Raw genomic sequence first — 92,594 nt, 5'->3', positions numbered from 1 at the left:
AAATCGCCTTTACGGTATTCGGGCAGTACCGTTTCAATCACATGTTTTTAACACAAATGCGTGGCTTCTAAGGCTTTGGGATTGTCAGAAATTACGCCTTGAGATAAAGGCCAAATTAAGTCCAACGCCAAGCGATTTTCTAAAGCTTCATCGCCAGTAAATAAGGTTTATTAAAGCGTTTTTGCGCGATTACATCTTTGGGATAACCACACAAGTCCGACTGGTAAAGGTTTACCGGTCGAAGTGGTAATTGATGTGCGACTCGTTCCAAATCAATACCCACATGAAAAGTATTAGCATCATTTTATCCTGTTAATTAAAATGTTTCTCAAATTAAGATTGTCTTCCACTAAACGTTTCAACATCGCCAATTTAGAAGGACTGGTTGTAGTTTTTGTGTCGGATGAGAAATGGACAGAAGGCTCTGAGTGGGGGGTTGTGGCTGGGGGACGCTCACAACCGTCACCGCAGGAGGCGTTAATAACGTTTGCACTTGTTCTTTTAATGCTTCAACTTGTTGTGCAAGAGCGTGTTGTTGGGTGGTGAGGCGGTGTTTTCTTCTTTAGCAAGATGATGTGATTTATAAAACCTTTATTTTGTCAGAATCAGAATTTACAGAATTAAATAATTTTCAAAATTTATTCTTGCAAGTCATTTATTTTAAACAGATTTTTTATTCTTTAATTCTGAAAATCCTAAAATTCTGTAAATTCTGATTCTGACAGAAAAATTTTATGAATGACTTAATTTTGGTATTGTTCTTGCTGTGCCAATTGGCGAATGGCTTTTTTCGATTGCCACAATTGCCACACCAATACACCACCAATCACCACCAACGACGCAGGCATTAACGCGCCACCTAACCACTTTGCCCCAGCGATATGGGTTAAATTGGGTTCAAGCATTTTTTATTCCTCTCTGCTGTGGAAAATAACCGCCGTTTATTCTAAGTAGGCATTCTAAGCAATGAGTGCTTGGGAAACAACCCAACAAGAAGAGAAAAAAAGTAAGTAATAGATTAAAACCGCATCCCAAAACCCGCATAGGCCGCTCGGCCTGATTTGGCTGGTACGGATGAAAATCAAACTGAAAAAGCCCGACTGGGTGGTCGGGCTTTGAGTGATAAGTTAGGGCGAGTGTTTCTTTTCAATTTCGGAACGAAAATAATACCCTAAAATTAAGCCTAGTGGTCCAGAAAATACCCCTGAAATTGTTAGAATTAACTCTTTTGCTTCAGCAGCTTTTCCTTCTAATGTCATAAACAAACTAATGGTTGCTAGAACTACGGAGCCAAACACAAAAACTGAAAACATGAGCATAAAAATTAAAGCAATTAACCCTCTAACATTAGACTCATCCCTAATGACGGTTAATAATCCTACTTGTGATTTTCTAGGCATATGCAATACTAAAAGTTTAGTTCTTATTTTAATGGTATAACAACTCTTTTTGTTCCAACTTGAAGAAAAACATTTTTTGCATTCTCGTCTTCTTTATAAACTGTATAAAGTAGGCTAACTGCTTTTATAACAACATCTTCCCTGGAGTCACCGAAAATTGTAACCATCTCATCAATTACAGCGACTTCATCTGGAGTAAATGTCATTGTCAGTGATCTATTTCCTCCTCCGGTAAGAGGCTGAATTCTACTTTGGTTTTCGTCCTTAGACATGAGTAATTTTTATTTGGTATTTAACGAAATTTTGCCCTAACGACCAAGCTCTCACCAGCGACAGTGGAGCGCAGCGGAATTGCGGTCTGGTGCAGTGCCTTGTTATGTGTTTTTCAACGCATTTGCCACGCTTACTGCAACATGATAGGCAACAGGAGGGGAAACTGAGTTGCCAATTTGACCAAGAACTTGATACACCGCCCCTGCAAATTTCCATGACTCTGGAAATCCTTGAATTAACCCGACATCTTGAACTGACAGTCTAAAGTGCTTATTTTTAGCGGGAAAGGCTGATGCCTTTTCTCTACTCGACTGAATTCCATTAGGCCATATTTGCATATCTCCCCAAGATTTTTGACCCGCTGTGCTATTTAAAATAGATGTTGTATTTCTTTTTCCTGTGAAGGCACTTCTGATAGTCGGGGCTAAATTATCAAACCCGATGCTGTGTAGCCCCAGACAATCCCTAACCCCTTTTGTTTTTTCAAGTCCCGTATCAAATAACAAACAATTAGGGTAAGAATCATTTTTTCCTAAATGATCCCAAGTATGCGTGGGGGAGGGAGGGGTAAATTTATTCAATCGTGGTTTATTTCTAAAGCCAACAAAGAAAACTCTTTCTCTAATCTGTGGAACCCCATAATCAGCGGTGTGCATCTTAAATGTAGTTATTGAATAATCTGTCAACTCGTTCAATATATACTTTTTTACAAAGTCATTAAACTTTGGATTAAGTATTCCCAGTACATTTTCTGCTATGAAAACGCGAGGTTTCATCGCATTAACCGCTCTACTGAACTCTCCCCACATGTTTCTTTCATCATCTGCACCTTTTCGTGATCCTGCTACTGAAAACGGTTGGCACGGTGGCCCACCATGAACAATATCTACTTTGTCTTTGTAAATATTCCAATTCACTTTTCTCACATCACCTTCGTCTGGGCCACAATATATATTTGTAGATTCAAGATTGGTAGTTAATGTATCTTTACATATCAGTATAAGTTCATAAGAGGCTATGTGTTGGTAGCCTGCTCTAAGAAAGCCTAAATCTAAACCACCGCCACCACTAAACAGACTGATTGCCGTTAAACCATTGGATTCTAATTGAGGCATTAATAAATCAGGGTCAAATCGTGGTTTATTTATTTCATGTATACTATCAATAAGTCCTTCTTCGGCAGAAAGTTTAGATAGGCGTGATTCATGAGATATTTTCCTATACCATGCTCTTTTTTCATCAGTAATATCATACACTTTTTGATCACCCTTTTTATAAATGGATGTATTGTTTTGATATTGTGTTATTGGCATTTTATAAATCCCTCAAATATTCTCGAACCATAACTCGCAGTTGCTCAGCATGATTAGTGGTGATTTCTGTCCATCCTTCAAAATAACTAGGAGGAATATACCAATTTTTTCAGAGTCGTATAATAATACTTTTCAAATAGGAGAGAATAATGAACAAAAGATATGAAGATTTAGAAGAGTTAATGTCAACAGGTGAGGCGAGAGAAGTGAAGCGAGCGATGGCAGTAAGAATGTCTTTGCTTGGTTTTGTGCGTGCGGAAGCGGCTTTAGCGTGTTGTGTCAGTGTGCAATTTGTGGATAAATGGAAAGCCATTTATTTAGCGTCAGGGGTGGAAGGATTAAAGTTAGCGTATAAAGGCTCACCAGGGTATTTAAAGCCGCGTGAACGAGAAAATGTGATTAATTGGATACAAGAAAAGAAGACAATAACAATAGAGGAACTAAAGAGATACTTAAAAGAGGAGTATGATGTTTTCTATTCTTCAAATACTTCTTATACTAAATTATTAGAAGAAGCGAATTTAAGTTATAAGAAGACACACAAAGAGAATTCGGCAAAAGATGAGGTAAAAGTAGAAGCTAAAAAAAAAGAGATTAAGGATTTAATAGATAAGGAGCGTGAACAGATAGAAAGTGGAGAGGTAATGTACTGGATGCAAGACGAAAGCCATCAGTTGTGGGGAGATATTTGTGGTTATGTTTGGTCGAAAAAAGGAGAAAGAACGTCAATAAAGATGAGTAATTATCGCACTTCTCAAACGTGGTATGGAGCGGTGAATATTTATACGGGAGAATTTATTTTAGATAGGGCAAAGAAAGCTGATACAAAATATACGATAGACTTTATTAACTGGCTCATTTACAGATATAAAGAAGCCCGTCATGTGATTATTTGGGATGGTGCAAGTTATCATCGTTCTGAAGGTTTAAGAACTTATTTAGAGAAATTAAATGGGGGACTTCCAGAATCAGAATGGAAAGTTCGTTTATTAAGATTTGCGCCCAATGCCCCAGAGCAAAATCCAGTCGAGGATATTTGGCTTCAAGGTAAGAATTGGGTCAGAAAGAATTTTCATCGTCTATCAAGCTTTAAAGAAGTCACTAGACAGTGTCGTCACAAGATTTGTAACCAAAGAAAGAGGCATCGAATTTGTACAGCGGCGAGAAAGGAGGCGGTATTTTTGGCATACCGAGTGGCGATACCCCGCCATTGTTTAAGGTGAAGAAATGCGTTCTCAACCAGATGACGCAATTGGTAAAGTTCTTTGTCAAACGGACGCGGCTCTTTACGATTTTTCTTGGGAGGAATAACCACTTCCATTGCTTTAGAAGCAGCTAATTCTATGATTTTATTGGTATCATAAGCACGGTCAGCCAGTAACGCATCACCCTCTAAATCCTCTAATAAAGCCTCTGCCTGAGTACAATCTCCTGTCGTTCCCTTAGTAATGATGACTTTAAGTGGCATCCCATGTGCGTCTACAACGAGGTGTACCTTTGTATTGATCCCCCTTTTGTGCGACTCATGTCTTGATTCCCGCCCTTTGCCCCTGCCGCGTGAGGATGTACTTTGATGTGGCTCGAATCTATCATCAGCCACTCAACGTCTGGATCATCTTGCACCTTGAGCTGCAACTCCTCCCAAATCCCTTTGTCTCGCCAACGACAAAAACGACGATGGGTATTTTTCCAACCCCCATAACACGATGGTAAGTCTCTCCACGGCGCACCCGTTCGCATTATCCAAAATACTCCATTGATAAATCCACGATTATCTTTCGCTACTCCACCGTGACCTCCTGCTTTGCCAGGTAAGAGTGGCTCCAATATCTCCCACATTCTGTCTGTCATGTCATGTCTCTGATAGCTTTCCATTTCTATGTTCCTCTCTGTTAGCTCATTTACTCAAATTATACCTTTTATCCCCTCGTGACGACACTGCCTAGTATGTTTGAGACCTTTTTGTCAGGTAAAGTGTTTAAGTTTAATAAAATTAAACAGTATCTTATACCTAATATCTAGCTAGATATTAAAACTTAATTTGTTTTTATATCTCACATAATTTTTGTATTGTTTTTTTCGGTAAATTTTTTATTCTTTAATTCTGAAAATCCTAAAATTCTGTCAATTCTGATTCAGACAGAAAAGTTTTATCTAATGGCTTAATTTTGGTATAGATTAAAACCGCATCCCAAAACCCGCATAGGCCGCTCGGCCTGATTTGGCTGGTACAGATGAAAATCAAACTGAAAAAGCCCGACTGGGTGGTCGGGCTTTGAGCGAACCGTTACGCTAATGCCATACCGTGTTCTCTTGCATATTGACGTAATGCTTTATTAACAGCCTCTGAATCAGGAAAAAGCTTGTGCAATTCCGGAGAAATAACAACAATATTTGTTTCTTCCCGATAGCGTTTGACATATTTTCCTCGTACCCCAGACTTGATAAGGTCTGCTGAATATTCAGGCCGTAATGTATCCTCTTCATTGTTCATAGGCTTCACGCTCCTGTTTGGTCATATGCCTTGCCGAAATAATGCGAATGGCATCGCCTCTTTCTGTAAAAGAAACCACAAGCGGCGTGCCTTTTGATGAAAGACCGAAAATCAAATATCTCTCTTCTCCGTAGTCACCATCAGGGTCAGGGACGCAAGACGAAAAGTCATCATTAAATACTTCGCTGGCTTCTTCAAAGGAAATACCGTGTTTTCTCTGATTGGTAGACGCTTTGGTCTTATCCCATTCAAAATCCATTGGTATTTTTCATTTGCAGTAGATTGTAAATTTTGCCTAACAACGGAAATCAGCTATCCTATAATATACCAAAAAGATAGGGTTCGTAGAATCCTTATTTTGTCAGAATCAGAATTTACAGAATTAAAAAATTTTCAAAATTGATACTTGCAAGTCGCTCGTTTTCAATTGGTTTTTTATTCTTTAATTCTGAAAATCCTAAAATTCTGTCAATTCTGATTCAGACAGAAAAGTTTTATCTAATGGCTTAATTTTGGTATAGATTAAAACCGCATCCCAAAACCCGCATAAGCCGCTCGGCCTGATTTAGCTGGTACAGATGACATGTCCTCTCTGTTAATCTCTGGGGTATAAATCTCTGCATCTAGCAAGTTGTAAATATAAGCATTCAGAACAAAATCCTGATCGTCAGATAAACCAAATCTTTTACCTAATGGTAAATCAATATTAAGACTAAGCAAATGATAGGCACTGGGTTCTGGATTATATTGAATGGCTTTGGGATTGCGCTGCTCAATTCCTGGCATTTGGCTCACGTATTGATGAAATAAACCCAGACTTAAATTAGAAGGAAACACGTAACTAACGCCGTACTTAAATAGCCAATTGGGTGCTAATGTATAATTCTTGACTCCATGACCATCTTTATTGGTTTGATAAGTTAATGAACTGGTAATAAACCATCTTTCTTCCGGTGAAAACTTGCCTTCTAGCTCAATACCATGCAACGTTAAACTGCCTAAGTTAAAATGTCTTCGCCGCGATTCTCCCGGCAATAAACCGCGAGTGATTAAATCTTCCTGTTGACTACGAAAATAAGTCAAACTAATTTGCCCTTGATCTTGATGGTAAAATAGCTGCGCATCGAAAGTGCCAACTTTTTCGGGTGCTAAATCAGGTGTACCTTGTAAAGCGGGCAATTGGGCATTTCTTTCTACCTGTGTGGCCGCACGATAAGCCTCACTGTACAATAACTTAGCACTAAAATTCGGCGTAATTTCATGACTCAAGCCTAAACGCGGTACAAAATACCAATTTTGTTTAGGATTTTTGACCATCTGTCCCCCGATAGTCAAACGAGTTCGGTCAAATGTATAGTCAAATTGGGTATAAAAAAGGGCAATGGTGTCGTGATAGGATGGCTGTCGCCCAAGTACATCACCGGCTTGTGTCCATGAACGTATCTTGCCACTCCATGCGTATTCTAAACTAGCTCCCAGCAACCAAGTAAATTTTTCAGTCTGCCAATGCTGATTACCTTCCAATAGCACAGAGTGAGTTTTGCTGCTTAATGACAAACTTGATGGAATGGGCGATTCAGAGAACATGTTATTCAGATTGTAAGTCAGATTGAAATTAAGTTTGCGCTCAGGCGACAAATCTAAGTGATAACCTAAATCACCCAGTAAACGGGTAACTGATGTTTCTGTAGGCGGTGTCCATAGCATACTTGTACCAATGTAATTTTGGGTAGATTTAAGCAAGGCGAGGTTAAACTCAAAATCAGAATAACCCGCGTTCAAACTCAAACCAAGATCACGTCTCCCCATTTTGCGGCTGTCCATTTGCCCTTGTAAGTCTATCGCATTAAAATCCCATCCGTCTTCATCCACGTAGCCTAAACCTAGTGCTAAATAATAGTCTTCATTCAGACGTGTGAAATGACCATTAACGGCATGATGGCCAAAACTTCCTCCACTCACGCCTATTTCCAATTCTTGATCCGCACATTCATTGGATAGCGTGTTGCGAGTTATGATATTAATGACCCCGCTGTAAGCATTCGTACCATACAAAACTGACCCCGGCCCGCGAATGATTTCTAAGCGTTCAATAGCAGCCACGGGAAAAGCATTATACAGAGTGTAATTAATGCCTCCATTAAGTGCATCTCGAAATGGCCGACCATTAAGCAATACCAGTACACGTCTATCTAAGCCATTGACTTGATCGCCACGTATGACTGCATTATTACGCGGGTAGAGAATGCTTCCCCCCATGTACACTCCCGCGACTCTTTCAAGAATTTCGTATAAGGAATGACCACCAAAACGATTCATTTCTTCTCTGGAGATGACGCTTGCTACGCCGGGTGCAGTATGTAAATCTTCGTTGACTTTGGAGACAGCGGCAATTTCTATCTGCATTAATTGTTCTATTGTCAAAGCCATCAAACCAGATATGTCTTCATTGGGAGAACAATCGCGGGCAAAAACCGTATGAACAGAAAGAAACAGACATAAACATAATGAGACATTGGGAAATGGTGGGCGTAGGATATTCATGTGATGTTTTATTCTTAATTAGGCGTAAGTCGTTAAACAAAAATATGGCATTGCTAAATCAGAATTGCTCCACAAATCATATCATATAAACCTTGTTGCTTATTGTTTACTATAGCAAAATAATGTGATTCATAACGCCCTTATTTTGTCCGAAGCAGAATTAAAAAATGGACAAAATTGATTCATTCTGAAAAACAAAATAATCAAGTAATTCATTATTTGTATAATCTGAAAATTCAAAAATGCGGAATATTCTGATTTAGGCAAAAAGATGTTTTTGTGAATGCCGAAGAATGGACTTAAAATAGATGGGTTAAATCTGTGCGACATATTCCGTCCCCTTCCGATGACAGCGCAGGAAGGAGACGGAAAAACAGCGGTTAAAAATTAGGGAATAATGGTTAGGCGGTCATCTCTAAACAGCAATTAATCATCCCATCTCCCGTAATTCGGAATTTTCACCGTATCTTCATCATAAATACCTTGCTCTGCTTTGGTATGACAAGTGTTGCAGCGGCTAAAAGATTGTACATCCACATTGTCTTGTACTAAACGCGTTGGCAATTCGTCATGCTCATGGCGAAAAAATGGTGTTTCTGTAATTCGTAATGGCGTATCTCCATCCGCGATGCGTTTGAGAAAAGAATGGCCACCTGCGTATTTATCCGCAGCGTGAGCCGTTAAATAGTCGGTAATCGTTTGTTGAGTGTCGGCTGATAATTCGGCATTTTCGCCAAAATGATCGGCCAAATTATCCATCATGGCCTGCCATGAGCGAGCGGGTAAAAACGCGGGTTGATAAGCAAAATGACAGGTGCCGCATTCTTCACGATAAAGGCTGTGGGTTACAGCAGGCACTCGATCTTCTTCATATTGCTTGCGTCCATATTCACTGGCTAATAATAACGTTGTACCCGTAATGATGCTAATGCCTAATGCTAAAGCAAAGGTGCTTTTTAATAGGTTGAATGTATCGATATTCATTGCAGATAATCCTTAAAAAATTATTGAGCATTAATAAAGGTTAATAAATCCCCTTTTTCTTGGGCAGTGCATTCACGACCCAATGTCCATTTGCAATTGCGTAATAGCCATTTTTCTATTTGACGCACATCAGTTAAACTTTTCGGATTCGCAGAAGGAGCCAATGGGGGAATGTCTTTGCTCGTTTTAACATGCTTGCCTTTAGCGGTTAAATCAGCAGTGTGACAATCGGCACATTGACGCAGTGTGTTGCTTTCTGAATCAAGCGTTGTTGTTTTCCACAAGGCTTGTCCTGCTTCAACGGTAAAAGGAGAGTTGGCTTCCTTCTGATATTCCGCTAATAATTGTTTTAATACTTCGTTGGCTTGCGCATTTACGCCACTCAATAAGGTCAACAATAGAATGATGAATGCTTTTCGCATAACATGAACTCCTTTATAAAAAATCACATGAGGCAGTCTATTTTTGTGAGATAAAAAATAGGGATTTGTCGCTTGACTGGTTTATAGCATGATAAAAAAACCTTAGCTTCGCAAGGGACAAAACACTTAGAACAAGGCGATAAATCGCATTTGAGACATTTGTCTCATTCCGTTAATCCGGGTTATGGCAAAATGAGTGACAAAAGAGCATTGAGTTTTTACAAAGAAAAGAGGCGAGAGGCTGAAATTATTTAATAATGCCATTTGGGATAGATGAGTTAAATCTGTGCGACATATTCCGTCCCCTTCCGATGACAGCGCAGGAAGGAGACGGAAAAACAGCGGTTAAAAATTAGGGAATAATGGTTAGGCGGTCATCAACGACTGCGCCTGTGCTTTCATCAACTGCGCCTATGTTGCGAATGTGTTGGATGATTTCATTGCGATAAATTAAGCCTGTTTCGTCTTTTGGTAAAACAGTTAAATCAAACCCTAAAGCAGGCTGTCCCGCTTCGGTGGTTTGTCCGCGCCAATTTTCACTGCCACCGCCGCGCAAGGCAATAAAATCACCAAACGCCACCCGGAACGTTTGATCTAATACCTCATCAATGGGACGGCCTTGAATCGTAATGGCTTCAGCCACCGCATTTTTAGGCTGATCATTCAGGCGGATAGTGTATTTAAGGTCTTTAGAAAACTGCAAAAAACCATAGGAATAAACAAATCCCGCCAAATCCTCAGGAGTTGCTGTGCCACCATTTTGTGCCAATTGTTCGGGTCTTAAAATACGTTGGGCATTGCTCATTAACATCTGTTTGATTTCGGCCCCCGTCATGTTAATCACCACGATCAAATCCGCAAACGGCATAACTTGAAACCAATCTTCAAAAGTAATCATTTGATTTGGCACTACACCACGACTGACACCCGACGCATTGAATACGGCAATATCCACTTGTTGTGTATTATCCGCCCGCAATGGAAAGTGAACACTACGCGCCACAATGGCATCGTTCATAAAATTGTGAATCGCCGTTTGTCCCAAATAACGCTTGGCAATCACGGATTCTGTGGTTAATTCATCACTGTTTCCGGCTTGCCCAATGAGTTCGCTTAATTTAACTTTAAGCAAATCATACAAAGGTTGAATCACACTTTGTTCAAATTCCAAATCCACATCGCTGTCTTGTTCATACAAAGCAGGATTGTAATTTTCTGCATTGATCGTGGCTGGACGTTGATCGCGTCGTTTTAAACCATGTAAACGGGCAGTGGCATGGGTGCGTAAATAAGTTGTGCTTGGAAAAAGGGTGTAACTAAATTCTCCCAAATGACTGCCACTTGAACCGGCTTGTACAGTTGGAATACCACTGAGAAAAGTATCTAAACCTTGTGCATTCAATACGGTATGTGTATGACCACCGATTAGTACCATTGGTAAATCACTGACAAAAGCCGCTGCCTCAGCAATTTGTACATCGCCTAATTCCAGCGCATGACGCACCGCACCGTCAATGGGCGCATTGTATCCAACATGCGATAAAATAACGATAACATCAACCAACGGTTCTAAATAAGGAATGGCGCGTGTAGCCACTTTAGCCATGTCTTCCGCATTAGAATTAGGATCGTCGCTTGAACCCAATCGCGTCGATATTTTAGTGGTTAAACCAAGAATACCTACACGTACTCCACTTTTGGTTACACCAATAATCGCAGGGGAATAGTGTTTGTCGTTCAGGTAACGAGAACCAAAAATATTAGCTGACAATAAGGGAAAATTCGCATCTGATTCAATGGCTTTAGCCAGTATTTCTGTTCCACGATCAAACTCATGATTACCCAACACGGCCGCGTCAACGCCCGCCGCAGAATAAGCCCGATAAGAAGCACTGGCCTTAAATTCCCCAACAGCGGCTCCAAGTAATTCATCTAATGGGTTGCCAATATGATCATCACCTGCCGAAAGAAATAACACCGAAGTGTTATTTTTAGCCTGTTGACGGGTGTTTTTAACTATTTTAACCATTTGTGACAAGTAGTGGGTGTCGCCACGTGCGCTATTTGTCACCCGCAAATTGTTATGTAAGTCGTTAAAATGAAATATTTTTAACGCATAAGTTTCCCCATTTTGCAAGGTGGCTGTAGGTGGATTTACGTTTGGCGCAATCTTAAATTCCTTTTTATGCGGAAAATGGGAAAAATCCCCTTTTAACGCATAAAGTTGCGTAAATTCTCCCTGTGGATTAGACGTGATTTTTTCCAAAACAATGGGGTTTTGAGTATCTAAGGGTTCAACTTGATGCAATATCCAAAATGCGTCGCCATTTTTCTCCAGATGACGCAAAGTGACATGATGTTTCTCTTCGGGTTGATTGGAAAGAAACAAGGGCATGGTCAGTTCTAACTGAGCGTCCAAACGCGCACATTGGCCGGGTAATGGCGTACATTGCGCATTGCCCAGTTTAGTTAAGGCCAGATGGACATTCTGATCATCGACAGATGGATCATATTTCAAGTGCATAGACAGCGTTTGTCTGCCAAATTGCACACAGGCCAGTTGAAGTTCAGCCTGTTCCACATGGTAAACAGGAGCAGGACAGGTTGTTGCGTAGGCAGGGGTTAGCCAACCAATCAGTAAAATAAAAAAAGCGGTCACAAAACCAGTGAGCCGAATGGTTAATTTTCTCATCATCGTTTGACTCTAAGGTGGGTGGGAATGGTTTTGGGGTTGTTTTGTAACGCAACCCACTTAACAGTACCACTCTCCTATTTCAAACGAATTAAGGTTATATGACATAACAGAGTCATTCCTCTGTTTGTCAAGATTTTTTAATTTCGGCTCAAATTGCGCGGTGCGGGCGTGACGTATAAAAAAACCGCATATTGCGATTTCTTTACAAAAAAGACCGCAAATTTAACACAGTTATAACACAAAATAATTGTGAATGAACGATACTATACCAAAATTATGTGAGATATAAAAACAAATTAAGTTTTAATATCTACCTAGATATTAGGTATAAGATACTGTTTAATTTTATTAAACTTAAACACTTTACCTGACAAAAAGGTCTCAAACATACTAGTGACTTCTTTAAAGCTTGATAGGCGATGAAAATTCTTTCTGACCCAATTCTTACCTTGAAGCCAAATATCCTCGACTGGATTTTGCTCTGGGGCATTAGGTGCAAATCTTAATAAACGAACTTTCCATTCTGATTCTGGAAGTCCCCCATTTAATTTCTCTAAATAAGTTCTTAAACCTTCAGAACGATGATAACTTGCACCATCCCAAATAATCACATGACGGGCTTCTTTATATCTGTAAATGAGCCAGTTAATAAAGTCTATCGTATATTTTGTATCAGCTTTCTTTGCCCTATCTAAAATAAATTCTCCCGTATAAATATTCACCGCTCCATACCACGTTTGAGAAGTGCGATAATTACTCATCTTTATTGACGTTCTTTCTCCTTTTTTCGACCAAACATAACCACAAATATCTCCCCACAACTGATGGCTTTCGTCTTGCATCCAGTACATTACCTCTCCACTTTCTATCTGTTCACGCTCCTTATCTATTAAATCCTTAATCTCTTTTTTTTTAGCTTCTACTTTTACCTCATCTTTTGCCGAATTCTCTTTGTGTGTCTTCTTATAACTTAAATTCGCTTCTTCTAATAATTTAGTATAAGAAGTATTTGAAGAATAGAAAACATCATACTCCTCTTTTAAGTATCTCTTTAGTTCCTCTATTGTTATTGTCTTCTTTTCTTGTATCCAATTAATCACATCTTCTCGTTCACGCGGCTTTAAATACCCTGGTGAGCCTTTATACGCTAACTTTAATCCTTCAACCCCTGACGCTAAATAAATGGCTTTCCATTTATCCACAAATTGCACACTGACACAACACGCTAAAGCCGCTTCCGCACGCACAAAACCAAGCAAAGACATTCTTACTGCCATCGCTCGCTTCACTTCTCTCGCTTCACCTGTTGACATTAATTCTTCTAAATCTTCATATCTTTTGTTCATTATTCTCTCCTATTTGAAAAGTATTATTATACGACTCTGAAAAAATTGGTATATTCATGCAGAGATGTTGTTTCCAGATGTGCTTAGTGATGTCTTGTCTGGAAGTTCACCCCCGTCATACTTGTCGGGGGTGCTTTTTTTTGTGCAAATAATCTGAATTGGCTTTATTCTATGCCCATTCTTCTGCGTTATTGTCCCCCTCACCTCTTATGACCGATCATTGCTTACTGCGTTGGCAGCCAACGGCTTCTCTGGCCGCGATTCGTGCCAGAGCGCAACTTTATGCGGCGATTCGCCATTTTTTTGCGACCCGACATGTGTTAGAAGTGGAAACGCCTATTTTGTCTTGTGCGGCTGTTCCAGAGCCAGCGATTGCGCCTTTTTTCACGCATTATCATGCGCCCGATGCCTCAGTAAAAACTTTCTTTTTACACACTTCTCCCGAATTGCCTATGAAACGTTTATTGGCGGCGGGAATGGGCGCAATTTATCAAATAACTAAGGTGTTTCGAGATGGTGAGCAGGGTTATCGACATAACCCAGAATTTAGCTTATTAGAATGGTATCATCCGCATTGGAATCAGTATGAATTATTGCAAGAAATAGATGAACTATTGCAATTAACATTGCATTGTCCGCCAGCAGAAATATTAAGTTATAAAAATGCGTTTTCTCACTATTTAAACTGTTGTCCTGTTTCTACGCCTTTACACGAATTGCAAAAAATGGCGGAAAACAGTGGTTATTATCAAGCGCAGAATTTATCTCGTTCGGCTTGTTTGCAATTTTTAATGAATCAACATATAGAACCCTTTTTAGGACAGGAATGTCCTTTGTTTCTCATTGATTTTCCCGCAGAACAAGCGGCATTGGCACGCAAAAAAGAAGATAATCCTGATTATGCGGCTCGCTTTGAAGTTTATTATCGTGGAATTGAATTGGCGAATGGATTTGAAGAATTAACCGATCCCAAAGAACAACGAGAACGTTTTTTAGCCGATTTAGCCACCCGTCAACAACAGCAACAACCTTTATTTCCTCTGGATGAGCGGTTTTTAATGGCGTTACAGGTGGGTTTGCCGTCATGTTCGGGTGTGGCATTGGGTTTAGATCGTTTATTAATGTTGCAATTGGGTACGGATCATATTCACGATGTTTTAACATTTCCTATTAACGAGGCTTAAATGAATATCCTCATTATTGACAGCGCGACAGAGTATTGTTCTTGTGCATTAGCGACTGAAAAAGATGTGTTAAGTTTGGGACAATTGGCACCGCGTCAACATACCGAATTGATACTGCCTATGATTGATCAATTACTGGCACAAGCAGAATTAATGCCGCAACAATTAACCACTGTGGCTTTTGGTTGTGGGCCGGGGAGTTTTACGGGATTGCGTATTGCGTGTGGTGTGGCACAAGGAATTGCCTATGCGGTGGATTTGCCGCTATTGGCAATTTCTGATTTGGCGGCGTTGGCGCAAGCGGCGCATGAACAACATCACGCCTCGCATGTTGTGGCGGCGTTAGATGCCCGTATGTCACAAATCTACTGGGGCGCGTATCAGTTTGATGAGAAAGACAAAATAGCACGTCTATGCGGTGAAGAAAAAGTCAGCCAAGCCCAACACGTCGTGATACCTTCTTTGGCAGCGGCTGATGAAACAAGCTGGTTAGGCACGGGCAGCGGTTGGGCGGCTTATGCAACGGAATTGCAGCAAACTATCGCCCGACAAGGTAAAATTATTTCTGCTTATTTTGGCGAAACTTTTCCTCATGCGTCTCACATGGTGCCACTGGCGCGCTTTGCCGCCGCACAAGGGCAGTTTTTGTCACCAGAACTCGCCAGTCCCACTTATTTGCGTGATTGGACATTGCGTTAATGGCTTATTGGGTATCATGATTATGCACGTTGAACCGATAGAGACAGCGTATAAATATAATGCGGTTTTTTTCTTAATTCTGATTAATTTAACCGTCTTTTTTTTAGATCATTTTCTGCATTTTGATTTAACTTTTTTATACTTAAATCATGGCAATCCGCAATGGTATCAATTGGTGACGGCTTTATTTTGCCATTCGGGTTGGGAGCATTTATCGGGTAATTTATTTTTCCTTTATATTTTTGGTAAATTAATCGAAGAGGAAGAAGGTGAACTTGCATTATATTCAAGTTATTTAATATGTGGTTTAGGTGCGAGTATTGCCAGTGTTATTTTTTTGGAAACTGATTTGCATTCATTGGGGGCATCGGGTGCAGTATTTGGTTTATTTACGGTAGCGGTATTGATTAAGTTAAGTTGGGAATGGCGAAATTTATTAGAAATTCTTATTTTAGGGCAATTTGTTTTATTAAAAATGCTGAATGAAGCGCAATTATTAGAACAAGCCGATAATGTGAATCGGATCGCGCATTTAGGGGGAGCGATTGTGGGGGTGGTGATGATGTTGCTGTTATTTTGGTTTGGCAGAAGATGAAAGGCAAATACGGTCAAATAAGTTATCCCCCGTAATAATAAACGTCGCGCCCATTTTTTAATCCCTTTTTAATCCCTACAGTTGGCAATCCTGTTGTAAAATGCACGCATTAATATCATTTATCCCAAACTGGCCACCTTACCATGAGCAAAACTGATTCACACGCAACCCATCAACGCGGCGCAGAAAAAACCGCCAAAATTCCTATTAAAATCCAACCTTTAGTAGAAGCTCCGCTACGTAAACCTGAGTGGATTCGCATTAAAATCCCCACCAGTCATGCGGTGCAAGAATTAAAAACTGTTTTACGCCAGCATAAACTTCATACCGTTTGCGAAGAGGCGGCTTGTCCTAATTTAAACGAATGTTTTTCTGGGGGAACGGCGACTTTTATGATTATGGGCGATATTTGTACGCGGCGTTGTCCCTTTTGCGATGTCGCACACGGTCGCCCAGAGCCGTTAAATCCCGAAGAACCACAGCAATTGGCGGAAACTGTCGCGGCCATGCGCTTGAATTACGTTGTGGTGACTTCAGTGGATCGGGACGACTTACGCGACGGCGGAGCGCAACACTTTGTGGATTGTATTCTGGCGATTCGACAAGAAACACCACAGACTAAAATTGAGATTCTTGTGCCTGATTTTCGCGGACGCTTAGAAAAAGCCTTGCATTGCTTTGATCAAACGCAACCTGATGTCTTTAATCATAATTTAGAAACAGTTCCCCGTTTATATAAACAAGCCCGCCCCGGTGCGGATTATCACTGGTCATTGAATTTATTACAATTATTTAAACAGCGTCATCCTGACATTTTGACTAAATCAGGCTTAATGCTGGGTTTAGGCGAGGAACGGGAAGAAATTGAAGCGGTCATGTTAGATTTACGGCAACATCAATGTGATATGTTGACCTTGGGACAGTATTTACAACCCAGTCGCCATCATTTACCCGTACATCGTTATGTGACTCCTGACGAATTCAATGAGTTAGCAGCGACTGCCGAAAAAATGGGCTTTCGCAATGTCGCCAGCGGGCCGATGGTACGTTCGTCTTACCATGCCGATAAACAAACCGCAGGCGATAAAATTCGTTAATGCGTCATTCTCCGAAATTCAGCCAATTTTGCTATAATTTGGCGATATTTTGCTTTTCACTCGCCAAAGATATGTAACATTATGGGACGTAAACTGTATATAAAAACATTCGGTTGTCAGATGAATGAGTATGACTCTTCTCGCATGGCCGAAGCCTTAAAAGTATCACATCAGTTAGAAATCACGGATGATCCTGAAATCGCTGATGTTTTACTGCTAAACACCTGTTCTATTCGGGAAAAAGCCCAAGAAAAAGTATTTTCTCAATTGGGCATGTGGCGCGAATTGAAACAACGTAATCCAAATCTTGTCATTGGCGTAGGCGGCTGCGTAGCCAGTCAAGAAGGCGAAGCCATTCGCCACCGTGCGCCTTATGTCGATGTTATCTTTGGCCCGCAAACTTTACACCGCTTGCCCGAATTAATCGGCCAAGCCCAACGCACGCATCAATTGGCGATAGATGTTTCTTTTCCTGAAATCGAAAAATTCGACCGTTTACCCGAACATCAAGCCGATGGCGTGAGCGCGTTTGTGTCGATCATGGAGGGGTGCAGCAAATATTGTACATTTTGCGTCGTTCCCTACACGCGAGGCGAGGAAGTCAGCCGTCCTTTTGACGATGTGATTGCAGAAATTGTCTCTTTAGCCGCGCAAGGCGTGCGTGAAGTCAATCTGTTAGGACAAAATGTCAATGCCTATCGCGGCCGTATGGCCGATGGCGACGAAGCCGATTTAGCCTTGTTAATCACCTATGTGGCGGCGATTGAAGGCATTGATCGCATTCGCTATACCACATCGCATCCTGTTGAATTTTCAGATAATTTAATTAATGTGTATCAACAAGTGCCGCAGTTAGTTAATCACCTGCATTTACCAGTACAAAGTGGTTCTGATGTCATTCTCAGTCGCATGAAACGCGGTCATACTGCTTTGGAATATAAACAAAAAATTCGTCGTTTACGCCAATTGCGGCCGAATATTAGCTTATCTTCTGATTTTATCGTGGGTTTTCCCGGAGAGACGGAAGCTGATTTTCAAGCGACAATGGCGTTAATTGAAGAAATTGGTTTTGATCATTCTTTTAGTTTTATTTACAGTGCGCGGCCGGGAACGCCTGCGGCCGATTTTCCCGACGATGTGCCAATGGCGGTTAAAAAAGATCGTTTGGCGCAATTGCAACAACGCATTAGCGCAATGGCACAAGCCATCAGTCAAGCGATGGTCGGGACGCAACAAACCATTCTTGTCGAACGCCCATCACGTAAAAATCCTGAAGAATTATCCGGACGCACAGAAAATAATCGCGTGGTTAATTTTAAAGGAAATAAAGACTTAATCGGTCAATTCATTACCGTTACCATTACGGAAGCTCTGCCTAATTCATTGCGTGGACACATTGATTAAACGCGATAAAAGCGAAATCAAACAATTTGACACAGGTTTTTTTAGGATATGTGTTGTGGCTAAACCTTTTTTAAAATGGGCTGGCGGTAAAGCGCAATTATTAAAACAATTTGAAAGTTATTATCCCAAGGAATTGCATCAAGGAGAAATTGAACAATATATTGAACCTTTTATTGGTGGGGGCGCGGTTTTTTTTGCATTAATGCAGCGTTTTCCTATTCAATATAGCCTTATTTCTGATGTTAATGTGGATTTAATTTTGACTTATCAAGTGATTCAGCAACAACCTGAACAATTAGTCACTGTTTTGGCTCAATACCAACAGCAATATCGCCAATTATCAGAGGAAAAGCGCAGCCAATTTTTTTATGCGACACGAGAACAATTTAATACGCAATCGCCTGATCAGAATAGGATTACAAAAGCTGCGCAATTTATTTTTTTAAATAAAACTTGTTTTAATGGTTTGTTTCGTCTCAACGCGAAAGGTCAATTTAATGTACCATTTGGACGATATAAAAATCCAACTATTTTAGACGAAGCCAATATTTTTGCTGTGTCTGGTTTATTGCAACGGACAGAGATTAAATTAGCGAGCTATCAAGACTGTTTTTCTGTGGTTAATGATCGTACTTTGGTTTATTTTGATCCTCCTTATCGCCCTGTGAGTAAAACGGCTCATTTTACTACCTATTCGGGTTCTATTTTTACCGATAAAGCACAGCTTGAGTTAGCCAGTTTTTTTAAGAAACTGGACGTAGAAAAAAAGGCTAAATTAATGTTAAGCAATTCCGATCCTAAAAATGAAAATAAAGCCGATCATTTTTTTGATCATCTTTATGCCGATTATCGCATTCATCGAGTCACCGCGCATCGAATGATTAATTGTCAAGCCAATAAACGTGGACAAATAAATGAATTGCTGATCACTAATTATTAATTGAATCAATCCCATGTTGCAATTAAAAAAAGTCAGCTATCACTGGCAACAACAGATTTTATTACAAGATATATCTTTAACGATAGAAAAAGGCAAAATGATTGCCCTATTGGGTGTGAATGGTGCGGGAAAAACGACGTTATTACGTCTTTGTGCGGGTTTGCTTGTGCCTACGCGGGGTGAAATTTATTTAAAACAACAATTATTAACCCAATTTACCCCAAAACAACGCGCTCAATTCATCACTTATTTACCGCATAATCATCCGATTTCTTTTCGTTTTTCGGTAGAAGAAGTGGTGATGATGGGGCGGCATCCGTATTGGTCTCGTTTTCAAATGCCCACGGTGCAGGATCGCGTGACTGTGGATAAAGCGTTACAATGGACAGATTGCGCCCATCTGCGCTGTCGTTTTATTGATCAATTGTCTAGCGGCGAACGCCAACGTGTTTTAATTGCACGGGCTTTGGTGACAGGCGCGGATTATTTATTGTTGGACGAACCCACTGCCAATCTGGATATTGCCCATACCTTAGCTATTTTTAAATTAGCCCAACAATTAGTACAGCAAGAAAAAACAATTATTTTTTCTACTCATGACATTAATATTGCCGCTCGTTATGCCGATAAAGTGATTTTATTAACCGACCAAAAATGTGCAATAATTGGCAGCGTGGAAGAGGTTTTAACAACCGATAGAATGCAGCAAATTTTTGGAGTGAATGCAACGCCGATTTTTACCGAGAAAAAAGATAAGAAACTGATGCAATTTTCTTTTTCTATTTGAATTAAAATAGTCTGTCACTTTACATATTTTATACCGATTTCCCCCCAACCTTCGCTATAAATGATCACGCTTGAAGTTGAGTATGTGTCACTTTCATGCTTTAAGTGTAGCTCAAAAACAGTGCTTTCCCCGCTGGGTGAACACAGCACTTGCGGTATTTTTTTCTCTGTAAAATCAACGGGTTGTTGTTCTAACCATAAACGAGTTTGCCAACCGTTTGGCCATGACTGCGTTTCAAAAAGGGGATCATCTGTACTCAATTGCCATTGCGCCTCCCGCCATTGATAAAACGCATAGCCCGTTGCAGAAAAATACACTCCCAATAACCGCCCCTGTAAAATCGCCCGCTCACAACCCCATTGCAAACGATCCACCATCCGTCGCGCCTGTCGTTCACCCTCACGTTGCGCGCCGTCCCGCTCTAATGACAAGGTGGTTAATGTCAATAAAATACCAATAATTAACGTGACAATAACCACTTCTAATAAGGTAAACCCCGCATCAACAATTTCCCGATTTTTCCCCCTCAATAACATGATTCCAATCATCCCCATTCCATAAACATTACGCCGCCTGCTGCTCAATTAATTGCGCAAAAAATTGCGTGGTGAGTTGTAATTGTGCGCTACGGGATGTGGTGCGATTCATTTCATCGCGGAAAACGCTGGCTTCGCGCTGTCCTTTGCTGTACCACGATAAATGCTTGCGTGCCATGCGCACTCCTGTATATTCTCCATAAAATTCATACAGTTGCTGCAAATGTCCCAACAAAATATCGCGGATTTCTTCAATTGACGGTTCAGGCAGTAATTCACCTGTTGTTAAATAATGGTCAATTTCCCGAAAAATCCACGGACGACCCTGCGCCGCACGACCGATCATGACCGCATCGGCTTTGGTGTAGTCGAGTACAGCCTTAGCCTCTTGTGGCGTACGAATATCGCCATTGGCAATAATTGGAATACTAACGTGTTGTTTCACTTCGGCAATAGTGTCATACTCTGCATGTCCTGTGTAAGCACAGGCGCGAGTACGTCCATGGATCGCCAGTGCTTGTATGCCAGCGGCTTCAGCGATGGCGGCAATTTGTACGGCATTGCGTTGGTTTTTATCCCAACCCGTGCGAATTTTTAAGGTGACAGGCACTTCTACCGCATTCACCACCGCGGCCAAAATTTCAGCCACGCGCTTTTCGTCTTTCAATAATGCCGATCCAGCCATCACGTTACACACTTTTTTCGCAGGACATCCCATATTAATGTCAATAATATCCGCGCCATTGGCTACATTGTAGCGCGCTGCTTCGGCCATCAACTGCGGATCAGCCCCAACAATTTGTATGCTGCGCGGTTCTGTTTCGCCCAAATGATCGGCACGCCGCCGCGTTTTTTCACTGCCCCACAGCAAAGAATTGGCTGAAACCATTTCAGATACCGCCATTCCCGCGCCCAATCGCTTGCACAATTGCCGAAAAGGACGATCCGTCACACCAGCCATCGGCGCGAGGATTAAGGGGGAAGTGAGAGTGTAAGCACCAATACGCATCGCTTCTATTCCATTATTTTCAATCAATTCAAAACGTTAGGCAACATGTTGTTTTTGTCCCAACATTTCAGCCGTCACCAAAACCACTCCCGATTCCGACACATGAAAACGTGCCGCATCGGCCACAGGGTCTATGCCAATATTTGTATACGCAGGAATGTGACAACGGCGATCAATTAATGCCCGCCGAATGTGACAATTTTCGCCAATTTGCACATCAGGTAAAATCACTGAATCTTCCACCACAGATTTTTCTTTTACCCAAACATTAGAAAAAAGTAAAGAACGGTGAATTTTTGCTCCCGAAATAAAACACCCTCCAGACACCATTGAACTGATCGCAATGCCTTGCTTTTCGGGGAGATTAAAAACAAATTTTGCGGGTGGTAATTGTTCTTGATACGTCCAAATTGGCCATTGGCTATCATACATATTTAATTCTGGATTAACGCCCACTAATTCTATATTCGCTGACCAGTAATTATCCACCGTCCCCACATCGCGCCAATACACTTTTTGTTCTGAACTGCCTGTATTTTTAAATAAATAACCATAAAGCGAGGCTTTTGGCAAAATATGCGGAATCACATCGCGCCCAAAATCATGGCTAGAATCGGTACGCTGGGCATCTTCAAATAAAATATCAAAAAGAAACTGGGTAGAAAAAACATAAATACCCATTGAAGCCAGTGCATGTTCAGGTTGATCGGTTAAAAACTCTGGATCATTTGGTTTTTCAGTAAAAGCAAGAACTTGTGCATTATCATTGAGCTTTAACACGCCACATTGACGCGCTATATCCAACGGCACAGGCAAACAACCAATTGTCATATCTGCGCCTTTTTCCAAGTGATAAGCGATCATCGGGCCATAATCCATTTTATAGATTTGATCCCCCGCTAAAACAACAACATATTCAGGACGATGACTGCGAATAATGTCTAAATTTTGATACACGGCATCAGCCGTTCCTTGATACCATGACGTTTCATTGACCCGTTGTTGTGCGGGTAATAATTCCACAAATTCGCCAAATTCACCCCGTAAAAATCCCCAACCTTTCTGAATATGGCGAATGAGAGAATGTGATTTATATTGGGTTAAAACACCAATTTGCCGAATACCTGAATTGATACAATTAGAAAGTGGAAAATCGATAATTCTAAATTTACCCCCAAAAGGCAAAGCAGGTTCAGCGCGCCACGCCGTCAGCGGCCCCAAACGATGCCCACGCCCACCCGCTAAAATAAGGGCTAATGTTTGACGGGTCAAACGACTGACAAAACGTGGATTAACAGCGGAATTCATGCGCCCCCCTCGGCAATAATTCAGTATAAATTGGCAGTGATGGACATCAGCACAAAATGATTAATTTAACTTTAATGCTTCGCGCAATAAAGTTTCCGCGCTCATTCTATCGCCGACCATATCTTTTTTACCCATTGTACTTTTCAATACTGCATCGGTATCGGTATTGACAATGGTAATAAACCAATTTTCTAATAAACTTTCTCGTTCTAAGCGAACCTCATAGCGTTCGCCATTGACGCTAAAATGAAAATTAAACGCTTCGCTGATAAATTTTAAACCCATGATAGTGATCCCGTGTTGGTTTTTGCGATTTGAAAGTAGGATTATAGCAAAAAATAAGCGCATTTTTATAGGTGAAATCGGAGAGCTTAGAAAATAACTTATTTTGCTTTCGATTTGTGATCGGATTTGTGGAGTGGTTTTGGTTTTTTTTGTTGGGTTTGCGTTCGGATTTTTCTCGTTCCTTACTTCCACTTATCATGCAGAAGTAAGGAAACATTAAGAAAAATTAGCTGATATTTTTCCACGTGCCATCGGGTTGACGACAGGCTGTGCCGTGAACGGTTTCTTGGCGGCCGTCGATGACGGCGACGGTTTTGAATTCTCTACAGTATTCGCCCGCGCTGGTTTGGTAGGTGTTGGTGGGCGTGACTTGATAGACTACGTTAGTATTTGGATTACGCCATTCATTGACCTGATTATCGCGGCTATTCTCTAGGGCGGTTTGTGCGGCGATTTGGTCGGATTGATCCATTGATGAACCCACCGCGCCACCAATCGCCGCACCAAGCAATACCCCCGCAATCGTTGCGACGGTGCGACCGCGTCCGCCACCGATTTGAGACCCCGCCACGCCACCCAATACCCCTCCAATGGCAGCACCTGTGGTTTGTTTAGAAGGCGCGCTGGCGGTGCAGCCCGCAACGGCGAACGTTGAAGCGATTAATAATGTGCTTGCTAATTTTAAAGTCATGATGACATGCTCCTTAACTTATTGAAGATAAATAAAAAAGAATAACGCCTTTTCAGCATTCCCTGCTCATTATACAAAAACGGTCAGGTGTTGATGGTCGCCTTACCTCGGTTGTGATATGGATAAGATTATCCTAAATCCAGTCACATCAGAATAGCGAATAAAGTTTTCTTAGTGATGCAATTAAGATGCTCAAGCCTGCCTTGACATCTGTTATCATGTATTATACAACCAATAAAAAATGGTTATCTCCATTATAAATTTTTTGCAAAAAAATCGATTTTTACCCGTCGTCTCTGTTAAACTTAGCGCGCATTGCCGGGTGCTTGTTGTCATTCATGGCGACAATGCCCTATCTCCTCCTTGATTGAGCAAGGAGTGTGTTTTAGAAAATGTGGCCGTAAAATACGTGTTGTTTTGGCGGTAATCAAGGCGGCTTGTGTCAGCCAACGGAATCAGGTTAGTTAATCATTATGGTGTTGGAAACTTATTTACCAATTCTGCTGTTTATTGGAGTCGGTCTGCTTGTGGGGACTGGCCCTATTCTCATCGGATTTTTAATGGGAAGCAGAAAACCCGACCATGAGAAAAATTCGCCCTATGAGTGCGGTTTTGAAGCCTTTGAAGATGCACGGATGCGCTTTGATGTGCGTTATTATCTGGTGGCCATTCTGTTTATTATTTTCGATTTAGAAATTGCGTTTTTATTCCCTTGGGCAGTGGTTTTTGACCAATTAGGTTGGTCTAGTTTTATTGCGATGTTTATTTTCCTGCTCATTTTGGTGGTTGGTTTTATTTATGAGTGGAAAAAGGGAGCATTAGAATGGGAATAGCCGGTGTTTTTCAAGAAAGCATTGTCACCACCAATGCCGATAAATTAATTAATTGGGCGCGCACCGGTTCCATGTGGCCGATGACCTTTGGTCTGGCGTGTTGTGCGGTGGAAATGATGCAAGCGGGTGCGTCGCGTTATGACTTGGATCGGTTTGGGATTGTGTTTCGTCCCAGTCCGCGCCAATCCGATGTGATGATTGTCGCCGGGACTTTGGTCAATAAAATGGCTCCCGCTTTGCGTAAAGTGTATGACCAAATGCCAGAACCACGTTGGGTGATTTCCATGGGGTCTTGTGCCAACGGCGGCGGTTATTACCATTATTCTTATTCTGTGGTACGTGGCTGTGATCGCGTGGTGCCTGTGGATATTTATGTGCCGGGCTGTCCGCCTACCGCTGAAGCCCTGTTGTATGGTATTTTGCAATTACAAAATAAAATCCGTCGCACCAATACCATCGCCCGCGCCAGTTAATTTTCTTTTATAAAGCCAGCATTTAAGGTGTAAGTGTTATGGTTGAGTCGTTATTGCCCCGTTTACAACAACAATTCGCCGAGGCATTGCTCAGTGCGCAGTTCGCTTTGGGCGAATTGACCCTTGAAGTCGCTACCCCGCAGTTGTTGACGGTGTGTCGTGCGCTGCGCGATGAATTCGGATTTGAACAATTGATTGATGTTTGTGGCGTGGATTATTCCGAATACGGACAAGCCGATTGGGATACGGAAAACGCCACCCGTCAAGGGTTTAGCCGCGGAGTCGATAAAGCAGTACATCAGGAAAAAACCTGGGATAAACCCCGTTTTGCGGTGGTGTATCATTTGTTATCGGTGAAAAATAATCAACGTTTGCGGGTGCGGGTTTTCGCAGAAGGCGAACTGCCCCAAGTCGATTCGGTGCTGAGTATTTGGCAATCGGCGAATTGGTTTGAACGTGAAGCTTTTGATTTATATGGTATTTTATTCGACGGGCATCCTGATTTGCGTCGTATTTTAACCGACTACGGATTTATTGGTCATCCTTTCCGCAAAGATTTCCCGCTCATCGGTGAAGTGGAAATGCGTTATGATCCCGAAAAAGGACGGGTGGTTTATCAACCTGTGACGATTGAGCCTCGCGTACTCGTGCCGCGAGTGATTCGACACGATAATCGTTATACCGCTTAATTTTGTTTCGTGCGTGGGCATCGTGGGATGCCTGCGAGGATAACTAGAGTTACAACATGCCTGAAATTCGCAACTATACCATGAATTTTGGCCCGCAACATCCCGCTGCACACGGGGTATTGCGTTTGGTGTTAGAACTCGACGGAGAGGTGATCGAACGCGCTGATCCTCACGTCGGGCTGTTGCACCGCGCCACTGAAAAGTTAGCCGAAAGTAAGCCGTTTAATCAATCTGTCCCTTATATGGATCGATTGGATTACGTCTCAATGATGTGCAATGAACATGCTTATGTGATGGCCATAGAGCGTCTGTTAGGCGTAGAACCTCCCGTGCGGGCGCAATATATTCGCGTGATGTTTGATGAAATTACCCGAATATTGAACCACTTAATGTGGATTGGTGCGCATGGTTTGGACATCGGCGCGATGACGATTTTCTTGTATGCGTTTCGTGAGCGAGAGGATTTAATGGATTGCTACGAAGCGGTTTCTGGCGCACGAATGCACGCCGCTTATTATCGTCCCGGTGGTGTATATCGTGATCTGCCCGATCAAATGGCCAAATATCAAGCCTCGCCTTGGCATTCGCAAAAACAAGTGGATCGCTTAAACGAAGAACGCGACGGCTCATTGCTTGATTTTATCGAACGTTTTACGGATCGTTTTCCGGGATGTGTCGATGAATACGAAACCTTGCTGACTGATAATCGCATTTGGAAACAACGCACGGTCGGTATTGGGGTGGTGAGTCCAGAGTTGGCCTTACAATTGGGTTTTACGGGACCAATGTTACGCGGTTCTGGCGTAGAGTGGGATTTGCGCAAAAAGCAACCGTATGAAGTTTATGATCGTATGGATTTTGCGATTCCGGTGGGTGTGAATGGGGATTGTTATGATCGCTATTTGGTGCGCATGGAAGAAATGCGGCAATCCAATCGTATTATTCGGCAATGTGTCGATTGGTTGCGTGCCAATCCAGGCCCTGTCATGTTAGACGATCACAAAGTGGCTCCGCCCGCTCGTGAAACCATGAAAGCCGATATGGAAGCGTTAATTCACCATTTTAAACTGTTCACTGAAGGCTATTGTGTGCCGAAAGGGGAAGTTTACGCTGCCATTGAACATCCAAAAGGAGAGTTTGGCATTTATTTGGTGTCTGATGGGGCCAATAAACCCTATCGTTTAAAAATTCGTGCGCCCGGTTTTGCCCATTTGTCCGCGATGGAAACCATGGTCAAAGGTCACATGTTGGCGGATGTGGTGGCGATCATCGGTACGATGGACATCGTCTTTGGTGAAATTGACCGGTAACTTATTGGAATGTAAGGCATGACTCAACAACAACCTCTTATGGCAACTCCACTTTCTGCTGATGTGTGTGCGGCGATTGATCGTTGGATCGCCAAGTATCCTCCTGAACACAAAGATTCTGCGGTGATGGGGGCTTTGCGGGTGGTTCAAGAAGCCAACGGCGGTTGGCTGACCACGGAATTAATGGATGCCGTCGCCGATTATTTGGAAATGCCCGCGATTTCTGTCTATGAAGTGGCTACGTTTTATTCGATGTATGAATTAAAACCCGTTGGACGACATAAAATCTGTGTGTGTACCAATGTGTCTTGTATGCTGTGCGGCAGTGATGAAATTGTCACCCATTTACAGCAACGCTTGGGTATCGGTTTTGGACAAACCACAGCCGATGGACGTTTTACCTTAAAAGAGGTGGAATGTCTCGCCGCTTGCGGTAATGCGCCCATGATGCAAATCGGCCACACTTATTATGAAAATTTAACGCCAGAAAAAGTCGATGCGATTCTGGCTGATTTAAGTTAAGTCATTATTTTTAAGATTGCTCATGAGTCAGTTTCCCATTGTCATTGCCGTGTGTACGAGTATGTCGTGTGTGAAAAGCGGCGCGGAGACCATTATGTTGCATTTGCAGCAACAATTGGGTATCGGCCTGAATGAAACCACAGCAGATGGTCGGTTTCGTTTAGAAGAGATTAAGTGTTTTGATGCCTGTTCTGCTGCGCCCACGGCACGTATTGGTGAAGCCTATTACCGACAGCTTACGCCAGAAAAACTGGATCAACTGTTAGATAAATTCCGTCGTTTGCCCATGTGACTCGACTTGACTTGCCACCCTGAACCCGAAAGGACTGTGATACTTTATGGCCAATGAAGTATGTTTTCAATTTCGAGCTAAAAATCTCGATAAATCTTGGACTTTACCCGTTTATGAACAGGAGTTGGGCGGTTATCAGGTGTTGCGCCGTATTTTGACGGAAAAAACGCCACCTGAAGACATTATCGCGCAACTGAAAACCTCAGCTTTACGTGGCCGGGGTGGTGCGGGTTTTTCTACGGGCATGAAATGGAGTTTTATGCCTAAAACCGATATTCAAAAATATGTGGTCTGCAACTCAGATGAGGGCGAACCCGGTACTTTTAAAGACCGCGATATTTTGCGTTATAACCCGCACGCGGTGATCGAAGGCATGGCCATTGCCGGTTATGTTCTCAAGGCCACGGTCGGTTATAACTACATTCGTGGCGAATTTGATGAGCCGATCAATCGTTTTGAAGCCGCGTTAGAAGAAGCCTATGCCGCGGGTTTATTGGGTAAAAATATTTTGGGATCGGGTGTGGATTTCGATTTACACACCCATTACGGCGCGGGCGCGTACATTTGCGGCGAGGAAACTGCTCTGTTAGAGTCGATTGAAGGTAAAAAAGGTCAACCGCGTTTTAAACCACCTTTCCCCGCCAGTTTCGGCCTCTACGGTAAACCCACCACGATTAATAATACAGAAACTTTTGCTTCTGTGCCGAGTATTCTCAGCCAAGGCGGCGATTGGTTTTTGGGTTTGGGTAAACCGAATAACGGCGGTTCTAAAATTTTTGCCGTGTCGGGTCATGTCAACAATCCCGGTACTTTTGAAGTGCCTTTGGGAACGCCGTTTGCGCAATTGTTAGACATGGCGGGGGGCGTTCGTAAAGGACATACCCTTAAAGCGGTAATTCCCGGTGGTTCTTCTGTTCCTGTATTGCGTGGTGATGTGATGATGGGCGTGGATATGGATTACGACAGCATCGCCAAAGCGGGTTCTATGCTCGGATCGGGTGCGGTGATTGTCATGGACGAAACCACCTGCATGGTCAAAGTGTTGGCGCGTTTGTCTCATTTTTATTATGAAGAATCCTGCGGCCAATGCACGCCCTGCCGCGAAGGCACGGGCTGGTTGTCTCGTGTATTGCATCGTATTATACACGGACACGGACAATTGGAAGATTTGGATTTGCTCAGTGATGTCTCGGATAAAATTATGGGGCGGACGATTTGCGCTTTAGGCGATGCGGCGGCGATGCCGGTGATTAGTTTTGTGCGCGAATTCCGCGAAGAGTTTGAATATTTTATTCGACATAAGCGGTCAATGGTGGCCGATGGAATCACCACGCGAAATTAATTTGTGTAATTAATCCGCGTTAATTCTTTGAGCAAAAAGCATTTTTTTAAAAAAATTTGGTGAGCAAACAATGGCAACCATTGAAATTGACGGCAAAAGTTATGAAGCCCAACCCGGACAAATGTTAATCGAAATAACGGATGCCCATGGTATCGATATTCCTCGATTTTGTTACCATAAAAAATTATCGGTGGCCGCGAGTTGTCGGATGTGTTTAGTGGAAGTGGAACGCGCTCCTAAACCCATGCCGGCCTGTGCCACGCCGATTATGGATGGCATGAAAGTCCACACGAAATCAACCAAAGCCCTCGCCGCACAAAAAGCGGTCATGGAATTTTTGTTGATCAATCATCCGTTGGATTGTCCAATCTGTGATCAAGGTGGCGAGTGCGAATTACAAGACATCGCGGTCGGTTATGGTCAAGATTGCTCCCGTTATCAAGAACGTAAGCGCGTAGTCAGCGATAAAAATTTGGGGCCTTTAATCGCTACGGACATGACTCGTTGTATTCATTGTACCCGTTGCGTGCGTTTTGGCGAAGAGATCGCGGGAATTAAAGAGTTAGGCGCGACTGGCCGCGGTGAACACATGCGCATTGGCACGTATGTGGAAAAAACGATCACGTCTGAATTGTCAGGGAATGTGATCGATTTATGTCCCGTCGGTGCGTTGACCAATAAGCCGTTCCGTTATTCGGCGCGGGCGTGGGAAATGCAGCAACGCCCCAGTATTTCTGTACACGATGGTGTGGGCGCGAATTTGAATTACCATATTCGTCGTCAGCAAGTCATGCGTGCCGTTCCCCGTGATAACGATCAAGTCAATGAAACCTGGTTGGCTGACCGCGACCGTTATAGTTATACGGCATTATCTGCTCCCGACCGGTTGACCCGGCCGATGATCAAACAAAACGGAGAATGGCGCACCGTCGATTGGGAAGCGGCTTTGACTTTTGCCGCAGACGGATTAAAAGCCGTGTTAAAACAAAAAACGCCTGATCAACTCGGTGTTTTAGCCAGTCCCACGGCGACGTTAGAAGAATTGTATTTGTTGCAAAAATGGACTCGTGGTGTGGGCAGTCCCCATCTGGATCATCGTTTGCAACAAGTTGATTTTAGTGATCAAAATGACGCGCCTTTATTCCCTTCTCTGGGACAATCTATTGCAGAATTAGAACAAAATGATTGTTTTTTCATTATCGGTTCTCATTTGCGCAAAGAACAACCGTTGTTAAATGTGCGGGTGCGTAAAGCGGCTATGCGCGGAGCGCGTTGTTTGGAAATGAATCCGGTGCGTTATGAATGGAATTTGCCCATTAAACAATCGCTTATCGTTGCACCACAAGACTGGCTGACGGCTTTAGCGGGCGTGATTAAAGCCTTGCAAGTGACTGAAATTGAACCGGCTTTAACGCATTTATTGTCTTCGGTCACGGTTTCAGAGACGCAACAAGCCATTGCCAATCAATTGCGTCAAGACAACAGTCGTAAAACGATTTTATTGGGTCAATTGGCACAAACGCATCCCCAATTTGCGCAAATTCGCGCTTTAGCGGGCATATTAGCGCAATTGACAGGCGCACGTTTGGGTTATGTCAGTGGTGCAGGAAATACAGCGGGCGCGTGGTTAGCAGGCGTATTGCCTCACCGCGGACTCGGCGGCCAAGCGGTTTCTGCCGTTGGGAAAACTGCGGCTGAAATGTTGAGCGCAGGACTCCGTGCTTATGTATTGTTTGGCGTAGAACCTGAATTAGACAGTTGGCAGGGTAGTGTGACTGCGGAAAAGGCCTTACAACAGGCTGATTTTGTAGTGAATTTTACCGCTTTCCATACGCCGCAAATGTTGGCTTATGCTGATGTTTTACTGCCCATTGCGCTCAGTCCTGAAACCGATGGCACGTATATCAATTTGGAAGGTCGTCAGCAGGCAGTTAAAGCGGCCAGTGCGTTGCCGGGCGAAGTGCGGCCGGGTTGGAAAATCTTACGAGTATTCGGAAATTTATTTGATCTGGCGGGTTTTGATTACGACAATGTGGAGTCGATTCAAAGCGAATTACAAGCCGCTTTGTCCGAAATCACCCCAGATAACAGTCAATCCGTTTGGCATTTACCCAAGCAACTCAGTGCGTTAGATTTAGGCAAGGGTTTGGCGCGCATCAGTGAAGTGCCGATTTATGCCGTAGATATGGTGGTACGGCGCAGTTCTGTTTTACAATTAACCCATGATGCAGACATGGCACGCGCTGGAATTCGCGTTTCTCCCGAAACGGCTGCGGCATTGCAATTACAACCCGGACAAACGGTCACTGTAAAACAAGGTCAACAACAAGCGGTGATGACCTTGATCAGCGATGATCGAGTACCAAACAATTGCGCGTTGCTTTATGTCGCACAGCCAGAAACGGCCGCGTTGGGCGCGTGGGTGGATGCGGTGCAGTTGACCGCAAGCTAATCATTCACAAACGGCGAAATGGTTTTTAAAATTCCTTTCGCCATTTGGGTTCATCTGTCATTAAGGAATGGTCATGTTGGATGTTTTATTTGAACTGATAAAAATTTTATTTTTTATCGTGTTAATTGTCGCGCCGTTAATGGTGTCGGTGGCGTATTTGACTTATGCCGAACGTAAAGTGATCGGTTATATGCAGGTGCGTATTGGGCCGAATCGTGTTGGGCCTTATGGGTTGTTGCAGCCGATTGCGGATGCGGTCAAATTGATGTTTAAGGAAATTATTATTCCTAGCAGTTCGGATCGCTTTTTATTTGTAATCGCGCCCATTCTCGCCATTGCGCCGGCCTTAGCGGCGTGGGCTGTGGTGCCGTTTAGCGATGGCATGGTGTTGGCGAATATTAATGTCGGTTTATTGTATATTTTAGCCATGACCTCGGTGGGAGTGTACGGCATTATTTTAGCGGGCTGGGCTTCCAACTCCAAATATGCGTTTTTAGGCGCAATGCGCTCCGCGGCGCAAGTGGTGGCGTATGAAATTGCGATGGGTTTTGCCTTAGTCGGTGTATTAATGGCCGCAGGCAGTTTAAATCTCACCGCGATTGTTCAAGCACAACAAGGCAGTATTTTGCATTGGTATTGGTTGCCTTTGTTTCCTTTGTTTATTGTCTACTTTATTTCTGGCGTGGCCGAAACCAACCGCGCTCCCTTTGACGTGGCGGAAGGGGAATCGGAAATTGTCGCGGGTTTCCATGTGGAATACTCAGGCATGTTGTTTGCGGTATTCTTTTTAGCGGAATACGCTAACATGATCCTGGTGTCTGCTTTGGCCGCATTGATGTTTTTAGGTGGGTGGTTGTCTCCGTTTCAAGGGACATTTTTAGAGCCTGTGTTTGCTTTTGTGCCGGGCTTGGTTTGGTTTGTGTTAAAAATTAGTCTATTCTTGTTCTTATTCTTATGGTTACGCGCCACTTTCCCTCGTTACCGTTATGATCAAATTATGCGTTTAGGTTGGAAGGTGTTTATTCCCGTGACTTTGGTTTGGATTATGATTGTCGGTTTGGCCGTCATGTTGGATTTACCGCCGTGGTTTGCGTGAGGATATTGTGATGAAACCTGTTGTTGATTTTTTTAAGAGTTTGTTTTTATTAGAATTGCTCAAGGGATTAAGTTTAACTGGGCGTTATCTGTTTGCGCGCAAAGTCACGGTACAATATCCTGAGGAAAAAACGCCATTATCCCATCGTTTTCGTGGTTTACATGCCTTGCGTCGTTATGCCAATGGGGAAGAGCGTTGTATTGCTTGTAAATTATGTGAGGCGGTCTGTCCGGCCTTAGCGATTACCATTGAAGCCGCGCCCCGCGATGACGGCACTCGTCGCACGACTCGTTATGATATTGATTTGACTAAGTGTATTTTTTGTGGGTTTTGTGAAGAATCTTGTCCTGTGGATTCGATTGTGGAGAGCCGCATTTTTGAGTATCACGGCGAAAAACGCGGTGATTTGTTGATGAGTAAGGAAAAATTGTTGGCTGTCGGAGATAAAGTGGAGCCGCAATTGGCCGCCGACCGCGCAGTAGATTCCCGTTATCGTTAAGACCACAAGCCCTTTTTTGAAGTATACAAAAAAGGGCTTGTCTTGTGCTGAGTTAGATTATAATAATAATGAACCATTTGGCATTTATTCGATTGATTGAGAGGAGTGGGATCATGTTAAACCTATGGTTAAAAGTGTGCTTATTATGTACTGCGATGTTGATGTCTTCCATGTCTGTCGCACAACAATCGCAAATTGAGAAAAAATTTTACGAAAGTGGTGCTGTTCAATACGAATACACCTACTTGAATGGTCAATTGCATGGTATCACCAAAGAGTTTTACGAAACAGGTGAAATCAAGGCTGAGATGAGCTACAAAGCGGGTAAATTAGACGCGAAAAAAGAATTTCTCCGCGATGGCCGTTTGATTAACGAATTACGCATGGTGGACGGAAAACGTCATGAAACTGAACTTGAGTATTATCCTACGGGCGAATTATTCCGCGACCGACAATTGGTCAACGGCGTGCGCGACGGAATAGAAAGAGAGTATTATCAAAACGGCAAATTGAAAGCAGAACGTACCAACCGCAACGGTAAACGTCATGGCCAAGCCAGAGGTTATCACCGCAATGGCAATTTACAAGGGGATTGGGAATTTGAAGATGGTTTGCCGGTCAGTGCCACCCTTTTTTACAGCACCGGGGAAAAATGGTTGGTGCATTCGCATTTTGATAAAAACGGTAATTTGAACGGCAAAAGTCTGGAGTATAACAAAAAAGGCGATCTAATGGCCGAACGCATTTATCAAGACGGTACAATGGTAGAACGTCGGCGTAGAACTGGTTTTTGGTTCTAAGCCTGCCAACCGTCTTACTCAGCTCATAAAAAAAGCCACATCAACCCATTGTGATGTAAACAATCATGTCTCAATTCGTGCCTTGTCGCAAAGGCACGAAGTTCACTTTTTCCAAAGTATGTTGTTCAAAATGAGTGCGGGTGCGAATAATTTTTAACAACTCTTGATGTCCGCGCTGAGGGCCAACAGGAATAATCAGACAACCGCCGATGGCTAACTGATCGAGTAATGCGTTAGGTATTTCACTTGGCGCGGCCGTGACCAAAATTCCGTCGTACGGTGCATTTTCTGGCCATCCCCAACCGCCATCACTGTGTTTAAAACGTACATTATTGATATTTAAACGATTTAAGCGCGTCACTGCCCGATCCAACAAAGGACGAATGCGTTCTACGCTATACACCCAACTGACCAATTGCGCCAACACTGCCGTTTGATAACCGCACCCCGTGCCAATTTCTAACACGGTATGCGGATGGGTGGACAATAGAGCCTCCGTCATCAACGCCACAATATAAGGCTGTGAAATCGTTTGTCCATAACCGATGGGCAACGCATGATCCGCGTAAGCGTGATCGCGCAATGCGTCGTCAATAAACAAGTGACGGGGTACATCTCCAATCGCAGACAATACATTAGAGTGCTGAATGCCACGTTGCCGTAGTCTTTCAACCAATTGTTGACGCGCATTTGTATTTATTCGTTGCTGATATGTCATTCACAAAAACCATTGAGGCAAAAATTATTTACGTCCAATTTTCGTTTCTTTTCCTGCAATTAAATTGCGAATATTAGAACGATGTCGCCAAATTAATAATAAACTCATTACCCCGCTCATTAACACATATTGCCATATATCACTAATGAAGAAAACATAAATAGGCGTTAAAAGGGCTGCTGTTAAAGCCGCTAATGAAGAATAACCCAAACCGAATGCGATTAATAACCACGTGGCTAATGCCATCAATCCCACTGGCCAAATTAAAGCCAATAATGCACCCAATGCCGTCGCCACACCTTTACCGCCTCGAAATCCAAAAAATATAGGATATAAATGGCCTAAAAAAACCGCTAATGTCGCTAAGGAAATTACATTCACATTATCCGTTAATAATTTGGCGAATAAAACCGCAATTACTCCTTTTAATGTATCAAATAATAACGTTAAAATAGCTGCTTTTTTGCCGCCATGACGCAACACATTGGTGGCACCGGGATTGCCAGAGCCTAAAGTGCGGGGATCGGGTAATTGCATCAAGCGACAAATGACAACCGCAGAAGAAAATGATCCCAATAAATAAGCCATAATGACAATGGCACCGTCTAATAACATCATTTTTTATTTCATCTCGAATTAAAAATTTAATAAAATAGCCATTAATTCACACGAGCGCGAAAAATAGCGCGTTTAGGTGCGGGCAAATTTTCAATGGTTTTTTCTGGACAATTCGGGTCTAATGCTTCGGTTAAAGAATGAAAGCGCATCCATTCGGTTTGACGCTGTTCTTGCGGCGTAGTAGGAGAAATATTAATTAATTGAATGTCGCTAAAGCCACAGCGTTTTAACCACAACGCCAACGCCGCACAAGAAGGAATAAACCACACATTGCGCATTTGTGCATAGCGGTTTTCTGGCAATAAAACCATTCTTTCATCACCGTCAATTACCAAGGTTTCTAACACCAATTCTCCGCCGCGTCGCAGGCAATCGCGCAATTCTAATAAATGTCCTAATGGCGATTGACGATGATATAAAATGCCCATTGAGAAAACCGTATCAAAAATTTGCATTTTAGGCGTTAATGTTTCCACCCCGACAGGAAAAATCATGACTGGCCATTGTTTGCCTAAAAAATGGCGAATGGCATGAAATTGCATCACGCTAATTAAAGTCGGATCAATCCCCACCACCCAACGCGCTCCTTCGCCCACCATGCGCCAACAATGATAACCATTGCCACAGCCCACATCCAAGACCAAACGCCCTTTTAAGGGGCTAATTTTGCCGCTTAATCGCTCCCATTTCCAATCCGAACGCCACTCCGTATCAATATAAATACCGTGCATTAAAAAAGGCCCTTTGCGCCAAGGATGTAATTGTTTTAATAATCCTCGAATAAATTCATATTGTTCTGGAGAACAATCAGGGGGTTCGCCTGCGCGAATGCTGCCCGCTTGCAAATCAATAGAACTATTTTTTAATTCGGGTAATTGTTTTAAAACCGCTAACCATTCTGATAAATGACCGTGATAATTCGGATCGAAACAACGCTTTAATTCTAATTCTAATTGCGCCAACCAAGGCGATAAAGCAGGCCAATGTGCTAATTGCTGCAAACTGTCTAAATAACCTAAGTTATTTAATTCATCCTGAATAATTAATTTTTCCATGCCAATAACGAAATAAAATTAAAACATTGAAACCATAACATGACACCTTTAAAACCAATTTCGGTTAAACGATGTTGATGTTCTAATAAAGTATCTGGAATTAATACTTGTTCTAACGCGGTGCGTTTTTGATTAATTTCTAATAAAGAATAGCCATTGGCTTGTTTAAACGCATGGTGTAAATCGACCATTTTATCGGCTATATCTGGATCGGCAAAAGTAATTTTTTCTGATAAAATCAAAACGGCTCCGCTTTGCATTCCGTCATAAATGCGTTTTAATAATATCCAACGATCCGCAGGCGTAATAAATTGCAAAGTAAAATTTAACACCACCGCAGAGGCTTTTTCAATCTTAATCTCTCGAATATCCGCACAAATAAATTCAACCGAATGTGTGAGCGAGAAAGTGGCTGCATTTTTTTGACATTGTTCAATCATGGCGGCGGCATTATCAATGGCAATTAATTTAATATTAGACAAGTTAAATGCCGCTAATTGTTGATCAATAGCCAGCGTAATTGTTCCTAAAGAACAACCCAAATCATAAATATAACTGTCATTTTGCGCATAACGTGCGGCCAACATCGCCATCATCGGCACTAAGCAGGCATAACCCGGCACGGAGCGGCTGATCATATCCTCAAAAACCGCGGCCACTTGCGCATCAAACTGAAATTTATCGATTTGTGCCAAAGGCTGCGCATATAATTTATCCGTGTTTGTTTTGGGTTCAAATATCGGCATAAAAAAATCCTTTTAAACAGGAATTGCACAAATCCGAATCTCATTAAATCCAAATTGAGATAAAGCAGGAATTAAAGCCATTATATTATCGGTTTGTTGCGTAAAAAAAACGGTTTGATGGGGCGCAATTTGTTCGGGTAATGTCCAACCATGATGTAATAATAAATGTTTTACTCGTGCTGCAATGGCTTGGCCTGAATCAATTAATTGAATGGATTTGGGTAATGTTTCCAATAAAAAATCCCGTAATAAAGGAAAATGAGTACAGGCTAAAACAATCACATCTAAAGCGGAATGTTCTTTAAAAGGACGCAAAATAGTCGCCATTGAATCTAGGGGAATGATTTCGCCGCGTAAATGCTGTTCTGCTAAATGCACCAATTCCACACTGCCGACGCGAATAATTTGGCAATGTGCCGCGAATTGAGCAATTAATTGTCCCGTGTAATGACGCGAAACAGTGCCGGGCGTTCCCAATAAGCCAATCACTTTATTTTGACTTAATTGCGCCGCAGGTTTAATCGCAGGTACGACACCAACGACAGGAATAGACAATGTAGCGCGTAATTTCGGCAGGGCCACCGTGCTTGCTGTATTGCAAGCGACCACAATTAAACAGGGTTGCACCTGTTCTACTACGGAAGACAACACCCGATAAACCCGCTCAATTAAATCCTGTTCCGCCCATACACCATAAGGAAAGCCTGCATTATCAGCAAGATAGCTTAACGTTAAAGTCGGCATCGATTCACGCAAGGCCTGCACAATACTCAAACCACCCACACCAGAATCGAATACCAATACAGACAGGGGAGGCTTTACTTTAACCATCAAATTCAAAACCTCGTAAATACAAATTACCCAGATTAAGAAAAAAGCGGATGTCGCCCCCTTTTGTATAACCCATGCCCGCAAAAACCGCTCCTAATCGCGTATCCCATAACAGCGCAATACTGCCGCCATAACGCAAATCATTTAAGCTAATTTCTTTATAATTATCCCAAACATTACCCGCATGAATTAAAGATAATAAGCGCACTTCTCCGGGTAAATATTCCGATAAAAAAGGTGGATTTAATATGCCGCCAAAACGCAATAACATGGCGTGCTGTCCTGAAATTTCATGAGTAGAAAATCCTGCTAAACCATCACTGCCACCAATACTAAAACGATCATAAAAAGGAGGGTCTGATTTTAAGAAAGTTCCTAATGTGATTTCAGAAAATAAAACCCGCCGCTCATTAATTGGCCAATGATGTCGTCCATAAAAAACCAATTTATGATAATCTAAATCCCCTGCAATGGCATCATCATAAGCCACTGCATGAAAATGTAATTGACTGCCTTCTTTAGCAAATACTCGATGATCTAAATCATCATAATCAAAACGCAAATGCCAACCTGCTTGTTGTGTGTTGCCAACATGTAAATCTGGAGAATTGCCCACGCGCAAACGAGCGGTTAAATCTTGATAACGCAATCCCGTTAAAACTTGCGCCACATTATCAATATTCATTCCTATATCTACACCTAATTGCCAACGCCGTAAATCATATTCACCAATTAATTGATGGGCTTCATAACCATCTTTAAAATAACGACCAATTTTACCATAAGGTTTAAGAAAAAAACGTTGATTAATCATTAATGGCTGATAATATTCAGTATAATATTGATAATCGCCACCAATGGTAAATTCATTAATCCATTCCCCTGAGAAATCGCCAATATTTAATCGCTCATGACGCAATAATGCCGTGAATTCAATTTTATCATCAAAAGTGGTTGCCGCGTTTAAACCAAAGCGAAAATAATTCGGCCCCCATGATTTCTCTTGCACATCAAAAATTAAACCTGATTCTCCATTCCTTTGCACCACACGATAAGAAACTTGGGTTAAATCTTTAAATGTCATTAAACGGTTTAATACTGTTTTTAATTCAGAAGAATCTAAGGGCTTATCTAATAAATGATTCACTTGTTTTTCTAAAACATCATTCGGTGTGCGCTGCTGGCCTGTAAATTCAATAAAGCTTGGCTTAATTACTTGATGTAAATCAGGTTTTTTTTGTTGTCGTTGTGCTAAATGCGCGGCATAATCGGCAGGAGATAAAGATAATAATTGCAATAAAGCGGCTTTGTCCATAATGGCTTGATAACCTGCTGCCATTAACGCTTTTGCTTTAACAAAATCAGTAGAAGTAAAACCTTCTAAATTAGGCATGACAACCACATCTGCTTTTTGTAAAGCTTCTTGGCTGTTACGTAATAATGCCGCATAAATCGTTTGTTCAGTAACAGAAATAAAAGAGCTATTCGCAGCTAATTGTGATAAAGGCGTTTCAATATTAATCGCAATCACAATATTCGCTCCCATATCGCGCACCACATCAACAGGAATATTATTTAAAATGCCCCCATCAACTAATAATTTTCCATCAATCTCAACAGGAGAAAAAGCAAAAGGCACCGCCATTGAAGCCCGTAATGCCATCGCTAAATCACCTTGTTCTAATAAATAAGGTTTTGCGGCATTTAAATCCGTCGCCACGGCTGCAAATGGAATGGGTAATTGCTTAAAATCAATGTGAATGCCATCTGTGAGCATAATTAATTCGGCTAGTAATTCTTGGGCATTAATAAATCCCGAAGGAACACTAAAGCCATTTTGACTATAACCCAATTCTAATTCTAAGAAACGTTGTTGATTTTGTTTCTCACGATAGGCTAAAGAACTGCGCTCAATTTGATTATCTAATAAGGTTGTCCATTGAATTTGTTCTGCGGCTAAATCGGTTAATTCTTCGGCGGTTAAACCAATCGCGTATAAACCGCCCACAATGCTGCCCATGCTCGTGCCTGCAATGTAATCGACGGGAATGCGCAGTTCTTCTAAGGCTTGCAACACGCCCACATGCGCCAAACCACGCGCTCCGCCGCCAGATAAAGCCACGCCTATTTTAGCGCGTTTGCTGCTTGTTGTTTCAGGGCTAATATCTAAGCGATTAATAATAATTTCATTAGCCAAACTGAACGCAGGAATAAATAGCCAGAAATAACATAAAAAAATCCTTGTCCATTGCCGATAATTTTTCATTTTTTCTTAATCCATTCTCATAAAGTACATTGCTGCTTTTATTCTAGCATGAAAACAATGTACTTTATGCCACATTAACAATTACTCTGCAATTTCTACTTCAGCCGAAATAGAATTGGCAATAAAACAGGCTTTATGGGCGCGTTCGTGCATCGTGGCTAATGTTTTTGCATCGGGAGGATTAAGCGTATCGAATTCAACTTTAGGATGCAGAATAATTTTAGTCACTGCCATTTTTCCTTGTGCATTTTTACCCAATTCGGCAATGGCGTTATCTCGATAATTTAACACGCGCAATTTCTGTTTATTCGCAATGGCTAAAAAAGTCAGCATGTGACAACTGGATAAAGCAGCCGCTAATAAACTTTCAGGATCAACACATTGCTCGCTGCCAAAATAATCCACCGCCGAAGAACCATGAATCATTTCTCCATTGGGAAATGTCACTTGGTGATCACGAGAATAACCCTCTGGCGTAAAAGCAATAAAATCAGTTTCATTAGCACGCCATTCAATATAAGCACGATGTTCTGACATCATAAAATCCTTTTGTTAGGTTGAGAAAAAAGCTAAATGATAGCAAATTAACGCAATAAAAAATGATTAAAAAAGAGGAAAAAATGAATTTACTACTTAGGTTGACTGAGCAAATGTGCGATAATAGCCCACTTTATGCGCCTGTGTGTGAATAATCAAGTAGTAAAATGCGATGCAACTCAATGAATTAAATCCTCAACAACAAGCCGCTGTGCGCCATACGCAAGGTCCCCTGCTGGTTTTAGCGGGCGCGGGCAGTGGTAAAACGCGGGTCATTACCACTAAAATAATGTGGCTCATTCGCCAGCAAGGAATCGCGCCTGAACAAATTATTGCGGTCACTTTTACCAATAAAGCCGCTAGAGAAATGAAAGCACGAGTTAATGCGTTAATGCAGAAACAAAATGAGGTATTAATTTCTACGTTTCATCATTTGGGTTTAACTATTTTACAGCGCGATATTAAAGCCTTAGCCTATAAAAATAATTTTTCGATTCTCGATCCGCAAGACTGTCAGTCTTTATTGAAAGAATTAGGACAAAAAGGAGAGAAAATTAACGCCGATTTGTTAAATTTTTATCAAGGACAAATTAGTTTTTGGAAAAATAATTTAATCACACCCGATCAAGCCATGCAACAAGTCGATGATGAAAAGTCAGAAGAAGCGGCTTATTTTTATGATCGTTATCAATCCTTGTTAAAATCTTATAATGCGCTGGATTTTGATGATTTAATTTTATTGCCTGTGCAATTATTTAAAGCACATCCAGAAGTCTTAATGCGTTGGCAAAATAAATTGCGTTATTTATTGGTAGATGAATATCAAGATACCAATTATTGCCAATATGAATTGGTGAAATTATTAGCGGGCAAACAAGCTACTTTTACCGTCGTGGGTGATGATGATCAATCGATTTATGCGTGGCGGGGAGCGCGCCCTGAAAATTTAGCCCAATTGGCTCAAGATTATCCTCAATTAACGGTGATTAAATTAGAACAAAATTACCGTTCTAGCAATGCGATTTTAAGTGCAGCCAATCATTTAATTGCGCATAATCCCCATGTGTTTAATAAAAAATTATGGAGCGATAAAGGACGCGGACAAACGTTGCGCATTATCGTCACTCAGGATGAGCAGAAAGAAGCCGAGCGGGTGGTTTCTGAGCTGTTAAAACATCAATTTCAACATCGCACCGCTTATCAAGATTATGCCGTGTTATATCGCAGCAATCATCAAGCAAAAATTTTTGAAACGCTGTTTCGTCAACATCAAATTCCTTATCAATTAAGCGGTGGCACATCGTTTTTTAGCCGCGCCGAAATTAAAGACATTATGTCTTATTTACGGCTGTTAGTAAATCCACGCGATGATGCCGCTTTTTTACGCATTGCCAATGTGCCGCGGCGCGAATTAGGCAGCAATACTTTACAAAAATTAAGCCATTATGCCCAACAACGTCATGCCAGTTTATTTCAAGCCAGTTTTGAAGTGGGATTGGCACAACAATTAACGGAAAATAGTTATCAACGATTGCAAAAATTTACCCGTTGGTTAGGATATTTTTCTGAACGCAGTCAAAAAGAAAATCCTGCCTTAATTGCCAGAGAATTAATTGCAGATATTGGCTATGAACAATGGTTGTTAGAAACGTGTTCTGATAAACGCACTGCGGCGCGTCGAATGCAAAATATAGAAGAATTAATAGATTGGTTGCAACGATTGCAGCAAGAACAAGGTAAAAATTTATCAGATATTTTGAATCATTTTATGCTGTCTGATATTTTAGAAAAGCAAAATGAAGAAAAAACCCAATTAGGCGTATCAATGATGACCTTACATGCAGCAAAAGGTTTAGAATTTCCTTATGTTTTTTTAGTGGGAATGGAAGAAAATATTTTGCCTCATTACAACAGCCAAGATAATGCCAGCCTTGAAGAAGAACGGCGTTTGGCTTATGTCGGCATTACCCGTGCGCAAAAATGGCTCATTATGACGCTGGCAAAGCGACGCAAACGTCACAGTGAATTCGTTATTTGTGAACCGAGCCGATTTTTACAAGAATTACCGCAAAATGAAGTGCAATGGGAAGGACATGGATTTGAAACGAAAATCTCAGAAAGTGAGAGAAAAGCCACTGGCACAGCTTATTTAAATCAATTAAGACAATTATTGGCTAAATAGCCTTATTTCAACAGAGAGGAATCCGCAATGACAGGGAAAATAGACGTTTTATTGTTGCCATTAATGCTGGGATCGCATCTTATTTTTAGTTTAATTTGGGTGGGTGGGATGTTTTTCGCGTATATGGCATTACGCCCTGCGGCGGCAAAGTTATTAGAACCTGAATGGCGACAAACGTTATGGCTTGGTGTTTTTTCTCGTTTCTTTTTTTGGGTTTGGTTATCGATTGGATTAATTCTGCTCAGTGGATTGTGGTTAATTCGCCATTATGGGGGAATGGGAGAGGTAAAGATTCATGTTCATATTATGTTCACTTTGGGCTTGGTGATGATGGTTTTATTTCTCCATTTGTTTTTTTCTCCTTATCGCAAATTTAAGCAATCTGTACTGGCCAAAAATTGGGCTTTGGGAGGGAAATATTTAAATCAAATTCGTTGGATCATTGCCACTAATTTAACATTGGGTTTATTGATCATTCTCATGACCGTTTTTGGCAAGTACAGTGCTATTTTTACTTCAAATTTCTGGGTGTGACAATAAAGAGCGTACGTAATCTAATTCGGATTGCGTCGCTCTTTTCATTTCCCAATGACGACGAATTGGAGGCGATGGTAATTTATGGCGACGACAATAAATAAACCATTTCAGGCGAGTATAATTGATACCAATTAAATCAGCAAAAGGTCGATTCATTTCCAATTCGCCTGCTAAAATTAAATTCGCTAATTCTTCCAATACTAAAGCCTCATTACTTTCTAATAAAGTGGCAAAATCATCGTTCAAAAAACGGTGTTGTAAAATTGGCATTGTTGCTTTATCATTCATTGAGCATTTACTCTAAAAATAGTGTTAATTTTACGCCATTCTCACTGGACAATAGGTTGTTAATTTTCTTATGAATAAAACCGTATTAGCTGGACAACAGCTACAATGTATTCGAGATGAACGGATTTTATTTGATCAGTTGTCATTTCAAGTTCATGCGGGCGAAATTCTACAAATTGAAGGCCGTAATGGCAGCGGTAAAACCAGTTTATTAAGAATTTTATGTGGTTTGGCTCTGCCTTCAGAGGGAGAAGTCTTGTGGTGTGGGCAGTCGATTGAACGGGCAGCTAACGAATTTCGCAGTGAGTTAATTTATGTGGGTCATTACCCCGGTGTTAAAGCGGATTTAACGCCTTTAGAAAATCTGGCTTTCGTTCGTTCTTTAACCGCTCAATCTCAGGCTATTTCCGACGAACAAGCCCTCGCTCAATTCGGCTTATATGGCTTTGAAGATGTGCCAACGCGCACCCTTTCGGCAGGACAACAGCGGCGAGTGGCATTAGCGCGTTTATTCGTTCGTCAGGCACAAGTATGGATTTTAGACGAGCCATTTACTTCTTTAGATAAAACAGCCATTAAAATGTTAGAACAATTAATCGATAATCATGCGCAATCTGGCGGTTTGGTGGTGTTGACTTCGCATCATCCTGTGCATTGTCCAAAAACACCCGTATTAACCTTAGATTTAAATGCGTCTCTTGGATAATTATTTATGCACCTTAGTTCAATACAACGTATTATGGGGCTGTTGCTCATTGCGTTTAGTTTAACCTTATTGCCGCCCATTCTTTTGTCTATTTTACATGAAGATGGCGCATTAAACACTTTTTTAGCGGCATTGGCAACCATGTTTGGGATTGGGTTTGGTTTATGGTTTCCTGTGAGAAATCAAAAGAAAGATTTGCATTTGCATGATGGTTTTATTATTGTTTCTGGCTTTTGGATTTTATTAAGTTTAGTGAGTGCGTTACCTTTCTATTTAGATAGCAAATTAGAATTAGATATTGCACAGGCAGTTTTTGAATCAGTTTCTGGATTTACCACCACGGGCGCAACGGTTATTGTGGGTTTAGATAATTTAGAACCTTCTATTTTATATTATCGCCAACAATTGCAATGGTTAGGGGGGTTGGGGGTTATTGTTTTAGCGGTGGCTGTTTTGCCGATGTTAGGGATTGGGGGAATGCAGCTTTATCGTGCAGAAACGCCAGGGCCGATGCGTGATGATAAATTAACGCCACGCTTAGAAAATACTGCCAAGGCTTTATTGTTCATTTACTTGCTATTAACGCTGGCGTGTGCCTTGAGTTTTTGGTTGGCGGGCATGAATGCGTTTGATGCGGTTTGTCACAGCTATAGCACTATATCTACAGGTGGATTTTCAACCCGTGATGCCAGTTTAGGTTTTTATAACAGTCCAATTATTGAAGCGATTTGCATTTTTTTTATGCTGTTAGGCAGTCTTAATTTTGCCATTCATTTTAATGTGGGACGGCGTTTAGATTTACATTTATATTGGCAAGATACGCAAACTCGGGTTTTTCTTTTAATTGTATTGGGATTGGTGATTTTTTCAGCTTTAATTTTATGGACACATGGGCGTTATGATTTATTGCAATCTTTTCGTCATGCGGCGTTTAATGTGGTTTCTGTTATTTCCAGTACGGGCTATGGATTAGAGGGGTTTGCAGATTGGCCGTTATTACTTCCCGTGTTAATTTTATGCACAGGTTTTATTGGCGGTTGTGTGGGGTCAACGACGGGTGGAATTCGTGTTATTCGCGTGATTTTACTTTATAAGCAGGCTATTCGGGAAATTATGCGTTTAATTCATCCCAATGCGGTTATTGCGGTTAAAATTGATAATAAAAAAGTGTCGGATCAAGTGGCGGAAGCGGTTTGGGGCTTTGCTTTTTTGTATATGATTAGTTTTATTTTATTGTCGTTTGTGTTTATGTTTGTGGCTTTTGATGGCCCATTAACGGGGGAAGATGTGCTGACTGCTTTTTCTGCAATTGCAGCGACATTAAATATGACGGGGCCGGGTTTGGGTGCGGTTTCTTCTACTTTTAAAGAAATTAATGATGCGGGATTATGGGTGGCTAGTTTTGCCATGTTATTAGGACGTTTGGAAATCTTTACTTTACTGGTTATTTTAACGCCTGCTTTTTGGAAACGTTAGGTAAAATTAGGTAAAATAATGTCATTTTTAATTGACAGTCATTGTCATTTTGATGATGTGCAGTTTGATGCGGATCGGGAATTGGCTTTGCAGCGGGCGCATGCTGTGGGTGTTAAAGCACAAGTTTTGCCTGCTGTTACGGCGGCATTATGGCCTAAATTAAAAGAAATTTGTGAGTTTTACCCTAACTTATTTCCTGCGTATGGTTTACATCCCATTTATTTGGCTCAACATGATATGCAAAACAATATTAAACAATTGGCCGATTATTTAACGCAAAATAAGGCTGTGGCGATTGGAGAATGTGGCTTGGATTTTTATTTAAAAGAGCTGGATGAAAAACAGCAAATAACTTTATTTTTAGAACAGTTATATTTGGCACAGCAGTATCAATTGCCTGTGATTATTCATGCGCGTCGTGCGACGGATAAAGTACTTTATTATTTACGTAAAATAACAGGAATTCGTGGCGTGCTGCATAGTTTTATTGGCAGTGAGCAGCAGGCGTGGCAATTGATTGATTTAGGTTATTATTTTAGTGTGGGTGGCCCTGTGACTTATCCCAGAGCGCAACGCTTGCGAGCGTTAATTAAAATATTGCCTTTGGAACGATTGTTAGTGGAAACGGATGCGCCTGATCAGCCCTTATGTGGGCGACAAGGACAGCGTAATGAACCTGCTTATTTACCCGATATTGTGGCGATGATTGCGCAATTGCGGCAGCAATCTTTTGCAGAAATTGCCACAGCCAGCACAAAAAACGCCATTGATTTATTTCGTTTGCCTTTATCTCATGAATCGATTTGAATAAACTGAGAATAAAACTTTTTTGGATTTTATCTTTTTTATCTTTAATGATGGTAAATTTTTATGCAAATTCCACGCAGTTCTGATCCCCTATTTAAAGATCGTTTAGTGATCGCCAATTATGAAGAAGAACAAGTAGAATCTGGAGGAACAAAATGGTTATTTATTTTGTTATTTCTCGCTGCCATTGCGGCGGCTGTGTACTTTTTTTGGCCGCAATTAGAACCGCATTGGGATCAGGCGATAAAAAATTATTTCCCCACAGAAAAAACCGTAGATCATAGCGATCAAAATGGGGTCGTGACCTTAGCCCCTTATACCCAGCCCCGCGTTGAAAATGAACCCCAATCAACCACTGAACCCGTTAAACCCGCGGAAAAGCCCGCTGAGGCTGCGGGCGCAACAGAACTGAATCCAGCAACAGTCACGCCTGCGCCACTGCCCCGTGAGGAAACTCCGCCAGTGACTCCGAATGAATCGGTTATTGTTGAGACCAAACCGACGGAATCGCTTGCTCAAACTAATCCGATTACTACGGTAGAAAATACTCCGAATGAGACACCTGTGGTGACGTTAGAAACCGTAGAAAATGATCCCGCTCCCGCTGCGCCAATAACAACGACAGCACCTTTAGTAGAAACTCAGCCTGTTGTCGAAACAAATCCCCCTGAAATTACGCCAATGACTATCCCATCTCCAGTTAATGCGGAAGCGAATATTGAGGCTTTAAAAAATAAAGCAAAAATGCAAATTAAACGCACTCGTTTTACTTCTCCCGCAGGTGATAATGCCTATGAGACGGCGCAAGAATTGCGGGCATTAAATGCTGAGGCGGCTGATGCGATTGTGGCAGAAATTACGGCGTGGTATATTGAACGTGGTCAGTATTATTTAGAACAAGATCGTTTCTTTCCACCGGGTAAAGGTAATGCTTATACCATTTACCAAATTTTAGAAAATATTGCTCCCCAAGATACGCACACGAAAGAATTGCGCAACACGTTAATCACGCAGCAAGAAAAACTTGCTAAAGAGCGTATGAGAGACAATAAATTGATTGCGCCTGAGGGAGACAGTGCTTTAGATGTTTATCAAGTATTAGAACAATATTTTCCGCAAGATAATGCCACTAAAAAATTAAAGAAAACATTGGTCAATACCTTAGTTCAACGCGGACAACGGCAAATTAATCAGCGTAAATATACCACGCTTGAAGATGACAATGCTTATGACACTTATTCGGCGATTTTACAAATCGAAATTGATCACCCTAAAGGCATCGCAGGATTTGAGCAAATTATCAATGAATACATACGGTTAGCACAACAACGCGCTCGTCAAGGACGTGAAGAGCATGCGTTAAATCTGATTGAAAGTGGTTTGCGCATTGCGCCTAGTAATAAGAGCTTATTGGATTTAAAAGCTAAATTAACCAATACCCAATCAAGTGCTGAATCTATAGAGCAGAATAAAACTCAATTGTTGGCTTTAATGAAACAACAATTGTCATCGGGTCGTTTAACGCGTCCTCGCGGCAATAATGCCACAGAAACGTATCAACAATTGCAAAAATTATTGCCTGCCAATAATGCTCAAACTGCCGCATTGGCTAAACAATTAGGTGATGCCTATTTTAATATGGCACGACAACAATTAGTGGATAAGCGAGCAGAGCAGAGCTTGAAAACGGTGAATCAAGGATTAATTGTGGTGGGAGAGCATGAACAATTATTGCGCTTTCAACAAGAATTACAAACCGTATTGGATCAATAATCTAGGACTGGCTTTATGCGAATTTCGCGGGTTTATCTTGATGCCGTTTTAACTGCCCATCAAGAAGTACGCTTACCCTTAGAAACTGCTCATTATTTGCTTCATGTTTTACGGCTAAAAGTAGGCGAATCGCTGATTGTTTTTAATGGCTTAAATTGGGATTATCATGCCACTTTAATTCATGCCGATAAAAAAATGGCTATGTTGCAATTGCATGAAGGCTATTTTGTCACGAATGAATCGCCTTTAGAAACGGTATTGGTGCAGGCATTGGCTCGACCCGAACATATGGATTATAGCCTGCAAAAAGCAACAGAATTGGGGGTGACGCGAATTGTTCCTGTGATCACCGCCCGCAGCCCGCCTGTGGATAACGCCCGACGTGACAAGCGACAAGGACATTGGCTGCGAATTGTAGCCAGTGCGTGTGAGCAGTGTGGACGCGCTTATTTGCCGCGTTTGGACGAATTGCAACCTTTGGATGCAGGCTTGCGGAGTGTACAAACGGATTTGTCTTTGGTTTTAGACCCCAGCGCAGAGAATTATCTCACTGATTTCAATGAAATAAAGGTAAAATCAGTGGCGGTCTTAATTGGTGCGGAAGGAGGCTTGGCTTCGGAAGAATTGGCGATGGCCACCCAAATGAATTACAAAAAAGTGCGTTTAGGTACACGAATTTTACGCACAGAAACGGCTTCAAGTGCTACACTGACACTATGCCAGTGGTTATGGGGAGATTGGCAGCCTTTGAAGCGTATTTAAATAAACATTGCATTATCATTACTTTCCTTTTTAAAAGAGCTTTACGCGATGAAAATAAAAATCGATATTGAAGCAACACCACAAGAATTACGCAATTTTTTTGGCTTGCCCGATTTAACGCCATTACAAGACGAAATGTTGGAAATTATCCGACGCAATATGTCCGCGGGAGTGGAAGGCTTTGACCCTGCGACGCTCATGAAACCTTTTTTACCTGAACATTTGCAAGCCCTCAGTACCTTGCAAAAAACCATCTGGCAAGCCATGATGGGACAATCGGGCAGTAAAAAAGAATCTGATGAAAAAGACTCGCATCATCAATAAATTTCTTTTGATTGTTAATTGTTTTTAGCGGCAATTAAGCCTTTTGCCAACGCATCGAGTTTACTGGATAATTCTTCACGGGAAATGGGTTTGCTTAAATAATCATTCATTCCTGCTTTTATGCAAGATTCTCGGTCGCCTTCCATGGCATTAGCGGTCATGGCGATGGTGTGGGGTTGTGTTTTTAATTCGGATAATTGGCGAATGCGTCGGGTGGTTTCTAATCCGTCTAATTCGGGCATTTGTACATCCATTAAAATTAAATCATAAGTTTTTTGGGTTAATGCCGTTAAAACTTGCGCACCATCGCACGCTAAATCTGCTTCATAACCAAGTCGTTTTAATAATAACAAAGCCACTTTTTGGTTGACGGCATTGTCTTCTGCCAATAAGATTCGCATAGATGAAGTTGTCATTGTTTCAGTGGTGGTAGGAGTGGATAGAGAAACCACAGGAGATGTTGCCGCGACACTGCCATAAGAAGACTGATGAATGGCTTGTGCTTGGGTGGCTAAACTCTGGGCTAATAATTTAAATAATTTTCCATATTTAATCGGTTTCGTTAAATGATAATGAAAAATATTATCTAGCGGGAATTCAATGCAATATTGTGGGGGTAGCATTAAAATCACTGGGGTTTTGTTCTGTTGGCAACAGGCCAGTATTTGGGTGCGTTTTTCTGCATTAAATGGCAATAGATCAATTAAAGCAAAAGTGCAATCTGCCTGCATTAAACGGGCTAACATAAAAGGCAATGTTTGGCACATTTCTAAGCGCAATCCCCAACCTAATAATTCTTGTGATAATAAGCTAAGATTATTATGATTTTCGCTGTAAATTAATAAGGTTTTATCTTGTAATTGGGGTGAAATCTGTTTTAAGTAATAATAGGGTTTGGTGCGATTTGATTCGGCACGAATGGAGAAATAAAACGTTGAGCCTATGCCAAATTCGCTTTCGACCCAAATTTCTCCCTGCATTAATTCGGTTAAGCGTTTGCAAATGGTTAATCCTAATCCTGTGCCGCCATATTCTCTAGTTGTAGAACTGTCAACTTGGGAAAATGATTGGAATAAGCGGTGCATTCGATGGGGAGGAATGCCAATTCCCGTGTCTTGAACTGCAAATAAAATGTCGTGATGGTGGGTTTCTTCTTGAGACAAAGCCCGCGCCGAAACCTGTACGGTCACCTCGCCGTGAGCGGTAAATTTGACGGCATTGCTTAATAAATTCACCAAAATTTGTTTTAAGCGCGTACTGTCTCCCACGACAATATCAGGCGTATCTCGGTGAATGTGATAAATTAAATTTAAGCCTTTTTCAAAGGCTTTATTACTGACTAATTCTAATGATTCTTCTACACATAAACGCAAATCAAAAGCACGTTGTTCTAGTTCTAATTTACCCGCTTCTATTTTGGAAAAATCTAAAATATCATTAATTAAAGTTAATAAAATTTCACCGCTGTTACGGATAGTTTGGACATATTCTTGTTGTTCTAAAGTAAGCGAGGTTTCTTGCAATAAAGCAGTCATGCCAATTACGCCATTTAAAGGGGTGCGAATTTCGTGGCTCATATTGGCTAAAAATTCGGATTTAGCGCGGGTGGCTTCTTCTGCAATTTCTCTGGCGGTGATTAACGCTTCTTCCACCGCGTCGGCGTGTTCGGTGGTGGTTTCTAATAACAGTTCTAAATCTGCTTTTTCGCGGCGCAACTGCTCAACCAATTGCCGCAAATCGGTTAATTCATCGAAATGGACAGATGGCATCACGTCGTCGCTGTCGTAGCTCATGAAGTTGGCGATCACTTTTTTGATGTTTTCTTTGCAGAGAAATAATTGTTTTTTATTGCTTAACCACGACGGAGAATAATTATAAATCGAGTTTATATTATCCTCCGTGAAATTTTTTAACTTAATTTTTTTAATAAGTCATTAACACTGTTCCCACGGCAGCCCATGAAATCGCCAACCGCCTAAAGTGCTGCGATGGTGTTCATGATCCAATGCGCCTTCAAACCCTTCTAGCACATTGTAAACGTGCTTAAACCCTTCTTGTACCAGCAGTTTTCCCGCTTCTAACGAGCGCGCCCCGCTGCGGCAAATTAACAGAATCGGCACACTTTGCACGGGATGATTGGGGTCTTCAATATCATCAATAATTCCCCCCAAAACCACTTTACGCACATCTCGAACAAAATGAGGATTTTGCACCCATTCAGGGCCATCAATCCAAGAAATATGAATAGCTCCTTTAGGGTGGCCAATAAATAAAAATTCCATTTCTGAACGCACATCAATTAACACTGTTTTAGGGTTTTCTTGTAATAATTGCCATGCGTCTTTGGGCGTGATTGAAAGAACACCGTCAGTCATTTTTTCTTGCCTCGCGGGCTAATTTTAACTGTTTTTTCGGGCTTGATACAGTCAAAATAAGGGGTGAATGGAAAAGTTAGCTTTTTTTATCGTTAAAATAAAGGGATAAAATCAATACGTGCGGATAATCTAAAAAAATACGCACTTTTGATCAGGCCAATTATAGACAATTCAATCAAGCAACACAAATAAGCAATTGCTTCTACAATTATTTTATGATTAATACAGGCTATTTTGTAGATAAAAATTGATATGATTGAATGACACTACCATATTGGTGATTCACACAATGGGGAGTTTAATGAAATGAATTTAACTGAGCAAGGTGAATACCTTGTCAATGACCTGTCACGACGCTATGGCGTGAGCGTAGATGCAGTAACAACCCTGTTACAAGCCGTGTTGAATGGCAATGGCACGATGGCGCAATTTTCTCACCCTGAATTAGGAGGCAGCGGCCAGTGGATGCAAGGGGGCATGACCATGGTGGGGGATATGTTTAATTATCAGTTGAAAACACTGGTCAATGGTTTATGTTCGGAATTGTCGCAACAATTGGCTTCGCAAACGCTTATTAAGCCGCTTCCTGTTGCGTCTGGCGGTGGTTATGGGATGTCATCAGGGAATAATTGGTGGCCGTCTGAATTAGGTTATCCGTCAGCCAGCGGCTCGCAAAATCAAATGCGTTACGCCTATTTTTCCGATAAACGACGTTTAGCGTTACAAATTAATGGGCAGCTTTCTGTTTACGATACCCAAGATCACGCTATCTCTGGTTTTTCGCAGCAGCAAGGGTCGGGTGGTTCTGTATTGTTTAACAGTCAATATGGGACGGTAGATGTCTTGCGTTTGCCTTTGCTGCGGGGATCAGGCACTTTGCCGAATTCATCCAATGTGTCTTATTCCCCTGATTCGTCTAACAATTCGTCGAATTTACCGCCCGCTGAGTCCTTTTCTGATTCAGCCGCAGAAAGCGATATTTTCGGCAAAATTGAACGTTTGGCCGAATTGAAACAAAAGGGGATTTTATCTGAAGAAGAGTTTTTGAAGAAGAAAGCAGAATTGTTAGCGCGGTTGTAATTTTTTCCGTTGAGACACACGCCCGTGCGTCTCAACGGGCTAAATTAACGTTTTTGTTCAATCCACCCGGAATCATTGATGAGCAACTTTTGTTCGGGAAAATCGGTTTGTGTCAATTTCTGGAGCAGTTTCAAGACTTGGTTTGAATCATCTAATAACACTCGTCCGCGTTTTTCTTGGCGGGTCGAGGTGACGTGGGCTTTGACAAATTCGCCACTGGGTGTAACGTGTACAGTAATAATTGGAGCAACTCCATTGGGTCCGCTGACGTTAAATGGGCCATAAGTGCAGAAATTACCCAGACTATAGGCGATAAAACGATCTTGATACACTTCCACCGCACGAGTCACATGAGGCCCGTGTCCAAAAACAATGTCCGCCCCCGCATCAACCACCGCATGAGCAAATTCATACACATTGCCGCGGTTTTCTCCGTAAAACGTTTCCATGCGACGGGTGACACGCTGGTGCGATCTGCCCTCTGCACCGCCGTGGAAAGACACTATCACAATGTCACTGTTATTCGCCAAATCGCGCACAATACGCTGGGCAGTCGGAATATCACGCAGATCAGCCATGCCTTGATTGGCGGAAAAAGCCGCAAAACCATAACGTACTCCATCCTTGACAAAAGTCACTGAGGGACGTTCTTCTGAGCCTGCGTATTCAATTCCCATTTCACCTAAGAGACGTTCGGTATTTTTGAAGCCTTGCAAGCCAAAATCGCGGGCATGATTATTGGCCACGCTCATGACATCAAATCCGGCCGCCGGCAATAGTGGCGCAAGATATTCTGGCATCCGAAACGCAAAACAATTTTTACAACCCACTTTGCTGCTCTGTCCGCCGTCCAAAACCGCCCCTTCCAAATTCCCAAAAGCCAGATCAGCTTCCTGTAAGATACTTTGTACCGCTTTCATCAAATCTTGCCCTTGATTGGGGGGGAGATCGTCTTGGGGATAATCCGTACCCAACATGACATCGCCCACACCCGCCACTGTGATTACTTCTTTCGCAAAAACAGTGGCATGAACATTCAACAGCAACAGAATCAAGAAAAGACCACGAGCGGGTTTTAACGCGCCATTCAAATGAGCAAAAGTATTAATTAACATGACGACCGCCCCCCACGAAATAACGACGATAATAAGAATTATCTAAACTGGTAATGGTGACGGGTTTGCGGCTGGATTCGGCATGGATAAACTCATTATTGCCAATATAAATGCCGACGTGATCGATATAACTATGTCTCACGCGGAAAAACACCAAATCACCGGGTTTTAATTCTTTCCGGGAGACGGGTTTGGCGCGGGCATATTGTTCACGTGCTGTGCGGGGTACTTTGACTCCGGCTTTGCTCATGTTGTAGTAGACAAAACCACTGCAATCAAACCCCGTTGCGGGGCTAGTGCCGCCATAACGATAGCGCGTTCCCAATAAACTGCGTGCGCTGGCTAAAATCACTCTTGCCCGTGAATCATTAGGTATTTCAACAGGTGACCATTGTGGTGCGGTGGATTTAGCGGTTAATTTAGGTTGAGTTTGGCGGTTTTGGGTGCGCGTTACGGCGGTAGCTGTGGCTGTGGCAGTGCTTGTGCTGCTTTGGCGGGTTTGCGTGGTGCTGGATCGGGTTGAAGTGGATGCCGTAGAACTGGCGTTGTTACGGGTATTATTTGCCGTTTGAGTTGTGTTACGGGTAGCGTTGGCTTGGGTTTGTCGGGTGGTTTCTCGACTGGCGGCGGTGCTTGCCACATTATTGTTACGTGGCTTGTTGGCTGTGGTGGACGGCGTGGTGCGGGTATTCGATGCGGTTGCCGTATTTTGCCGAGTGGTGCTGCGCGCAGACGAAGCCGCAGGGGCTTGTGCCACAATGACGGGGGCAGCGGGTGGTTCAGGATGCTTGGGATCGTTTAAGTTAGGCTGTATCCAACTTAACAGAGCCGTTTCGTCTTTTTCTTTAAAAAAGAGGTTATGCACATTATCCGGGTGCATTTCCCAATTTAATTTGACCTTACCCAAAGCCACAGGAATATCTTGAGTCAAGGCTTCCTTCTTAATACGACAAGACCCATTTAATTGCGCAGTCAGCTTTTTAAAGGCTTCTTTGCCTGCGGTTGTGGGATTGTAGTAATCGCTGCGTCGATTATCGCTATCGGTTAAGCGAACGGCATAATGCGGCTTATCGGCATGAACAAATTCTGCGGCTAATATATCGCCTATTTCTACTTCATTTTCAAACACGTATTGCTGATAAATTAAAGTAAATTGATCGCCTTTTTTCAAATTGCGCAGTCTAAAATCATCACTAAAAATATCTCTTAATTCTAAGATTTGATGGCTGGCCAATCCTGCTTTTTGTCCATCAATGTACAGCGAATTTTCCACGCAACCATGCACGTAAACTAAACGCGGTTGCAATTCACGCTTACGAATTTCTTCTACAAATTTACCGTCTTTGCGATAAATGTGCAGTTCATGTTCAAAATCAAGCGTAAGAACCAAATCTTCTAAATTTCCCGCTTCGTCGCGTTTAATACGTAGATTTTGTTCAGGGCTGAGTCGTTCTAGGCGTTTGCTGTAGGTGCCGGTGGCCAGAATTTGGTACAGTTGGGGCTTATTTAATTCGTGTCGTTCAAAGATAGTCGAGAGATTATCACCCGACCCCACATTGACTTGTAACCAAGGAGAGAATGGTTCGTCGGGAGAAGCCGGAGAGGGATTGAGCAAAACACCACTGATTGGGTCATACAAAGCGATGCTTTCTTCAATCTCTGCGTCGCGGGCATTGTCTTCCTCGCGGGCGGTTTCTTCTAAAAATTCGGCAAAATGCTCAACGCTAAATGATTCCAACTCGTCTATAGAGACAGGTTCACGCGCTAAGGTTTTTAAACTGGCTTCAGGGCTTTTGTCTCCGCCCAAAAAAGCGGGAGGATCGTCGTAATAAACCCTTGAGTTGGCCGCAATCCACCACAACACCAGCACCAACAAACAAGTGAATAAAATCAGCAGCCGTGATCGGGATTGATGCACGCTGGCCGAGCTTTGTAGCCCTTGTTCCAAACGATAACCATGCTCCCCTAATTGTGGAGACAATTGCAGGATGCGCTCAGCTTGAGGCTTGGCGGAATCGGCGTTTTTAAATAAAAAACGGTCATATTCGCCACGTTGGTTCAAAAAGCTGGTTTTTTTCTTGAAGTGTTTATAGTAATTCATTGTCTCTGAACGTAGTTTTAAGTGAACGAGCCTGAAACATATCGCAACTGCCCTATTCAGTCAATCACCAGAAAAGGGTTTGTGGCGGGGTTTAAGATCGTGAAATTGAAAAAAACTATAGTAAAAGTAAATTATTTCAAGATATTTAAAAATGTGACTTGCTTTATCAGGGGAATTTGACCTGTTCAAGCGGGTAAAGGTTTTTTAGGTGATAAATCGCTGGTGGCGCGTTTAGGTCTCCTCATTAACAAAATCAATGGTAGGTATTTTTTTCAATAGACGGCAAACCCATCGTAGAAATCAGTGATACTCTAGTGATTGTTAAATAGACCTGATTATTATGCCAGATTTGGATGTAGATAGCAGCAGTGAAAACGCACTCATTTAAAGCAGAGTTATTTTTTAAATGCACCAAAATAACGCATTTCTGCTTTAATTTGGCTTTAATTACACAATAATCTGTTGATTTTAAAATAAATAATGACTGGTATAATCTGTGCATTATGGCACGCGATTTACGCACCGTCTCTTAACGAAATCACTTGCCAAGCGTCAAGTTTTAGACTCAAAATAGCAGCCGTGTTGTCACGCACTGGTTTCGACCAACCGGCTCAACCCAACGTCAATAATAAATCCTTACAGGAGTCAATTATGTCTGGTAAAAAAACCCTAGAACTCATTGAAGAACATAACGTTAAATTTGTCGATTTTCGCTTCACTGACACCAAAGGCAAGGAACAACATGTCACTGTTCCTTCGCATACGATCAATGAAGATATTTTTGTGGATGGCAAGATGTTCGATGGTTCTTCAATTTCTGGTTGGAAGAGCATCAACGAATCAGACATGATCCTTATGCCCGATGATGAGACCGCGGTGATCGATCCATTCTCTGACGAAGTCACGTTAAACGTGCGTTGTGACGTGATTGAGCCTGCCACCATGCAAGGTTACGAGCGTGACCCGCGTTCTGTGGCTAAACGCGCTGAAGCCTATTTAAAATCCACCGGGATTGCCGATAGCGCACGTTTTGGGCCGGAAAACGAATTTTTCATTTTTGATGACGTGCGTTGGCACTCAGAAATGCGCGGTTGTGGTTACGAAATCGACTCACAAGAAGCCGGTTGGAACTCGTCAAAAACTTACCAAGATGGTAACTTCGGCCATCGTCCCGGTGTAAAAGGCGGTTATTTTCCCGTGCCTCCGGTCGATTCATTGCATGACATTCGTTCTGCGATGTGTTTGACTTTAGAAGAAATGGGCTTGGTTGCTGAAGTACATCACCACGAAGTTGCCACCGCCGGCCAATGCGAAATCGGTGTAGGCAGCAATACGTTAGTGAAGAAAGCCGATGAAGTGCAAATTCTTAAATACGTGATTATGAACGTCGCACACGGTTATGGCAAAACGGTTACTTTTATGCCTAAACCCATCGTAGGCGACAACGGCAGCGGGATGCACGTGCATCAATCTCTGTCTAAGGATGGCGTAAATATTTTTGCGGGCGATAAATATTCAGGTTTATCCGAAACTGCATTGTATTATATTGGTGGCATTATCAAACATGCTCGCGCTTTAAATGCGTTCACCAATCCCAGTACCAACAGTTACAAGCGTTTAGTGCCACACTTTGAAGCTCCTGTATTATTGGCTTATTCAGCGCGTAACCGTTCGGCTTCAATTCGTATTCCTTATGTACCCAGTCCAAAAGGCCGCCGCATCGAAGTACGTTTCCCTGATTCCACCGCGAATCCTTATTTAGCGTTTTCTGCGATGATGATGGCAGGTTTAGACGGCATCATGAATAAGATTGATCCGGGCGCGGCGATGGATAAAGATTTGTACGATCTGCCACCAGAAGAAGAAGCCCAAATTCCAAAAGTGTGTTTCTCATTGGAACAAGCTTTAGAATATTTGGATAATGATCGTGAATTTTTATTGGCAGGTGGCGTGTTCACCAATGATTTGATCGATGCGTACATTGCGCTGAAAATGAACGATGTCACTCGCGTTCGTATGACTACGCATCCGGCTGAATTTGATATGTACTATAGCTTGTAAAATTATTTATTTTACTTTATCTTAGTTGTAGTATTAAGGGACAAAACCAATTTTTAAGGTTTTGTCCCTTTTAGCTTGTCTGGAAATTCTGAAATTCTGATTCAGATAAAAAATTTTTAATTCCATAAACTTTAATTGAAATATTAAACGATGCAAACTTTTCAACACCAAACTAATTTAATCGGCATTTTTGCACAACATAAAGTGGCTGCAAATTTATTAATGATGATGATGTTATTATCGGGGGTTTGGGCATTAAGCAAATTAAATACTCAATTTTTTCCGACTTTTGCCTTAGAAATTATTACCGTGCGCGTGGTGTGGAGCGATGCCACCGCAGAAGATGTGCAAACCGCAATTACTCGACCTTTAGAACAGCAATTGCGCAGTGTGGATGGCTTACGCAAAATCACCGCGACATCAGCCGAAAATATCGCCAGCCTCACTTTAGAATATCAACCCAATAAAGACATGGGTGAAGCCTTAGATAATGTTAAAGAAAAAGTCGCATTATTGCGCAATTTACCCCTAGAAGCCGAAGAACCAGAAATCAGTCGTGTGATTCGTTACGATCCGATTGCGCGCTTGTTAATTACGGGGCCTGATGACCCGGCTGAATTGCGACATTTGGCACAACAAATTGAGCGAGAATTATTGCAACGCGGAGTCAGTCAAATTTCTATTTCAGGTTTGCCAGAAGAAGAAATTTCAATTCAAATTCCACAAGTTCATTTAGAAGAATTAGGGCTGACATTAGGCCAAGTTTCTGAAAAAATTAAAGCCTTTAGTCAAGATATTCCCGCAGGTTCTATTGGTCAAGAAGATGCCACGCGCCAATTGCGCAGTTTGGCACAAAGCCGCGATCAATTGGCTTTTATGCAATTACCTTTAGTGGCCGATGAACAAGGGCGTTTATTACGTTTGGGCGATATTGCGCAGGTGGAACGGCGCGCTCAAGATGGCGAAGTGTTATTAACGCATAACCATAAGCCTGCCATTGAATTATTATTGCAACGCGCTGAAAGTGATGATGCCTTAAAAAGTGCCAACATTTTACAAACATGGTTAAAAGAACGGGCGCATTTATTACCCGCTAATATTGAGTTAAAAGTTTATGATCAATATTGGGAGTTGATTCAAGAGCGTATCTCTTTATTACTGAATAATGGGATCAGTGGATTAATTTTAGTGGTGGCGGTGTTATTTATTTTTTTAAATGGTCGGGTGGCGTTTTGGGTGGCGGTGGGCATTCCAGTGTCATTAATGGGCATGTTGGCAGTGTTATATATGGTCGGTGGCAGCATTAATATGATCAGTTTATTTGCCATGATTATGGCATTAGGCATTGTGGTGGATGATGCCATTGTGGTGGGGGAAGATGCGTTTGTGCATTTCCAAATGGGCGAACGATCTTTACTCGCCGCGGAAGGCGGAGCGCAACGGATGTTAGCACCGGTGATGGCTTCTTCTTTAACCACTATTTCTGCGTTTTTACCATTAATGCTCATTAGCGGCACCATTGGCAATATTTTAATTGATATTCCTATTGTGATGATTTGCGTCATTATTGCTTCGGTGATTGAATGTTTTTTTGTGTTGCCCGGTCACTTGCGACATACGTTTCATCAATTGCATCACGCTAAACCCCATCGTATGCGTCAACGCTTGGAATATGCTTTTGACCAATTTCGGGATCAATTTTTCCGCCCGCTGGTGAAAAAAGCCATTGCATGGCGATGGAGTGTGTTGTCTGGTACTGCGGTGATGATGTTGTTGACGGTGGGACTGTTGGCGGGGGGACGAGTGAATTTTACTTTTTTTCCTTCTCCCGACGGTAAGACGGTATTGGCAAACGCCAGTTTTGCTTCGGGAACGCCTAAAGCACAAGTGGATACGTTTTTAAACCATTTGTACGACACCTTGTATGAAACACAAGCCAGTTTTCCTGAGAAAATTGTTAATGTGGTGGTGTTGCGTCACGGCTCAACGTCAGTGACAAGCGCGGGCGGAGCGCGACAAGGAGATCAATTTGGTTCTTTAATGGTGGAATTAACTTCACCGGATAGCCGCGACGTGCGCAATCAAGCCTTTATTCGGGCGTGGCGCGAGCGGGTGCAAACGGTAGCGGGTTTGGAAACGCTGACCATTAGCGAACAGCGCGGGGGGCCGCCCGGACGGGATATTGAGGTGCGTTTTATGGCTGAAGACCCGTATCAGGTGAAAGCGGCTTCGTTGGCTTTGCAGACAGTATTGCGTACTTTTGAGGGCGTGAGTGCGATTGAAGATGATATGCCTTATGGTCAAGAGCAGTGGATTTTTAGTCTTACGCCGCAAGGCAAGGCGTTGGGTTTGACGGTGGCGAGTGTGGGGCAGCAGTTGAGAGCGGCTTATGATGGGCAGTTAGTGCAGATTTTCCAAGATGGGGATGATGAAGTGGAGGTGCGGGTGTCGTTGCCGGATGGGGATCGGTATCGTTTGGCCAGTTTGCAGCAGTTGACTTTGCAATTGCCGAATGGGGGCAGTGTGCCATTTACCAGTGCGGTGACATTGACCACACAACGCGGTTTTGAAGCCTTGCGACGCGCTCAGGGACGTTTAGCAGCTCAGGTGTCAGCGGATGTGGATGCCGCAGTGACCAATGCCAATGAGATTTTGGCAAATTTAGAAGAAAATGTGTTACCCGAATTGGTGAGCCGTTATGGGGTGGAATATTCATTTGAAGGACGCGCCGCGGATCAAATGGAAACATTAGGCGATATGAAACGGGGTTTATTTTTCGCGTTAATTTTAATGTATTTAATTTTAGCGTGGCAATTTTCTTCTTATGGTTGGCCGTTATTGGTATTAAGTGTGATTCCGTTTGGATTGGTGGGGGCGGTGTTTGGGCATTGGGTGATGGGGATTGATTTAACGATTTTATCGTTATTTGGATTTTTTGGTTTATCGGGAATTGTGGTGAATGATTCGATAGTTTTAGTGACTTTTTATCAGCAATTACGTGCAGAGGGAATGGCCATTTATGAAGCGTTAATTGAGGCTTCTTGTCAGCGTTTGCGTGCGGTGTTATTAACGTCATTAACAACTATTTTTGGTTTAACGCCGTTATTATTTGAAACTTCATTACAAGCGCAATTTTTAATCCCGATGGCGACATCGATTGCTTTTGGTTTAATGTTTTCCACGATTTTGGTATTATTTGCTGTTCCCGTGTTATTGTCGATTTATGAGGACATCATGTCCTCTAAAGCGGTTGAAAAATCAGGTGTGGTATTGGCTAAGAGTTAAGGAGGGGAAAATGGCGGATAATGTCGATAACTTGTTGTTTCAGATTCATGAGCGTTTATTGGATTATTATGATTCTATTTTTACACATAATAATCCTAAACAACAACTCCCAGAATGCCGTAAATTTGCGGAGGCATTTTGTCGTTATCTTTATGTTAAGAAAAATGGAAAGCAACCCGATGGAAAACCAACTTTAGAAAATTATTTAGGCTCAAAAAGCAGTCCAGACCGACCCGATTTTGGACATTTAGAAAATCCATTAAGAACCATTCAAGGTTATGGTAATTTTGGAATCCATGATCAAGACAAATCAAAAGAAATTACTAACGCTTTTATAAAACCTGCTTTAGAGGCTGTTCGTTATTTAATGCAATGGCATAATGAAGAATTATCTAAGGAGTGGTTTGAAAAGTATGGTTTTGAAATTAAAAATGTTTATTTAAATGGAATCATTAAGCAGTGCAGCACCATACGGATTTTAGGGCATCATGAGCCTGTGCCTTTGGAGGGAATTTTTACAGATGTTTTTGTGTTAGATAAACCTTCGGCACAACGTCGTTACGATATTTCTAAATTGACAGAAGACCCCGCTTTTTTAGAAAAAACACCACGCAGTAATGGCTTAGAATTGGTTAAAAATCAAAGTGATAAGCGTTTATTTATTTTAGGAAAACCTGGTGCAGGTAAAACCACTTTTCTTAAATATATTGCTCTGCAAGCGGCTCAGGGTAAAATTGATAAATTACCTATTTTTGTCTCGTTAAAAGAATGGGCAGACAGTGGCTTAGATTTACAGCCTTTTTTAAATCAGCAATTTGTCGCCTGTGGTATTCCTCACAATTGGCAGTTTATTGATGTTATGTTAAGAATGGGTGAAATGATTGTGTTATTTGATGGCTTAGATGAAGTGCAAGAAAGCGGTGGAATTCGAGAAAAAATAAATCAACAATTAAAACAATTCAGCAAGGATTATTTAAACAGTACTTGTTTAATCAGTTGTCGTAATGCCGCAAGTGATTATACTTTTGATTATTTCGTTTATACCGAAATTGCCGATTTTACCGAGGCGCAAATCAAGGCTTACGCAAAAAAATGGTTTAGTGGAGAAAAAGTAGCCAAACGAGATAAATTTTTTACTGCGTTTCAGCAAGAAGAACACAAAGGATTGCGAGAGTTGGCGCGCACGCCTTTATTGTTGAGTTTGTTGTGTTTGGCGTTTGATGACACCATGAATTTTCCCTCACGACGGCTTGAACTTTACGAAGAGGCGGTCGATGCCTTATTGAAGAAATGGGATGCGTCCAGAGCGATTCAACGCGATGTCATTTATAAAGGCTTGTCTTTAGGGCGTAAGCGGCAATTGTTGGCAACAATCGCGGCGTTAAATTTTGATAAAGGCAATTATTTTATTGCGCAAAAATCATTAGAACAACAGCTTGTACATTTTTTGCAAAAAGTACCCGAATTTAAAGAACAAGAAATAGAAGGCGAACGGGTTTTAAAAAGCATTGAAGCGCAGCATGGTTTATTGATAGAACGGGCTAAATCGATTTATTCCTTTTCGCATTTAACCATTCAAGAATTTTTTACTGCCAAATATATTGCAGAAAATCCCAGCCAAATCAAGGCATTAATACCGCATTATCATGAACCACGTTGGCGAGAAGTATTTTTATTAACGGTAAGTTTATTGAGTGAAGAGCATAGCACACAATTTTTTAAGGACTTTCAAGATTTTTTACGGCAATCAGTCATTTCAGATGCGCCTGAATTAGCAAAGCTGTTGTCTTGGGCAACTCGAAAGGCAAGTAAAATACAATCTGGTGATAAATCTGCTGATGTTAGGGTAGTTTATATTCTTTTAGGGGTTGTATCTTACCGCACCCTCAATCGAGTCCACTACCGTGTCCTTGACCGTGTCCTTGACCGTGTTCCTGACCGTGTCCTTGCCAAAACCATTGATCGAATCATCGTTCTCGCCATCACCCGCACCCGTGCTTCCGACCGCATCCTCGCCATCAACTGTGACTTCGACCGTGGCCGTGCCTTCGCTCGCGATCTTGCCCGCGCCTCCGCTCGCGATCTTGCCCGTGACCTCGATCTTGCCCGCGCCCCCGCTCTAATCCGCGATCTTGCCATCAATTTAGTCTATAAAGCAGACTACTTCATATCAATCATTTTGCTACACTGTGATACTTTTGCAGAGTTTTCCTCACAAATATTCCCTGAGTTAAGAGAACAACAACAAGAGTGGACTCACTTCTTTAAAGAATTTGTAGAATTATGCAAAACCTCTCCTGATTATTATGCTGAACTATCTAAACTAAAACTGCCTGATGAAAATAGCAGCACTTCCGAATGGCAAGAATTCACAGCTCAATTCCGACAATTAAGTCAAAAACACCAAGACATTGGCTATCGATGGCAATTAACGGAAGAACAATTTGATAAATTAGCCACTTATTTAAAAGACAATTTATTTTTATTAGAATGCCTAAAATTAGCGATGGTAGAAGACCGACAGGCGATTGAAGATCAATTATTGTATTTTCCTGAAGAATCAGGCAAACTTGACTTGTAATTAACTTTTTACTCAGGAGCTTTATCATGACTGCTGTAGTTTCTTTTAATACTCGTTTTTTGTATTCATTCTTTTTTGAGCCTGATATAGAAAAGCAGAAGGAAGCCTTAATTAACGCCTCATTTGGTAAGCATCAAGTTTGGGAATTAGGCAAGCCAAAAGATTTTTATAAGCAAGAATTCCTAGAGGAAGCCACCGACTTTATTTTTACTGAAGGACAATATTTTATTCTTAATCATGTCCTGAATGATCAATGGTTAAATGAACTTGAAGTCACGCTTAACGGAAAACCGCTTTTCAAAGCCAAAGCAAGTCCACACGACAAAATCGAATTATTCCTATCGCCGCAGGGAATTGGTGTTTTATCTATTCCTTTGCAAGCGGATAATGTCAGTGATTTTGATGCGATTAAGCGATTTAATTATCAATTATCACAAGCCCCTTACAAAACCCCTTCTTTATCTTTACCGCATAATGAGAAAAACCCTAATCCTATTCCTGATAAAAACAGCGAATTAATAGCACGTTTAGGTAAAGCAGGGGGAAAATGGACATTAGTTGAATTGCGTAATTATTTATTACAACCGCTTCAATCTTTTGGCTTAAAAACCGCAGTTAGAGAGCAGTTTTCTGTTTATAGCGTGTTGCGTTTTAAAGAGATGGATTTATCTAATCCAAAGGTGGATTTATCTAATCCAGAGAAACAAGCAGAATTGCGGCCCTTATTGGCTGGCTTGGCACACCTTGAAGAGTCCAAGCACGCAGGCAGTATTGATGTGGAGCAGAAATTGTTAAATACGCATCATTGGTGCGCTGTGGGGACGTTGGCAGCGGTACATTTCGTGGCAGATCAGGGAGAAGATGTTGCATTTAATAATCAGCGAGTGCCAATTGTTTTTGATAAATATTTTATTGTCTATTTAACTGCCCTAATGCAACGCTTAGTTTTACGCCATATTTTAATGCAGGCAAATCGCTGTCCCCATTCCAATAAAAATCACAGCGCAAAAGATTTGCAAGCACTTCATGATTTATTACTCACTTTTATGATTAAAGGTTATTTTACCGAAATCAGCAGCCGAGAAGTCATTAATCAATATTATATTCTAATGCGCAAAGCATTACGGATTGAAGAAGCCTTTAATACCTTGCAGCGAGCGTTACATGACATTGATGCTAAACAGTCGATAATCGACGCGCAACAATCTGCAAAAGAGAGAGAAAGCCCTAAAACAAAGCATTTCTATGCAAAGCAAAATTGAGTGGTTAGAAGTTTTCTTTGCCTCTTATTACGCGGGCGCATTGGCTTATTATTTAAGTTATGGTTGGTTTAGTAAAGGATATTCCAGTGCGGGAACATTATTTTGGGCAGTTTTTGTGGGGGCGGTGGCAATGTGGGGGTTAAAACCTTGGGATCATGAGCATGGACATGGTGAGAAAAACGAAACTGAAAAGCCGTCTTTTATTCGCAAACATATCCTCCCTATTTCTGGAATCGGAATCGGAATTGTCTTTGCAATCTGGTTAGCGGTTGGTTTTGTTTCTAAATAAACAATGTTTTAATCCTCTACTTAGGATCAGTGTGCGCTATGTTTTACATCAGCAACTTCCCAATCCAGACTGCGCGAATATCGATCATTTCATAAAAATATCGACAGTCTAAAAAATCACTGATACAGTCATCATTAAGGATCGCCCTGATGATTATTTCCATCTGAGTACCGTGCATTTTTCAGTGAATAATCCTTTCGATCCCCATCTCAACCCCAATAGGAGGCTAAAACGTAATATGAAAAACCTAGTCGAATGGACAGAAGAACTGAGTGTTGGTATTCAAGAGATTGATGAGCAGCATAAAATTTTGGTTAGCTTGCTTAACCGTATGCACGAAGGTATCATCATGGGGCAGGACAAGCAGGTGATCAACGGCATTTTAAATGAATTGGCGCAATACACCGTAATCCATTTTGCGGTAGAAGAGAGCCTGATGCGCATTTTTGACTATCCTGAATATGACCTGCACAAAAAACACCACGAAGAACTAACGCATCAAGTGATTGAATTACAAGCGAAATTAAAAATTGACCAAGATGCCATTAGCATGGAAGTGTTGCATTTTCTGCGTCATTGGTTGACGTATCATATTTTGGGCGATGACAAAAAATATGGCCCCTTTTTGCTTGACCGTGGCTTACAAGGCTCATGGTCGCAGCGGTCGTGGATGGGCAAAATTTGGTCTCATTTGCGTCATCACGATTAGTTTTTTAGTTTTAAATGGGATAATAGCGCAGTATAATATTGCCTTATTATCCCGTGTTATAGAACACTACATTTTTGGGTTATTGTTATGTCCACTCTGGCTGATGCAAAAAATGAAGTTCAGATTTTGGGCGATGACAAAAAATATGGCCCCTTTTTGCTTGACCGTGGCTTACAAGGCTCATGGTCGCAGCGGTCGTGGATGGGCAAAATTTGGTCTCATTTGCGTCATCACGATTAGTTTTTTAGTTTTAAATGGGATAATAGCGCAGTATAATATTGCCTTATTATCCCGTGTTATAGAACACTACATTTTTGGGTTATTGTTATGTCCACTCTGGCTGATGCAAAAAATGAAGTTCAGAAATTAGTCCGTTATTACAACGATCTTAAAGCCGAAGCTAAAAATTCAGAAACAGCCGCCAATGCCGCAGAAAATTTAGCCAAGCAAATCAAGGCGATGCAGCAAACCCTCACCCGTTTGCAAGAGCCAAAGAATGGTCTCGCTCCCGAAATGTTACAAGCCGAAGCGGAAAAGGTCGCCTTAGAAGCTCGCATCGCACAAATTGAGCAAGAACAGCAACAAGCCAGAGAACAAATTAACCATCTTTCTCAAGCTAAACTGGAATTAAAACGCCTTAAAAATCAAGTTGAAGGCAGTTTATTAGAGCGAGAAAGTTTAAATGAAAATCTGCAATCTCAACTTGAACGCTTGATGAAAAAAACCGAAATCGAACAACAAGAGTTCAAAACCCAATTAGAAGTTATCCGTAAACAAGCCGAGCGCGATACTGAAGTGTTGCGTATTCAGCGTGACGCAGCGCGGGCGCAACAAAAGGTAGAACAAGAACGTTTGGAAGCCTTTCAAGCCCAGATTGGTAGTCGTTTTCGCTGGATTATGCTGGGTGCGGCGGGGGGGATGTTGTTGGGGGCGGGGAGTATTGTTGGTATTCTCTTATTCACACCGCTATTGGATGGGTTGATTGGCAAATAGCCCGCAAAATTTTTCACGGATTGACGAAAAAGGCTTGCATTAACATCAATGACAGCCTATAATGTCCACTTTATCGCGTTAAGTGCCTAAAACGCACAAGCAACCAGTTATGTCCCCTTCGTCTAGGGGCCTAGGACATCGCCCTTTCACGGCGGTAACAGGGGTTCGAATCCCCTAGGGGACGCAATTCACGCCCTTTTTGAATCTTTCCGAATGGCTCAAAAACAGTGTGCAAAAGTTAAACTGGTGATATTCGCTTTAAGCAATTCGGGGCTATAGCTCAGCTGGGAGAGCGCTACAATGGCATTGTAGAGGTCGGCGGTTCGATCCCGCCTAGCTCCACCACTTCTCTTGGCGTATTGCCTGTAATCTATTAGAAGTGTCCGAATTCGCAAAACCTCACGCATCATGCCCCGCGCTTGATACACAAATAAGTCCCCTTCGTCTAGTGGCCTAGGACATCGCCCTTTCACGGCGGTAACAGGGGTTCGAACCCCCTAGGGGACGCCAATCGTTTTTTGTTGCCTGTCCTGTTTTTCTCTTCCCCTGTTTCTGACTACCGCTTATAATTGGCGTGGCCTTATTTTTTTAGATTCAAAAGCACATCATGAACACAATGCTAGAAACTGAGGAATTATTAACGCTTAAACAAGCGGCTGAATTTGCCAGTGAATATACCAAGAAAAATGTCACCACGTCTAATATTTCTTACTTAATTAACTATGGAAGAATACATAAAAATGAGCATCACGGTGCAGTTTTTATCGCAAAACAAGAGTTAATTAATTATTATAATTCTTATTATGGTAATCGAGAAATTGACTGGAAATCTAAATTAGGTCAGGATTTAAATTGGGCATTAAGTTTTGAGCATCTGAAAGAAGCCGAGACCACCAAACATGTGCATCGTTTGCATCCTTATAAGGGTAAATTTATTCCCCAATTGGTGGCTTATTTTTTAGATGAGCAAACCGATGAATTTAAAACCCAAGTTTTTTTTAAAAAAGGCGATATTGTACTCGATCCTTTTTGCGGCAGTGGAACAACCTTAGTGCAAGCAAGTGAGTTGGGTATTCATGCCATTGGTGTTGATATTTCAGCTTTTAATAGCTTAATTTCCAATGTAAAAGTGGCTCAAGTCGATTTAACAGACCTTCATTGTGAAATTAAGAAAATAACGCAATTATTAAAAACATTTGTTGCCCATTCTGCACATATCCAATTTGAAAATGAACTGTCTTATTTTTTGAGTGAATATGACAGAAAATATTTTCCTTCTCCTGAGTTTAAACTTAAAGTAAGAAAAAAAGAAATTGATGAAAAAACTTACGCAGAATTTCACGAAAAAGTGGTATTAGAAAAATTTAATGAGCTTCTCATTAAATATAATTTAAAAATCACTCAAAATACCCAAGAACGTTTTTTAGATAAATGGTATTTGCAACCTGTTCGTGATGAAATTGATTTTGTGTTTGAACAAATCAAAAAAGTACAAAATCGCCTGACGAAAAAAGTATTAACCATTATTTTAAGTCGCACTCTTCGCAGTTGTAGAGCCACCACTCATGCCGATTTAGCCACTTTATTAGAGCCTGTTTCTACCACTTATTATTGTGCTAAACATGGCAAGATTTGCAAGCCTCTATTTTCTATTGTGTCATGGTGGGAAAGATATTGTAAAGATACTTTACAACGTTTTGCCCAATTCTCTACCTTGCGCACGTCTACTTTTCAATATTGCCTGAATGGTAATTCTGAAAATATTGATTTATTTTCTGAACTAGAAAAAAAACATCCTCATTTTTTCCAATTGGCGCAGCAACAAAAAATTAAAGGTATTTTTTCCAGTCCGCCTTATGTGGGGCTGATTGACTACCATGAACAACACGCTTACGCTTATGATTTATTTGGTTTTGAGCGTAAAGATGAGCAAGAAATCGGCGCAATGTCGAAAAAACAAACGAAACAAGCCCAGCAAGCCTACGCACAAGGCATTGCTAATGTACTGAATAATAGCAAGCGATTTTTAGCAGATGATTATGACATTTTCTTAGTCGCCAATGACAAATTTAATTTATATCCACAAATTGCCCAAATAGCAGAAATGCAAATTGTCAATCAATACAAACGACCTGTATTAAATCGCACTGAAAAAGACAAAGGGGCTTATTCCGAAATCATTTTTCATTTAAAGGCAATTTAAATGGCTCTCAGTGACGAGCAAAAAAATTGCATTCAAGAAGTGATTAAAACTTGTTTGCGCAATAAATTTAAAAACTATAAACCAGAAACCAATTATATGCCTTTTCATCATGCTTTACTGGGAAAGGACAGGATGGCTTTATTTTCTTTTATTCATTCGCTTAATACCACTTTTGGCAGTAGCATTTTTGAACCTGTTACAGTGGCCTTATCACAGGCTAATTCCAACTTTAAACAAACTCACCAACAATTTGTGGTAGGAAATAAAATCAGTGAATTAGCACAGAGAGAAATTCAGCACATTATTAATGAGCTTTCTACAGGAAAAAATCCGAACAAAGAAGATGAAATAGCAAGAATAAGAAAAGTATGTCAACAAGGAAATATGCAGAAATTAAAAACAGTAAAGGTAGACTTATACTTAGAAACAAAAAATAATGAAATTCATTTATTTGATCTGAAAACCGCAAAACCAAATCAAAGTAATTTTAAAGATTTTAAAAGAACGTTATTAGAATGGATTGCTATCATTTTAGCTGAACGTCCCAATGTGACTGTACATTCTTACGTTGCTATCCCTTATAATCCTTATTATCCAGAGCCTTATCAACGTTGGACATTAAAAGGAATGCTAGATGATACCCATGAGTTGAAAGTGGCTGAAGAATTTTGGGATTATTTAGGAGGGACAGATACTTTTAATGATTTACTTCATTGTTTTGAATTAGCAGGCATGGTTCTTAAACCAGAAATAGATGATTATTTTAATCAGTTTGTTAAACAGTAATAAAGGCCATTCACCCCATGAAAATCCCCATCCGATTAGGCGTAAATATTGACCATGTTGCCACCTTGCGCGAAGTGAGAAAAACACGTTATCCTGAACCTTTGCATATTGCCTTATTGGCTGAACAATCTGGGGCTGATCTGATCACGATGCACTTACGCGAAGATCGTCGCCACATTCAAGATAAAGATGTCCGTTTGGCAAAAAAACTGTTACAAACTCGTTTAAATTTAGAAATGGGTGTGACAGAGGAAATGTTGAATTTGGCAGAAGAAATTCGTCCCTCTGATTGCTGTTTAGTGCCTGAAAAAAGAGAAGAATTAACCACAGAAGGCGGATTGGATGTCATCGGGCATTATGCGCGAATTCAAGCCGCGGTGGCGCGTTTGGCGGCGGTAGATATTCGTGTATCCTTGTTTATCGACCCCATGATTGAGCAAATTGATGCCGCAAAACAAGTGGGCGCACCTGTTATTGAATTACACACGGGACGCTATGCCGATGCCCTCACCGAATCGCAACGACAAGCCGAACGCGAACAATTGCGCCAAGCCTCCGCTTACGCCCATCAATTGGGTTTACAAGTCAATGCGGGGCATGGTTTGCATTATCATAACGTCACTGATATTGCCGCTATTCCAGAAATATGTGAATTAAATATTGGACATGCCATTGTTGCCCATTCTTTATTCGTGGGATTTGCCGCTGCGGTGCGAGAAATGCGGGATTTAATGGTAGCGGCTCGTGATTAACTGAAATATTTACCTTGAGCCACTGTTTATGTTGACCCTTTTAGATCGCTATATTGCTCGCCATGTGATGGAGGGGATTTTCATTGTTTTGCTGGTATTGGTGGGATTATTTACGTTTTTTTCTTTTATTGAAGAAGTCGATGATATTGGCAAAGCAAGTTATGGTTTACAACAAGCGATTTCTTATGTGTTATGGCAAGTGCCATTGCAGATTTATGAATTATTTCCCACTTCTGCATTATTAGGCAGTTTAATTGCGTTAGGCACATTGGCGAATAACAGCGAATTAACCGTGATGCGCGCATCGGGAATGTCAATAACTAGAATTGCTTTTTCGGTGTTAAAAGTGGGTTTATTATTGACTTTATTCGCCATGCTTATGGGTGAAACATTAGCCCCTTATGGTGAGCAGCAAGCGCGAGTGATGCGGTCGTTGGCGCAATCGGATCAAGATCGGATGGTGTTTCAAACTCGTTATGGTTTTTGGGCGCGAGATGGGGCGGATTTTATTAATATTCGGGCTATTTTGCCTGATGGTGGGTTCAGTGACATCAGTTTGTATCGTTTACAAGCCGACACTTTGCAGCCTGAAATGCTCATTCGGGCGCGCACGGCGTATTATGAAAATGAGCAATGGGTATTGCATGAAGTCACCCGCAATGTATTCACTGAGACAGGTGTACAACGGGAATTTTTACCGCATTTGGCGTGGACAGCCTTATTAAACCCTGATTTGGTGCGCATGGTGGTGATTCGTCCGAATAAATTATCTAGCGTAGGATTGTATTCGTATATTACTTATTTGCGCCATAGTGGTCAACAAACGCAACGTTATGAATTGGCGTTGTGGCAGCGTTTGTCTTATCCTTTGGTGAGTATCACCATGATTTTATTGGCAATTCCATTTGTATTTGGTTCACTGCGCAGTGTGACTGTGGGGCAGCGCATTATGGTGGGGGCTTTGTTGGGGATTGGTTTTCACATGTTGAATCAAGCCGCGGCGAATATGGGTTTAGTCTATCATTTTCCTCCGTTTATCAGTGCCTTACTGCCACCTATTCTCTTTATCGGCTTGGCTTTTGTGCTGATGCGTCGCGTGTTCTAACACTCGCGTTTCTGCAACACGCCTTCTTTTAATTCATAATATTGCACGGACAGTTGCGATAAAAACGCCTCATCGTGAGACACAATAATCATCGCGTGCGACAAATCGTTAAGTTCTTGTCGTAGTCGTTGGCGTGCATGAACGTCCAAGCCCGTTGTCGGCTCGTCTAAAAGTAATACATCTGGCTGCATCGCCAACACCGTTGCCAAAGCCACTAAACGCTTTTCTCCGCCGGATAATTCATGAGTCAAGCGATTTTCGTATTCTGATAATCCCAGTTTTTGTAAAACTTCACGGGTCAACACGCTGGCTTCATGGGCGGTTTTGCCCTGATTTAAGGGGCCGAAGGCGACATCTTCAGCAACAGTAGGACAGAACAATTGATCATCCGCATCTTGGAATAATAAACCCAATCGCGTGCGAATGGGAGAAAAATCGGCTTCGGTTTGTCGCTTTTCTCCAAAAATATAAATGTCTCCCCGTATGGGAAATAATAAACCCAATAGTAAATGCAATAAAGTCGTTTTGCCACTGCCATTATCGCCCACAATCGCAATTCTTTCGCCAGAAAAAAGGTTTAAATTGACTCCTGTTAATACGGATTTTCCTGTGGGATAATGATAATGAAGATTCTGTAAAGCAATCAGTGGAATGGGCATTAAATATAACGATTCCGTTGTGGCGTATCAAAGCCACCCAATAATTGAATAATATCACGGGCATTATCGGCTTGTTGTTTGCGTTCGGGAGGAATTTCTTCTCCAGACACATCCTCTACCGCTCCCCAACACGCAAAAGCATGTTCTAATACGGTTAAACCTCGCGGCGAATGCTGTTTAATATCGATGCCTTTTTCCATCAGCAATTTAACATTTTTTAAAGAATAAGCAGAAATAGCCGAGAAAATAGGCGTATAACCTTGCGGATCAGGCATATTAATATCAATTCCGCGTTCAAATAAATATTCCATCACCGCCGAAGAATCCGTGCAAGAAGCCGCATGAAATAAAGCCCGCGAACGATATAAATCCGTTCCTTTATCTAATAAATATTTGACCAATTCCACCTCCCCACGACGCGCCGCAATGCCTAATGGCATTAATCCCTTAGCATCTTGTGCGTGCAAATTCGCACCCGCATCAACCAACGCCGTCACCATCTCCAAATGATGATGAATAATGGCTAAATGCAACGGCGTATAAGCCTGTTTATCTAGCGTGGGCAGATTTAAATTGGCGTGATGTTGAATTAATAATTGGGTTAATTCTTTTAAGTCACTTTCTTTAATATTCTGGATATTTTGATTCGTGGCGCGATAACTGGCCAAATAATGCAACGCGGCAAAACCGGGTTCCTGATCTTGTCGATTGGGGTCTGCACCTTGATCTAATAGACGTTTAAAAGTCCGTTTATCTTTGTTATAACGCGCCACCAATAATAATGCGGTTCGTCCCGCGTTTGGTTTATCCGAATCAATAGTAGAATTAACATCAACGCCTTTATTTAATAATAAATCCACTAATTCACTTAATCCCAAACGCGCTGCTAAATGCAATGGATTTTCTCCCGCTTCATTTGTCGCTTGTAAATCGGCTCCGCGTTCAATTAAAACCAAAGCAGCCATACGGCGTTGTTTACGGTTTTCTATTAATTCACTGGCATTAGATTTATTCACCGTTTCATCGGCTTCAATTAATAAATGCAAAGGCGTGTTGCCTTTATACAAGGCATTAACAGGACTTCCTGCATTTAATAATTGTTTTAATACTTCGGTCTGTGCGCTTGCAGCCGCTTCGTGTAGCAGCATGCAATCATCCCAATTTTTACACAACGCATAATGCGCATTAAATTGAAGATAATCTTGAATTTTTGCCACTTGTCCTTGACGCGCTGCGTGTAGTGCTTCGACAAAACGATAAGGCGGACTGTCCAAAGCCTCTGGAGAATAAGGCTCTATCTCATCAGTAGCGTGATGAGTTTGCGGCGTATCGGCATTTCCCATGAAGTTTTTTAATTTATCAAACAATCCCATTTTATTTCTCCAATAAAGAGCCTGAATCAAAACTTTTTCATTTAAAACGTGAGCATTCTGATTCAGGCAAGAGATAAATGCTTAATGGACAACACTCAAGAAGGCTGTCCAGCAGGGGGATTTTTTGGTGCAATCCGTTGCAATCCCCAACCTATAGCAGCGAGAACAATGCCAATCACATCAGTGATCCAATCTCCAGAAATCATACACAACGCCGCCACCAATAACAGCAAGCGCAATAGGGTATTAGCATGTCCTAAAAACCAACCTTGCACCGCAGCCGCCAAGAAAAATACTCCCATCACCGCAGTGACCACATTACGTGCCACCACAATCCATGTATCTTCCATCAATAAACCAGGACTGTAGAAGAACATAAACGGAATAATAAACGCCGCAATACCCAATTTAAATGCAGTAATAGAAGTCCGCATCGGTTCTGAACCCGCGATAGCCGCGCCTGCATAAGCAGCCAACGCCACTGGCGGAGTAATGGCCGAAATCACCGCATAATAAAACACAAAGAAATGGGCAATTAATGGACTAATTCCCAACTGAATCAAGCCCGGTGCCACCACTGCCGCCGCCACCGCATAAGCCGCCGTGGTCGGCATTCCCATGCCTAATAACATTGAAATGCCCATCGCAAAAATCAATGCCAACAATTGACTGGTCGCAGCCACTTGTAACAACATAGAAGAAAAACGTAAACCCACGCCCGTTAAACCAATCACCCCCACAATAATCCCCGCACACGCACACACCGCAATCAGTTGTATCGACATCCGCGCCGCTGAATTCAAAGCCCCTAACATGCTACGCAAACCCATTTTATTAGGGCTGATCCAACTGACCACCACCGCACTGGCCAAAGCCAACGTTCCCGCACGAATCACCGAATAACCCATGAATAAAGCCCCAATTAAAATAATAATTGGAATAAATAAATAAACCTGCTTAATCAACTCGGCTAAAATCGGTAATTCATCTTTAGACATCGGCCGCATATTAGAACGACGCGCTTCTAAATCCACCATGAAATAAATGGATAAAAAATACAATAATGCAGGGATTAATGCGGCAACAATTAATTCAGTATAAGGAATCCCCGTCACCTCAGCCATAATAAATGCCCCCGCCCCCATAATTGGCGGCATAATCTGCCCGCCAGTAGAAGCAGCGGCTTCAATTGCGGCAGCACTTTGTGGACGGTAGCCCACTCGTTTCATTAAGGGAATGGTTAATGACCCCGTAGCCACCACATTACCGGCCGAAGTGCCATTAATCATCCCCATTAAACCGCTGGCAAAAACGGCCACTTTAGCCGGTCCCCCCTGCGCTTTCCCAGCCACCGCAAAAGCAAAATTAACAAAATAATCCCCCACTTTGGAAGCCTGCAAAAACGCCGCAAAAGCAATAAATAACACGATATAAGTCGAAGACACCGCTGTGGTCGCGCCTAAAATACCATTATCCGTATAAAGATAAGTAAAAAATCGCTCCATCCCATACCCCGAATGGTATAAAAACCCCGGCAAATAAGGCCCCACAAACGCATAAACAATAAAAATAGCGGAAATAATCACCAAAGCCAAACCCGCCACTCGTCGGGTTAATTCCAAAATCAATAACACGCCCACCAACGCCGTCCAAAAATCAGCTTGAGTTGGCATGACACCGGCACGAAATTGTAAGGCTTTCAGATTAAATAATAGATAAAGCGCAACAGTCATGCACGCCAAAATCAATAACCAATCTGACCACACAATATCATGACCCCGCGTCCGAAATACCCACGGCACGACAATCGCAATCAATGCCGATGTCACCAGTAAATAACCATAATATTGGAATAACCAATTGGGTGGATTTTTAACGTCTAATCCATAGCGCAAAAAAAACGCATATAACACCGCACTAAACGCCAAAAAACCTGCCACCGTCGCCACGGTTAAAAAAACACGTTCGGCAACTAATGAAGTATATTGTGAGGGAGTTAATGTGGTGAGCGGTTGAAATAAATGCAAACTCAATGCACTGGTAATGGCATAACCAATCGCCAAACCAAAAGCCACATGAATAATGCGAAAAGCCCATGTTTCCAATGGCGCGACATTCAACACAATTAAATGGAATAGGGTAAAAACCACACACGCCACAAAAACCAAATGATATTGCCAACCCATTAAACCACGTTCATTCGACGCGCTGGCTTCTTCATCAACACCTTGGGCAATAATACGGCTTTGTGCGGGATCGGCGGGGGACTCTGCGGTAGTGGACATGTTAATCTCTCACTTATCCTTTGACTTCAGGTGGGATCAAGTTTGAGGGAATATCAAAGCCTTTTTCCCGATAATATTTAACAGCACCCGGATGGAAGTACATAAAAGTGTTACTTTCCCAATTTTCGGCTTTGGTTTCTTCGGCCGCTTTATGCACTTGTATCATACGATTATTGTCGTCTAACACCAGTTTCATGACTTCATAAATAAACGATTCGGGTAAATCTTTGTGTGCGACAGTGAAATTCCACATGGCTACTGTATTTTGATCGTCGGGATAAGATTGATACGTGCCACCGGGAATCACAAAAGGACTAATTGACGGATATTCCGCTAACAATTTGGTGATTTGTTCATCACTGAACGAAAATAAATTCACCGGCGTTTGTGCTTCCACTTGGCTAAACGCAGAAATCGGCACGCCCGCGGCAAAGAAAAACGCATCTAACAAACCATCTTGCAATTGTCCCGCTAAATCGCTGGCACCACCGTATTGTTCTTGTACTTCGATACCCAAAGTTTTCAACCAGCGTGGAATATTACCGCCAGCCGTTCCCCCCCGCGGGCCAAAGCCGACTTTTTTACCGGCTAAATCTTCTACTCGTGCAATACCAGAACTTTTTAAAGCAATCGCTTGGAAAGGCGTTTTATACATGGGAAATAAGGCGCGGACATCTTTCATCTCCACCCCCGGTGCCAATTCGCTCTCGCCCACCCACGAATCATAAGCAGGCCCCATCGTGACCATCGCCAATTGTAAATCACCCGTTTGAACCAAGGCCATATTTTGAGTAGGACCGCCGGTGACTTCTGCGCTGCTGTTGACTCCGAGCGTTTCTTGCATCAAACCAGCCCAGCCTGCGCCGTAAATAAAGTAAGTGCCGCCTTGTGAGGCGGTGCCGACTTTGACTGATTTTGGCCAGCCCGTTTTGTCGATTTCAGCCGCATTGCTAAACGCGGTCAAACTCAATGCACTCAAGACGGTGAAACCCAGCCACCATTTTTTGAGATGAATCATTTTGCCTCCTAATTTTCTTTGGTGTTGCCCCGTATACAGGGACAAGCGAGTGAATGACGGCCATCCAAAGCGGACAACCCTAGCGAGAAGGGCTTATCATAATGCTTATGAAAAAGATTGCAAAGACCTTGTTTCAAAGCGATAGAAGCGCATAATGGACAAAATCGATAAACCGCGGGTTAGTCGGTCAAACACAGGGCTATTTTTAAGTATTACTTTGATTTAAAAAATCAGGATTGGTGAGAGGAATAAGTGATGTTGCCACAATTGAAACGAATTTTATATGCCACTGATTTGGGTGAAAATACTCGTTCAGTGTTTCGTTATGCGATCAGTTTAGCGCAATGTTATGGGGCGCAGATCAGTATGCTGCACACCTTAGAGCCTTTGGGAACAACAGGCGCGGCTTTATTGGAGGCTTATTTACCCCGCGAAACGGCGGAAAAACTGCACCAAAATGCGTTGGAAGAAGTGCGGGAAAAAATGCAACAACGTTTAGCGGCATTTTGTTTAGAAGAATTGAACATGTCATGGGAAGAGAGCCATCTGATTGCGGATATTGCCGTATTAGATGGACACAGTGCGCAAACCATTGTCAACTATAGCCGTCAAATTAATGCGGATTTAATTGTCATGGGAACACACAGTTATTCGGTGGTGACTGAGTTTTTAATTGGTTCTACAGCGCGTAAAGTGACCCAATTATCGACTATTCCCGTATTAATTGTGCCGTTGCCCGAAAAAACGCCGTTGTAGTTAAAAGCCGCTTGATTTCGTTCCCAAGAGGCTTGAGGTTGTAAAAGAATCACCTTAGCCATGAGTTTAATATTGTAAAAAAGTTCAAAATCACGATATTTAGAGCATTTCAAGGCAAAAAAAGGGATTTTCTTCCCTTTTATGCCGCAATTCGCTGGGTTAGGTGATTTTTAAACGCAACCATCCCTACAATATTCAAAACACGCTGAAAATTGTAAGTCAGCATTTGCAAGCTCATTTCAGTTCCTACTTTATTTAATCCCCGCATAAAAAATGTCGCCAGCCCACGGACAGCAAGGCAAATAATACGCCAGATTATTCTATAAAAATCATGAAGGCATCCACCATGACTCCTTTACATCATCACCAACTGTATTTAAATCACATTCGTTTACATTACGTGAGTGCGGGACAAGGCGATCCTTTGATCCTATTACATGGCTGGCCGCAAACGTGGTACAGTTGGCGCGAGTTAATTCCCCTTTTAGCCCGCAAATACCGGGTGATTGCGCCTGATTTGCGTGGCATTGGTGATTCCGATAAACCGCTAACAGGCTATGATAAACAAACACTTGCCAGTGATATTTACGCACTCACCAAACATTTACAACTGGATCAACCCGTATTAGTTGGCCATGATTTTGGTGCAGTGGTTGCTTATGCGTATGCGGCACAATATCCACATGAAGTACGTGGTTTGGTGGTATTAGAAACGTTGTTACCGGGTTTGGAATTGGCGCGCCCGTTGGATTTTAAAACGCCGGCGGATTGGTGGCATTTAAATTTTTTATGTATTCCTGATTTACCGGAATTGCTGTTGCATGGGCGAGAACAAGCGTATTTTACTTGGTTATTTCGTCGTTATGCTTATAATCCGGAGGCAATTCCTCCAGCAGCGATCAATGAATACGTGACTCGCTATACGGCACCGGGGGCTTTGCGTGCCGGTTTGATGTATTTTCGCACTTTATTTGCGGAAATGCAGCGTCAGCCCTTGCCAGAAAAACAAGCCCGTTTAATCATGCCGGTGCTGGCATTGGGGGGAGAATTTGGTTTAGGCGATCATACGTTCCATGCCATGCGACAAGTGGCAGAAAACGTTCACGGCGGCACGATTGCCAAATGTGGACATTGGATGTGTGAAGAGCAACCTCATGTTTTATTTGAACATTTAGAACATTTTGTGACGCGAGTTTTTGCCAGTTGGTAAAAATTGGGTTTTTATCTTTAGGAGTGTTGACACAACAATGGATTATAAAAATATTACTTTTATTGGTGGCGGCAATATGGCCAGTAGTCTCATTGGTGGATTATTGGCGACGGGAACGCCTGCACGTTCGTTGCAAGTGATTGATACAGAAAGCAATCCGCTGGCAGCCCAATTTCCCATCAATTGCCATACCGATTACACCCATGCTCTGCGCAGCGAGGTGGTGGTATTGGCGGTAAAACCACAGCAAATGGCGAACGCCATCAAACACTTAACTGAATCATTACCCATCAATGAAACACACACTTGCCCTTTGATCATCAGTGTGGCCGCAGGGATTCGCTTGGATTCGCTGACGCAATGGTTAGGTATTGCAAATGCGCCTTTAGTGCGGGTTATGCCAAATACACCATCATTGGTAGGCAGTGGTGCGGCGGCGTTGTTTGCCAATGTTCACACCAGCGCGGAGCAGCGCGCTACGGCGGAGGCCATTTTACGTGCGGTCGGTTTAACCGTGTGGTTGGATTCGGAGGCGCAAATGGATGCGGTGACGGCGTTATCTGGCAGTGGGCCTGCGTATTTTTTCCTGTTCATGGAATTGTTAGAACAGGTCGGGGTCGATTTGGGCTTATCGCAAGAGACGGCGCGTCTGTTGACGCTACAAACGGCATTTGGCGCAGCTAAAATGGCATTGGAAAGCGCGGATAATGCAGCCACTTTGCGGGCGCGAGTGACTTCTCCCGGTGGCACGACAGAACAAGCGATTGCGGTTTTACAACAAGGTGGATTAAGTGCCTTATTACACCAAGCCTTACACGCCGCACAACAGCGTTCTATCACGCTGGCTGAACAACTCGGAGAAAAGCAATGAATCCAATCATTAATGCGTTGATTTTTTTAATTAATGCGGGATTTGGTTTATATATCCTGTTGTTGGTGTTGCGATTTTTACTGGTATTCAGCCAGGATTCTATGCGCAGTCCACCCGCATTATTGGTGATAAAATTAACGCGAATTCCTTTAGTTTATTTATATTCGTTTATTCCTAGAGTTAAGAATATTGATCTTGCTACCTTGTTGTTAATATTCCTGTCAGAATTTATTAAATTACTGCTGACATTTTGGTTGTATGGGCAAAAGTTAAGTTTATTGGGTTTAATCTTTTTGTCTGTCATTAATATTATCTACTTCTTTATTTATTTTTATATATTTTCGATTATTATTCAGGCGATTTTAAGTTTTATTGCGCCTGATGATGGTTATCGTCAAAATCCGATCAGCGAATTTTTGCATCGCTTAAATCGTCCGTTATTAAATCCCATACGCAATATAGTTAAGCCTTTGAATGGGTTTGATTTTTCTCCTCTGATTGCTGTTCTAACTTTGCAATTATTGGTGATTTTAGCGGTTGATCCGTTGGCTTTATTATTTAGATCGTTGATGTAATGGTTTGAGATTTCTTTTTTAAGTAGAGACGCGTCAATTTGCGCCTCTACTTTTACGGAAAAATTACGACGAAGCCGTGGCTTTCGCGGCGTAACCGAGTTTTTCTAAAGAAGTCTCGATTTCATCTAAAATCGTCGGATCATCAATCGTTGCAGGCATACGATACGTTTGTCCTTCAGCGATTTTCTTCATGGTGCCGCGTAAAATCTTGCCAGAGCGCGTTTTAGGCAGGCGTTTAACCACCGTTGCCACCTTAAACGAAGCCACCGGACCAATTTTATCGCGCACCATCTGCACCAATTCCTTGACAATTTCAGCATCAGAACGTTGTACGCCCGCTTTGAGGACGACCATCCCCAAAGGAATTTCCCCCTTCAACTGATCCGCCACACCAATCACCGCACATTCGGCCACATCAGGATGTGAAGCCAATACCTCTTCCATTCCGCCCGTAGATAAACGATGTCCAGCGACATTAATAATGTCATCAATACGGCTCATAATAAACAAATAATTCTCGCTGTCTTTATAGCCCGCATCGCCCGTTAAATAATAACCCTCATAAGCACTTAAATAAGATGACACAAAACGCTCATCATTATTCCACAGTGTCATTAAACACCCCGGCGGCATCGGCAATTTGATCATAATGCTACCAATGCGATCATCTTTGATTTCTTCACCATTTTCATCCAAACACTGCACATTAAAACCGGGAACAGGCGTGGTCGGAGAACCCGCTTTAACGGGTTTGGCTTCAATGCCCAAACAATTCGCAGCAATAGCCCACCCTGTTTCAGTTTGCCACCAATGATCAATCACAGGAACTTTTAACAAATTTTGCGCCCAAAATAAAGTATCTGGATCGCAACGTTCGCCGGCTAAAAATAAAGTACGAAATGAAGGTAAATTATACTTTTCTAAAAAAGAACCTTGCGGGTCTTCTTTTTTAATGGCGCGAAATGCGGTGGGCGCAGTAAATAATACATTAACCTGATGTTGTGCAATCACACGCCAAAACGCACCGGGATCGGGTGTACCAACGGGTTTACCTTCGTACAATATCGTGGTGCATCCGTACAACAATGGGGCGTAAACAATATACGAGTGTCCCACAACCCAGCCCACATCAGAAGCCGCCCAATAGACTTCGCCGGGTTGCATATTGTAAACATAACGCATAGACCACATCATGGCAACGGCATGTCCGCCATTGTCACGTACAACACCTTTAGGAATTCCCGTCGTACCCGAAGTGTACAAAATATACAAAGGATCGGTGGCGGCAACGGGAACACATTCCGCAGGTGTTACACCTTGCACCGCTTCTTGCCAAGTGATGTCACGCCCAGCGATCAAGTCGGCTGTCAGTTGTGGGCGTTGTAAAATAATACATTTTTCGGGTTGATGCGTGGCTTGTGCAATGGCATCGTCTAACAACGGCTTATAAGGAATAACGCGCTGCCCTTCCAAACCACAAGACGCTGAAACAATCAATTTAGGACAAGCATCATTAATGCGCGTGGCCAGCTCTCTGGCAGCAAATCCACCAAAAACCACCGAATGAATCGCCCCAATCCGCGCACACGCCAACATCGCTATAACGGCTTCTGGCACCATTGGCATGTAAACAATGACACGATCCCCTTTTTGCACCCCTTGCGCGACTAAAGCCCCCGCAAAATCCGCAACCATCGCCAACAATTCCCGATAAGAAAAGGTTTTTACCGTATTCGTAACAGGACTGTCGTAGATCAAAGCGGCTTGGTCGGCACGTCCTTGTTGTACGTGGCGATCCAACGCATTATAACAAGTATTCAGCACGCCATCGGCAAACCAACGGTAAAATGGCGGGCGAGAATCATCAAGGATTTTTGTAGGTTTTTCATACCAATCAATGGCTTGACTGGCTTCTTGCCAAAATTGGTGGGGATTTTCGAGCGACAGTTGGTATAGGCTTTGGTAATCAGCCATGACAGTGGACTCCTTTGGTGTGGTTGTTTTCTTTGTCTTTCAAAACCGTTATTGTAAACGAATAGAAGGCCTATTATAAACAGATTTAATTTTTAAGAAAACATTTATTAACTTTTACAATGTTGGCTATTATTTTTTGCCTTTCTTTTTGTATTGCTTAGTACAGCATTGATCGACGTGCGCCATTTTTGCGTTATGCTATGCAGAATTTAAATTTAAAACGAGAGATTTCCATGTTACAGCTTTCTGGTTATGACGTGATTGAATGTATTTATCAAAGCGATAAGACTTGTGTTTATCGTGCCTTGCGTCATGCCGATCAACAGCCTGTTATTTTGAAACAATTACGGGAAAAATATCCCAGTTCTTTAGAAATTTCTCGTTTTCAACACGCTTACCAATTAGCGCATCAGTTGGGTTTAAAAGCGGTGATTTATGCCGAGGCATTAATCACTTTAGATGCGCAATGGATAATGATTTTAGAAGACATTGGTGGGATGTCTTTAAAAGAACATATTAATAAAAATTTATTCAGTTTAAGCGAAAATTTAACCCTCGCATTGCAACTCACAGAGGCCATTGCAACGCTGCACGAAGCCAATGTGATTCATAAAAACATTAACAGTCAAAATATTATTTACAATCGAGACACAGGAATAATAAAGCTAACCGATTTAGCCATAGCCAGCTTATTACCGCGAGAAGCTCCCAGTTTAAAAAACAGCCAATCTTTAGAAGGCACATTAGCCTATTTATCGCCAGAACAAACGGGACGCATTAATTTATCTTTAGATTATCGTACTGATTTTTATTCTTTAGGAGTGACTTTATTTGAATTATTTACAGGGCAATTGCCTTTTAATCACCAAGACCCTTTAGAATTAATTCACAGCCATATTGCGCGTCAAGCTCCAAATCCCTGCTATGTTAATGCTCAATTACCATCAACTATTGGCGCAATTATTATAAAATTATTAGCCAAATCTCCTGATCATCGTTATCAAAGCACTTGGGGATTGCACGCCGATTTATTACGCTGTCAGCAAGAATGGCAAAAACAACGTTATATTAATGAATTTAAATTAGGAAAAAAAGACATTTCTGATAAGTTCAAATTACCGAATAAATTATATGAACGGCAATGGGCAATTAATATGATTTTAAAAGCCATTGACCGCATTCAACATCATGAGCGCAATGAATTAATTTTAATTACAGGTTATGAAGGTATTGGCAAAACATCATTGGTTAAAACGGTTTTTAATCAGGTTATTGGGCTTAAATCAGGTTTTTACATTAGTGGTCGCTTTGATAGTTTTCATCACAGCATTCCTTACTATGGTTTAATTGATGCGGTTAAAGAATTAGTGCAACAATTGCTGACGCTTAATGATCAACAATTAACTCAATTACGGCAACGTTTATTGGCTGCATTGGGAAAAAATATCAGTGTGATTTTAAATCTCGTGCCAGAATTGACATTAATCCTAGGAGAATTAAGTGATAATGAAACTGCACCCGATTTAACGGGGCAAGAGGCTTTTAATCGTTTTCAATGGGTATGGATTAAAACATTACAAGTGTTTGCTCAAGCAGAACAGCCATTAATTTTATTCCTCGACGATCTGCAATTAGCGGACAGTGCCAGTTTATCTTTATTGACCGCATTATTGACTCAGGTGAATTATTTATTAGTGATTACTGCTTATCGAGATTATGAGATTACTGCACCGCAATCTTTAACGCAAACTTTAACCGCTTTGCGGGAATCTTCTATTACGATCAATACCATTTCTTTACAGCCATTATCCAAAAACCAAGTGTGTCAATATATTGCAGATATTTTACATTGCAATCCACATCAAGTGGATGAATTGGCAGAATTGATTTTAAATAAAACTTATGGCAATCCTTTTTTTATTGCACAATTCTTAAAAAGTCTACATGCAGAGAAATTAATTACTTTCGATCCCATACAGCGTCATTGGGAATGGGATATTGAGCGCATTTACGCCCAAGATATGACCGATAATGTGGTGGCTTTATTAACGCAAGATATTCAAAAATTAGATCAAGAAACCCAATTTATTTTACAATTATCGGCTTGTATTGGCTATCAATTTGAATTAACCATATTAGCGGACGTGTCTCAATTAAGCATTAAAGAGATTGCTAAGTTACTGGCAGAGCCAATTTCAAGACAATTAATTTTACCTTTAGAATTTAATCACCTGTCCAGTTTAGATGGAATTCACTCAGCTTCATTAGAAGGTTCATTAACACATCTTTATCGTTTTTCTCACGAACGCATTCAACAAGCGGCTTACCATTTATTACCAATTCATCAACGGCGAGAAATTCATCAAAAAATTGGTGAATTATGGCTACAACAAACCCCACAACCCGAACAATCTCCGCGTTTATTTGATATTGTCAATCAACTGAATGCGGGAGAATTAAAAAATTATTCTCAAGATTATTTAGACCAATTAGCGCGTTTTAATTTAGCCGCAGGGCGACGCGCTTTAATGTCAGCGGCTTATGAATCGGCATCGCGTTATTTAAATTTAGGTTTAGGTTTATTGGGTTCTCAAGCGTGGCAGCGGTGTTATTCGCTCGTGTTGGAATTGCATATTGTGGCGGCTGAAACGTTTTGTTTAAGGGGCGATTTTGCAAATACCATAGAATTAACCGAAACGATTTTAAAACATACCGATTGTTTATTAGATCAAGTACGGGCTTATGAAGTTAAAATTCAAATGTATAAAGCCCAAAATAATTTACAGCAAGCCGTTAATTTAGGTTTGTCGGTATTGGCTAAATTAGGTATTCGTTTTAAGAAAAATCCTAGAAAATTATCACAATTATTTGAAATTGCTTTAACCCGTTTGGCTTTAATGGGACGGCCGATTGATGAATTAGCCCATTTACCGCCCATGCTGGATTTAGAAAAACAAGCGGCCATGCGTTTATTACTCAGCATTAGTCCACCGATTTATGCGGTTTCACCTAATCTATTACCCTTAATTACGTGTAAACGGGTGCGTTTATCCATTGCTTACGGCAATGCGCCAGAATCGATTCCTGCTTATGCCAGTTACGGTTATTTATTATGTGAACAACAACAGGTTGAATCAGGTTATCGTTTCGGTCAATTAGCCCTTAAATTACAAGCCCAACAACCTTATGCCATTTTAAAATCCAGAGTGTTGCAGATTGTCTATGGCGTTATTGCGCATTATAAACAATCTTTACATGATACTTTATTGCCATTAAAAGAAGCCCAACAAAGTGGTTTAGATACGGGTAATTTTGAATATGCGATGGTATCTTCAAGTACATGGATGATGCACGCTTTTTTTGCGGGCTATGAATTGAATCAATTAGAACAAGAAATTAAAAGCGAAATTAATCTGCAAATACAGTTAAAACAACACACCCACTTACACGTTAATCGTTTATATTTACAAACGGTATCTAACTTGCTCAATAGAGAGAATCATACTTGTGAGGCGTTGATTCATTTAGAAGGTCAATATTATCAAGAAAAGCAATTATTAATTGAGCATGAAAAAGCAGGCGCACGTGGGTTAATATTTCAAGTTTATTTGCAAAAATTAGTTTTATCTTGTTTTCTGCATCATAAAGGGGAAGCCTTAAATAATGCCGCACAAGCAGAAACGCATTTAAATGCGGTTATTGGTTCGGTATTAATTCCCACTTTTTATTTTTACGATTCGCTGAGTCAATTACTGACTGCATTAACCCTGTCGCCTAAAGAACAAAAGCCTTATTTAGCTAAAGTCATTAAAAATCAAAAAAAACTACTGCCTTATAGCCAGCAAGCCCCCATGAATTATCAACATAAATACACTCTCATTCGCGCATTATACGCGCAAAGCGCGGGCGAATATGCCACTGCACGGGAATATTATGATCAGGCGATTCAACAGGCTTTGGCGCATGAATTTATTCACGAAGCCGCATTAGCACAAGAATTGGCGGGGCAGTTTTATTTACAACGACAATTATTTCGTTTGGCGCAACATTATTTAAGCGACGCATTTCAACATTATAATCGCTGGGGAGCTTATGCCAAATTAAAACAAATTGAAACTCATTATGGGCGTTTTTTAAAAAATTGCTTATCTTTTCATTCCGTGAATAGTTTAGATGGAACTTTACAGAACAGTACTGCGGATTTGGAATTAGCCAGCGTATTAAAAGCGGCACAAGTTTTTAGCAGTGAAATTGTGTTAGAGCGTTTATTAACTAAAATGATGTTAATTACGCTGGAGAATGCAGGCGCACAACGGGGGTTTTTATTATTAAATCGTCATGGTCAATGGTGTGTGCAAGCAGAAACAGATTCAGAACAAAATCAAGTGAAAATTTTGCCCGCATTGCCATTAAAAGATTATCCTTTTTTAGCGGCGGGCATTGTTTATTACGTGGCGAGAACGCGGCAAACTTTAGTGTTAAATGATGCCGCGAATAATCCACGTTTTGCCAATGATCCTTATTTATTAGAAAAAAAACCAAAATCTGTTTTATGTACGCCTTTATTAAATCAAGGAAAATTGACGGGGTTACTTTATTTAGAAAATAATTTAGCAATGGGCATTTTTACCCCCAATCGTTTAACTTTACTCAATTTATTATCCACTCAAATGGCCATTGCCATTGATAATGCGCGTTTATATGCCGAATTAGAAGAGAAAGTATTAGAGCGCACTGAAGCGTTAGATATTAAGAATCAACAATTGATGGATTTAAATCAGGAGAAAAACGAATTTTTAGCCATTGTGGCGCATGATTTAAAAAATCCATTGTCAGGTATTCAAGGCTTGGTGGAAGCGATTGAATTAGAATTTGATCAGCTCAAAAAAGAGGAAATTTTAGAAATGTTGGCGACTGTTCAACACAGCGCACAACAAATGTTTGAACTAATTAATAACCTGCTCAATGTGCATCGTATTGAATCAGGAAATATGACTTTTGATTTTAAAATTTTTAATCTGCTGCCTTTAGCCCATCATTTAATACGCACTTATGAAGCTCGCGCTAATCATAAATCTATTACATTACGCTTATTAGCGAATGAATCAGGCTATCCTGTTTATGCGGATGAAAAAATAGTCTATCAGATTTTAGATAATTTATTATCGAATGCGATTAAATATTCTCCTTATCACACTCAAGTCACTCTTTATTTGCAATCTCAAGCAGATTATTTAAAATGTGTGATTGAAGATCAAGGACAAGGTTTTACGGCTGCCGATAAGCAACAATTATTCGGTAAATTCACTCGACTTAGCGCACAACCTACGGGAGAAGAAAGTGCCACTGGTTTGGGTTTATTTATTGTAAAAAAATTAGTCCATTTATTAAATGGCACTGTCGAATGTGAATCTGAATTAGGAAAAGGAGCGCGTTTTATTGTTTTATTACCCTCGCTTAGTTGTGTGCAGCGTTGAGTTTATTTTAAAAACTCCTAATTACTGAGCCAAAAGAATCACCATAAAACCATTATTTCTCCCCAAAACAAAAACCCCCGTCAAGAACATTGGCAGGGGTTATAAAATAAAGAATAGGGAATCTTGGCGGTAACCTACTTTCGCATGAGGAGGCCTCACACTATCATCGGCGCGTTGTGGTTTCACTTCCGAGTTCGGGATGGGGTCGGGTGGTTCACACAGGCTATGACTGCCAAGAAAACTGGTTTTTACACGACTTGCTTTTTTATTTTTATTTTCGTTTTCGTTGAGCAACGGCAAATCGGTTTATCAAATCAATCCTACTACTTAGGCGAAACTCACCCTACAAACCCTTGGGTGTTATATGGTCAAGCCGCACGGTTGATTAGTACAGGTTAGCTTCATACATTACTGCATGTCCACACCCTGCCTATCTACGTCGTCGTCTTCAACGAACCTTTAGAGACTTTCGTCTGGGAAATCTCATCTTGAGGGAGGCTTCCCGCTTAGATGCTTTCAGCGGTTATCCCGTCCGTACATAGCTACCCAGCAGTGCCATTGGCATGACAACTGGTACACCAGCGGTACGTTCACTCCGGTCCTCTCGTACTAGGAGCAACTCCTCTCAAATTTCCTACGCCCACGACAGATAGGGACCGAACTGTCTCACGACGTTCTAAACCCAGCTCGCGTACCACTTTAAATGGCGAACAGCCATACCCTTGGGACCGACTACAGCCCCAGGATGTGATGAGCCGACATCGAGGTGCCAAACTCCCCCGTCGATGTGAACTCTTGGGAGGAATCAGCCTGTTATCCCCAGAGTACCTTTTATCCGTTGAGCGATGGCCCTTCCATGAAGTACCACCGGATCACTAAGACCTACTTTCGTACCTGCTCGACTTGTCAGTCTCGCAGTCAAGCACCCTTATGCCTTTGCACTCAATGCGCGATTTCCGACCGCGCTGAGGGTACCTTCGCACTCCTCCGTTACTCTTTGGGAGGAGACCGCCCCAGTCAAACTACCCACCATACACGGTCCTTATACTGGGTAACAGTATCAAGTTAGAACCCCGAACAGACCAGGGTGGTATTTCAAGGTTGGCTCCGCACGCACTGGCGTGAGTGTTTCACAGCCTCCCACCTATCCTACACAAGTCGGTTCAAAGTCCAGTGTAAAGCTATAGTAAAGGTTCATGGGGTCTTTCCGTCTAGTCGCGGGTATACGGCATCTTCACCGCAAATTCAATTTCGCTGAGTCTCGGGTGGAGACAGTGTGGCCATCGTTACGCCATTCGTGCAGGTCGGAACTTACCCGACAAGGAATTTCGCTACCTTAGGACCGTTATAGTTACGGCCGCCGTTTACTGGGGCTTCGATCAAGAGCTTCGCTTTCGCTAACCCCATCAATTAACCTTCCAGCACCGGGCAGGCGTCACACCCTATACGTCCACTTTCGTGTTAGCAGAGTGCTGTGTTTTTAATAAACAGTCGCAGCCACCTGGTCACTGCGACCTTCTTAGACTTCCCCTGTGCAGGGTTCATCCAGAAGGTACACCTTCTCCCGAAGTTACGGTGCTATTTTGCCTAGTTCCTTCACCCGAGTTCTCTCAAACACCTTGGGATTCTCACCCTGTCCACCTGTGTCGGTTTGGGGTACGGTTCTACTACACCTGAAGCTTAGAGGCTTTTCTTGGAAGCAGGGCATCAGTCACTTCGTCTCTGAAACGAGACTCGTCGTCAGTTCTCGGCATTAAATCAGCGGATTTGCCTACTGATTCTGCCTACCACCTTAAACACGCACAACCAATCGCGTGCTGACTTAGCCTTCTTCGTCCCCTCATCGCAGTGCAGTAAAGTACGGGAATATTAACCCGTTTTCCATCGGCTACGCATATCTGCCTCGCCTTAGGGACCGACTCACCCTGCGTCGATTAACGTGGCGCAGGAAACCTTGGACTTTCGGCGTGCGGGTTTTTCACCCGCATGATCGCTACTTATGTCAGCATTCGCACTTCTGATACCTCCAGTCTGCCTCACAGCAGACCTTCACAGGCTTACAGAACGCTCCCCTACCATGCCTTACGGCATCCGCAGCTTCGGTAGAACGCTTGAGCCCCGTTATATCTTTCGCGCAGACCGACTCGACCAGTGAGCTATTACGCTTTCTTTAAAGGGTGGCTGCTTCTAAGCCAACCTCCTGGCTGTCTGTGACTTTCCACATCGTTTCCCACTGAGCGTTCATTTGGGGACCTTAGCTGGCGGTCTGGGTTGTTTCCCTTTTCACGACGGACGTTAGCACCCGCCGTGTGTCTCCTGCGATGGTACTTCTCGGTATTCGAAGTTTGCATGGGGTTGGTAAAGCGAGATGCCCCCCTAGCCCAAACAGTGCTCTACCCCCGAGAGTAAAACGCAAGGCGCTACCTAAATAGCTTTCGAGGAGAACCAGCTATCTCCGAGCTTGATTAGCCTTTCACTCCTAGCCACAAGTCATCCCCGTCTTTTTCAACAGACGTGGGTTCGGACCTCCAGTTGGTGTTACCCGACTTTCATCCTGCTCATGGCTAGATCGCCCGGTTTCGGGTCTACTGACAGCGACTTAACGCCCTATTCAGACTCGCTTTCGCTAGGCCTACCTGATGGTTAAGCTTGCCACTGCCAGTAAGTCGCTGACCCATTATACAAAAGGTACGCAGTCACATTTCTTCAAATGCTCCCACTGCTTGTACGCACACGGTTTCAGGGTCTATTTCACTCCCCTCGCTGGGTTCTTTTCACCTTTCCCTCACGGTACTGGTTCACTATCGGTCGATAACGAGTATTTAGCCTTGGAGGATGGGCCCCCCATGTTCAGACAGGATTTCTCGTGTCCCGCCTTACTCTATGTATGCTTAGTTCTATCGTTTTATGTTTGCCTACGGGGCTATCACCCTGTGTCGCTGGACTTTCCAGACCATTCTGCTCATAATACGACTATATCATACGGGCTGTTCCGCTTTCGCTCGCCACTACTGACGGAATCTCGGTTGATTTCTTTTCCTCTAGGTACTTAGATGTTTCAGTTCCCTAGGTTTGCTTTCTTACCCTATAGATTCAGATAAGAATACTCCAAAGGAGTGGGTTTCCCCATTCGGACATCTGCGGGTCAATGTTTATTTGCCAACTCGCCGCAGCTTTTCGCAGGCTATCACGTCCTTCATCGCCTGTTATCGCCAAGGCATCCACCGTGTGCGCTTTTCTACTTGACCATATAACCCCAAGGGTTTGTTGGTTTGAGTTTCGCTTTCTTTGAGGATTGATTTGATTGTTAAAGAGCGTTATCAGCTTTGGAATTTGTGTAAATCCCAAAGGTGATAATTGATACACAACACGTTGGTTTTATACGGCTTGACTGGTGGAGCCAGGCGGGATCGAACCGCCGACCTCCTGCGTGCAAGGCAGGCGCTCTCCCAGCTGAGCTATGGCCCCATTCTCTTGGTGGGTCTGGGTGGAGTTGAACCACCGACCTCACCCTTATCAGGGGTGCGCTCTAACCAACTGAGCTACAGACCCGTGTTGTGTCTGCATTCCGATTCAAGTCATGTGTGTGGAAGTTTAGTCTGACCGACTTTTCTCTTTAAAGGAGGTGATCCAGCCGCAGGTTCCCCTACGGCTACCTTGTTACGACTTCACCCCAGTCATGAATCACAAAGTGGTCAACGCCCTCCTTGCGGTTAAGCTATTGACTTCTTTTGCAACCCACTCCCATGGTGTGACGGG

General features: G+C 42.0%; 78 protein-coding genes, 5 tRNA genes, 3 rRNA genes and 1 pseudogene. 48 read left to right on the top strand and 39 right to left on the bottom strand.

Annotated elements, in window-relative coordinates; translation table 11 throughout:
• Positions 1-743 precede the first annotated feature (743 nt).
• The 4 genes from TPSD3_RS17300 to TPSD3_RS12550 form a co-directional block, all read right to left on the bottom strand.
• Positions 744-905: a heme exporter protein CcmD gene (locus TPSD3_RS17300; RefSeq protein ID WP_140048440.1), complete on the bottom strand. Its 162-nt coding sequence runs from the start codon at positions 903-905 to the stop codon at positions 744-746.
• A 222-nt stretch (positions 906-1,127) separates the two neighbouring features.
• A complete protein-coding gene (locus TPSD3_RS12560) occupies positions 1,128-1,400 on the bottom strand; it encodes a hypothetical protein (RefSeq protein WP_140048439.1) in 273 nt (90 codons plus the stop codon).
• Positions 1,401-1,423: 23 nt separating this feature from the next.
• Positions 1,424-1,672 (bottom strand): hypothetical protein, encoded by a 249-nt coding sequence (locus tag TPSD3_RS12555; protein ID WP_140048438.1) that lies wholly within the window; start codon positions 1,670-1,672, stop codon positions 1,424-1,426.
• 102 nt (positions 1,673-1,774) lie between these two features.
• Entirely contained in the window at positions 1,775-2,986 is a 1,212-nt protein-coding gene (locus tag TPSD3_RS12550; RefSeq protein ID WP_086488884.1) for a DNA cytosine methyltransferase, read from the bottom strand.
• A 149-nt stretch (positions 2,987-3,135) separates the two neighbouring features.
• Here TPSD3_RS12550 and TPSD3_RS12545 point away from each other — a divergent pair, with 149 nt between their 5' ends.
• Positions 3,136-4,209 carry an IS630 family transposase gene (locus TPSD3_RS12545; protein ID WP_086488883.1) on the top strand — a complete coding sequence of 358 codons (1,074 nt, stop codon included), beginning with the start codon at positions 3,136-3,138 and terminating at the stop codon, positions 4,207-4,209.
• Here the strand turns inward: TPSD3_RS12545 and TPSD3_RS12540 are convergent.
• The 8 genes from TPSD3_RS12540 to TPSD3_RS12505 form a co-directional block, all read right to left on the bottom strand.
• Positions 4,101-4,861 (bottom strand): IS5 family transposase gene (locus TPSD3_RS12540; protein ID WP_140048554.1). Its coding sequence is split into 2 segments (ribosomal slippage): positions 4,101-4,492 and positions 4,492-4,861, totalling 762 coding nucleotides; the frame shifts between segments, so codons are not numbered across the junction. The genes TPSD3_RS12545 and TPSD3_RS12540 overlap by 109 nt on opposite strands.
• A 412-nt stretch (positions 4,862-5,273) precedes the next feature.
• The gene (locus TPSD3_RS12535; protein WP_086488882.1) at positions 5,274-5,480 is read right to left on the bottom strand and encodes a hypothetical protein; all 207 of its coding nucleotides are present in this window, start codon (positions 5,478-5,480) and stop codon (positions 5,274-5,276) included.
• Complete coding sequence (locus TPSD3_RS12530) at positions 5,470-5,739, bottom strand: BrnT family toxin (protein ID WP_086488881.1); 270 nt, start codon at positions 5,737-5,739, stop codon at positions 5,470-5,472. The genes TPSD3_RS12535 and TPSD3_RS12530 overlap by 11 nt, the downstream gene beginning before the upstream one ends.
• 263 nt (positions 5,740-6,002) lie before the next feature.
• On the bottom strand, positions 6,003-8,024 hold the full coding sequence (locus TPSD3_RS18150) for a TonB-dependent receptor plug domain-containing protein (protein ID WP_086488880.1): 2,022 nt from the start codon (positions 8,022-8,024) through the stop codon (positions 6,003-6,005).
• Positions 8,025-8,450: 426 nt separating this feature from the next.
• On the bottom strand, positions 8,451-9,008 hold the full coding sequence (locus TPSD3_RS12520; RefSeq protein ID WP_086488879.1) for a diheme cytochrome c: 558 nt from the start codon (positions 9,006-9,008) through the stop codon (positions 8,451-8,453).
• Between the two features lie 20 nt (positions 9,009-9,028).
• Entirely contained in the window at positions 9,029-9,430 is a 402-nt protein-coding gene (locus tag TPSD3_RS12515; protein ID WP_086488878.1) for a DUF1924 domain-containing protein, read from the bottom strand.
• Between the two features lie 352 nt (positions 9,431-9,782).
• On the bottom strand, positions 9,783-12,125 hold the full coding sequence (locus TPSD3_RS12510) for a bifunctional metallophosphatase/5'-nucleotidase (protein WP_086488877.1): 2,343 nt from the start codon (positions 12,123-12,125) through the stop codon (positions 9,783-9,785).
• A gap of 314 nt (positions 12,126-12,439) precedes the next feature.
• Positions 12,440-13,471 carry an IS630 family transposase gene (locus TPSD3_RS12505; RefSeq protein ID WP_086486662.1) on the bottom strand — a complete coding sequence of 344 codons (1,032 nt, stop codon included), beginning with the start codon at positions 13,469-13,471 and terminating at the stop codon, positions 12,440-12,442.
• 209 nt (positions 13,472-13,680) lie between these two features.
• Between TPSD3_RS12505 and epmA the strand changes: the two genes are divergently transcribed.
• From epmA to TPSD3_RS12470, 7 genes are all read left to right on the top strand, one after another.
• Positions 13,681-14,655, top strand: coding sequence for an EF-P lysine aminoacylase EpmA (gene epmA, locus TPSD3_RS12500; RefSeq protein WP_086488876.1), 975 nt, complete (start codon positions 13,681-13,683; stop codon positions 14,653-14,655).
• Positions 14,656-15,354, top strand: a complete 699-nt coding sequence (gene tsaB / locus TPSD3_RS12495) for a tRNA (adenosine(37)-N6)-threonylcarbamoyltransferase complex dimerization subunit type 1 TsaB (RefSeq protein WP_086488875.1) — start codon at positions 14,656-14,658, stop codon at positions 15,352-15,354. It begins immediately after the preceding gene.
• A gap of 16 nt (positions 15,355-15,370) precedes the next feature.
• On the top strand, positions 15,371-15,949 hold the full coding sequence (locus tag TPSD3_RS12490) for a rhomboid family intramembrane serine protease (protein ID WP_086488874.1): 579 nt from the start codon (positions 15,371-15,373) through the stop codon (positions 15,947-15,949).
• Between the two features lie 143 nt (positions 15,950-16,092).
• Complete coding sequence (lipA, locus tag TPSD3_RS12485) at positions 16,093-17,046, top strand: lipoyl synthase (RefSeq protein WP_086488873.1); 954 nt, start codon at positions 16,093-16,095, stop codon at positions 17,044-17,046.
• A gap of 81 nt (positions 17,047-17,127) precedes the next feature.
• Positions 17,128-18,450: a tRNA (N6-isopentenyl adenosine(37)-C2)-methylthiotransferase MiaB gene (gene miaB / locus TPSD3_RS12480; RefSeq protein ID WP_086488872.1), complete on the top strand. Its 1,323-nt coding sequence runs from the start codon at positions 17,128-17,130 to the stop codon at positions 18,448-18,450.
• Positions 18,451-18,505: 55 nt separating this feature from the next.
• A complete protein-coding gene (locus tag TPSD3_RS12475) occupies positions 18,506-19,390 on the top strand; it encodes a DNA adenine methylase (RefSeq protein ID WP_086488871.1) in 885 nt (294 codons plus the stop codon).
• A gap of 13 nt (positions 19,391-19,403) precedes the next feature.
• The gene (locus TPSD3_RS12470; RefSeq protein WP_086488870.1) at positions 19,404-20,177 is read left to right on the top strand and encodes an ABC transporter ATP-binding protein; all 774 of its coding nucleotides are present in this window, start codon (positions 19,404-19,406) and stop codon (positions 20,175-20,177) included.
• Between the two features lie 14 nt (positions 20,178-20,191).
• On the opposite strand, the gene gspH is transcribed toward TPSD3_RS12470, so the two are convergent.
• The 5 genes from gspH to TPSD3_RS12445 form a co-directional block, all read right to left on the bottom strand.
• Entirely contained in the window at positions 20,192-20,725 is a 534-nt protein-coding gene (gspH, locus tag TPSD3_RS12465) for a type II secretion system minor pseudopilin GspH (protein ID WP_176329867.1), read from the bottom strand.
• Between the two features lie 16 nt (positions 20,726-20,741).
• The gene (gene dusB, locus TPSD3_RS12460) at positions 20,742-21,722 is read right to left on the bottom strand and encodes a tRNA dihydrouridine synthase DusB (protein WP_086488868.1); all 981 of its coding nucleotides are present in this window, start codon (positions 21,720-21,722) and stop codon (positions 20,742-20,744) included.
• Positions 21,723-21,758: 36 nt separating this feature from the next.
• Positions 21,759-23,030: a glucose-1-phosphate adenylyltransferase gene (gene glgC / locus TPSD3_RS12455; protein ID WP_086488867.1), complete on the bottom strand. Its 1,272-nt coding sequence runs from the start codon at positions 23,028-23,030 to the stop codon at positions 21,759-21,761.
• Between the two features lie 60 nt (positions 23,031-23,090).
• Entirely contained in the window at positions 23,091-23,315 is a 225-nt protein-coding gene (locus TPSD3_RS12450; RefSeq protein WP_086488866.1) for a hypothetical protein, read from the bottom strand.
• A 226-nt stretch (positions 23,316-23,541) separates the two neighbouring features.
• A complete protein-coding gene (locus TPSD3_RS12445; RefSeq protein WP_086488865.1) occupies positions 23,542-24,006 on the bottom strand; it encodes a glycine zipper 2TM domain-containing protein in 465 nt (154 codons plus the stop codon).
• Positions 24,007-24,482: 476 nt separating this feature from the next.
• Between TPSD3_RS12445 and TPSD3_RS12440 the strand changes: the two genes are divergently transcribed.
• From TPSD3_RS12440 to TPSD3_RS12390, 11 genes are all read left to right on the top strand, one after another.
• Entirely contained in the window at positions 24,483-24,839 is a 357-nt protein-coding gene (locus TPSD3_RS12440) for an NADH-quinone oxidoreductase subunit A (protein ID WP_086488889.1), read from the top strand.
• Positions 24,830-25,312: a NuoB/complex I 20 kDa subunit family protein gene (locus TPSD3_RS12435; protein WP_086488864.1), complete on the top strand. Its 483-nt coding sequence runs from the start codon at positions 24,830-24,832 to the stop codon at positions 25,310-25,312. The genes TPSD3_RS12440 and TPSD3_RS12435 overlap by 10 nt, the downstream gene beginning before the upstream one ends.
• Before the next feature lie 38 nt (positions 25,313-25,350).
• The gene (locus tag TPSD3_RS12430; protein WP_086488863.1) at positions 25,351-26,001 is read left to right on the top strand and encodes an NADH-quinone oxidoreductase subunit C; all 651 of its coding nucleotides are present in this window, start codon (positions 25,351-25,353) and stop codon (positions 25,999-26,001) included.
• A gap of 56 nt (positions 26,002-26,057) precedes the next feature.
• On the top strand, positions 26,058-27,311 hold the full coding sequence (locus TPSD3_RS12425; RefSeq protein ID WP_086488862.1) for an NADH-quinone oxidoreductase subunit D: 1,254 nt from the start codon (positions 26,058-26,060) through the stop codon (positions 27,309-27,311).
• A gap of 18 nt (positions 27,312-27,329) precedes the next feature.
• Complete coding sequence (nuoE, locus tag TPSD3_RS12420) at positions 27,330-27,833, top strand: NADH-quinone oxidoreductase subunit NuoE (protein ID WP_086488861.1); 504 nt, start codon at positions 27,330-27,332, stop codon at positions 27,831-27,833.
• A 22-nt stretch (positions 27,834-27,855) separates the two neighbouring features.
• Entirely contained in the window at positions 27,856-28,125 is a 270-nt protein-coding gene (locus TPSD3_RS12415; RefSeq protein WP_086488860.1) for an NAD(P)H-dependent oxidoreductase subunit E, read from the top strand.
• 46 nt (positions 28,126-28,171) lie between these two features.
• Positions 28,172-29,467, top strand: coding sequence for an NADH-quinone oxidoreductase subunit NuoF (nuoF, locus tag TPSD3_RS12410; RefSeq protein WP_086488859.1), 1,296 nt, complete (start codon positions 28,172-28,174; stop codon positions 29,465-29,467).
• Between the two features lie 70 nt (positions 29,468-29,537).
• Complete coding sequence (gene nuoG / locus TPSD3_RS12405; protein ID WP_086488858.1) at positions 29,538-31,919, top strand: NADH-quinone oxidoreductase subunit NuoG; 2,382 nt, start codon at positions 29,538-29,540, stop codon at positions 31,917-31,919.
• A 73-nt stretch (positions 31,920-31,992) separates the two neighbouring features.
• Positions 31,993-33,015, top strand: coding sequence for an NADH-quinone oxidoreductase subunit NuoH (gene nuoH, locus TPSD3_RS12400; protein WP_086488857.1), 1,023 nt, complete (start codon positions 31,993-31,995; stop codon positions 33,013-33,015).
• A 10-nt stretch (positions 33,016-33,025) separates the two neighbouring features.
• Entirely contained in the window at positions 33,026-33,514 is a 489-nt protein-coding gene (nuoI, locus tag TPSD3_RS12395; RefSeq protein ID WP_086488856.1) for an NADH-quinone oxidoreductase subunit NuoI, read from the top strand.
• Positions 33,515-33,627: 113 nt separating this feature from the next.
• Positions 33,628-34,314: a toxin-antitoxin system YwqK family antitoxin gene (locus TPSD3_RS12390; protein WP_176329866.1), complete on the top strand. Its 687-nt coding sequence runs from the start codon at positions 33,628-33,630 to the stop codon at positions 34,312-34,314.
• Positions 34,315-34,384: 70 nt separating this feature from the next.
• On the opposite strand, the gene TPSD3_RS12385 is transcribed toward TPSD3_RS12390, so the two are convergent.
• The 7 genes from TPSD3_RS12385 to TPSD3_RS12355 form a co-directional block, all read right to left on the bottom strand.
• A complete protein-coding gene (locus TPSD3_RS12385; protein WP_086488854.1) occupies positions 34,385-35,032 on the bottom strand; it encodes a protein-L-isoaspartate(D-aspartate) O-methyltransferase in 648 nt (215 codons plus the stop codon).
• 24 nt (positions 35,033-35,056) lie between these two features.
• Positions 35,057-35,650, bottom strand: a complete 594-nt coding sequence (gene plsY / locus TPSD3_RS12380; RefSeq protein WP_342587077.1) for a glycerol-3-phosphate 1-O-acyltransferase PlsY — start codon at positions 35,648-35,650, stop codon at positions 35,057-35,059.
• Positions 35,651-35,691: 41 nt separating this feature from the next.
• Positions 35,692-36,705, bottom strand: coding sequence for a tRNA 5-methoxyuridine(34)/uridine 5-oxyacetic acid(34) synthase CmoB (gene cmoB / locus TPSD3_RS12375; protein WP_086488853.1), 1,014 nt, complete (start codon positions 36,703-36,705; stop codon positions 35,692-35,694).
• Positions 36,693-37,451, bottom strand: coding sequence for a carboxy-S-adenosyl-L-methionine synthase CmoA (gene cmoA, locus TPSD3_RS12370; protein WP_086488852.1), 759 nt, complete (start codon positions 37,449-37,451; stop codon positions 36,693-36,695). Before cmoA ends, cmoB begins: the two co-directional genes overlap by 13 nt.
• A 12-nt stretch (positions 37,452-37,463) precedes the next feature.
• On the bottom strand, positions 37,464-38,282 hold the full coding sequence (murI, locus tag TPSD3_RS12365) for a glutamate racemase (protein ID WP_086488851.1): 819 nt from the start codon (positions 38,280-38,282) through the stop codon (positions 37,464-37,466).
• On the bottom strand, positions 38,275-40,548 hold the full coding sequence (locus TPSD3_RS12360) for a patatin-like phospholipase family protein (RefSeq protein WP_086488850.1): 2,274 nt from the start codon (positions 40,546-40,548) through the stop codon (positions 38,275-38,277). Before TPSD3_RS12360 ends, murI begins: the two co-directional genes overlap by 8 nt.
• An 81-nt stretch (positions 40,549-40,629) precedes the next feature.
• Positions 40,630-41,088: an OsmC family protein gene (locus TPSD3_RS12355; protein ID WP_245391599.1), complete on the bottom strand. Its 459-nt coding sequence runs from the start codon at positions 41,086-41,088 to the stop codon at positions 40,630-40,632.
• A gap of 169 nt (positions 41,089-41,257) precedes the next feature.
• On the opposite strand from TPSD3_RS12355, the gene TPSD3_RS12350 reads away from it, so the two are divergent.
• Positions 41,258-43,267: a UvrD-helicase domain-containing protein gene (locus TPSD3_RS12350; RefSeq protein WP_086488848.1), complete on the top strand. Its 2,010-nt coding sequence runs from the start codon at positions 41,258-41,260 to the stop codon at positions 43,265-43,267.
• A gap of 27 nt (positions 43,268-43,294) precedes the next feature.
• Complete coding sequence (locus TPSD3_RS12345; protein WP_245391598.1) at positions 43,295-43,801, top strand: CopD family protein; 507 nt, start codon at positions 43,295-43,297, stop codon at positions 43,799-43,801.
• Here TPSD3_RS12345 and TPSD3_RS12340 read toward each other — a convergent pair.
• A complete protein-coding gene (locus TPSD3_RS12340; RefSeq protein WP_086488847.1) occupies positions 43,784-44,092 on the bottom strand; it encodes a hypothetical protein in 309 nt (102 codons plus the stop codon). The genes TPSD3_RS12345 and TPSD3_RS12340 overlap by 18 nt on opposite strands.
• A 70-nt stretch (positions 44,093-44,162) precedes the next feature.
• Here TPSD3_RS12340 and ccmA point away from each other — a divergent pair, with 70 nt between their 5' ends.
• The 6 genes from ccmA to TPSD3_RS12310 all read left to right on the top strand — a co-directional run bounded on the left by ccmA (position 44,163) and on the right by TPSD3_RS12310 (position 49,940).
• Complete coding sequence (ccmA, locus tag TPSD3_RS12335; protein ID WP_086488846.1) at positions 44,163-44,798, top strand: cytochrome c biogenesis heme-transporting ATPase CcmA; 636 nt, start codon at positions 44,163-44,165, stop codon at positions 44,796-44,798.
• Positions 44,799-44,804: 6 nt separating this feature from the next.
• Positions 44,805-46,274: a TrkH family potassium uptake protein gene (locus tag TPSD3_RS12330; RefSeq protein WP_086488845.1), complete on the top strand. Its 1,470-nt coding sequence runs from the start codon at positions 44,805-44,807 to the stop codon at positions 46,272-46,274.
• An 18-nt stretch (positions 46,275-46,292) separates the two neighbouring features.
• Complete coding sequence (locus tag TPSD3_RS12325; RefSeq protein ID WP_086488844.1) at positions 46,293-47,081, top strand: TatD family hydrolase; 789 nt, start codon at positions 46,293-46,295, stop codon at positions 47,079-47,081.
• A 63-nt stretch (positions 47,082-47,144) separates the two neighbouring features.
• On the top strand, positions 47,145-48,854 hold the full coding sequence (locus TPSD3_RS12320; RefSeq protein ID WP_086488843.1) for a tetratricopeptide repeat protein: 1,710 nt from the start codon (positions 47,145-47,147) through the stop codon (positions 48,852-48,854).
• A 15-nt stretch (positions 48,855-48,869) separates the two neighbouring features.
• A complete protein-coding gene (locus TPSD3_RS12315; protein ID WP_086488842.1) occupies positions 48,870-49,616 on the top strand; it encodes a 16S rRNA (uracil(1498)-N(3))-methyltransferase in 747 nt (248 codons plus the stop codon).
• A gap of 48 nt (positions 49,617-49,664) precedes the next feature.
• Positions 49,665-49,940, top strand: coding sequence for a DUF6489 family protein (locus TPSD3_RS12310; RefSeq protein ID WP_086488841.1), 276 nt, complete (start codon positions 49,665-49,667; stop codon positions 49,938-49,940).
• A 14-nt stretch (positions 49,941-49,954) separates the two neighbouring features.
• Here the strand turns inward: TPSD3_RS12310 and TPSD3_RS12305 are convergent, their stop codons facing one another.
• Positions 49,955-51,733 carry an ATP-binding protein gene (locus tag TPSD3_RS12305; protein ID WP_086488840.1) on the bottom strand — a complete coding sequence of 593 codons (1,779 nt, stop codon included), beginning with the start codon at positions 51,731-51,733 and terminating at the stop codon, positions 49,955-49,957.
• Positions 51,734-51,874: 141 nt separating this feature from the next.
• The gene (locus TPSD3_RS12300; RefSeq protein WP_086488839.1) at positions 51,875-52,315 is read right to left on the bottom strand and encodes a rhodanese-like domain-containing protein; all 441 of its coding nucleotides are present in this window, start codon (positions 52,313-52,315) and stop codon (positions 51,875-51,877) included.
• A 306-nt stretch (positions 52,316-52,621) separates the two neighbouring features.
• Here TPSD3_RS12300 and TPSD3_RS12295 point away from each other — a divergent pair, with 306 nt between their 5' ends.
• Positions 52,622-53,395, top strand: coding sequence for an SHOCT domain-containing protein (locus TPSD3_RS12295; protein ID WP_086488838.1), 774 nt, complete (start codon positions 52,622-52,624; stop codon positions 53,393-53,395).
• Between the two features lie 44 nt (positions 53,396-53,439).
• On the opposite strand, the gene TPSD3_RS12290 is transcribed toward TPSD3_RS12295, so the two are convergent.
• Both TPSD3_RS12290 and TPSD3_RS12285 read right to left on the bottom strand, forming a co-directional pair.
• Positions 53,440-54,510: a CapA family protein gene (locus tag TPSD3_RS12290; protein WP_086488837.1), complete on the bottom strand. Its 1,071-nt coding sequence runs from the start codon at positions 54,508-54,510 to the stop codon at positions 53,440-53,442.
• On the bottom strand, positions 54,500-56,572 hold the full coding sequence (locus TPSD3_RS12285) for an NlpC/P60 family protein (RefSeq protein WP_176329865.1): 2,073 nt from the start codon (positions 56,570-56,572) through the stop codon (positions 54,500-54,502). Before TPSD3_RS12285 ends, TPSD3_RS12290 begins: the two co-directional genes overlap by 11 nt.
• Positions 56,573-57,262: 690 nt before the next feature.
• Here TPSD3_RS12285 and glnA point away from each other — a divergent pair.
• The 15 genes from glnA to lptG all read left to right on the top strand — a co-directional run bounded on the left by glnA (position 57,263) and on the right by lptG (position 72,637).
• Positions 57,263-58,672, top strand: a complete 1,410-nt coding sequence (gene glnA / locus TPSD3_RS12280) for a glutamate--ammonia ligase (protein WP_086488835.1) — start codon at positions 57,263-57,265, stop codon at positions 58,670-58,672.
• Positions 58,673-58,822: 150 nt separating this feature from the next.
• Positions 58,823-61,957 (top strand): efflux RND transporter permease subunit, encoded by a 3,135-nt coding sequence (locus tag TPSD3_RS12275; RefSeq protein ID WP_086488834.1) that lies wholly within the window; start codon positions 58,823-58,825, stop codon positions 61,955-61,957.
• 10 nt (positions 61,958-61,967) lie between these two features.
• On the top strand, positions 61,968-64,538 hold the full coding sequence (locus TPSD3_RS12270) for an NACHT domain-containing protein (RefSeq protein WP_140048553.1): 2,571 nt from the start codon (positions 61,968-61,970) through the stop codon (positions 64,536-64,538).
• A gap of 26 nt (positions 64,539-64,564) precedes the next feature.
• The gene (locus TPSD3_RS12265; protein WP_086488832.1) at positions 64,565-65,800 is read left to right on the top strand and encodes a hypothetical protein; all 1,236 of its coding nucleotides are present in this window, start codon (positions 64,565-64,567) and stop codon (positions 65,798-65,800) included.
• Positions 65,784-66,089: a hypothetical protein gene (locus TPSD3_RS12260; RefSeq protein ID WP_086488831.1), complete on the top strand. Its 306-nt coding sequence runs from the start codon at positions 65,784-65,786 to the stop codon at positions 66,087-66,089. Before TPSD3_RS12265 ends, TPSD3_RS12260 begins: the two co-directional genes overlap by 17 nt.
• Before the next feature lie 238 nt (positions 66,090-66,327).
• Positions 66,328-66,798 (top strand): bacteriohemerythrin, encoded by a 471-nt coding sequence (locus TPSD3_RS12255; protein ID WP_086488830.1) that lies wholly within the window; start codon positions 66,328-66,330, stop codon positions 66,796-66,798.
• Between the two features lie 87 nt (positions 66,799-66,885).
• Positions 66,886-67,038 (top strand): hypothetical protein, encoded by a 153-nt coding sequence (locus tag TPSD3_RS17610; protein WP_176329864.1) that lies wholly within the window; start codon positions 66,886-66,888, stop codon positions 67,036-67,038.
• An 87-nt stretch (positions 67,039-67,125) separates the two neighbouring features.
• Positions 67,126-67,791, top strand: coding sequence for a hypothetical protein (locus TPSD3_RS12250; protein ID WP_086488829.1), 666 nt, complete (start codon positions 67,126-67,128; stop codon positions 67,789-67,791).
• 111 nt (positions 67,792-67,902) lie between these two features.
• Positions 67,903-67,975 (top strand) — tRNA-Glu (locus TPSD3_RS12245).
• Positions 67,976-68,060: 85 nt separating this feature from the next.
• Positions 68,061-68,136, top strand: a tRNA-Ala gene (locus TPSD3_RS12240).
• A gap of 89 nt (positions 68,137-68,225) precedes the next feature.
• Positions 68,226-68,301 (top strand) — tRNA-Glu (locus tag TPSD3_RS12235).
• A gap of 97 nt (positions 68,302-68,398) precedes the next feature.
• A complete protein-coding gene (locus TPSD3_RS12230; protein WP_217884459.1) occupies positions 68,399-69,994 on the top strand; it encodes a DNA methyltransferase in 1,596 nt (531 codons plus the stop codon).
• Entirely contained in the window at positions 69,995-70,780 is a 786-nt protein-coding gene (locus TPSD3_RS12225) for a TdeIII family type II restriction endonuclease (RefSeq protein WP_086488828.1), read from the top strand.
• Positions 70,781-70,803: 23 nt separating this feature from the next.
• A complete protein-coding gene (pdxJ, locus tag TPSD3_RS12220) occupies positions 70,804-71,532 on the top strand; it encodes a pyridoxine 5'-phosphate synthase (RefSeq protein ID WP_425353092.1) in 729 nt (242 codons plus the stop codon).
• 28 nt (positions 71,533-71,560) lie between these two features.
• Positions 71,561-72,637, top strand: coding sequence for an LPS export ABC transporter permease LptG (lptG, locus tag TPSD3_RS12215; RefSeq protein ID WP_086488826.1), 1,077 nt, complete (start codon positions 71,561-71,563; stop codon positions 72,635-72,637).
• On the opposite strand, the gene TPSD3_RS12210 is transcribed toward lptG, so the two are convergent.
• The 4 genes from TPSD3_RS12210 to TPSD3_RS12195 form a co-directional block, all read right to left on the bottom strand.
• Positions 72,634-73,296: an energy-coupling factor ABC transporter ATP-binding protein gene (locus TPSD3_RS12210; RefSeq protein WP_086488825.1), complete on the bottom strand. Its 663-nt coding sequence runs from the start codon at positions 73,294-73,296 to the stop codon at positions 72,634-72,636. The two genes, lptG and TPSD3_RS12210, sit on opposite strands and share 4 nt — an antisense overlap.
• The gene (locus TPSD3_RS12205; RefSeq protein ID WP_086488824.1) at positions 73,296-74,669 is read right to left on the bottom strand and encodes an ankyrin repeat domain-containing protein; all 1,374 of its coding nucleotides are present in this window, start codon (positions 74,667-74,669) and stop codon (positions 73,296-73,298) included. The genes TPSD3_RS12210 and TPSD3_RS12205 overlap by 1 nt, the downstream gene beginning before the upstream one ends.
• A 95-nt stretch (positions 74,670-74,764) precedes the next feature.
• Positions 74,765-76,954 carry a TRAP transporter permease gene (locus TPSD3_RS12200; RefSeq protein ID WP_086488823.1) on the bottom strand — a complete coding sequence of 730 codons (2,190 nt, stop codon included), beginning with the start codon at positions 76,952-76,954 and terminating at the stop codon, positions 74,765-74,767.
• Positions 76,955-76,967: 13 nt separating this feature from the next.
• Complete coding sequence (locus TPSD3_RS12195) at positions 76,968-77,972, bottom strand: TAXI family TRAP transporter solute-binding subunit (RefSeq protein ID WP_086488822.1); 1,005 nt, start codon at positions 77,970-77,972, stop codon at positions 76,968-76,970.
• Positions 77,973-78,227: 255 nt separating this feature from the next.
• On the opposite strand from TPSD3_RS12195, the gene TPSD3_RS12190 reads away from it, so the two are divergent.
• From TPSD3_RS12190 to TPSD3_RS12175, 4 genes are all read left to right on the top strand, one after another.
• Positions 78,228-78,728: a universal stress protein gene (locus tag TPSD3_RS12190; RefSeq protein WP_086488821.1), complete on the top strand. Its 501-nt coding sequence runs from the start codon at positions 78,228-78,230 to the stop codon at positions 78,726-78,728.
• Between the two features lie 346 nt (positions 78,729-79,074).
• Complete coding sequence (locus tag TPSD3_RS12185) at positions 79,075-79,938, top strand: alpha/beta fold hydrolase (RefSeq protein ID WP_086488820.1); 864 nt, start codon at positions 79,075-79,077, stop codon at positions 79,936-79,938.
• Positions 79,939-79,975: 37 nt separating this feature from the next.
• On the top strand, positions 79,976-80,809 hold the full coding sequence (gene proC / locus TPSD3_RS12180) for a pyrroline-5-carboxylate reductase (RefSeq protein ID WP_086488819.1): 834 nt from the start codon (positions 79,976-79,978) through the stop codon (positions 80,807-80,809).
• A complete protein-coding gene (locus TPSD3_RS12175; protein ID WP_086488818.1) occupies positions 80,806-81,384 on the top strand; it encodes a YggT family protein in 579 nt (192 codons plus the stop codon). The genes proC and TPSD3_RS12175 overlap by 4 nt, the downstream gene beginning before the upstream one ends.
• 63 nt (positions 81,385-81,447) lie before the next feature.
• On the opposite strand, the pseudogene TPSD3_RS12170 reads toward TPSD3_RS12175, so the two are convergent.
• Positions 81,448-83,361, bottom strand: a pseudogene (locus TPSD3_RS12170) (propionyl-CoA synthetase); the annotation flags it as partial.
• Between the two features lie 230 nt (positions 83,362-83,591).
• Here TPSD3_RS12170 and TPSD3_RS12165 point away from each other — a divergent pair.
• A complete protein-coding gene (locus tag TPSD3_RS12165) occupies positions 83,592-88,835 on the top strand; it encodes an ATP-binding sensor histidine kinase (protein WP_176329863.1) in 5,244 nt (1,747 codons plus the stop codon).
• Positions 88,836-88,956: 121 nt separating this feature from the next.
• On the opposite strand, the gene rrf is transcribed toward TPSD3_RS12165, so the two are convergent.
• From rrf to TPSD3_RS12140, 5 genes are all read right to left on the bottom strand, one after another.
• Positions 88,957-89,072, bottom strand: a 5S ribosomal RNA gene (rrf, locus tag TPSD3_RS12160).
• A 127-nt stretch (positions 89,073-89,199) separates the two neighbouring features.
• Positions 89,200-92,083 (bottom strand): 23S ribosomal RNA (locus TPSD3_RS12155).
• Between the two features lie 144 nt (positions 92,084-92,227).
• Positions 92,228-92,303, bottom strand: a tRNA-Ala gene (locus TPSD3_RS12150).
• A 7-nt stretch (positions 92,304-92,310) separates the two neighbouring features.
• Positions 92,311-92,387: transfer RNA gene (locus TPSD3_RS12145), tRNA-Ile, on the bottom strand.
• Between the two features lie 66 nt (positions 92,388-92,453).
• Positions 92,454-92,594: ribosomal RNA gene (locus TPSD3_RS12140) — 16S ribosomal RNA — on the bottom strand; the annotation flags it as partial.

The organism is Thioflexithrix psekupsensis (genome assembly GCF_002149925.1).
Lineage (GTDB): Bacteria > Pseudomonadota > Gammaproteobacteria > Beggiatoales > Beggiatoaceae > Thioflexithrix > Thioflexithrix psekupsensis.
The sequence above is the reverse complement of the archived record's forward strand: the minus strand, read 5'-3'. Positions and strand labels throughout refer to the sequence as shown.

What these genes read in the sequence shown, in the direction of transcription:
- TPSD3_RS12510 (WP_086488877.1), bottom strand. Translation starts at nt 12,125, where the DNA reads ATGATGAGAAAATTAACCATTCGGCTCACTGGTTTTGTGACCGCTTTT.
- TPSD3_RS12320 (WP_086488843.1), top strand. Translation starts at nt 47,145, where the DNA reads ATGCAAATTCCACGCAGTTCTGATCCCCTATTTAAAGATCGTTTAGTG.
- cmoA (WP_086488852.1), bottom strand. Translation starts at nt 37,451, where the DNA reads ATGCCGATATTTGAACCCAAAACAAACACGGATAAATTATATGCGCAG.
- TPSD3_RS12165 (WP_176329863.1), top strand. Translation starts at nt 83,592, where the DNA reads ATGTTACAGCTTTCTGGTTATGACGTGATTGAATGTATTTATCAAAGC.
- TPSD3_RS12290 (WP_086488837.1), bottom strand. Translation starts at nt 54,510, where the DNA reads ATGTTAATTAATACTTTTGCTCATTTGAATGGCGCGTTAAAACCCGCT.
- TPSD3_RS12230 (WP_217884459.1), top strand. Translation starts at nt 68,399, where the DNA reads ATGAACACAATGCTAGAAACTGAGGAATTATTAACGCTTAAACAAGCG.
- nuoH (WP_086488857.1), top strand. Translation starts at nt 31,993, where the DNA reads ATGTTGGATGTTTTATTTGAACTGATAAAAATTTTATTTTTTATCGTG.
- TPSD3_RS12340 (WP_086488847.1), bottom strand. Translation starts at nt 44,092, where the DNA reads ATGAATGATAAAGCAACAATGCCAATTTTACAACACCGTTTTTTGAAC.
- tsaB (WP_086488875.1), top strand. Translation starts at nt 14,656, where the DNA reads ATGAATATCCTCATTATTGACAGCGCGACAGAGTATTGTTCTTGTGCA.
- TPSD3_RS12490 (WP_086488874.1), top strand. Translation starts at nt 15,371, where the DNA reads ATGATTATGCACGTTGAACCGATAGAGACAGCGTATAAATATAATGCG.
- TPSD3_RS12205 (WP_086488824.1), bottom strand. Translation starts at nt 74,669, where the DNA reads ATGGGATTGTTTGATAAATTAAAAAACTTCATGGGAAATGCCGATACG.
- TPSD3_RS12345 (WP_245391598.1), top strand. Translation starts at nt 43,295, where the DNA reads ATGACAGGGAAAATAGACGTTTTATTGTTGCCATTAATGCTGGGATCG.
- nuoE (WP_086488861.1), top strand. Translation starts at nt 27,330, where the DNA reads ATGACTCAACAACAACCTCTTATGGCAACTCCACTTTCTGCTGATGTG.
- epmA (WP_086488876.1), top strand. Translation starts at nt 13,681, where the DNA reads ATGACCGATCATTGCTTACTGCGTTGGCAGCCAACGGCTTCTCTGGCC.
- gspH (WP_176329867.1), bottom strand. Translation starts at nt 20,725, where the DNA reads ATGATTGGAATCATGTTATTGAGGGGGAAAAATCGGGAAATTGTTGAT.
- dusB (WP_086488868.1), bottom strand. Translation starts at nt 21,722, where the DNA reads ATGCGTATTGGTGCTTACACTCTCACTTCCCCCTTAATCCTCGCGCCG.
- ccmA (WP_086488846.1), top strand. Translation starts at nt 44,163, where the DNA reads ATGAATAAAACCGTATTAGCTGGACAACAGCTACAATGTATTCGAGAT.
- TPSD3_RS12195 (WP_086488822.1), bottom strand. Translation starts at nt 77,972, where the DNA reads ATGATTCATCTCAAAAAATGGTGGCTGGGTTTCACCGTCTTGAGTGCA.
- miaB (WP_086488872.1), top strand. Translation starts at nt 17,128, where the DNA reads ATGGGACGTAAACTGTATATAAAAACATTCGGTTGTCAGATGAATGAG.
- TPSD3_RS12535 (WP_086488882.1), bottom strand. Translation starts at nt 5,480, where the DNA reads ATGAACAATGAAGAGGATACATTACGGCCTGAATATTCAGCAGACCTT.
- TPSD3_RS12185 (WP_086488820.1), top strand. Translation starts at nt 79,075, where the DNA reads ATGACTCCTTTACATCATCACCAACTGTATTTAAATCACATTCGTTTA.
- TPSD3_RS12260 (WP_086488831.1), top strand. Translation starts at nt 65,784, where the DNA reads ATGCAAAGCAAAATTGAGTGGTTAGAAGTTTTCTTTGCCTCTTATTAC.
- TPSD3_RS12300 (WP_086488839.1), bottom strand. Translation starts at nt 52,315, where the DNA reads ATGACTGACGGTGTTCTTTCAATCACGCCCAAAGACGCATGGCAATTA.
- lipA (WP_086488873.1), top strand. Translation starts at nt 16,093, where the DNA reads ATGAGCAAAACTGATTCACACGCAACCCATCAACGCGGCGCAGAAAAA.
- TPSD3_RS17300 (WP_140048440.1), bottom strand. Translation starts at nt 905, where the DNA reads ATGCTTGAACCCAATTTAACCCATATCGCTGGGGCAAAGTGGTTAGGT.
- TPSD3_RS12560 (WP_140048439.1), bottom strand. Translation starts at nt 1,400, where the DNA reads ATGCCTAGAAAATCACAAGTAGGATTATTAACCGTCATTAGGGATGAG.
- TPSD3_RS12505 (WP_086486662.1), bottom strand. Translation starts at nt 13,471, where the DNA reads ATGAACAAAAGATATGAAGATTTAGAAGAATTAATGTCAACAGGTGAA.
- TPSD3_RS12325 (WP_086488844.1), top strand. Translation starts at nt 46,293, where the DNA reads ATGTCATTTTTAATTGACAGTCATTGTCATTTTGATGATGTGCAGTTT.
- TPSD3_RS12270 (WP_140048553.1), top strand. Translation starts at nt 61,968, where the DNA reads ATGGCGGATAATGTCGATAACTTGTTGTTTCAGATTCATGAGCGTTTA.
- TPSD3_RS12190 (WP_086488821.1), top strand. Translation starts at nt 78,228, where the DNA reads ATGTTGCCACAATTGAAACGAATTTTATATGCCACTGATTTGGGTGAA.
- glgC (WP_086488867.1), bottom strand. Translation starts at nt 23,030, where the DNA reads ATGAATTCCGCTGTTAATCCACGTTTTGTCAGTCGTTTGACCCGTCAA.
- TPSD3_RS12450 (WP_086488866.1), bottom strand. Translation starts at nt 23,315, where the DNA reads ATGGGTTTAAAATTTATCAGCGAAGCGTTTAATTTTCATTTTAGCGTC.
- TPSD3_RS12200 (WP_086488823.1), bottom strand. Translation starts at nt 76,954, where the DNA reads ATGTCCACTACCGCAGAGTCCCCCGCCGATCCCGCACAAAGCCGTATT.
- TPSD3_RS12265 (WP_086488832.1), top strand. Translation starts at nt 64,565, where the DNA reads ATGACTGCTGTAGTTTCTTTTAATACTCGTTTTTTGTATTCATTCTTT.
- TPSD3_RS12330 (WP_086488845.1), top strand. Translation starts at nt 44,805, where the DNA reads ATGCACCTTAGTTCAATACAACGTATTATGGGGCTGTTGCTCATTGCG.
- TPSD3_RS12470 (WP_086488870.1), top strand. Translation starts at nt 19,404, where the DNA reads ATGTTGCAATTAAAAAAAGTCAGCTATCACTGGCAACAACAGATTTTA.
- TPSD3_RS12175 (WP_086488818.1), top strand. Translation starts at nt 80,806, where the DNA reads ATGAATCCAATCATTAATGCGTTGATTTTTTTAATTAATGCGGGATTT.
- TPSD3_RS12305 (WP_086488840.1), bottom strand. Translation starts at nt 51,733, where the DNA reads ATGAGCTACGACAGCGACGACGTGATGCCATCTGTCCATTTCGATGAA.
- TPSD3_RS12385 (WP_086488854.1), bottom strand. Translation starts at nt 35,032, where the DNA reads ATGACATATCAGCAACGAATAAATACAAATGCGCGTCAACAATTGGTT.
- TPSD3_RS12355 (WP_245391599.1), bottom strand. Translation starts at nt 41,088, where the DNA reads ATGATGTCAGAACATCGTGCTTATATTGAATGGCGTGCTAATGAAACT.
- TPSD3_RS12210 (WP_086488825.1), bottom strand. Translation starts at nt 73,296, where the DNA reads ATGCCCATTCCACTGATTGCTTTACAGAATCTTCATTATCATTATCCC.
- TPSD3_RS12315 (WP_086488842.1), top strand. Translation starts at nt 48,870, where the DNA reads ATGCGAATTTCGCGGGTTTATCTTGATGCCGTTTTAACTGCCCATCAA.
- TPSD3_RS12295 (WP_086488838.1), top strand. Translation starts at nt 52,622, where the DNA reads ATGAATTTAACTGAGCAAGGTGAATACCTTGTCAATGACCTGTCACGA.
- TPSD3_RS12545 (WP_086488883.1), top strand. Translation starts at nt 3,136, where the DNA reads ATGAACAAAAGATATGAAGATTTAGAAGAGTTAATGTCAACAGGTGAG.
- TPSD3_RS12435 (WP_086488864.1), top strand. Translation starts at nt 24,830, where the DNA reads ATGGGAATAGCCGGTGTTTTTCAAGAAAGCATTGTCACCACCAATGCC.
- TPSD3_RS12415 (WP_086488860.1), top strand. Translation starts at nt 27,856, where the DNA reads ATGAGTCAGTTTCCCATTGTCATTGCCGTGTGTACGAGTATGTCGTGT.
- cmoB (WP_086488853.1), bottom strand. Translation starts at nt 36,705, where the DNA reads ATGGAAAAATTAATTATTCAGGATGAATTAAATAACTTAGGTTATTTA.
- TPSD3_RS12550 (WP_086488884.1), bottom strand. Translation starts at nt 2,986, where the DNA reads ATGCCAATAACACAATATCAAAACAATACATCCATTTATAAAAAGGGT.
- TPSD3_RS12530 (WP_086488881.1), bottom strand. Translation starts at nt 5,739, where the DNA reads ATGGATTTTGAATGGGATAAGACCAAAGCGTCTACCAATCAGAGAAAA.
- TPSD3_RS12225 (WP_086488828.1), top strand. Translation starts at nt 69,995, where the DNA reads ATGGCTCTCAGTGACGAGCAAAAAAATTGCATTCAAGAAGTGATTAAA.
- nuoG (WP_086488858.1), top strand. Translation starts at nt 29,538, where the DNA reads ATGGCAACCATTGAAATTGACGGCAAAAGTTATGAAGCCCAACCCGGA.
- TPSD3_RS12520 (WP_086488879.1), bottom strand. Translation starts at nt 9,008, where the DNA reads ATGAATATCGATACATTCAACCTATTAAAAAGCACCTTTGCTTTAGCA.
- TPSD3_RS12250 (WP_086488829.1), top strand. Translation starts at nt 67,126, where the DNA reads ATGTCCACTCTGGCTGATGCAAAAAATGAAGTTCAGAAATTAGTCCGT.
- TPSD3_RS18150 (WP_086488880.1), bottom strand. Translation starts at nt 8,024, where the DNA reads ATGAATATCCTACGCCCACCATTTCCCAATGTCTCATTATGTTTATGT.
- proC (WP_086488819.1), top strand. Translation starts at nt 79,976, where the DNA reads ATGGATTATAAAAATATTACTTTTATTGGTGGCGGCAATATGGCCAGT.
- murI (WP_086488851.1), bottom strand. Translation starts at nt 38,282, where the DNA reads ATGGTTAAAGTAAAGCCTCCCCTGTCTGTATTGGTATTCGATTCTGGT.
- glnA (WP_086488835.1), top strand. Translation starts at nt 57,263, where the DNA reads ATGTCTGGTAAAAAAACCCTAGAACTCATTGAAGAACATAACGTTAAA.
- TPSD3_RS12360 (WP_086488850.1), bottom strand. Translation starts at nt 40,548, where the DNA reads ATGAAAAATTATCGGCAATGGACAAGGATTTTTTTATGTTATTTCTGG.
- TPSD3_RS12310 (WP_086488841.1), top strand. Translation starts at nt 49,665, where the DNA reads ATGAAAATAAAAATCGATATTGAAGCAACACCACAAGAATTACGCAAT.
- plsY (WP_342587077.1), bottom strand. Translation starts at nt 35,650, where the DNA reads ATGATGTTATTAGACGGTGCCATTGTCATTATGGCTTATTTATTGGGA.
- lptG (WP_086488826.1), top strand. Translation starts at nt 71,561, where the DNA reads ATGTTGACCCTTTTAGATCGCTATATTGCTCGCCATGTGATGGAGGGG.
- nuoI (WP_086488856.1), top strand. Translation starts at nt 33,026, where the DNA reads ATGAAACCTGTTGTTGATTTTTTTAAGAGTTTGTTTTTATTAGAATTG.
- TPSD3_RS12425 (WP_086488862.1), top strand. Translation starts at nt 26,058, where the DNA reads ATGCCTGAAATTCGCAACTATACCATGAATTTTGGCCCGCAACATCCC.
- TPSD3_RS12555 (WP_140048438.1), bottom strand. Translation starts at nt 1,672, where the DNA reads ATGTCTAAGGACGAAAACCAAAGTAGAATTCAGCCTCTTACCGGAGGA.
- TPSD3_RS12275 (WP_086488834.1), top strand. Translation starts at nt 58,823, where the DNA reads ATGCAAACTTTTCAACACCAAACTAATTTAATCGGCATTTTTGCACAA.
- TPSD3_RS12445 (WP_086488865.1), bottom strand. Translation starts at nt 24,006, where the DNA reads ATGACTTTAAAATTAGCAAGCACATTATTAATCGCTTCAACGTTCGCC.
- nuoF (WP_086488859.1), top strand. Translation starts at nt 28,172, where the DNA reads ATGGCCAATGAAGTATGTTTTCAATTTCGAGCTAAAAATCTCGATAAA.
- TPSD3_RS12430 (WP_086488863.1), top strand. Translation starts at nt 25,351, where the DNA reads ATGGTTGAGTCGTTATTGCCCCGTTTACAACAACAATTCGCCGAGGCA.
- TPSD3_RS12390 (WP_176329866.1), top strand. Translation starts at nt 33,628, where the DNA reads ATGTTAAACCTATGGTTAAAAGTGTGCTTATTATGTACTGCGATGTTG.
- TPSD3_RS17610 (WP_176329864.1), top strand. Translation starts at nt 66,886, where the DNA reads ATGTCCACTCTGGCTGATGCAAAAAATGAAGTTCAGATTTTGGGCGAT.
- TPSD3_RS12350 (WP_086488848.1), top strand. Translation starts at nt 41,258, where the DNA reads ATGCAACTCAATGAATTAAATCCTCAACAACAAGCCGCTGTGCGCCAT.
- TPSD3_RS12515 (WP_086488878.1), bottom strand. Translation starts at nt 9,430, where the DNA reads ATGCGAAAAGCATTCATCATTCTATTGTTGACCTTATTGAGTGGCGTA.
- TPSD3_RS12255 (WP_086488830.1), top strand. Translation starts at nt 66,328, where the DNA reads ATGAAAAACCTAGTCGAATGGACAGAAGAACTGAGTGTTGGTATTCAA.